Origin of the sequence: Paenibacillus sp. MMO-58 (genome assembly GCF_037146255.1) — a bacterium.
Lineage (GTDB): Bacteria > Bacillota > Bacilli > Paenibacillales > Paenibacillaceae > Pristimantibacillus.
Window position 1 is genome coordinate 1 of the sequence record NZ_JBBCVY010000006.1, and the last position, 115,343, is coordinate 115,343.

A 115,343-nucleotide genomic window follows, 5' to 3' on the forward strand; every position below is an offset into this window, starting at 1 on the left:
TTCCTGTTCCGAAAGGGACGGTTATTTGTCATACCCTTTTTTCACTATATCATCTCTTGAAACGACAATTAACATTTAATTATTGACAAGCTATTAGCTGGAATAGCTTAACAAAACGCAGCCGAGCATATATGCCAGCTGCTGCTGTACTGTTGGACTATCGTTTTTCATATAAGTGCAATGACTTGAGTGTTGCTGTAGTGAAACTCACCGGGAAGTGGTCGGACGAAATAATACTGTGAAAGTAAGATTGGTTCATTCTGCTTTAATCAAAAGCAACTCGTACGTGGCAACGATACCGTCCTTCATGCTGAACTTCTCCTCATAAACCTTATACATTTCATTGAACAATTTGCGGGGGCTTAGCCCATCAAATTGGATCGCCTCAGAACTACTTGCACCCATTAATTTTATGGTTTGAAGAAAATCTCTTGGGGAAGCATACGTTTCCTTTTGAGTCTCCTGCTGACAGTATATAGTAGAAAACCCCGCCTCCATAAGCATTTCTTCCCATTGATTAGGTGACAGAACGGATAATCCGTGCCGCTGCGGCTCCATTCCATTTGCATGATAAACTTCGTCAAAAGCTTGATGTAGCTCATGAAACGTATTCGGCCCGAATGTCGTGAATACCAAGGAGCCTCCCTTTCGAAGGAGCCTCTTCAGGTGACTTATCGTTTGCCTCGGATGACTTAGCCATTGAAAGCAGGCGTTGGAAACAATGAGGTCGTAGGAATCCGATGGGGCCTCGACAACCCATATTTCCACATCGGCTTGAAGAAAACGTATGTTTGCCGATTGTCTTGACTTAAATCGTTGTTCTGCTGTATTGATCATTGCCGGTGCTAGATCTAGCGCAGTAATCGAGACATGCGGCCACTGGTTCAACAATAGCTCCGTAAATTGACCTGTACCGCAGCCGATTTCCAGCATTTTAGGTTCAGTTTCCTTTCCTCTGCTATTCCGCTTTATGATCGACTCTGCAAGCTCAGCTGCCATCGTACGCTGTACTTCGGCATGAATGTCATAGGAGCCCTCAGCACTCCGGTTAAATTGACGCTGAACTGCGGTCTTTCGATTGTTCATGCCACCAACTCCTGATTCGTTTTGCAATGTCCTCTTCCCTTCCTAGAAACGGTACATGACCGCTAGCAGGTATAGAATCCAGTCTGGCATGAGGAATGAATGAAGCAAGCTCCAATGCTGCTCCGTAAGGGCAGATTTCATCTTCCGTGCCATGAACTAAAAAAATCGGACAACGAATATGGCTCAATCGAGACAAGACTTCCTCATTGCGTAAAACTTGCAAACCGGCTTTTAAGGCCTGAACCGTCCAGACACCGCCAGGAGGAAGGTTCTGGTCTATCTTCATCTCGCGTTCCGATTCTGTAAACAGCATTTGTCGAAATTTTGTTTCTACCGATTCTCGGTCTCTCATAAGTCCGGCACCCATCTGCCTCACATAGGCATCCGCCCATCCGCGATCGGATTCCTCTTTGGGACGAGTAAATTGAGCGGTTGCTGCAAATAGCAACAGTCCGTCCGTTAATCCCTTGGCAGCGAGTCTTAATGCCAACAAACCGCCAAGGGACCAGCCTCCGATTAGCAAGGGCGGCTTTATTTTTTGTGCGGCTATCTCGACAAGAAGGATCATCTCCCCTTGTGAATCTGCTTCACTATAATCAACGGCTACATGATGAAAGTCCGGCAGCGCTTCGCGAAGCCTGTCGAATACGGAGCCCGCTATGCTCCAGCCGGTCAACCACAGGATAGTACTGTTTCCATCTAATACATTCATCGCAGCACCCCCATTTGATGTCCGATGGTGCGGATGCAATCGGCTGCATCCATCAGTTCTTTGTCCGAATGTGCGGCTGATAACGAAAATCGAATGCGGGCTGTACCATCCGGAACGGTCGGTGGACGAATCGCTACCGCGGCAATTCCTTGTGTTTCAAGCTCGCGGCTAAAACGCAAAGCAACTTCATTATTGCCTACAATTAATGGTACGATCGGCGAGTCGCCGTCTCCGATTATGAAACCGGAATGACGAAGGGAAGACCGGAATATTCGGGTTGCTTCGAACAATCTTTTTCGGCGCCAGTGATCCGAAATAACCAATTCTAACGCCTTGGAAATTCCGGACACGAGAGAAGGCGGCAACGCCGTCGAATAGATGAGCGGTCTAGCTTGATTAACTAGCCACTGAATCAATCTGCGACTGCCACAAATGTAAGCGCCATAAACACCAAAAGACTTGCTAAACGTCCCCATATGAATATCGACTTGATCCTGCACGCCGAGATCATGGCACAATCCCTCGCCTTGCATTCCGTATATCCCCCCGCTATGGGCTTCGTCGACCATAAGCATCGCACCAAACTCTTGTTTCAGTAGAGCGAGTTCGCTGAGGCAAGCTTTATCGCCATCCATTGAAAAGACGGCATCCGTTACAATCAACTTTCGCCGGCGATCGCGGTATTTGCTCAATAATGTCCGTAAATGCTCCATGTCGTTATGACGGTACCGAACATGCTCCGCACGACTGAGCACAATTCCGTCAACGATGCTTGCATGGTTCAAACGATCGCTAAAAACGACATCTCCTCGGCCAACAAGCGCCCCAATAACGCCAATGTTAGCCATATAACCATTCGCCATTACAAGTCCAGACTCACAGTTCTGCCACTCTGCCAGCGCTTGCTCCAACCAGCCATAGGGCGCCCTGTTGCCAGTTACCAGACGTGAAGCCCCTGATCCGACACCTTCGGATAACAAGGCCTCCCTCATCGCTTCGATGACGGCGGGATGGTCGGCGAGCCCAAGATAATTATTGGAAGAAAGATTAAGTAATGCGCGTTCGTTCCGCATCGTATAACCAGGCAATTCGAGGTTAATGCTGCTAACCTGCAAAAAACGTTCTAACGAAGCTTCTGACAATAATTTGAGTTCCTGTTCCATCCATTTCATGGTGTCATCGCCCTAGAGAGCGTTCAACTCGATTTCGAATCCTAAATCTTCAATGATTTGATGATCGACGGACACTTCTTGGCCAGCCGTCGTTAAATAGTCGCCAACGAACAAGGAGTTTGCAGCGTATAAAGACAGAGGCTGCAAGGTTCGGAGATTTACTTCGCGGCCCCCGGCAACGCGGATTTCTTTAGAAGGACAAATCAATCGGAATAAGGCCAGCACCTTTAAAGCCTTCATCGATGAGGTGCGGTCCGCATGCTCCAGAGGAGTCCCCGGAATCGCGTTTAAGAAATTAATCGGAATCGAATCCGCGTTGAGATCACGGAGCGCAAAAGCCATTTCTACGATTTCTTCATGCGTCTCGCCCATGCCGATAATAACACCGGAGCAAGGAGACATGCCGTGCATCTTGACCTTCTCTACGGTATCAACACGTTGATCGTAAGTATGGGTCGTAGTGATGGAAGGGTAATTGGCTTTACTCGTATTCAGATTGTGGTTGTAACGATGTACCCCCGCCTCGGCAAGACGTTTCGCTTGTTCATCCTTAAGAATGCCCAGGCATGCGCAAATTTTCAGCGGCATCGTCTCCCGAATTTCTTTAACGGCGTCAACGACTTGATTAAGCTCTTTATCCGTGGGTCCTTTCCCGGCTGCTACGATGCAATAGGTCCCGGCCTTGCGAGCCATTGCTTCTCGTGCACCGGCAAGCAGCGTTTCTTTATCGAGCATCGTATATTTTCGGATCGGCGCCGTCGAAACGATTGATTGCGAGCAATAGCCGCAGTCCTCGGGGCAAAGGCCGCTTTTAGCGTTAATAATCATGTTCAGCTTTACTTTTTTGCCGTAGAAATGTTTTCTCACCGTGAATGCGGCATTCATGATTAAAAGCACTTCATCATTATCTGCTTCAAGTACCGAGAGCCCCTCCTCTAACGTCAAGCGTCCACCGTTCAGTGCTTTAGCGGCAAGGAATTGCCATTTTGTAGTTGTCATATTGCTGTTCATCTCCATCATCTTCCCATTGTTTGAATTGCTAATGCGTCTCTGATTGGTGCGAGCTCTATTCTTTTTCGAAAAATATGTATCAACATTTCAGAATCCAATTCGTTATGCAAATGAGGTAATCTGCCCAAGACCTTAAGTCCGCTGTATCTTTCGATTAGCTCCGCGTTATTTATAATGCTCGGATCGTTAATCTTCTCTGTATGCTCAATGTCATTCATAATGACGCCAATGATGCGAACTCCGAATTGCTTAAGATAAGAAGCGGTTAAGAGCGTGTGATTAATCGTACCTAGTCCGGATCTGGCGACGATCAACGCGGGCATCCGAAGCTGCGAAATGAAATCTGCCACAAAGGCGTCTTCGGTCAACGGTACGGCGACGCCACCGGCGCCTTCGACGATTAAAGACTGGTAACGATCAATGAGTGGTTCTCCGGCAGTGATAAGCTCTCTTATTGTTAGCGTTACTCCAGACTTTTTGGCAGCGAGCATCGGAGTTACCGGGGCTTCGAATGTAAAAGGAGCAACGACCTCAGGTCGGTCCTCTATCCCCGTAAGATGCAAAAGTCTTTCGGCGTCGGTCAGTCCGCTGCCGATCTTTTCGCCTGATTGGACGGGTTTCCATACGCCTACGTTTAACCCTTCGGCACGAAGCGAAGCGGCAATAGCTGCTGCCACTATCGTTTTTCCAACCCCGGTATCCGTACCAGTCACGAATAGCCCGGATCGATTTGTTGTCGAAATAGCCTTGTTCATTCCGCTTAACCGCCTTCGGTAACGTCAATAATGGATTTCGCCAAAATATCCGTCATAGCATCAAGTTCGGTTTCCGTACTGGCAAGCGGGGGTATAAAGACCATCACATTGCCAAGCGGCCTTGTCAGCATCCCAAGCTCCCTGGCTCGCTGAGTTGCGCGAACGCCTATCCGTTCCGCCCAGTCGTAAGCCTCGCGCGAAGCCTTATTTCGGACGAGTTCAATGCCTACCATCAGTCCCTTTTGCCGAATATCTCCAACATGCGGCCGGTCCTTCAGCTTTGAGAGTTTTTGCTCGACGAATGTTGCCTTTGCCCCTACCCCTTCAATCATCTTGCGCTCTTCCATGAGCTTTAAGCTTGCCAAAGCAACTGCACAACCAAGCGGGTTACCCGTAAAGGAATGCCCATGGAAAAAAGTCTTTTGTTCTTCGTAATCGGCGTAAAAGGCTTGGTATACTTCATCCGTTGCCAGCGTCGCTGCCACGGGTAAATAACCTCCGGTAAGTCCTTTTCCGACAACCATCAAATCCGGACTAACATCTTCGAGATCGCAGGCAAACATAGCACCTGTCCGGCCAAAACCGGTTGCTACCTCGTCGGCTATCAGGAGTACATCATGCTGTCGACATAAGGCGGCCATCTCGCGCAAACAGTTTGGCGGCATCGTAATGATGCCGCTGGCACCTTGAACTATCGGCTCTACGATAAGTGCTGCAATCTCCTCCGCGCTCGTTTCGAGCAGATCGCGAAGAGCGGTTAACGTTGCATCCAATGCCATCTTCTCGCCACCTTCATGGCGGTAAGCGTTAGGATAGGGAATGATGTGCGAAGGGAATAACATTGGGCGGAAAACTTCGTGATAGAGAGGAATCGCGCCGACGCTCACGGCCCCGATCGTGTCCCCGTGGTAAGCCTGATTCATTGTGATGAAACTCTTTTTGTTATTTACACCTTTATTTTTCCAGTACTGAAACGCCATTTTGATTGCAATCTCAACGCCGGTTGCTCCTGAATCAGAGTAGAAAACTTTATTTAGACCCCTCGGCGCAATACCCGCCAGTTTCTCTGCAAGTTCAATTGCGGGTCTGTTCGCCATTCCGAGTAAGGTTGAATGAGCAACACGGCTTAACTGATCCGTGATCGCCTGATTTAACTCCGGCACATTATGGCCATGTACATTAAGCCAGACAGATGAGAAACCGTCGTAATAAGCGCGTCCCTGCACGTCATAGAGTTTAATTCCCTCACCACGTTCAATGATAAGAGGGTCAGAAGATAGATAATCTTTCATCTGAGTGAAAGGATTCCACAAATAATCCTTATTGAGATTAGCAAGCCGTTCGTAATCCGTTAGCATAATGTTCACCATCCACATTTTAATTGTTAACCTAAATTAATTGAAGTAGGTTAACAATTAGTTATACTAGCAGATCGATAATTCGATGTAAAGAGAGTACAAGAGGTTGGACGACATCGTGATTTTAGATAGCGAAGGGAATAAAAGACTCGGATTGAGCTTCAACCTTGCATAAAAAAACCGCCTTCGATGGTCAATCATGACCATCGAAGGCGGTTCTCTATTTACAGCGTTTCACTCCAGCCAAAGGGGTACATCGCGGATAGCTCAAGCGGTAATGAGCCGGTTGGCTTCAGCTCGCCGGTTAATACTTTGGCGGCCGATTCCAGGGCAAGCGGACGGCATTCGTATACGGCCAGATAGGCCTTCGCGTCCGGATATACGTTCAGATCAAGCGGGTTGCGGACAGACACCGCAACCGTACGGTCGCCAGCCAGCCTAATGACTTGCCCGGCGATCTCGCGCTCAATCGGATGTTTTGTCGCATCGTAAGTGACCACAACAATCTGCTCGAATGCATCTAGATCCGCAAGAGGATTCTCGCCGCTCATCAAACGCTCCTCGACTTGATCAAGCCTAACTTTCAGACAATCGCCAAGCGTACCGTCTCCCGATAACATTTCATCCGCAACCGATACCGGTTTAATATCCGGCCACAGCACAAGCGTACGGGCTTCCCGGCGCAGCGGAAGCAGCAAGCCTTCATTTTTTACTAGAGTAGCAGAGGCTTCGCTCCACTTCCTTGCAACCGCTTGGTTCTCGGGGGTTGCAAGCTTTTGCTCAACCTCTTCCCAAGACGCAAGAGGCGCTTCGATCTCGTAATCTTGTTTTAGCTGCAGCACTCTGGCGAGCGATTCGTTAATCCGCTCCTCGGACAACTCGCCATTCTCAACCGCAGCCACCACGGCTTCAAGCGCAGCCACTTGCTTTTCATGCGTATGGCTGACGAGAACCATGTCCGCTCCGGCTTGAATGGCCTGTACCGCGCCATTCGCCGGACCGTAAAATCTATCGATGGCATCCATCTCGAGACAATCGGTGACGATAACCCCTTTGTAGCTTAGTTCTTCACGCAGAAGACCGGTTAAGACCGGCTGAGATAAAGTCGAAGGCTTCCCTGAGGGATCGAGCGCTGGCAGGCAGACATGCGCCGTCATAATAGCCGCCGTTCCGGCCGCAATTGCCGCACGGAACGGTGCCAGCTCAATCGCATCCAGCCGTTCACGGCTATGAGGCAGCACCGGCAAATCATGATGGGAGTCTACCGAGGTATCGCCATGACCCGGGAAGTGTTTTACCGTTGCGGCTACCTTAGACGCCTGATAGCCCAGCAGGGCAGCTTTCCCCAGCTCGCTGACAATTTGCGACCGGTCGCCATAGGAACGGACGTTAATAACCGGATTATCCGGGTTGTTGTTAACGTCGAGGCATGGCGCGTAGTTCATCGTAACTCCTAACAAGCGAAGCTCTTCGCCGCATACGCGGGCAGTCTCTCCCGCTCCCTCAGCCGAACCCGTTGCTCCAAGCGCCATATTGCCGGGCATCAGCGTGACGCCGTCCACAATGCGGGCTACCATGCCGCCTTCCTGGTCAATCGCGACAAGCATGTTTGGCCGGCCGGCACGATCGGCAATGTTCTTCAGCGAGCTGGACAGCTGATGAACCTGCTTGGCATTGCGTACATTACGCCCGAAATAAATTGTGCCGCCGATGCCATACTTTTCGATTAAAGAAGTGATCTCTTCAGTAGGTTCATAGCCGTGAAATCCGAATACAAACAGCTGCCCGACCTTCTCCCTTAGCGACCAGCCGTTCCAATTATACTCTCCCATTACCTTCCCCTCTTTCCCGCTAATCTAGCTTTCCTGCTCCTCCTGGACCTGCTGATGCTTGCTCCGGTAATCTGTCGGGTTCTCCCCGGTATACTTCATAAAGACCTTCGTAAAATACCTCCGCTCCGCATAACCAACTTCCTTGGCAATCTGAGCGATACTTTTCATCGTATCGGCAAGAAGCGATTTCGCCTTCTCCATCCGTTCGCGGGTCACGTATTCAATAAAGGTTTCGTTATAGGTTTGTTTGAATAGCAGGCTGAAATAAGAGGTGCTTAAGCCAACATGAGTTGCTGCTTCCTCTACGCTCAAATCCCGATAGAGATTGCGGCCGAGGAACGATTTGGCTTCCGCCATGGAACGTTCGGACTGCTTTTTCTTATCCGTCGATTTCTCGGCAACGGCCTTGGTCACCTGCAGGATGACCGACAGCAGATCCTTGATGCCAAACCTGCGGTCAAGCTTCAGCCAAAGAAGATCCTCCTGCTCGCGCGAAAAAATCCCCATTTCCTTCGTCTCGCGCATCAGGTTGAGCACAAAGAAATGCAGCATCGGCTTAAACCGTCCAAGCGATGTCTCGTTCATCATCTGCAGCTGGGTAGTCAGATGCTTAAGCTCCTCGTCAACAACCGATGTGTCGCCTCGTTTGACAGCTCCTATCAGCTTCTCGGAAGTATCCCAGAAAGCCTGGTCTTCTCTCGAAGCACCTGCGCAATCATTCGGATAGACGGCAATCTGCTCCTGTACCGGCGTAAGCTGCATGCCCTGCTGAACCATTTTGTACGCCTGAGACAACGCTTTAACATCCGCATAATCCCGGTAAATACCGGCATACAGCGATAATTTGACGTGATTTTTCACCGCCGTGAGCAAGAGCTCCGTCCACAGCGTAATTTGCTTCAGATTATAGGCTAGCGTCTTCTCGCATTCGATAAGCACGCACCATTCGCCGTCGCGGATTTGAATAACCGCATGATGAAGACCGTTCTGCTGAAGCCTCTCCCGCAGCACATTACAGACCGCGAAATTCCACAGCTTGCGCTCCTTGTCCGACCATTCCCGCCAGTCCTTGGTCCGCTCCGAGCTGACGTCGAGATCTAGCACGATAAGCACATACTTCTTATCCAGCTCCTGCTCTTCCCCGTTAAACAGCCAGTTGCCGCTTGTAACCTCGGTATAATCCATTAAAATATCATATAAAACCTTCTCGCTTGCAAGGTCGATCATACGGCCGATCTTCTGCTGCTCTTCGCTTTGCTGCTTTTTCTTCTGGCGCTGATTGGCCATTACCCGGGCAATAACTCCCGTTAATTCGTCATAAGGGATAGGCTTTAAGACATAATCCTTCACGCCGTATTGAATAGCTGCCCGGGTATAGGCGAAATCCTGATAGCCGGATAGCATGATAATGTCGCTTTCCGTTCCTTTTTCCCGAATATGCCTAACGAGCTCCAGCCCATCCATAACCGGCATCCGAATATCGCATAGCACGAGATCAAACGATTCCGATTCCAGAAGCTCAAGAGCCTCCATCCCGTTTTTTGCTGTTCCGCCAACGGTTAAGCCAAGCATCTCCCACGGAATAACCTTCTCGAGGTTTCGGGTAATGTGCGGTTCATCATCTACGAGCAATACTTTGCCGTTCATAATCGTTCACCTCTGTTCTTCGGAATGGTGCAGCGTATAACTGTGCCATATCCTTCTGCGCTGCAAATCCTTAATCCGTAAGATGGACCATAATGAATGCGAAGGCGATCCGCCACGTTGCGGAGCCCTAGTCCCCGCCGTTCTCCAAGCTCTGCGGCATTACGCCGCTTCCCGCTTGGCAGCTGCTGTTCTCGTTCGGCAAATTTTTTGAGCGTCTGCTCGTTCATGCCATGTCCGTTATCGCTGACCATAATTACAATCTGATGAGCTTCAACGGTAACTTCAATCGTGATCACACCTGCCCCGTCTTCCAGCCCCTCAAAGCCATGCTGAATGCTATTCTCAACAAGCGGCTGAAGCGTCAGCTTAAGAATCGAATAGTCAAACGCCTCTTCCGATATGTTTAATTCATACGTAAATAAATCCTCGAATCTATATTTCTGAATTTCCAAGTAACTGCGGACATGCTCGATCTCCTGGCTGAGGAAAATCTCTTCGCTATGATGCATGCTTGTGCGCAGCAGATTGCTGAGCCTCCGCACCATCATCATAATTTTCCCGCCTTCATTCTGGGCGGCCAGCGCATTAATGGATTCCAGCGTATTAAACAAGAAATGCGGCTTGATCTGCGCCTGCATCAGCATCATCTCGGCATGCTGCTTGCGCTCTTGCTCCGTTCGCACTTCCGTTAGCAGATCGCCAATCCGCTGCACCATGCTGTTGAAGCTGTTCGCGAGAAGCACCGTCTCATCCTTGCCCTGCGCGTTAACGCGAATATCCAGGAGACCTTGCTCTACGAGACGCATTTTGCGGACGACCTTAATGATGCTTTTCGCTACCCGGTTCACGAAAAAGATATTAAACAGAATGGCGGACAGGATACATAGGATCGTAATCATCCCAATCCATTGGACAAAACGTTCGTTTTCGTTCGTCAGCATATCCCATGATTTTACGGATACGAGCACCCAGTCGTTAAAGCCGAGATTATAGGAAGAGACCAGACTGTCTTCTCCATTAAAACGCAGTCTCGCGCTGGAGTAATCAGCCGTATTTTGCGGTAAAGCGCTGGAATATTCCGATATGTTCGTTCCTTCGAAATGCTTGCCGCTGTCCAGCATAACAAGCCCTTCGGAGTTTACAATGACGTATCTGGAATTCGGGCCCTCCGCCTCCGGATTGAGGAAGGTATTCAGCATCGAATAAACTTCTTCGGTCTTGTACTGCGTGATCATAAGACCTAAGTCGTCAAGGGTTTCATAGTCTTTAACAAGTCTAAGCTGGGTAAATAGAGGCGGTTCAACCCCCGTCAGCTCTTGATGCTCATAAGGGCCAATCCACTTCGGACGGCCTCCTAATTGAATCGTTTCATTATATAAGGACTGATCCTTTAGCGCCTCGAAGGCAATCGGCCGGAACGTTGTTGGATCATTGCGGAAGGCGCGGAACATCGTTCCATCCATCGCATACAGCACCACATAGCTTACAGCCGGATGCTGAAACAGGATACGCTTCATTTCCTTTTCCGACTGGTTAATGGCAATTAAGGTGCTGGCATCATCGCTGGAATAATATTTCGAGTAATTCAGCGTATCCTGTACCTCGGAGCTCGTTAAATTAGTGTCGGAGAGCTGATCAAGCTCCTTGAAGAAGTACTTGATATTTCCTCCGACAGCCTTGAGTGAAATCTCGGTCTGCTCGCTGTACTTTTTCTCCAGCACGGCTTCCGTATTAAGAAAGGATACGATGCCAAGTCCAATCATCGGAACCACGACCAGAAATATAAAAGCAAGCATCAGTTTCGGTCTCAAGTTCATCTAGCGGACCCCTTCCGGTCATCCTCAGCCCTTCACGCTTCCCGCCGTCATGCCTTCGATAATTTGCTTCTGCAAGAAGAAGTACACAACAAGCACCGGAATAATACTCATAATTACGGCAGCCGATAATGCGGCGAAATTCGTACGGTAACCGTCATTAAAGCTAGCCATACCCGTCGGCAGCGTGCGGAGCGATTCGGATGTTATAAATAATTGGGATAAAATGTATTCATTCCAGTTGCCGATAAAATTAAGAATCGTTACCGTAACGAGCGCCGGCAGGGAGATTGGCAATACAACCTTGACGAATAAGCCGCCGGCCGTAAGCCCGTCCATAATTCCCGCCTCTTCGAGCTCGGCAGGAATAGATAACATAAAGGCATAAATAATAAATACGGTTATAGGCAATGCATATGTGCAGTATACCAAAATAAGGCCGAAATGCGAATTGTACAAATGGATGCCGCCAAGGCTCATTTGCTGGATCAGACGGTACAGCGGGATAAATAGCGCCCCCGGCGGGACAAGCAAGCCGAACAGGATAAACTGGTACACCGCCTTGTTCATCCGGGAGTATTTCATGCGGGACAAGGCAAAGGATGTCATCGCCGCAAAAAGCAGCGTGACTAGACAGGCGATAACCGTAACTTTCACGCTGTTTAGAGCGTATAGGCCGATTTTTGCCGTCTCCCAGGCTTGCCGATAGTTATCGAAGTTGAAATGCTTCGGGAAACCCCATGTATTAACCGTAATCTCGCGGCTCGTCTTGAAAGAGGACATTAGCAGCCACACGAGCGGGAACAGCGTTGCGATAATGTACACGATCAAGGAAAAATGAATCCAGAACTTTCCTCTGCGCAGGCCCGTAATTGCTGCATTCATCAGTACTGCACCTCCTCATGCTTCGTCAGTTTTTGCAGGATGCCCGTAAGCACGAGAATCAGAATAAACATCGTAACGCCAATCGCGCTGCCGTATCCAAGCTCCATCGAGCGGAAGCCGACCTTCAGCATGTAAGTAGACATGACTTCGGTCGATTGGAACGGACCGCCGTTTGTCATAATTTGAACGATATCAAGCACCTTCATCGTACCGGATACCGTGAGAAGCAGCATAACGAACAACACGGGACGGATCAGCGGAAGCGTAATCAGCCAAGTCTCGCTCCAGCCGTTGATGCCGTCAATCTTGGAAGCTTCGACAATCTCCTTCGGAATGTTCAGAATGGCAGCCAGACATAGGACGATAAAGAAGCCGATATTCTGCCAAGCGTTCGCAATCAGAATCGAGAGCATCGCAAGCTTTGGATCCGACAGCCATTCGCGCGCCCAGCTGTCCGGCGCGACCAGACGAATGAATTGGTTGATTAGACCCGAATCGTAGTTGTACAACACGCCAAACAATATAGCGACCGTTGCCGTCGAGATCACGACGGGAACAAACACGGCCGACTTGTAAAAGTCACGCATACGGCCAACCTTACTAATCAGAATCGAGATAAGGAAGACGAGCGGAATATTCACGATCAGGGAGAACGCCATAAAGTAGAAATTGTTCGCAAGCGATTTCAGGAATACATGGTCTTTCCACAGCCGGGTGAAATTGTCCAGGCCGATAAATACCTTTTGCGTAATGCCGTCCCATTGAAAAAATCCGTAAACAAACGATACGATAACCGGATATACAAAAAACAAAGCATACAATACAAGCGTTGGTAGAATGAACGCGATATAAGTATACGGATTTCTGAGAGCCTTGTTCATAACTTCGCCTCCTGCTTCCTTTGAAAAAACCTTTATCGAAGCCATTCGAAGATGAGCGACCGCGATTAGAGGTGGGGTTCTGTAAAAAAGCTAAGGTTCGCAGAAAACCTTAGCTTTTTCCCTTCCTATTTCCCTTGCCTGAAAAGTTGCTTAGGATGTTCCCGCGCCGCACTAGCGGAGCGAAAGTATCATTCTGGAGAAATGTTTATGCTTCCGAAGTAGCTTTCTTACAGAAAGCTTTTAACGTTCGCTTTTGCCATCCGAAATTTCATCCGCTGAAGCGGATTCCAATGAAGAAATTCGGTGGCAATGGCGATCGGAAGAATGATACTTTCGCGCAGCGGCCTTACTTAGCAGCAGCGTTCGCCTTATCTTGTGCAGCTTGAATATCCTTAGCAACCTTCTCAGGCTTGCTTACCTTACCGATCAGCTCCTGCAAGCCTACGTTTACAACCGCGCCTACGGCAGGTTGAACGATAGCGTCATAAGCTTTCCAGGAAGTCGAAGCGTTAGCCATAACCGTCAGCACATCAGAGATCAGCGGATCTACGCCGGACAGGTCGGACAGCTTCATCGAAGGAAGAACCTTGTCTTCGAGCAGCGTGCGTTTTTGGATTTCTTCACTGTAGAAGTTAGCGATAAATTTCTTAACCATTGCAACTTGATCTTCGTTCAGGTTAGCGGAGAAGCCAAAGCCGTTCGAATAAGAAGCGTTGATCGACGTTTGGTCGCCTGCGCCGCCCGCGATCGACGGGAAGTTGAAGTAGCCGATTTGGCCTTTCAGGTCGCCGGCCTCGTCGCCCGTGAAGCGGTTGGCATCCCACGAGCCCGTGAATACCATAGCTGCTTTGCCGGACAGGAGCTGCGCGCCTTGATCCGCATAAGCAAGACCTAGTGCACCTTTCGTGAAGTAGTCTTTGTTTACAAGCGTTGCGTAGTCCGTGAAGCCTTTGATAAAGCCTTCATCCGTCCATTTGGTTTCGCCGGTAACAAGCTTGTTGATCGCGTCGATCCCTACGTTACGCTCCATAACGGTGTTCCAGAGCATGCCGTTAACCCAGCCGTCTTTGGCTGCCAGACCAAGCGGCGTGATGCCTGCTGCCTTGATTTTGTCGGCTGTTTCGAGCAGTTGATCCCAGCTGGTCGGAACGGAGAGACCAAGATCGGAGAAGATTTTCTTATTGTAGAAAATGCCTTCCGAATAGCCGCCGAACGGCAAGCCGTATACTTTACCGTCAACCGTGAACTCGTCAAGGCTGGCGAATTTGTCTTTAATGCCAAGCTCTTCAATGATTGGGGTCAAGTCGAGCATGCGGCCTGCTTTTACATACAGGTTCAGGTCGGCGCCGCCGAACACTTCGAAGATATCAGGCGGGTTGCCTGCCGTCATTTCCGCTTTCAGCTTTTGGTCGCGGTTGACTACTTCGTCGATGCCTTCCAGCTTGAAGGTCAGGCCCGGGTTCTCATCCTGCGTTTTCTTAACAACATCCTCGAGAATTTTAAGGCGGTTTTTGCTTGTCTCTTTAATTTGCGTATGGCGCAGGGACAACGTTATGTTTTTCGCTTCAGGAGTAGGGGTTGCTTCCGTTGTAGCGGCCGGCTCTTGCGAAGCTTCTGTGCTTGCAGGAGTGTTATTGCCGCCGTTATTATTGTCCGATCCGCAGGCCGAAGCGACCATGGTGAATGCGGCAAGCAACGTGGCGGTGAGCAAAGTACTTTTTTTCATTTAAGAAGACCTCCTCGATATGATCTTGCTTGTTTGCCTTGCACCCTTATTATAGATTCGATGATTCCTTGCTCGGGAGGTCGAAAATAAGCCCGATGAGGGATACAATTCTATTATTTTTCGAAACAGGGATAAAAAAACACAGCTTATCGGGTTACTATTACCGACAAGCTGTGTAATGATAAATCACCTATTACTTACGCATATCCTCAATATGGGCTCGGATTGCCTTATAAAAGGCTCTCCACTCTTCATTTCCTTGCTCTAAACCTGACGTTTCCTGGTCTTTGCTCCCCTGGTCCGGCTGATCGGGTCCAGGGGAACCGGTGTGCCGTTCACTCATCGCTTTCGCCCACTTGTCCTTTTCTCCTGACATTTATCCCCCTCATCCCTTCAGCCAGTTTTTGCGAAGCGCGAACAGCTCCTTCAGCTCATCCGTAGACAGCTCGGTGATCCATTGCTCCGACTGCCCGACGACCTGCTCGTTCAGCTGCTGCTTGCGGTCAATCATCTCGTCGATTTTCTCCTCAAGCGTGCCAAGCGTAATAAACTTGTGGACCTGTACCTGCTTCGTCTGGCCAATCCGGAAAGCACGGTCCGTCGCCTGATTCTCGACAGCCGGATTCCACCAACGGTCGAAATGGAAGACATGATTCGCCGCCGTCAGGTTAAGACCGGTACCACCGGCTTTAAGGGACAGAACAAATGCGCAGCATGGCTCCTCCGGATTCTGGAACTTGTCGATCATTTCGTCCCGCTTGGCCTTAGGCACTCCGCCGTGCAAATACGGAACCGGAAGCCCCAACCGTTCCTCCAGAAGCTTCTTGAGCTGCTCGCCCATATCCACAAACTGGGTGAAAATCAGGCAGCGTTCGCCTTCGGATGCAATCTCCTCCACCATCTCCAGCAGCCGGGCTACCTTGTTCGAACGGCTGTCATCCCACTCTTGCTGAAGCTCGCGCTCTTCACTAAGCATCGCCGGATGATCGCATAGCTGCTTCAGTCTCGTAAGCGAAGCCAGAATTAAGCCGCGGCGCTGCATAGGGCCTAGCTTATCCAGCTTCTCGAGCAGATCGGCAACGATATTTTCGTAGATTGCCCCTTGCTCTGTCGTTAAGGTCAAATAAGTTTTTGCTTCGTTTTTTTCCGGCAGCGACAGCTGAATCGCGGGATCCTTCTTCACCCTGCGGAGCATAAACGGCTTCACCCAGCGCTGAAGGCCGCTGATGACCTGTTCGTCGCGAGTGCGTTCAATCGGCAGCACAATCGCCTTGCGGAACTCGCCCATGCTGCCCAGGTAGCCGGGATTAATAAAATCATAAATCGACCAAAGCTCGGTCAGCCGGTTTTCCATCGGGGTACCGGTCAAAGCGATCCGGTGATTCGCCGGCAGCGCGCGAATGGCCGCTGATTGCTTGGTATAGACATTTTTTATATTTTGAGCTTCATCCAGGCAAAGTGCATCCCATTCGATTTGATTCAGCTCTTCTTCATCGATTTGGGCTAGGGAGTAAGACGTGATAACGATATCAACACCCGCAACCGCTTCTTGAAGCGCCTCTCCTTTTTCCCTTTTTGGACCGTAATGGAGATACGCCGTTAAGGTCGGGGCGAACTTCTCCAGCTCCTTCTGCCAGTTGCCGATAACCGAAGTCGGGCAAATCAGCAGAGAAGGTCCGAGACTTTGGTTTCCGTGCTCCTTCACATAGGACAGATATGCCATGAACTGAATCGTCTTGCCAAGACCCATATCGTCGGCAAGCACGCCGCCAAGGCCGAATCTCCGGAGGAACAGCAGCCAGGAAACCCCTTGCAGCTGGTACGGACGAAGAGAGCCTAGGAAGCTGCCCGGTATATCGACCAGAGGAATTTCAGCCGTATGCTGAAGCTGCTCAAGCCATCTCGTGAGATGATCGTTCAGCTCTACCTCTGCCCGTAGCTGGGCGGAAGCATCCTCTCCGTCTTCCATAACGGTACCGCCGAGCAAATGCATTTCCATCACATCGCGGAACGACAGCCCTTTGCGCTTGCCGACCCGATTGATCCAGTCGCGAATCTGAGCGACATCCTGCGGATCGAGATGAACCCATTCGCCGCCGATATTCATGAGCCTCCGGTTCTCTTCGGCAAGCCGCATGAACTCGGACTCCGACAGATCGATATTGCCAAGAGCCATCTTCCAGTCGAACTGCACAATCTGGTCCAAGCCAAACATCGGCTGCGCGTCGGAGCCAACCGACGACTTCATCTTTGCTTTCAGCCTTAAGCGGCGGGAGCGTACAGCTTCCCACCAGCCCGGCAAGAGCACCGGGCAGCCTGCCTCCAGCAGCTGCAGGCTCGCCTTCTCCATAAAGAACCAGGCATCGTTATCCGTAAGCTGTCCGCGCAGCTTCTCCGGATCCGCTTCATCCCTCCAGTCCGGCAGGACGGCAAGCCATTTGCCGTGCTCCTTTGCCAGTCTGGCATCCAGATGCGGAACCCAGTCCTCGGGCAGCGGGCCGTCCTGCTCGAACAAGACCTGCCATTGCCCTTTTGCGTAAGCAACGGGAATCCACGGTCCGCCGTTTCGGTCCTGCAGCGCGGGACGAAGCTGCCAGCTTACGCCTTCCACAGGCTCCGCGAGCTGCAAAGCTACCTTAAACGGCATTGTATCCTTATGGAAACCTAGAGCAATCAGCCAGTCCTCTTCATCGGCTGCTTTATGAAGAAGTACGGATTCCCCGCCTGCCGCTGCGGCGATTTTACGCCACGCCGCCGCGGCAGGACCGTTTTGCGCCAAAATCTCTTCAACCGCCTCGCTTAACCACTGATCGGCACCGGTTATCCCGGTATCCCTTACGAGCTGTTGCCATTCCGAGGCAAATGCAGCCTGTTCCGCAGGAATCTCCAGCCGCCACGCGCGCCGGTGCTCCGACCATCTGCTCCAGTCCGGCTGAAACCACCCTTCAAGCAGCACCTCGCGAAGCTTGCCTGCCATCCGCATCAAATCCTGCAGCCGATCCGTCCATTCCACTTGCAGAAGCCGGACATGGCGCGGCGAGGACAAGTAATCGATAGCAAGCAGGGGAGGCAGCTTAAGCGCCTTCCCGATTTCCGAATCAATCTCCTCAACCTCCGCGCCATACCAGGAGGCCCGATGCCAGGCAAAGAGCACCTGCTTCAGCCTTGCCGGACTATCCCCCCGGTCTGCCGCCGCGAGTATAATTGCACTGTCTTCCGCTGTATCGCCTTGCTTCCAGTAACCGTCCACGAGTAACGTCCGAGCGCCGATGAATGATTTCATGTTACGATTTTTCCTTTCCACAGCTCTTCCTGAAACGCGCGAAGCCGTTGATACTTGCTTGCGATTCCTTCAATGTAACGATCCCACTTATCCGCATGCTTATCGGCCTTGTACAGTCTTTCAAGCTTCTTCAGCTCTTTCACCGCGAGGCGGTAGCCCTGCCGGTTGCGCGAATGAATGGCTTCCTCAATCGACTGATGATAAAGAGGAATCATAACGCTTGGGGCCGCCTTCGAAACCTCGCGCACATTCTGAATGCCAAGATCATCCGGCTTCATGCCGATCAAAAGCTGAAGATCCGCCCATTCCTCGTACTTTTGCATGGCCAGCCAATGATCGGACAAATCCGCATAGGAATGCGGAAGAAGTTCAACCATATACCGGGTCCAGCGCGGTTCGTCGGGCTGATCCGTATCGGCTCTCCGGCACAAGGTCATAAACGGACCAATCGTTCTCGCATTTTTCACTCTGGAAATATGGTCGTACAGGAAGCTCATCCAGTGGCCGATCAGTCCCCAGTCCCCTTCCTCAAGCCGCTGCGCGACGCAAGGGTAGATCACCTTCTGCGAGCGCTGGAAATCCGTCTTGCCGAAATGAGCCAGCGCCTCTTCGTCATTGCGTCCGAAGAAACAGAGCATTGCCGCCGCCGTATGCACAAAGGTCCTATTAACAGGTTCTTCCGAATCCCGGAGTTCTTCCTTCCCCATGACATCCAGCTCATGCTCATACCATGCGGTATCTACCGCCATCCGCTCGCAAATCGCCAAATAGATAAAGGTCCAGTCAAACAGCTGCTGCTCGTTTTTCACGGCTCTACCCTTTGCGTAACCGGCAACGTAATCAACCCAGCTGCGGTCATGGCCGGTAACCTCGGCAGGCTCCAGCTCAAGCGCCAGCGTATAATAATGCTCCACCCACGGCTCCGCCATGCGCAGAAACGACATTTCATGATAATAACGGCTGAATGTATCGACCGTCTTGATGGCCTGCTCCGCCTGGTCGAGCACAAATAAGATTACGCTCATCCAGTGCAGCCTCTGACTCTTTTTGTCCCAATGCTTCGTTGTTCCCTTAAGCGCGGACAGAACTGGCTGCAGGGCATGAAGCGAATGCCGGCAGCTCCGCCAGGTTTCGCCGTATTCGGCGTCCATCCATAATCCCCATTCTTCCGGCGAAGCATCGTCGGATGGCTGGGCATGACGGCCGCTAAACTTCGGAACGCTTACGGTAACCGTACTGCGTTGCTGCTTCAGGTCTACGCCCGTAATCCGGTCGTAGGCCGCTTTGGCCGCGGTCTCGCCGTCCAGGCTATGGCAATAGGCGAAATAGACAGCCGCCATATGTTTGCAATAATCATTAAAAGGACAAGTGCATTTGCTGTATCGAAAATGGTCTGAATCAAGCAGAACCGAATAAACGTCAGACCCCTGTACGGCGCCGTATAACGTATCTTCGTCTGCCTGCTTGACGTTCAGCACCTGGCCGCTCCGATAATAATCCCATCCGCGGCGAATGATCTCCTCGTTCAAATGCTGTCCCAGACTGTGTTCAAGCGCTGTATGAAGCTTATCATCAAGACTTGCCAAGTTCGTTCACCTGCCCTCTTTCCGTTCACCTAGCATCTTATTAGTATACCACAAAAAATGCGCCCTCTGAAAAGACAAAAGCAGCCCATTTCACTTCGCTAAAAGTGAACGGGCTGCCAAGGAAGCAAAAAGTTATTAGTGCGGGATGCGGATAAAGAAGGTAATTCGGTCTTCAACGTCAGCATGAATCTGCACGGTACCTTTATATTGCTCGGTAATGGATTTGACGGTAAACAAGCCTAGCCCCTGATGAGCATCATCCTTGGTGGAGAAACCTGCGTCGAAGAGCGGCTTTCCAGTAACCTCCCGCGCATTCGAGCAAGTATTGGTGATGCGGAACTCGATGAAACCGTCTACCTGATTGCCTGTCAGTTCAACCATGCGGCATTCCTCGGGATATTTCATAACCTCGTCAAAAGCGTTATCGATCAAATTGCCAAGCATTCGGTTCACATCCAGCGTCTTAATCCCCATCTCCAGACGGTTAAGCCCGCTGAAGGAGCAGGTAAAGGCAATCCGGTAGCTTTCCGCCTGCGAAATTTTCGAGCGGATCAACGCCGCAATGGCAGGGTTCCCGATATTAATAATATCGTTCATCAACCGGATCTCGCCGGTCAGCTCTTTCGTATATGCGACAAGCTCCCTCGATTTGTTCAGCTCCGCAAGAGAATGGATGGTCTGGACATGGTTCAGGAAATCATGCCTCTGCGCCCGGATGGACTGGAACATGCTGTTGATCTCGTCTACGTACGTCTGCTGCGTCACCACAACTACCTTCTCGCGCGTCTGACGGAAATACCGCATCGCGAAAGCAGCGATCAACAGACTGATGCCCGTTACGAGGAATATGACAATTCCGATGTTCAAAAACTGGCTGTCAAGCCTGTCCTGAATGACCTGATAATCGGACACAAGCGAAAGAACGTAGCCCTGAATCGGCGTCCCATTCTCGTCGACCAGGTTTACCCCGGCATCTGCCGAAACGGGTATAAACATTTTGAGCACATGCTTGCCGTCAATCGTTTCTTGCACGGAAACATTATTGCCGGTATTAAAAGCTTTCTGCACATAATCGACGTCTTTATCGGCCTTATACCGGTACGTTCCGTAGAAAATATCCTTCTGCAGCAAATGCTCTTGGACATCGCCGTCTTCATTTATCGTATCGAAGGAGCCCTTACCAAACGTCTTTGGATTAATAACCGTCGCTTCGAGCAAGGAGTCGCTGCTTCCGATCGATTTCTTGATCAGCTCGTTGATGCCCGTCAGCTTCTCGTATTCGGCAAGCGTCGTATAGTTCACGTACGGATCGATAATATAGTTCGTTGTTCCGTCGTAGTAGTAGCCCCATTTGTAAATGCTTTTGGGATCGGTTGACGCGACCTCAAACGGTCCGCTCCAGAAGTTCGGAAGCGTCTGGCCCAGCCAATCGATCTTAACCTCATGCTGGTCGAATAGCTGATTAAAGGCGACATACCAGGGATCCCAGGTTTTTGTCCCTTTGCCCAGCTCTTTCTCGTCCGAGGATTTGTATAAGATAATATTGTCTTTCGTCCGCTTCATCAGCGTGATATGTTCGACGCCCAGCTTGGCGCTTAATTCCTTCAGCTGGTCGTTTGTCACCTTCTCCACGTCCGGATCAAGCGCATATTGCGCCGCGATCGATACGACCCGGAGCTCCTTTCCGATTTGCTCCTGAAACTTGTCGGCGCCAAGCCGGGATTGCTCGACGGAAAATTCAATCTGCTTCGCAACAGCCAGCATCTCATGGTTTAGCGCATCTTCCAACGTTTTTTTGGTTAGAAAATAATAAGCGGCATTGCTTAATAAAACGATGATAACGCTCAAGCTAATCGCCATGAGCCAGATATTGCGCGGCATATGATGCTCCTTTAAGCTCTCGTAATGTAATTCGATTATGGATGATTTTCACGGAAACAACAATACGGCATGCGGTAAAATAAACAAGCAGTTCTTTCCATCACCCGCGGGTCTTGCGGATGTACAAACGGAGCGCCCATTTGCGTTCGACCCGCTTCTTGTAACGCGGCAGGGAACGGTATATCCGAAGCCCTTCCGAAACAGCCTCCATCGCGTCTTCTTTGCGGCTCATCTGCTCATAAATATCCGCAAGCCGGTAGTAAGCTTCGCAGGAGGACGAATGAATCTCCTGAAAGGCTTCGATATAAGAAAGTGCCCGTTCCGCATCCAGCTTCGAATAATAGGCGGCCAGCCTCAAATAAGGTGCGCCGTATTTCACTCTTGGATTAAGCAGCAGCGCCTTGCTCATGGCAGCTTCGCCGGCTTCCGGTTGTCCGGTCTGCATCAGGCAAAGCCCAAGATCATCCCAATATTCGGCGGAATCGTCAAGCATCCGCTCAAGCGGCTCAAGCAGATTCAGCGCCTCCCGGTATTTCTTTTTCTCGATTAGAATTCGGGCCATTTCTACTTTTGCGGATGTATCGTTCGGAGATTGGGCGATATGCTTCTTCAGCTTGCTTAAACGCGAGGAGCGGCGGATCGGCTTCAACAGGCTTGGGGAGAGACCGATAAACCGGCGGTCTATGACGTAAACGATAACTAACAGCGCAATGATGGCGATAATGGGATTACCGAACAACCACGTAAAGAAAACAAATAATAAAAAGAGTTTTCCCATGAGACCCTCCTTAAAAGAAATTTTCAGTTTAAACTTTTGCGTCAGTTTGTGTCGATTTTTGCTTGTATACGTGCATTTTAAGGTATATTTTGGTGAAATATGTGTTTATTAATAGTAGCATAACCCTATCATCTTGAGAAATAGATTTCATCGATAACCTTATCGCAGGAAAGCATGAAAGGCCTGTTACAGGATATTCCCCAAGCGCTCCAATTACCATTAAAAATCGGCGGAATGATGATTATAACACGAAAAAAAGAGCTGTCTATACAGCCTTATTGAAAGGCTGTACAAACAGCTCGCCGCATTACCTGCCGCAACTACCGTGTCTTAGCGGTACAGTCTGCGGTCTGCGGCTTCGCGTACCCACACCTGCATGAATCCGGCTTCCCGGTTATCCCACGCATAGTACGGGATCAGCTCGCATGAACGGCCATCATCCGTCCTGCCGCGCAGCACCGTTACTCCGCCAAGCTGATCGCCGGCATACTCGGCAACAAACGGCTCAGCCGCTTTAAACGCGAACTCGTCATAGACAAGCTCCTGATTTCCCGTCTGCTCGATGCAATAAACGACCGGCCCGCGCTGGAAGGTGATTCTTCCGCGATTCGCTTCCACTTCTTCGCGGGAACGCACCGCGGTTACCGGCATATCCAGCTCCAGCACAACGGTGTCGCCGGGCAGCCATTGCCGTTTAAGCACAAGATAGCCGTTCTCCGCCAGCGCCTCCACGCCGGTTACGGATTCGCCTTGCGCATAGATCCGGTAGCTTCCGCACCAGCCCGGCAGACGCAGACGGATAGCGAATTCATCCGATTGCTCCGGATTTACGCGAAGCTCTACCCGGCCATCCCAAGGATAAGCCGTTGTTTGGGCAAGATTCACGCTGCTTCCGCCCGCAAGCTGAACGGTCGTCTCGCAGCTTAAATACTGGTTCACCGAAATGCCGTCTTCCGACGTCGCATACACGTATTGGCCAATCGACGGCAGGAAGCGCGCAAGGTTCGTCGGACAGCAGGAGGTGTGGAACCATTCCACCCGGTGATGCTCGCCTTTGGAAGCGAGCGGATTTACGTAGAAGAACCGGTCTCCGGACAACGAAATGCCCGACAACGCCCCGTTAAACAGCTCCTTCTCCACGATATCCGCATACTTGCCGTGACCATGAAGCAGATTCATCCGGTGATTCCAGAACGCCATCGCAATCGCCGCGCAGGTCTCGCAATAAGCCGATTCGTTCGGCAGGTCATAGTCAAAGGTAAAGCCTTCGTTATGGACGGACGGCCCAATGCCTCCCGTCACGTACATATTCCGTTCAACGGTATGCGCCCATACGCGGTCGAGCGCTTCCATATAAGCAGGATCGCCGGAAGCAAGTACGACATCGGCCATCGCCGTGTAAAGATACATCGCCCGTACGGCATGCCCTTTAACCTCGCGGATGTCCCTTACAGGCACATCGTCCTGGCAGTACGCCGGTCCCCAGTCTTCTTTATCCCAGATTGCGCCAACGCCGTGGCCGTGGCCGCGTTCCTCTAGAAGCCAAAGCGCAAGCTTCCAGTACCGTTCTTCCCCCGTCACGCCAAACAGCTTCACGAGTGCCAATTCAATTTCTTCATGCCCTTCCGCCCAATGGCGCTTGCCCGGTCCAAACAGCGAGTCGTAATGATCCGCCATCCGGCAGGCAACATCCAGCAGCCTGCGCTTGCCCGTTGCTTGATAGTAAGCAACGGCTGCTTCAATCAGATGGCCGCCATTGTACATTTCATGCTTTTCCATGTCGGTCCATTTAAGCTCCGGCGCTTCCAGCGTGTAATACGTGGACAGATAGCCGTCGCTCTCCTGGGCAGCCTCAATTAGTTCCACAATCCGGTCGATCTCCGCCTCCAGCTTGGGATCACGTTCCGTCATAAGCGAGTAAGCCGCGCCCTCAAGCACCTTGTACACATCGGAATCGTTGTAGTACATGCCTTCAAATTTGCCTTCCGCTAATCCGCCGGCGATGGCAAAGTTCGCAATCCGTCCTGTTTTCTCGCATTGATCAAGACAGACGCCCATCGTTACATTTTTGAGAGTCTCAAGGCGCGGACGCCAGAAAGCATCCTTAATCTTTACTTCCGAGAACGGAACTCCGCGCCAGCCTTTAATCTGTTGGTTCGCAACGGTCACGTTTCTTCCTCCCTATTCGTTTGGTTAACCTTTCAACCCGGTAAGCGTAATGCCTTCCAGGAAGAACCTTTGACCGATCAAAAAGACTAATACGCAAGGCAATACTACAGCCGTTGAAGCGGCCATCAATAAATCCCATTGCGCATTATAGCTGCCTTGGAACATCTGCAGGCCTAGCGCAAGCGTAAAGCGGCTGTCGCTTTTCAAATAAATGAGCGGGCCCATGAAATCATTCCATGAAGCTAGGAACGTAAAGAGCGCTACTACGATAACGGCCGAACGGCTGAGCGGCAGCAGGATGCGCCAATAGATCTGGAAGTAGTTCGCGCCGTCAACAAGAGCCGCCTCGTCGAAGTCCTGCGGAATCGACATGTAGAACTGACGCAGCAGGAAGATATTAAACATGCCGCCGCCGAAATACGCGGGCACGATCAGCGGGTAGAACGTATCGTAGAAGCCAAGCTCCTTCCAGCCGATAAAGCTTGGAATAAGCGTTACCGCTCCCGGAAGCATCATCGAGGACATCAGAATGGCGAATACCATGTCACGCCCCTTCCACTTAATGCGGGAGAACCCAAACGCGGCAATCGTGCTTGAGACGACCGTTCCGAGCAGAACCCCGGCTACGATAATGAGTGTATTTTTGAAGAAGGTCCCAAACGGTACGACAGTCAAGGCCTCCTTGAAGTTTTCAAAGTGAAAAGGCTTCGGTATCCATTGCGGCGGCATGATGAAAATTTGCGACAAATCCATCACCGAGCTGCGCAGCAGCCACAGAAACGGCACGATAAACATCGCGGAAACGATCAGCAGGGAGGTAAACCCGGCGGTAAGCTTCAGCCTGGACTCTCTCATTGTTTTTCCCCCTCATAATGCACCCAGGATTTCGAGGTCTTAAAGACAAACACCGTAAAGATCATAATGATGATAAACAATACCCACGCGAGCGCGGACGCATAGCCCATCTCCGTATCGCGGAATGCGGTACGCCACAGATAGAAGACGAAGAACAAGCTTTTGTTGTTGGGTCCGCCTTGGGTCAGAATATACGCTTCGCTGAACACCTGGAAAGAGCCGATAATCGTCATAATCGTATTGAAAAAGATCGTTGGCGTCAGCATCGGAACCGTGATGTGGCGCAGCTTGCTGTACCATCCGCCGCCGTCAACGTCAATCGCTTCATAGTAGGATTTCGGTATACCCGACAGGCCGGCAAGGAAAATGATAACCGTACCGCCGATCCCCCATAATGTCGTGAGCACGATGGACGGGATAACGCTGCCCTCTCCGAACAGCCAGTTGCTAGTTGGCAGATGAAGCCAATTAAGCGCCATATTCAGCAGGCCTAAATCCGGATTCATAAGCCACAGCCAGATCATCGAAGCGGCAACCGCCGGAACAATGCTCGGCAGGTAGATAATCGTCCGGAAAATCGCCCGGCCCTTGACGTTCATATTAAGCAGAATCGCTAAAAAGAACGAAATAATGATAACCGCCGGCACGCGCAGAATAACGAAATAAAAGGTTGTGCCAAGCGACTTGTAGAACAAATCGTCTTCGCCGCTGAACAGCTTGATATAGTTATCCAGACCGATAAAGCTGGTCGTGTCTTTAAAAACGTTGTAATCCGTTAAGCTCAAATATAAGCTGGCAATCATCGGCCCTAGCGTATAGATAATAAAGCCGAGTATCGCCGGCGCTGTAAAGAGCAGGCCGTAGAACAGGGCCTTGCGCTCCCTTTTGCTGCTCTTTCTGGCAACCGTCTTGACGGACTTGCCCGTGTTTGCCGAAATCTCCATGCCGTAACCCTCCCTGTCTATGGCAGAGGACAGCGATTCATCGAATATCCGAACCGCTGCCCTCTCCTGTTATCCGCGGTCTGCGGACAGCTTACTCGACGTCGCGCCGGCCTTGTACTTGCTGCTGTGCCTTCGCGGCAATGGAATCAAGCGCTTCCTGGGCAGATTGTTTGCCCAGCCACACTTTATCCAAAGCAGGGTTAACGACATCCATGATTTTATTGAAGTTTTTCACGTAAGCCGTTGGCGTTGCATGGCTGTGATTCAAAAGCATGTCAATAATCGCGCCGTTATAGCCGGATGGGCGTGCTGCCAAATCTTTTGTCCACTTGTCCAGCTTCTCGCTGTCGGTGTACCAATCTTTAGGAGCAGGCATCCATGTTCCGTTTGTCAGCATATCAAGCGAAGCTTCCGGATCAAGCAGCGCCTTCAGCAGCTCCCAGGATTCCTGCGGATGCTTGGTCGATTTGAAGATGGAGAACATACCGGCTACGACGGTTGTTACCGGCTCTTTCATAACCGGCAGAACGCCTACGTTATAGTTGAACTTGGATTCCGCAAGCGACGACGAAGCCCATTGTCCGTCAATGGCCATCGCAACCTTCTTCGTCTGAAGCGCGACGTTTGTTCCAGGGATATTTTTCGACTGGAGCGGGGATGGAGCAACATGATACACGTTGATCAGGTCGGCCATCTTCTGAAACACTTCTACCGCCTCAGGCTGATTAAGGGCAAAGGTTTTGCCGTCGGCCGACAGGAAGTCGCCGCCGTTGGAATAGATAAAGTTACTGTAAGCGCCCCACCAGGTTGGCAAGTTGATACCGAATTGTTTAATGTTTTTCGGGTCGAAGCTTGGATCCGTTGCGTTGCGTCCTTTGTTATCAAGAGTCAGTTTCTTGGCAACGTCGACGAACTGATCCCAGTTCCATGCTTTGGAAACATCGGAAGGAGGCGGTTCGATGCCGGCATCCTTGAATACGTCCTCGTTATAGAACAGTCCGAATGTCTCCGGGCCTGGACCGATGCCGATAATGTTGCCCGGTGCCTGGGAATACGTAATATTCGGAACAATCGAATCGAGTGTGATCTGCTGATCCTTTGCCAGGAAGTCCTGCAAGTTCAGGAACTTGCCTTCTTCCGCAAGAGGAAAGGCAATGGTCGCGGATTCCATCATCGCGACATCCGGCTCGTCGTTGCCGGCTACCATTGTCGTCAGCTTCGTATCGTAATCACCGCTGCTGATGGCCTGAAATTCGACTTTTACGTTCGGATGAGTCTTCTCGAAATTGGCAATGGCGGATTTGTACGCCGCTACCTCTGCCGGTGCGCCCCAGCCGGTCAGCTTCAGTGTAATTTTTTCGCCGCTGCCAGCCGTGCCGGAATCGTTTCCGGAACTGGCTGTATTTGCCGAGCTGCTTGCGTTGTTGCTGGATGAGGAATTGCCATTGCTGGAACTATCGGACTTGGTGCAGCCAGACATGACAAGCACCGCTGACAGAACCGTAACCATAAATGCGGAAGTGTATTTCCATCGATTCATAATCATTTTTTTCGAGCCCCTCTCTCATTTCATCCTCATGGCTCATAGCTGCAGTCTATGATTGCTTTTATTGTAGATGATGGATAACGCTTACAAAACCCGAGCATTTCTAGAATGGTGGACTTTTATTGGGTCTTGCCCGGCAGATGGATGACGATGCTTGTCCCCTTGCCGGGAGCGGAATGGATGCGGATGCCGTATTCGTCGCCGTAGGCCATTCGGATACGGGAGATCGTATTTTTAATTCCGATAGACGCGGATTCCTTGTACAAAATCGTGTCGATCCCTTCCTTGCTGATCCCCCGTCCGTTGTCCCGAACTTCGAAATAGCGGCTATCTTCTTCGATCCAGCCGCGTATCGTAATAAGCCCGCCTTCTTCCACGCCGCTGAATCCGTGCAGAATGGCATTTTCCACAAACGGCTGGAAGAGAAGTCTCGGCAGCTTAATCTCATAGAGCACCGGCTCGATCTCGTAAGCAACCGTAAACTTGCCTTCGAACCTGGCGGACATGATAAAGAAGTAGTTGCGCATCCATTCCAGTTCCTCCGACAGATGAACGGCCTCCCAATCTTTCCGGGACGTATAGTGCAGCATATTGGACAGACAGACCAGCATCTTGCTAAGCTCCGTCTGACGATTCTCGAGAGCGGTCCAGTTCATAATGTTCAACGTGTTATATAAAAAATGAGGATTCATCTGCATGTTAAGCGCCTGAATTTCCGCTTCCTTCTCCTTCAGCTTGATCTCGTAGTTTTCTTTCACGAGCATGGCAATCCGGTCATTCATCCGGTTAAAGCGCTGGGACAGGAGACCGAATTCGTCTTTCCGGTCCACGTCCACGCGGGCATCAAAGTCCCCCTCCCCTACCGAACGCATCGCGCTCATGAGTTTCTTAATCGGACCTGTAATGCGGCTAATGATGAAGTAAGCAAACACCAGGGCTACCACACTTAAGGCAATGGCGCTGACGATCGTTGATGTCCGAAGTACCGGAACCAGGGAGCTTACGAGCGCGGATTGCGGCGTAATGACAATCGACATCCAGCCCGTCACTTCCGAACGGGCAAAGCTTACGATCTGGTTATGCCCGTTCAGCTTGATCCGCTGGCTCCCGCTGCCCTGTTCGCGGAAATTATCCATCCAGTCCTCATCGAAACGCTTCGTTACCTGCGATTGGTCGCTCGAAGCCACGACGATATTGTCGGGATCCAGCACCATATAGGAGGAGCCAGCCGGGATACTTCGCTCGAACAGCTCGTCCATCACCGTCGATTTGAAGCTGATCGTAAGCACGGGGCGCTCGACTTCCGGCTTCAGCTTGACCAGCGTGCTGTCCTCCATGTGGGAGAAGTTAAGCAGCCTGGTTGCCGAGAACAAGTAACGGTAATCTATCGTCCCGTCTTGAAGCCAAGGCTGGTCGTACATCTTGATGAAATCGTAGGTCGGATACCAGACCATCTTGCCCCCTGCCTTAACCGCTTCCTTGTAAATCGCAGACTGTACCGGATTGCCAAGCGGCATCAGCATCGTGCTTCCGAAGGTGTAGTAAGAGGTCCACAGCTGAGCGGAATAGACATCCGAATTCTGGGAGAAGTATTTGCTTAAGATAGCCGTAACTTGCCGGTCGGCCGCGACAAGCTCCTCTTCTTTTGCCGGATTCAGGCTGTTGAAAATCTGGAACAGATCCTTGTCCACGAACAAGGACCTGCTATTCTGGTCGACGATCCCCAGCTTGGTGTCGATCACGTCGTTGTTTTTCATCACGACATCGTGAACATTGTTTTGCGCCTGCTCGGTAACGACCTTTAAGCTTGAATTGTAAAACAGCGTGCTCAGCACAAGCAGCGGCAAGGCGATAAGCGTCAGATAGCTGAGCAGCAGCCTTAATCGAAAAGTCATGATCTATCTCCGCTCCCCGTCTGCGGACGCAGCGTATGCTTATAAGCTTCAGGCGACAAGCCAACCTGCCGCTTGAATATCCGGGTGAAATATTTCGTATCCCGGTAGCCGCATTGCTCCGCGATTTCATAGATTTTGAGCCGTCCGCCGGCCAGCAGCTCCTTCGCCGCCCGTATACGTGCTTCCGTCAAATGATCGGAGAACGAGCGTCCGGTGCGGCTTTTCATCAAGGTGCTGAAGTAAGAGGGGTTGAAATGAAATTGTTCCGCTGCCCTATCAAGCGTCAGATCCTCCGCATAATGCCCCTGAATCCAATTCAGGCATTGCTCTACCGCCAGCTCGCCGCTGCCCTGCTTCCGGTCGGTCAGCGATTTGTGCACCTCTGCCAGTCTGCCCAGCAGCAGCTCCATCAGCATACCGCTGCTGGCACAAGAAGGAATTGCCGTAGACGCGGTATCCGCGAGAGCGCTTCCAACCTGTTGATCTATGATGCCAGAGGTCCGGCTCTTAAGCTTCATCAGCATAAGGGACGCATAATTTTTCATCAGCCTTGGCTCCGTGCGACCCTGCGAGGACAGCTCGGCAAAGGCGGCCCGGCACATGGCTTCAGCTCTTTCGAGCGACTGCTCCTGCAGCGCTTCGAACAGCAGCTCGCCATCCAGTTGGAAGACGGCATTCGTATTGCCCAGCCCGATTTCATGTCCAAAGGTTACGACGCTCGCCCATTCCTCGTGGAAAGCATATTCCAATGCTTCCTCCGCCTGGCGGTAAACCATTGGAATAAAGGCTTCTGCGGGTTTCAGCTTAAGCTCCTCTTGCAAAGTCGCAACGCCATGGGACACCATGCCGCAAGTGCGCCATACTTCCGTCTGCTTCATCAGACTGGAACGCAGCTCCCCAATCCCTGCCGCAGGCTGGCTCTTCTGCTTCAAGACGGTGACCAGACGAATGCTATGCCGTGAGACCGACTGCAGAGGAAACACGCAAGCCTCGCCATAGACGGATACACGCTGCTTAAGCTGTTCGACCAGATCCGTCACGGGGAAGGCTTCTCCTTCATTTCGGATTTCCGTCAATACGAGAGTGTTCATTTGGCTAAGCAACGGCCACTCTTCTAGGTCAACCTCTTCGCCTGAAGGAAGCTCGCCGTTCAGCCACTGGTGCAGCAGCCGACTACGGTAGGCGGAAGATGCGAGCTCAAGCTTTTGCTTCATCTCGGCCGACTCGCCGCGCTCCCGCTCTTCTTCCGCAAGCTGCTGGTCAAGCCGCTGCAGCAAGACCTCTACCTTGTCCATGTCAACAGGCTTGAGCAGATAGTCGTAAGCGCCATGGCGAATCGCTCTTTGGGCATACTCGAACAAATTATAAGCCGATACCATAACGACCTTGGTCCGCAGCTCCTCTTCCTTCAACCGCTGCAGGAACGAAAGCCCGTCAAGATTCGGCATTTGTATGTCGCTAAGCACCACGTCAGGCTGTTCTTCCCTTACCAAGGCAAGGGCAGCTTCTCCATCCTTGGCCGTTTTTACCTTGGCCTCAGGGCGCATCATTTGAATCATACCGGCCATTCCTCTCAAATGCCGCGGTTCGTCGTCGACGATCAATATGTTCATGAGACTAGTCCTTTCCACCCTTTCGAAAAAGCAGGCTGTTTTCTTAATACAGTACTACGCACCTAGCCGCTTGAATAGGGGGATTGGGTTTCAACTATATTCCAATTGCTCTTCATAAACTATTTCAGAATGAGGAATAGTATTGGAGTATTAGGTAAAATTGACTTTAAACTGGAAATGGAGGAAATACAAAAATGTCCGCAAACGATACAAACGGCACTCATGCGGCAGGCGCGGGCGGAGCAGCCGATAACCGCAAAGCGGCAGGCGAAACCGATCTTACGCTGACAACGAGACAAGGCCATCCGGTATCCGACAATCAGAATACGAGAACTGTTGGCAACCGCGGGCCGGCTACCCTTGAAAATTACCACTTTATCGAGAAAATCACCCATTTCGACCGCGAACGGGTTCCTGAACGGGTCGTCCATGCCCGCGGAGCAGGCGCGCACGGCTACTTCGAAGCTTACGGCACGTTCGGCAACGAGCCGATCGGCAAATACACAAGAGCAAAGCTGTTCCAGGAAAAAGGCAAAAAGACGCCCGTCTTCGTCCGTTTCTCGAGCGTGATCCACGGCGGGCATTCGCCGGAGACTCTCCGCGACCCGCGCGGCTTCGCGACCAAATTTTATACCGAGGACGGCAACTGGGATCTGGTGGGCAATAACCTGAAGATCTTCTTCATCCGCGATGCGATGAAATTCCCGGACATGGTACATGCCTTTAAGCCGGATCCGGTAACGAATGTGCAGTCGATGGAGCGCTTCTTCGACTTTGTCTCGAATTCGCCGGAAGCGACTCATATGATTACCTTCTTATTCTCGCCTTGGGGAGTTCCGGCGAACTACCGCCAGATGCAAGGCTCCGGCGTCAATACATACAAATGGGTAAATGCGAAGGGCGAAGCGGTATTGGTCAAATATCATTGGGACCCGCAGCAAGGCGTCAAAAACTTGACTCAAGCCGAAGCCGAGCAAATTCAGGCGAAGAACTTCAACCATGCCACGCAGGATCTGTATGAGGCGATTGAACGGGGAGATTACCCCGCCTGGGAGCTTAAAGTGCAAATCATGGAGGACGGCGATCATCCAGAGCTAGACTTCGATCCGCTTGACGATACCAAGCTGTGGCCGGAAGATCAGTTCCCGATGGTACCGGTAGGCAAGATGGTGCTTGATAAAAATCCGGAGAACTATTTCGCAGAGGTAGAGCAAGCGGCATTCGGAACGGGCGTATTGGTAGACGGTCTGGACTTCTCGGACGATAAAATGCTGCAGGGACGCACCTTATCCTATTCCGACACCCAGCGTTACCGCGTTGGCGCAAACTACCTGCAGCTGCCGATCAATGCGCCGAAGAAACGCGCCGCAACCAACCAGCGCGACGGCCAAATGGCCTTTTACGTAGATGTCGCTCCCGGACAAAATCCGCATGTGAACTACGAGCCTTCCAGTCTGAACGGACTTTCGGAAGCTAAAGCCTCCGGAACGCCGCATGAGCCGCATTATGACGCGAATCTGGTTCGGCAAACGATTGACCGGACCAACGATTTCGCCCAAGCCGGCGATACGTTCCGCAAGCTGGAGCAGTGGGAGCGCGACGAGCTTATTCATAATCTGGGCGATGCCTTGTCAACTTGCGCGCCTGTTATCCAGGACAAAATGCTGTCCAATCTGACGCAAGCGGATCCGGAATACGGGCGTCTTGTAGCGGAAGCCATCAAAAAATCCTCTGCAATGAAGTCCGGGCACAAAGGCACCTTCCCTGCCCGCGAGGGGATGGAAGTCGCCGAGGAGCTTGGACGCAAAACGGACGGATACTAAGGCTTTTGCTTAAGCGAAATAACAAAGAAGGGCTACCCATGCATGTTCAGAAACGATGAGCATGCGGGACAGCCCTTCTTTTATTATAAGCGCCCATTTTCCCTAGATACAGCACCATTGCTACAGCCAATTCATACAATAATTTGACTGTATCCCTTAACCTTGTTAAACCATAAAAACCCGAGCAAGGAGGGGTGACAAACTTGAAGGGTAGCGACCATAAAAGCAAGTTTTTATTAACACATCGTGAACGCGAGGTATTTGAGCTGCTGGTGCAGGATAAAACAACTAGAGATATTGCGCAGCAATTATTTATCAGCGAAAAAACCGTCCGCAACCATATTTCGAATGTCATGCAAAAGTTAAATGTTAAAGGTCGTTCGCAAGCGGTTGTCGAGCTGATCAAGCTTGGGGAGTTGCAAATCTAACCATCCCATTCATGATTCGGGCTATTTCTCTCCCCGCTCCTTATAAAGGATGCGGGGTTTTTACTTTGTTTCAATTTCGACAAAGTTCTTTAATCTTAGACTAAGGTTTCTTCGATACAATCATATGCATCAACCCCACAGTTGATACCATTTCTAGGACAGGCCCGCTTGCTTCGCAAGCGGGCCCTTTTTTTGTTTATTTTCGGCTATTAGCGGTGATCGTAAATATAAGGAGTGGTATGTTTGGCCGAATTGGAATTCAGCTTTGTCGCATTCGCCGGGAAGATGCGCTCGACCATGGCATTAAATTCGGACACAAAGCCTTGAATCGGATGACCCAGGCGAACATCGCCCATATAGCTGTTCATGCGGTCCACAAAATCCGGGCTTGCGGATACATAAACGTTCTGAACCGAAGGGTGCAGCCTTTTTACTTCTGCGGCGATATCGCTTTTGATTTTATCAGTCAGCTGGCTTTCGCCGGTGTCGGTTGTGCTTAGGCCGCGTATGCCGTCATTATGGTAACCGCCCATCGTACCGTTCATGCCATACGTTCCGTTCATGCCGTTCATGCCGTATTTCCCGCCGCTCGCGCCATATGTGCCGTTCATGTGGCGATTCGTATCGGTAATCGGGCTGCTCAGATTCGTACGGTTGTAGCTTTTCGCGCTTAGGCCGCGCGTATGATCTTCGAAGGATACGGCAACATAAGCATTGTTGTCGGTCAGCATAACATTGGCTGTCTTAACCGTATTCATAGCTACAAGCTTCTTAGCGATTTCCTCGCTCATTTCCATTTTATAATTTTTATGACTGCCAACAATGTTGTTGCTGTTTAGACGACGGCCATTGACACGGTTCATTTCGTTCATTTGATCATTCGCGAAACGTTTGTCGGTCAATGTTCCCGGAGCCGCCAGATTACGGATCACATTCCCGTTAGCATCGTAACGTACGCTGTTGGGACGAATATTTTTATTGCCGATATCTCCCTGATTGGACGCACACCCCGTTAACGTTGCTGCTAAAGCCACACTTGCTGTAAGAAGAATGAATTTGTTTTTCATGACTTAGCCACTCCTCCATTCGGTTAGTTAGGCTTTGACCCGTGACTTATTGTGCTCTGTTATGTGGAAGCTATCCTCAACAACGCTTGACAAATCACTTCAAATTCAGTAATTTATTATCAAGTATTAGTACCAGGTACTAACAAAGGAGCTGTTTCTAATGGAAAAGCAATTGCAATCCAACTCAGCTATTACGGCCATCGGCACTTATATTCCGGAAAAAGTATTGTCAAATGCGGATTTGGAGCGAATCGTCGAAACCTCGGACGAATGGATTGTTCAGCGCACAGGCATCCGTGAACGCCGAATTGCGGCGAATGACCAATTCACCAGCGATTTATGTATTCGGGCGGTACGGAATATGCAGGAACGTTACGGGGTGGAAGTCGAGGATGTCGATTACATTATTGTCGCTACTTCTACGCCGGACAATGTCATTCCAAGCGTTGCCGCCCAGGTTCAGGCCGGTCTTGGAATCCGTCATTGCGGCGCCATTGATATTCAGGCGGCATGCGCAGGCTTCACATCGGCCATTCAGCTGGCGAACGGGCTGCTATTGTCCGGCGTTTACCGCAAAATCCTCGTCATTGGCGGAGAAACCTTGTCCAAGGTAACGAACTACGAAGACCGGACGACTTGCATTTTATTTGGCGACGGAGCCGGGGCATTCTTAATGGAAGCCGGAGGAGATGGGGATATTCTGGCGATTTCCGCTCAGACCGACGGCGCAGGCGGACATCATGTTTACCGGAGCGGCTTGTCCCCCGTCATTAACGCGGCGGATATCGATACGACAAGCCGTATCGTGCAAAATGGCCGCGAAGTGTACAAATGGGCGCTTAGCCACGTGTCTGAAGGAATCGCCGGATTGCTGAAGGACAGCAGCTACACGCCATCCCAAATCAACTGGTTCGTTCCGCACAACGCGAATCAGCGCATTATTGACGCGTTATGCGAACGTACCGGCATAAGCGAGCAGCAGGCTTTGTCGAGCATTGAGCACTACGGCAATACGTCTGCCGCATCCATTCCGCTTGCTCTTGATGCCGCTGTCCGTGACGGCCGTGTATTGCCGGGACATTTGCTGCTGCTCTATGGATTTGGCGGCGGATTAACGCAGTCCGGCGTCCTGCTTCGTTGGTCCATTTAAATTCATGAAGAATTAGAGGAGCGGGAATAATATCGTCAGCATCGTTTGAAGACGGTTCGCGTATTTATGGTCCCGGAAAGCCCGGTACATGCCGCGAAGGGCGATTTGCTGCCGCTCCTCCTCATGCTTTAGGTAATAATCCATTTTCTCGATCAGCTCCGCCGGCGAGGAATAGGTAACGATTTCTACTCCCGGAGTAAAAAAGGCAGCAAGATCATCCCGGATATCGCATACCTGCAGTACGCCGCATGCGGCAATTTCAAAGGTCCTGGGATTAGGGGAAACAGCCGTTAATCCGATTCGGTTGCTGTTGTATAAGGCATCGTCATGCGCCCTATGCATATTAATCACGATTTTGGAAGCATTATAAGTCAAAGCTGTTTCTGTCGGTCCCATCCAATTATTCAGCTTGATTTTGGAGCGCAGCAGGTCGTATTTAGCTAACCGGTCCCACCAAATACCGGATATTAACGTATTTTTCCCCGCCAGATATGGAGTTATTTCATTGAAATAGCTAACCCGGTTCAAATAAGCGGATCCGATAAACGTAATTTCTTTGCGGTTTGAGCGCTCGGGATTCGAAGGGCGATATTGCGCCGGATCGAAGCAAAACGGCAAATAAAACACATTCTGGCAGCCAAGCTGCTTGTAATAGTCCACCGAGTTGCGCTCCAGCGTAAATACGGTATCGTAATGCGGAACGATCATCGTTGTAATATCCATATAATAAGGATCATCCGTCAACCAAATCGCCGTCCGGATTCCGTTATCCCGAAGCTTTTCGATCTGCGCGACATCAAACTGCAGTCCATCCAGAACGATCACTACATCAGGCCGGTCAGCAAGCGCAAGCTCTGCCACGGGCTGCGTCGCGTTTACAACGGTCAACCTCTGAACCATAGTCGCTAAAGTCCCTCTTACGGCTTCGTCGATCGGCGAGTAAGGAAAGCCTTTGCCCGTCTCCACATACATCGCGTGAATCGGCCATACTTTGTTGGCCTGAGGAATGCGGCCGATCGCTTCCTCGCATAACCCGAACCAGTACCCGTGATCCCAGCCCAGCTTATATCCCGCCGCTCGTCCAGCCTCCTCGTCCGTCTTCCGTTTGACTACTGGCGCCATATTTTTCACTCCTACTTCAATAGATTCAAAAGCGTAGCGATTCGCGCAGTCATCGTGTGATCACGCAAAGTACGGTACAAGCCTCTTATTGCAATGCGCAAACGTTCCTCTTCATGGGTCAAGTAATAATCAATTTTCTGCAGCAGCTCCTGCGCATTGCTATAAGTTTCAATCTCATGGCCCGGACGGTAATGGGAAAACAGATCATCCCGGATATCCGTTAGCTGCAGCGTTGCGCAAGCCGAAACATCATAGGTTCTCGGATTCAGCGACAAGCCGGGTGCCTGCGCTTCAATCTGATTATCCTTCCCGGGGACATCGGAGCGGTGCATATTGATGACAATCTTGGAGCCGTTGTAGTAATGGGCGGCTGCTTCAGGCGCAATTCCTTCCGGATGGATATTGGGTGCTAACAGCGGATATTGCTTCAGACGGTCCCAGTGCCCTCCGGCAATAAACAGCTTTCGCTTCGACAGCTGCCCGGCGATCTGATCAATCAGCTCTACCCGGTTCCAGAAGGCCACTCCGATAAAGCAAACCTCGTATTCATACGCCTTATCCGCGCGAAAAGGACGGAATACCGTCTCGTTGACGGCAAGCGGCAGATGATGCACCTGAAGACATCCTTGCTGTTGATAGAGAGGTATTGTCCCGCGTTCATGCGTCAAAACAATATCGTAAGAAGGCGCGATTTGGACCGTATGGGCCGTCATATACGGGTCATCCACAAACCAGATAGCCGTCTTAATCCCTAACGCGCGAATCGCTGCGATCTGCTCCAAATGATCCGGCGGGAAAGTGTATAAGCCGTTCAGCACAAGCACAAGATCCGGCCGAATGGCGGCCGCCTGCTGCAGCAGGCCTTCCTGCGCGCCTACATGCACTTCGCTGACGCAACTTTGCAGCGCCTGAATAATACCGGAATCAATGGCGTCAAAGCCTAAAGAGCCTTGCGGAATATATAACACGCGTAAGGGTATGACTTCCGGAACTGGTGTTACGGGAGAAGTCTTCACCCATTCGCAAGCTCCGTCCCGCCATCCTGCCTGGAATCCGGCCGAATATCCCTGCTGCCTGCCTTGCTGAAAGGACGCCGCTGCTGCCTTGTTCAAATTTCCCACTCACCTCATCCGAAGTTATACAAAAAAAGCCTTATTCCTGATTTGTCCATTCTGGCATGAACAAGGCAGAGCTAAGACCTCTATCTTTCGTCTGTGCGATTAAACCTGCGTCTCATATGCAATCTGATGGCCGTCTTCAAAGCCTTTGGCGAAGCCGGTGTTATACCCGTCGTTATAGGCTTGGTTAAAACCGTAATCGTAGCTGGCCTGATCAAAGCTTACGCTTTTTCTTCTTTTTCTGACCGAAGACTTCCGGCGTTTCATTGTGTTTTTGCCGGACTTCTTCCCCGCTGTCTTCCGGGCTCCGTTTACTTTGCGTTTAGTCCTTACGCCAGGCTTTCGTTTGGTTCTCCGTTTGGCTGAAACAGCGCTCTTCTTCTTCATATCAAACGCCTCCTTCATGGATGACTTCCATCTTACAGCCTGCTGATCTTGGCGTTCAGCCAAGGACTGCCGGGGCGTCCCCGCTTCAGACGCTTGCCGCGCATGGTTAGCCCCGTAACCGACTCCGCTATATTTTTCTGCATGGACGTTAGGAGCTTCACATTCTCGGCAATGCTTCTTGCAAGCTCCGGGGAGGCCTCCGATACGTCGGCGATGCTGTTCAGAATGCGGGCAAGCGCCGTCTGGCTGCTTGCGAGAGAAGAGAGAATCTCCAGCTTCACTTGCCGTTCTCTTAATGCCATGAAGCTCAATTCATGTCACCCATGCCGCCGAACAGCATCTCCTCGTCATCCCCGTCATGGCCGCCTCCGCCTTCATTGCTTTTGGGCAGAACCGATCGCATGACGGATAGGATCCCTTGGCTCATTTTGTTAACGCCATCCAATACTTCAATCACCTGCTCGTTGATTTGGGCTGTCTGTTTAAGCTGCGTCTGATCGCCCAGGAAGGATGCCGCGGTAATATGATTGCATATCCAATGGCGTGCTTTCTCCGCCTCTTCCGCTTTGGCTTCCAGTATCTTGGCAATATTCCACTGCATATTGGCGGTAGCGCCCAGCATACGCATATAAGCCTGTTCCCGGTTCATAACAAACATCCTCCTTCCGGCCGCTTACTCTTCTTCCTCTAAGCGAAGCTCGCGGACCGTAAACGTCAGCTGCGCGGCAAGCGTCTCTTGCAATTCGGCTATCGTTGTTAAATAAGAAACAACCCCGCCAAGCAGAGCCTGCGTATTCGACAGCAGTCCATCCGTTCCTCCAAAGTTCGGATTATTGTCGGGAATGGCCTTTACAACCTCGGCCATCCGTACGACAACATGGCGCTTGGAGTCAATCATGCGAGCCATTTGTTGATGGGAATGCGATAAATGCTCTATTATTTCGTTTACAATCTGCTGCAACTTCCAGCCCCTCCTTTGCAGCAATAAACGGCTCAAGTTCAGTTGTCGTCGTCATACTAGCATATGCATCTTTGAAAAAGGGTGATACTTGCGTATGCCTACAGGACCTGACGCAGCTTTACCGGCGGAATTAGAGGCAGCCCTTCCGGCATTGCCTGCAGCTCTTCCGCGGTCAGCGGATATTTTGCCCTTTCGTTCAAATGCCAGGAGACGGCTGCTGCTTCGGTAATCATTTTTCGCTTGGTGCCATTCTCCAGATAATACAGGAAGCCGTCCAGCCCGCTTGCAATCTGCCCGTGCAGGGGGGCGCCGTAATGAATGGAATGAAGAGCATGCCATTTGGATGCCGCTTCAACCGCGGGCAGCGCCTCTGCAGTCGGCCAGCTCCGGAGCAGAATCTGCGGCAGACGTACGACCGGCCCTGACCATTCCCCTTCGATTGGACGTTTGATTCCTTGTTCGATCCAATAAACCTGCGAGCCAATCCCTTTCACTACGACACTTTCCGGGTAAAAGGCGATCTCTCCCTTTACCTTAAGCGAAGCTGGCTTCGGATCGCTTGTGCGGACTTGATGAATCCACGCATACGGATTATTCCATTTGGTCATATAGTAAACCATGTTTCGGGTGTTAACCTGTTCGAGCTGATCGCCAAGCGCCTTAATGCTGACGCTCCCGAAATGATGGATAAAAGAATCCCTGGCGATTATAAGGGAGTAACCGAGCAGCCTGGTCCGAATATTATAATCATCATCCTCATAGTTGCCGAATTCGAACCCTTCATCAAGAAAGCCGACCTGCTCCCACAATTCGCGGCGGAACAAGAGGCAGAAGCCCGGCAGCCTGTCTGTTCTTTCCCAGCGCTTCGGATCGGAAATATTATTGAGTCTCGCGAAATCCGGCATATCTTCAATTCTTTCATAAGGGACCGGAATTTGTTGATCCCCGCTAATATAATTCGTGACCGGCCCCACCATTCCGATGGTGGGATCGCTGTGCAGACAGATCAGCAAGTTGCCGAGCCAGTTATCCGTCACAAGCGTATCATTGTTCAGAACAAGCATCGTTGTGCCTTTGGCCATCATCAGTCCCGTATTCACCGCACCCGCGAAGCCGTAATTCTGATCGAGCACCCGGTAACGCACCTGACCGTCCAGTTGCTCCAAATATTCGGCTGTCCCGTCAGTCGAAGCGTTGTCGACAACGATAATCTCGTGGGGCTGCTCCGTATTGTCCACGATGCTGTCGATGCAGCCGCGCAAATAATTGACTTGATTGTAGCTCGGGATAATAATACTTGTTCCCTCGAACAAAGAATGATAGCTGCTTTGCCCAGCCAGTAGTCCCTGATTGTATCCTGCCTGCAGACCGGCCTGATAGTTAGCCGTACGCCTTCCCTCTTTCGTAGGCGCGGGCTTGAGACGACGAATGCCCCGCGGTTTGCGTCTCACTCAAAAATCTCTCCCGTCTAGTATTCTATATCCCAATATCGGGTAGATGCTTCCTTAAGCGACTCAAATGTCCCCGCATCCATCCACCAGCCGGATAACGTCCGGTAGGTTAATAGACCGGCAGCCGCGTAAAGATTATTCAGATCCGTAATCTCGAGTTCTCCTCTGCTTGACGGGCTGATATTCTCGATTCGCTCGAAAACATCCGAGCTATACATATATAAACCGGTAACCGATAGATTCGATTGCGGCTCCGCGGGCTTTTCTTCTATATGCTTGATCGCACCGCTAGCATCAAAGACCGGAATCCCGTACCGGTGCGGATCGTCGACTTCCTTAAGAAGCACCATTGCCCCGTCTTGCTGCTGCCGAAAATCATGAATATAAGGCGTTAAATCCTCTTCAAACAAGTTGTCACCAAGAAGAACGAGAAACTTCTCGCCATCCGCAATAAATGGTCTAGCCAGCTGCAACGCATCCGCAATGCCCCCGGCCCCTTCCTGGATCCGGTACGCCAGCGACACCTTCTGGTCTTCGCCGCTGCCGAAATACCGGATAAACATTCCCGCAGACTGACGGTTCGTAATAATCAGAATCTCGTTGATCCCTGCCTTGCGCAGCGACTCGATACCATGATGGATCATCGGATATCTGCCGACCGGCAGCATATGCTTATTGATATAAGAAGTAAGAGGCATGAGCCGTGTACCGGTTCCGCCCGCCAAAATAACAGCTTTCAAAAGTGCAACCCTCCTAACCGTGTGCAGACTTACAAGGCCATCTCGCGCTTGCGCAGCCGATCCTCGAACCCGCCCCGTTCATCCGTGCATGACAGCAGCCAGTAGATCGCCTCCAAATGATCGCCTAAAATTAATCGTTCAAGCGGGTTTTTCCTCTCCCGCTCCGGCCGTGGTTTGTTTATTTTGCCGACATTGACGGTGTGTACGGCCTTGACCATGAGTCCTTGCTTTACAGCCATCGCATGGGCAAGCGGAGGGACTGACAAGGCTTCCGCCCCTATCGTATCCAGGCATTTGCGGCTGATCGCATGCGGTACGGCCGTGAAGGACATTCCCTTCAGGTCAGGCCTTTGAAGAACGGCATTCAAGGCATGTTTGGCCAGCACAACACTATGAACCTTCGCTTTGCGAACCGGACCGGAATAGTTATTCAACGCCGCGTCTACTCCTTTTTCTCTCACTGCATGAATGAAAGGCCGTAAATTAGCAGCTGATATAACCATATCTCCGTCAATAAACAACAGTACCTCGCCTTTGGCTTCCAGTGCCCCTATCGATCTCCCAACGTCATGACCAAGAGGCTTCTCGAATTGCAGCACCCTTGCTCCCATCTTTCTAGCAATTGCTATAGAACCGTCTGTAGAACCATTGGCAACAACAATAACCTCCGTACGGGGATGTACCTTTGCCGCTTCGCGAATCACGCGCCCGATGGTCGATTTTTCATTCATAACAGGGATAATGACCGATACGGCCGGATTAGGATGAGGTGCGCGTTTCATCCACTGAATCACCTCAGTTTTACGCCTATTAATATTTGCAAGCAGATTGATGCACATCACATAGTATGTATGCAGACTGTTGGCGCAACGGCATTTGTACAACTTCCAAGACGTCTGTCCCCCTCCCAATTAAAAAAGAGGATAGGAGCATAGAATTAGCTCCAATCCTCTATTAAATCTATGAATGTTACCGGCCAATGGCGATCCAGTTCATACATCCCTCTGGTTCAAACGAGCCCCTGGAGCGGACAATGTTTAGAATGGCACTGCCTTCGGATTTGCTAAAGACGGATACATAGCATTCCGGATTATCGCAGATGGCGGTAATGGCATAGTTCGCATTGCTGAACGGCTGGTCGAAAATAACTTCAATTTCCAGCATCTTCCCTTTTTTGAAGAACGAATACGGAGCAAGGCCGAACTGTTGAATGACCTGACCGGTTCCCGTGGAACGGATAAAGGAAGGCGCTGGTTCCGGTTCTTGTTCCGACAGTTCTTCCGCATCTTCTATAACTGGCGGGAATATGGCCGATACAAGCTCAGGTGCCAATTTATCCAGCGTTATTGCCTCTGTCGCAATATGCCAGCCGCATACGCTGTCTTCCGCCAGCTTCTCTCTCGTTACGCTCTCATCTGCCAGCTTCTCGGTTGTGATACTCTCATCGGCTAGCTTCTCGGCTGTAATGCTTTCTTCTACCAGCTTATCGCCAGTGATGCTGTTGCCGGCAAGCTTATCGCCCGTCACGCTGCCGAACGCCAGCTTCTCGCGGGTAATGCTGCTATTTGCCAGCTTCCCGGAGGTTACGCTAAGATCCGCGAGTTTCCAAGTGGTTACACTGTCATCTGCTAGCTTAAGCGTTGTAATGCTGTCATCGGCCAGCTTCTCCGCCGTAACGCTCTCGTCGGCCAATTTGCTTCTGGTCACCGCTTGATCGGCCAGTTTATTGATCGTTACGCTGCCGTCCGCCAGCTTGCTTGAGGTTACACTCTCTTGAGCCAGCTTGCTGCTTGTGATGCTATCGTCGGCTAGCTTCTCTGCGAATATACTAGCATCTCGGAGCATGTTGCCGGTAATGGCGTCTGCCGCAAGCTTCTCGGCCGTAATACTTCCGGCTGCGAGCTTCTCGCTTGTAATACTGTTATCGGCCAGCTTGCTTCCGGTCACCGCTTGATCAGCTAGCTTCTCGCTTGTAACACTCTCGTCGGCAAGTTTATCGCTGGTCACACTTTCATCAATCAGCTTGCGGCTCGAAATGCTATAGTCGGCTAGCTTACCTGTCGAGACGCTCTCATCAGCCAGCTTGCTGCCGGTGACAGACAGGTCGGCTAGCTTGCTCGTAATGACATTTCCGTCGGCAAGCTTCTCGGAGGTTACGCCCTCCGCAATCAGCTTGCGGCTTGTAATGCTATCGTCGGCCAGCTTCTCGGTTGTCACACTTTCATCGGCCAGCTTGCGGCTTGTAATGCTATCTGTCGCCAGCTTATCTTCCGTGACACTTCCCGCTGCAAGCTTCTCCGTTGTGATGATCTCATCGGCAAGCTTGCTCCAAGTGACAGCCAGATCGGCAAGCTTGTTGCTTGTTACACTTCCGTCGGCCAGCTTCTCGCCGGTCACACTTTCATCAATCAGCTTGCCGCTTGTAATACTGTCGTCGGCTAACTTCTCGGTAGTAACGCTCTCGTCGGCTAGCTTCTCCGAAGTAATGCTTCCGGAAGCCAGTTTGCCAGTTGTTACACTTTCATCGGCTAACTTATCGCTTGAGATACTGCCCTCGGCGAGGTTCCAGGCCGTGACACTTCCGCCTGCGAGCTTACGGGATGTAATACTTTCGTCCGCAAGCTTTTCGGTTGTGACGCTCTCGCCTGCCAGCTTCCAGGTAGTCACGCTATCATCGGCAAGCTTCTCATTCGTTACGCTGCCGCCTGCCAGCTTCTCGGTTGTAACGCTCTCGTCGGCCAGTTTACTGCCTGTAACAGCAAAGTCGGCTAGCTTTATGCCCGTGACGCTTTCGTCCGCCAGCTTATCGCCGGTCACACTTTCGTCAACCAGTTTACGGCTCGTGATGCTATCATCAGCAAGCTTCTCGGTTGTGACACTTTCATCGGCCAGCTTGCTGCCGGTAATGCTGTCTGAGGACAGCTTATCAGCCGTAATACTTCCGGGCGCCAGCTTCTCGCCGGTGATGCTGTTATCGGCCAGCTTGCTTCCGGTCACCGCTTGTTCAGCTAGCTTCTCGCTTGTAACACTCTCATCGGCAAGTTTATCGCTGGTCACACTTTCATCAATTAGCTTACGGCTCGAAATACTGGAATCGGCCAGCTTCCCGGTCGAGACGCTCTCATCAGCCAGCTTGCTGCCGGTAACAGACAGGTCGGCTAGCTTGCTTGTAATGACGCTTCCCTCAGCCAGCTTATCGCTAATTACGCTTGCGGCGGTCAGCTTGCGGCTTGTAATGCTGTCGTCGGCCAGCTTCTCCGTCGTCACGCTTTCGTCGGCCAATTTACGCCTTGTAATGCTTTCTGCCGCAAGCTTTTCAGATGTAACGCTTCCCTCGGCCAGCTTTTCCGTCGCAACACTCTCATCAGCCAGCTTGCTGCCCGTGACAGACAAGTCCGCTAGCTTGCTCGTAATGACATTTCCGTCCGCCAGCTTCTCGCTGGTGACACTCTCATCAACCAGCTTGAGGGTTGTAATGCTGTCGTCGGCCAGCTTATCGGAAGTGACGCTCTCGGCTGCCAATTTGCGTCCTGTTACCGCCTGATCGGCGAGCTTGCTTGTCGTTACGCTCTCTTCGGCCAGCTTCTCGGAAGTGACGCTTTCGTCAACCAGCTTGCGGGTTGCAATGCTATCGTCGGCCAGCTTCTCCGCCGTTACGCTGTCGCCTGCCAGCTTCCGGCCCGACACGCTTTCATCCAGCAGCTTTTCAGCCGTAACGCTTTGATCGGCCAGCTTGCTGCTCGTGATGCTTCCGTCCGAAAGCTTATCGCTTGTAATGCTGTCAACAGCCAGCTTACTGCCGGTAATACTTCCGTCGGCCAGCTTGCTGCCCGTAATAATGCCATCCGCCAGCTTCCGGCTTGAAATGCTTTCATCCGCCAGCTTATCGCCGGTAATACTGCCTCCGGCCAGCTTGCTGCCCGTTACGCTTTCGGCTGTCAGCTTATCGCCGGTAATGCTCTCGAATGCCAGCTTTCGGCCTGTCATGCTTGCGTCGGCAAGCTTCTCTGCCGTAATGCTGTTATCGGCCAGCTTATCGTTTGTAATACTGCCTGCCGTCAGCTTGCTTCCGGTAATGCTCTCATCCGCAATCTTCTCGCCCGTGACGCTGTTGTCGGCCAGCTTGCTGCTTGTGATGCTTCCTTCCGCAAGCTTGCCGGTTGTGACGCTCTCTTCGGCCAGCTTCTCGGTTGTGATGCTGTCATCGGCCAGCTTGCCGGTAACCACGCTGCCGTCCAGCAGCTTGGAGGTTTGGATAATCCCTTCAGCCAACTGCTCCGGCAAAATCGTTTTAGGCTTGAATTCATTAAGAACATCCGCGCTCAGGTGGTCGAAGGACACCGTGCCTTTCCGAAGATGGTAGCTTTGAATGGAATCAGCCTTAATATGCTTGCTCGCAATCGTCTCCAGGCGCAGGTGATCGCCCGATACGGTATCGACTGCCAGCTTGGCGGATGTTACCGCTCCGTTTTGCAGCTTGCTTTCATCAATGCTGCCCGGCGTCAGATGCTTCTCCTGAACGGACAACGGCTGGATATGATCGGCACTAACGGATAAGAAAGCCAGCTTGGTATCCCGAACGGCGCCGTCCGCGAGATGCTCCGTTCGAATAATTTCCTCCTGCAGGGCTTCCGAATTTATCGCGCCGGCTTGGATATGGGCTTCCCCGACGCTGAGCGGAGCAAGCTTCGCTTCGGTGACCGCTTCATCGGTCAGATGGACGCTGCGGACGCTGCCCTCCACGATATGAATACCAAGGACCGAATCATTCGCCAAGTGTCTGCTTACGACCGCCTCATTGCCGATATGGCTGGACTGCACAGCGCCGGTTGTCAGCTTCGATGCCGTTACCGACTGGTTAGACAAGGCCTCCGTTCCAACCGCTCCGCCGCGGATATGATTCGCTCCGATAATATCCTCCGTCAAATGCTCGGATTGAATGGAGAGAGGCTCGATATGGTTCGATTGAATCGAGAACGGACGTATTAACTCTGAGTAAATGGAGCCTTCCGCAAGTTTGCCAGCCGTAACGCTGCCGTCGGCCAACTTGGAGGAGGTTACGCTTGAATCGTTCAGCTTTTCGGTTGTTACCGCATCCTTGGACAGCTTGCTTGACGTTACGGCCTGGTCGGCGATATGATCCGTGTTCACGATATCGTAAGACAGATTCATCTCGGTAACGGACTGATAGCCCATATGCTCCGCTTGAATAATACCCGTCTGCAGATGCTCCGATTGGATCGCCTGAAGGCCGATTAATTCAGAATGAATCGAGCCCGGTGCAATATGATTCGATTGCACGCTGCCATCCGCCAGCTTGGAGGAGGTGACGTTCGAATCCGCCAGCTTCTCGCTTGTTACCGATTGGGCAGCCAGCTTGCCGGTTGTCACCGATTGGTCGGACAGATGCTTCGTTTGTACGCTGCTTTCCGCCAAATGCTGCCGCGTTACCGCTTCGTCTGCCAAATGAACGGATTGGATAGCGCCGTCCTCAATGTGCTCGCTTGCAATAGAAGAATATTGAAGATGACCGCCATGGATGGAAGCAGGCTGAATCGCATCGGAATTCACCGCGTCCTGCGCGATATGCTGTTCGTTGACGCTGCTATCGCCAAGCTTCGATGCGGTTACGCTTCGCTCAGCCAGCTTGTCGGTTGTAACGGATTCAGGAGCGAGCTTCTGGGAGCCGATACTATGATCAGCCAGATGATGCGGATGAACGGAGTTAGGAGACAGGTTAAACTCGGTAATCGCACCATAAGCGATCTTGCCGCTTGTAACAGACAGATCCTGGATGGCATCCGTGCCCACTGCCTGATTAGCGAAATGCTGCTTCTCAATCACCTTCGGCTTCAAATGCTCGCCGGAAATCGCTTCAGGGGAAATCGCATCCTCGGTTACGGAGCCTGCCGAGAAATGATAGGCACGAAGCGTATCGGGAGCAATCTTCTGAAACGTAATAATCTCGTTCTTCAGATGGCCCGTTTCGATGGCGCCCGCAGCGAGCTTGGAGCTTTTGACCGAGCCGTCCGCTATTTTCCTATCCGTTACGGCTTGGTCCGCAAGCTGGTGCGTACCAACCGACTGGTCACTCAGATGATCGGTCGTAATCGCTTGGGGAGCGATTTTCTCCCCTTTCACAGAGCCGTCCTGCAGCTGCTCCCTGCCTACTGAACCGGACTGCAAATGTTGACGGGACACCACCTGATGGGCAATATGGCGCTGCTCGATCTGGCCGATGGCAATATGGTCCGAAATAATACTGCTGCGTCCGATATGACGGGTCTGCACGGCTTCGTTTGTCAGCTTGCTCGAGTTGACGCTTTGGTCGACAAGATGCTTGCTCCCAATCTGTCCGGCCACGATATGTTCGCCAGAGACAGTCTCCTGCTGGAGATGACTTGCGTTAACGGCTCCGGGTGCTATCCGCTCGGCGTTTACGGATTGAGGCTGAAGGGCTCCGGTCCCTACGGCTCCTTCCGTCAGATGCTCCTGCGTGATGGCGCCTGGAGCCACGTGCTTCCCCAGGATAGCTCCAACCGATACATGCTCCGCCAGGAGCAGCCCTTGCTTCAGATGAACGGACTCAATCGTGTCCGAGGCCAGCTTGCTGCCGGTAATCGCTCCGTCCCGCAATTTGGAATGGGTAACCGATGCCTCGCCAAGCTTCGAATTCGTAATAGCCTCATTGGCTATTTTTTCCGTGCGGACGGCGCTGTTCTGAATTTTATCCGCAGAAATGGAATGGTTGTCGATCAGCTCCTCCGTGATGATAAACGGCTGAAGATGTCGCGAAGTAATCGAGCTGTCCGAGATTTTGCTGGAGTCAATGGTCCGGTCGGCCAGCTTCTCCGAGGTGATGCTGCCATCCTGCAGCTTGCTGCCGTTAATCGAGGAATCTACGATTTTATCCCCGGTAATGGAGCTGTTCGAAAGATGGTTGCCCGTAATGGCTAAAGGCGAAACTTTATTGCCCGTTACGGCGCCCGGGGCAAGATGAATGTTTTGCACCGCATAATCGGAAAGGGTGGAAGAGTTTACGCTGCCCGGACGCATTTTGTCCGAGTCTACCGAATACGGAGCAAGCTTGCTGCCCGTTACGGCGCCATCCACGATATCGTCCGTATAGATAAACGGAAACGATTTGTACAGATCCTGCTTCTCCACCAGTTTGTCGAGCTTCTTCTCGTAAGTTGGCTCAAGCTCCGGTACAGATGTTTTTTCTTGCTTCCGCTCCTGCTTCGACTCTTGCCTCTGTGCTTGTTTAGCTTCCGGCTTCGCTTCCTGTTTAACCACTTGCTGCTTCGGTTCAAGCACAGGCTCCAGCTTCGGCTCCGGAATCGGTACGGGATCAGCAACATAAGAAGCAATTTCCTCAATAAGCCGCTCTGTCTCAGCGTCGCTTATTTCAGCCGATGAGGAGGCATCGGCAACAAGGATCAATTCTTCCGTCAATACAGGGATCAAATCCGTCTCCGCTTGCGGGGCCTCTTCCGTAGGAGCTATTGCGTTAATGCTTACCGCCCGGTTCTCTACAGGCTTAGGCTGCGGAACAAGCAGGTTATTATTCTGAACCTTATTTTTTTTGCTTTTTAATTCATCCAGCCACTTTAATTCCGAGGCATTCGGATTATCAACAAAATAACTCGGCTTACGCCCTTTGGCGCTTTTCGACGATTTACCTTTTGTCATTGACCTCTCCTTCTTTCTTCCTCCCCAAAGTTATTTCACTATATGCTCCTACCCATAGGCGCGCTACTGCCGTTTATACAACAAAAAAGGACGGCAGCTATCAACTGCCGTCCTCCTGGGTATAAGGATTGTGATTCAAGTAGCCCATTTCGTAGCTGATTATCTGCTCATCCTCATGAGCCTTTTCCTGCACGTGCTGCGAAACCGACTCCGGATCCATGTTTTCATCACATAACTCCGGGTTGTCACGGCATCTCTGGTCCGCTTCATTTCGTTGTATCTTTAACCACCGCTTCGCCGTATGTTCCCATGTGAACAGCTGCTCCACCCGCTGTCTGCTCTTTACCCCCATCTGTCGGCGCAGCGCCGCATTATGGAGCAGGAGCAGGAGCTTGGCAGTCAATTCGGATTTGATTTCCGTCTGATTGATGAGAAAACCGGTCTCTCCGTCCTGGATAATTTCCTGCATTCCGCCGGCGCGCGTGGCTATAACCGGAAGGCCCGTTGCCATCGCCTCTACGTTCACAAGCCCAAACGCTTCCCGCTTTCCCGAAGGCATTACGGCAATGTCGGCGGCCATGAACCAGCCCGGAACTTCCGAGTAAGGCACATAAGGCACGAACCGGACATGCTTCTTGTACCGCTCACTCATCTTTAACAGCTTGCGGGAATAGGCCGTTGTACGGTGCGATCCGTAGAATGGACTTCCGACAATCACGACAAGAAGATCCGGATGGACCTTGATGAGCTTTGGCACGATAGCGAGCAAATGATGCACACCCTTAAGCGGAATCAGTCTGCCCAGGAAAACAACTACTTTTCGGTGGACCAGACCTTTACGCTCCCTGTGATGTCTTCGCGCTGCCTCCCCTTCCGCCGTATAGCGGGACTGGAAGCGTCTTGTCTCCACTCCCGGATATACGACGCGGAGCTTCGTACTGGCTTCCGGCACCTTCTTAAGGATCAGACCGCGCAGAAATTCGCTGTTTACAATAATCCGGTCCGCTAGAGCAAAGCTTTTGCGGAGCTGCGTCTCGGAAATATGTCTCGCACTGATATAAGTGGAAGAATGAAGATTAAGCCATATTTTGGCTTTCGGATTGGAATGCCTCAGCTTTATAACATAAGTCGGCCGGTTCTCGACCTGTATAATTTGCGGACCGAATTTCTTTATAGCACGTCCTATATTCGCAACATAAGCGGAACGTTTGGCAGCATGGAATCTTTCGCATACGACGTCATGAACAAGGCTCCGGCGGGGCAAATTGCGCCCGGTTTTCCCGTAAATACGAGGCTCAACACTAGGACGCAGCAAAGGAACGAATTTTTCAACAACCCGTTCGACTGAGCTGCTGTTTCCCGATGGGATGGGATAGGCTCCAGGCGTAACGAATGCCACTTTCACAGGCGACATGTCGAAGGAAGGCCTCCTTCGTTATCAATTTGCAGTTAGCATACGCGAGCAATTCCGATATTGCCACAAGGTTGCGCGGACGCCTATACTATTGATTTGTATGAATGGTTGTGTCACACTGTTCGGAGGACATCGAAAGGCAAGATGCAAGGAAAGGACGTGAGTGAGCGGGCATGATGGGATGGTTGTTTCAAGCCATGACGGAGCTTAGTTCGCGCAAATGGATATCCAGACTGACCGGCCGCTTCGCGCAATCGAAGGCAAGCCGCGGCTGGATTCCGAGATTCGCCAGCATGTATAACATCAAAATCGAAGAAGCGGAGAAGCCGCTGGAAGCATACAGCACGTTAAACGAATTTTTCACGAGGCGCCTGAAGCCGGGCTCCCGGATCATACATGAAGAGACTACAGCACTTATAAGTCCGGTGGACGCCTTGATAACGGGGGCAGGACCGATCAAAGCCGGTACCATTGTTAACGTAAAAGGACAGGATTATACGATTGAGGAGCTGCTTAACCGCTCTCCGCGAACAGAGCTTTACCGCGACGGATACTACATCGTTTTGTACTTGAGTCCAACCGATTATCACCGCATACATACCCCCGTAGACGGACAGATTGTCGAGCGCGAGCATGTTCCGGGCAAGGTATACCCGGTTAACGACTTTGGCCTTCGCCGCATGCGCCGCGTCCTCAGCCGGAATGAAAGACTGATTACCTATATCAAACATGCCGGAGGAGAAACGGCCGTCGTCAAGGTTGGTGCCATGAACGTCAGCAGCATTCGTTATGTGGAGCCTATTCGCGACAAGGCTGTAAAAGGCGGCGAGCTTGCCTACTTCGAATTTGGATCAACGGTGGTCCTGCTCATGGAGAGCGACACCTTCATTCCGCGGCAGGATCTTGCGCCCGGGTTAAAGGTGAGGATGGGCGAGATGCTGGGGCAGTTGATTGAGGGGTAGAGAGCATGCTCATTGCAAGTTTAAAGGCATGCTCATTGCGCATTAAATGTTCTTCCGATCGCCATTTCTCGGGGATTCCTTTGAACAATCCTCGCGGATTGGAACCCCCAGAGCAAAAGCGAACACTTAAAAGCTTTCTGCAAGAAAGCTACTTCGGAAGCATATGCTCCGTTTCTCCAGAAACATTTTATGCTTCATTCGCACTCCACCCCTAAATAAACTTATTTTTAAGAACCGAATAGAGCCATTTCATTGCTCGAAATGGCCCTATTTAGAAGAAAGGCGCCGAGGGATTATCCCTGCGGCGCCTTTTATTGTTGTTAACGGATTTCGGATGGGCTGCGGCCCGTGTATTGCTTGAACTGCCTGCTGAAGAAGAAAATATCCCTGTAGCCAAGCGCATCCGCGACCTCCGTCACGTTCATGCCTTCGTACATCAGCAGATGCTGGGCCCGTTCAATTCGTGTCCGGATCATATACGATTGTACCGACATGCCGATCAATTCCTTAAACTTTACGGAAAAATACCTCGGAGACAGCTGGGCGCGCATCGCCAAATCCTCTACCCGGTGAGCTACGCTTGGATGCTGCTTCACGTAATTGGCAACCTCTTGAATCGCTTCGGTCAGCTGGTTGCTTCCTTTGCGTTCAACCGGCATCTCCCGGTCCTCGCGCAGCAGATGGATCATCAGCTGCTTAAGCACCAGCAAGGCTTCTTCCTCCGCCGCGTATGTCTCAACGAGAAACAGCCGGACATACCGGGAGAGCAAATATTCGAAATCAACCGTATCCGTCAGCTTCCGGTAACGTTCAGGAACAAACTGCACAGGCTCGCGTACGTCAAAATGGATATAAGTCAGGACAAGGGGCTTTTGGGGATTATGGGTAGCACTCGTGTGGTCACCCGGCCGGAACAAAAAGCAGCTTCCTTTTCCAACCGGATACGCTGTTCCGTTAACTTCCACTTCCCCTTCGCCGCTCCAAACATAAAATAAATCATAGTTCGCCATCGGCTTTTCACGCCGCTGCCATCTCCAGTTTGGTTCACATACGATTTTGGCTATAGGCGGCAATTTAATGTACGAATCCGTAGATAAGTGCAGCATGTGAATCCTCCTAAAAAGTTTGAATAAAACGGTTTTTGTTATTATTCAAACTTACTTCGTAAGCATTGGCCTAAAAATTTCAGTAAATAACGTACTTTGTTATTTGCTGAAATTACTTCGTAAGCATAGTTACAATCTCCACCAATAACGCCGTTTGTTATTGGTGGAAATCACATCGCAAGCATAATCCTAAAGTTTACCAAATAACACTTTTCGTTATGCTGCAAAATTACTTCTTAAGCGAATATTAGGTATCTCGCGACGCTTTCCCAAAGCGTTTTTCGCGGAATTTCGAGTTCTTGCCGACATCATACAACAGCCGGAAACTCGCACGCAAGCGGGTATTGCCCTTCCGTTTGCACAAAAGTCAAAAAAAATTGCATTTTGGTTGGTGTGCTTTGTTAAAAAAATGTTATAATAGCACCCGATAAGCGTTAAATGACGAATTGATTTCCCGGAAGGATGGAATGAAGTCCATGAACCCACTTGCTCAGCAGTTGAATGAGACGCTCAAAGCCGAAAGTCCGAACGTCTACGACATGTTGTCCGCTTTAGGAAAAGCGATTTATTTCCCGAAGGAAGGCATACTCAGCCAATCCGCAGAAGCAAAGGCCAAGGCTAAGAAATTTAACGCCACGATCGGCATAGCAATAGAAAACGGTCAGCCCATGCACCTTAAGGTTATACAAGACACATTGTCTTCGTATGATCCGAAAGATATATACGAATACGCTCCGCCAGCTGGTAAGCCGGAGCTGCGTTCCGCATGGCGCACCAAGATGGTTAAAGAAAACCCTTCCCTGGAAGGCAAAAAATTCAGCAACCCTGTCGCTACGAACGCATTGACGCACGGTTTGAGTATTGTTGCCGACTTGTTCGCCGATGTCGGCGATGCGGTTATCATCCCGAACAAGAACTGGGAGAACTATGAACTGACATTCAACATCCGCCGCGGTGCCGAGATCGTTGAATACCCGCTGTACAATGAAGATTACCGCTTCAACAGCGCCGGTCTGCGCGAAGCTCTGCTCGCCCAGAAGGACAAAGGAAAAGCGATTGTTATCCTTAACTTCCCGAACAACCCTACAGGCTACTCGCCGGGTCCTAAGGAAGGCGATGAGATAGTTGCAGCCATCCGCGATGCGGCAGAAGCAGGCATCAACGTAGTTGCCGTAACGGACGACGCGTACTTCGGCTTGTTCTTCGAAGACTCGCTGCATGAATCGCTATTCGGCAAGCTCGCTGATCTGCATCCGCGCGTACTCGCTGTCAAAGTCGACGGCGCGACTAAAGAAGAATACGTATGGGGCTTCCGCGTTGGTTTCATCACTTACGCTAACCCTTCCGATAAAGCACTGGCTGCTCTTGAGCAGAAAACGATGGGTATTATCCGCGCGACAATCTCGAGCGGCCCGCATCCATCGCAAACCTTCGTATTGCACGCACTGAAGTCCGCTGAGTTCGATGAACAGAAAGCGGAGAAATACGAAGTGATGAAAAAGCGCGCCAATAAAGTAAAAGATCTGCTCGACAGCGGACGTTACGGAGACGTATGGAGCTATTACCCATTTAACTCCGGTTACTTTATGTGCCTTAAGCTGAAAGGCGTCTCCGCGGAAGAGGTCCGCATGCGTCTCCTGGACGAGTACGGAATCGGAACCATCGCGCTTGGAGAGACCGATCTTCGCGTTGCATTCTCCTGCATCGAGGAGCCGAACCTGGAAGAGCTGTTTGATACGATCTACAAAGCGGTTACCGAGTTGATCGGTTAATTGCCCCTTTATAAATAAGAAATAGCGGTGCAAGGGATGATCCCTGCACCGCTATTTTTTAACGAAAAATCGTCATTCTTCCTCCGCATCTTCAACCAGCTTGCGGCGCAAACGGCCGGGACGCAAGAATAGAATCTGTGAATAAGCAGCTAACAGCGCAACAATCGCCGGAACCATGAGCCCTTGAACCACCAGCATGATGGCTGCCGGTACCCACATGAGGAAAGAAACAACCGCAAGCGCCCATCGGTCTATAATGACCAGGCTGTCCATCCGTTTCGCCTCGGGCAGCGGATAGACATGGCGCCAGACGGAATAGCGATGAGAATGCCGCAAGCCCCCGAGCTGTACGGCAACCAACTGCAGCAGGATGATATAAGCTGCAGCAGCTCCCCAACCGGACAGCCATCCATCCTCCGCAAACCAGTAGACGATAAGCGCAAACAACACGGTAAGCCGCAAGACGATACCGCCAATCTCCGTTCTTACAAGAGACGCCGCGTACAAATAGACATAGGTCAAGCGGTGCCGGTTCGGAATATACCTTAAAATCCACGCCAGGTAAGCTCGGGTTGCCGTACGGGAAGGCATCGTTGGAACATCGATAAATAAGCCGAAAAATTGATAGTAGCTTCTTCGGGTTCGAGACTCTTCTTCAATCAGCCGTTCCCATGGGAACGAATGCTTGACCGGCAGCCGGTACAGCAGAGCGAACAAGCCAAGAAGCAGCAGCAGGAACAATGCAGCCTGCCATGGCGCGCTTGTCAGCATAACCGACAGCGTAAGTGCATTCGCTGCCCAGCGCAAAAACCGAAGCAGCAGGCGGACACCGGACCAGGCTAATTTCCTTTCCTTCCATGCTCCCCACAGGTTTGCTGCCCGCATAACCGCGCAAAAGAGCAGTAAAGTCAAAAAGCCCGCTTCCCCGTCTCCTTGCCGGTAAATCGGCCAGTAGAGCAACAAAACAATAACACCGAGCAAAGATGTCATGATTGCCGAGCGACGGAAGCTTCTGCGGATATAGCTGCCCATTTCCGCCTCACGGGGCATATGAAAGACAATATCCGGCGAAGTCAGCCAGGTTCGAAGCGGACTCCAGCTAAGAATAATAAACAAAGCCACGGTACCAACAAGCGTAATCGGAAATCCGCTTGGCAGATCCCGGATCAGCTTGATGTAACCAAAGGCAGATGACAGCACGATAAACGACATAAACAACGGAAACCCGCTTTGCGCCATATAACCGAAATAAGGAGTTACTTCTTTGCGGAATTCTCCTGACCGCTTTAGCCATAATGCCTCAAGCGACCGATCCCCCCCGCTCATTGGCGTCCCTCGGTAACAAGCTTGTAAAAGGCATCCTCCAGCGCTCCGCCGCGCGATTCGATTCCGGCAGTCTGGCATACCTCTTCCAGCGTGCCGTATGCAGCCACCTTGCCTTGATGCATAACAATAAACCGGTCGCAATACGCTTCCACCGTAGACAGGATATGGGAGCTCATCAGAATGGCCGAGCCTTTCTTTTTCACTTCAACCAGCCGTTCAAGCAGAGAACGAATACCTAACGGATCCAGACCAAGGAACGGCTCGTCTATCATATACAGCGGCGGTTCGGAGAGCAGCGCATTCATAATCATTACCTTCTGCTTCATCCCCTTGGACAAATGCGAAGCAAATGCCCCGCGCTTGGGCCTCATCTGGAATTCGTCCAGCAATTGCTCCTGCCGCTCGCCAAATGCCGGTTCCGCCACATTATAGGCCATTCCGGTCAGACGCAAATGCTCCTCCACTGTAAGCTCGTCGAATAGTACGGGCGTCTCCGGCACGTAAGCAAAAGCGGACCGGTAACGCTCCGCGTTGTCCTCTAGCGTAACACCGTCTACTTTCACCTGCCCCTGATGGGGCTTCATAAGTCCAAGAATATGCTTGATCGTTGTGCTTTTACCCGCACCATTGAGTCCTATTAATCCTACCATTTCTCCTGCCCGCACCTCGAACGTCACATCATGGAGCACGGGACGCCGCGGGCTGTAACCGCCGGTTAATCCGGCAACCTGCAAAATGGGTTCGCTCATATTCCGTCACCTACAGTTACCTATAATATAAGTTGCTCTTTCTCTTATCAGCATACCGAATTACAGCCGCAATATCAAAAAAAAGCAGGTATTCCTTTCCACGAGGGAAGGAATACCTGCTTCCATTCAATTCATATTAAAGGATAGTAATACCCGCAATAACGCCGTCTTTGCCTTGAATTCTAACATCATGGCCCGTTACAAGATTATTTCGGTCGCCGGCAATAAGCGCGTTATCCGCAACGTTATAAATGGTTACCGTTGTTTGATTTCCGTCTTGCTTCGAGATGGAGATCGTGGACAGCTTGCCGTTAGCGTTATAAGTAATCGTGTTGATTTTGCCCGTAACGTCAAATACAGTGGACTGATCAACGGCTGCTTTAGTTACTTCAATAAACACAACTTTGTTCTGGTAAGTGCGGACAAGAATCTCGTCGCCGGCTTTCAGCGCGCTAACCGCAGCTTTCTTGTCGTCTCTGAAAATAAAGACGTTAGGATCAAGGCTAAGCGTCAAATCCGTACCGCTCGATTGCGTAATCGTAATTTGACCATTCGAAGCAGCTGCTTTCAGCTTGCCGGTGATCGCTTGTCCGTCGTTATCCGGAATTTCGGAATCCGTGCGGTCGAGCAAGGCAGCTAGCTCCGCGCGGGAAACCGGCTGGTTCGGACGGAACGTATTATCGTTGTAGCCCGTAATGATTCCTTTTTTGATGGCGAGAGCCACATAACCAACGGAACCCGCCGGAATATTTTTCGCATCCTTGAAGTCTAGTTGAGTGTTATTGAGCGCCTTCGCTTCATCTTCCAGTTTAAGCGCTTTAACGAGAATCGTTGCCGCCCACAGACGAGTTGCATTTTCCTGAGGCTTCACCTCGAAGTCATTCTCGTTAAACAGATCGTTCTCAACCGCTACCGCTACGTAACCTACAGCCCACGGATACTTCTTCTTGATTTGATCGGCATCCTTGAAGTTCAGCTTCGTGCTCATTTCCGCCGTGGATTCCGCCTGATCGCGAAGTCCCATCAGACGAACCGCTGCAACCAATGTCTCAATGCGGGAAATTTTTTGGTTCGGTTTGAACGAACCGTCCTCATAACCGGTAAATACGCCTTTCGATGCAAGACGCATAATATATTCCATTGCCCATTTCATATCATCTTCGTCTTTGAATTTCCAGTTCACTTTAACTTCTTTTTTCTCGCCGCGATCGTCGCCTTTTTTTCCGCCATTGTCGTTATGGTTACCGTTTGCGAAAGCCGAAGATGCGCCTCCTGCAAGCATCATTACAGCGAGTGAAGAGATCACCGTTTTTTTCCATACCGCTTGTTTCTTCATAAAAAAGCCACTCTCCCTTGTACTTTTTTAACGGAAATTATCCGCTTGTACCTTCGCCTATACGTTTTCGTCGAAGGTCTAAAGTTTTGGGAGGGTGGCTTCAAAAAAAATTTCTTTTTATTGGTTTTTTATTGGTTATCCTGACTTTCGCGCTTAGCCTTCAGCCACTTCGGAGCACCCTTGTCTTTCTTGTCGCGGAGCCGCTCCTGCTTGGTTGCAGCCGGCTTTGGACGCGGTGCGGGAGCAGCGCTCTCGGGCTTGGCAGCGCCTTTTTTTGGCTTCCGTTCTTCCTTCAGCAATGATTCCCATTCCTTGCTGTTCTTTGGCGCAACAAAGGAACGCGTGCTGACTTCCTGCTCTTCGGCAGCCCGGCGAGGGGACGGTCTTGCCGAAACCTTATTCGGCAGCTCGCTAGGAGCCACGAATTCGCCTTTGTACATCGCCTTCTCCGGCAGCTCGATACGAAGCGACTTGCGGAATTTGTCCATAATAAACCGTTCTTGCGGCGTAATAAGCGAGATAACGGTCCCTTTCCGCCCCATACGCCCGGTACGGCCGGCGCGGTGAACATAATGATCCGCATCAATAGGGGGATCCAGATTAATGACAAGCGGCAGCCCCTCTATATCTAGACCTCTCGCCGCTACGTCGGTTGCGAGAAGCAGCTGCGTTTTTCCTTCACGGAATCTGGCCAGCGTTGCTGCCCGGCGCTGCTTGTCCGAATCGCCGTACAAGGTCTCTACGGAGAAGCCCTCATAGCTCAGCTTCGCTTCCCAATTCGCTATATTTTCGGTAACGTTCAGGAACAAAAGCGCAGACTCCGGCTTCAGCATGCGGACAATCCGTCTAGCGGCATCCGGCTTGTCCCGTTTATCGCATACCACATAAAAGTTATCAATCGTCTCCGAAACCCGTTGCTCCGGCGCAATCTGAATGCGGACGGTATCCTTCATCCATCGTCCTTCGAACCGTGCCATTACTTCCGGATACGTTGCGGAGAAAAAGGCCAGCTGGCGCTCTTGGCTCATGGCAAACAGGATTGTCTCCACCTCGCGGGTGGAACCAAGCTCAAATACCTGGTCCGCTTCATCGATAACGATATGACGAACATCGCTGAGCTTCAACTTGCGCAGCTTCAACAGCTCGTGAATCCGCCCCGGGGTACCGATGACAATCTGCGGACGAAGCTTCAGCTTCTCGATTTGGCGCTTCATTGCCGCGCCGCCGATCAACTGCTGAACGCGAAGGCCAAGCGGCTCCGCATATCCTTCGGCTACCCGCACGATTTGCATCGCCAGCTCTTGCGTTGGAGCCAGGATAATCGCTTGAATTGCCCCCGATGATGGATTCAGCTGCTGAAGCATCGGCAGTAAATAAGCCAGCGTCTTGCCCGAGCCCGTCTGCGAACGCGCGGATACATCCCGGCCTTCCAGCAAGATCGGGATCGCTTCGGCTTGGATGGCCGATGGGACCTTTATGTTGTTCGCTTCCAGCTTATCGCCCAGCGCTTTCGTAATACCTAGATCATTCCATGTCTTTTGACTCATATACGTTCCTCTCTTATTCCACCGCTATTTTCGATTAAACCAACCGCCAAATACACGATCGGCGATGCGCGGGAACAGCTGATACAGCTTAATGCCAATAGCCGCTGTTTTTGGCAGATCCACTTCGGCTTTCCGCCGTTCCATCACTTTAATGATTTGCGATGCCACGTATTCAGGCTTCATCATAAACCAGCTTACGTTCTTCACGTAAGTGCCTGAAGGATCGGCGACATCGAAAAATTCGGTACGGATCGGGCCTGGATTAACTGCCGATACCATAACGCCGGTACCATTTAGTTCCATGCGCAGAGAATTGGTGAAGCCAAGCACCGCGTGCTTGGTTGCCGAGTAACCGGTAGACTTCGAGGAACCAATTTTCCCCGCCATGGAAGCGATATTAACAATATGTCCGCTTCCTTGCTTCAGCATGTAGGGCAGCACGGCTTTCGTGCATCGGACAACTCCCATGTAGTTGGTGTCCATCATCTGCTCGAAGCTCTCTACGTCTGCTTCCAGGAAGGTCTCAAATTTGCCAAAGCCCGCATTGTTCAACAGGATATCGATTTTGCCGTACTTCGCTATAATGGCATCAACGGTCTGCTGCACCTGCTTCATATCGGTTACATCCATCTGATACATCGGACATGCCGCACCGATTACGGCTGCATGCTTGCGAAGCCTTTCCAGATTCCGCCCGGTCAAGATCGGCAACGCGCCAAGCTTAGCCAGCTGTTTTGCCGTGACCGCTCCGATTCCGCTGGAGGCTCCGGAAATAAGGACAATTTTCCCCTTTAACACTCATCATCACCTGCATCCGCTTCGCTCATTCTCATCTCTTCAGTTTACTTGATCAGTCCCCGATTAGCAAAAAATAAAGCAAAAAAAATAGCTCCCGAAGGAGCCTGCTTCTATGTTACGATGCGACTAGGACTTGAATATCAAATTGACCGATTCCGTCCATAATGAGAGGTACCGTTAATGCCTGTCCTGCGGATAAGCTTTCGGCGCTAGCAGACTGAATAATTCTTGGAGGCGTAATATCTACGTTTACCCCTTGATTGAAAAGCATGGTGCTTGCGTTACCGCTAATCATATTGCCAAGCTCGGATATCGCGCTGCGGCCGATCTCGTCTAGCTCGGAGATCGTAAATCCGCCCATCATGGCTGAGACCATCTTCAGAGCTACCTGCTCGCTCAGTCCGAATACAATGTCGCCATTCATTTGCCCATTAATCCCAATCTGAATCCAAATGTGATTTTCTACTAATTCGATATTCTTCAGGCCTAGCTTTCCGGTGGAAGGCCGAATCTGGATCACCTGTTCGATGACGATCGTTGCGGCTTCAAGAAACGGATTAATGTATTCTGCCTTCATTAGCGGGAACGCTCCTTTTCGACAAAATTCGCACGTAGTCTATTCTATTTCTATTATACTTAATAACGTAGGACAAGTATACTAATATTATCATTATTGAAACTTAAGTCCTACGCAAATAGTCACTTTTTCATACTTAATTTGACAAAAAGTGGAGGTTTACTTCCATGCCTAACGTTTGGGCGCATCTCATATTTGGCCAAAAAGTACTTGATCAGCTGCAAGAGTCCGGACTTGCAGCCTCGGAACCGCTCCGCCGGTTATTTTATATGGGCTGTCAGGGTCCGGATTTCCTATTCTATCACCGTTTTTTGCCGTGGCAGGGAAAATCGCCCATGATCCAGCTTGGCACCGACATGCATAACCGGGACTGTGGGCCTGTCCTTATGAAGCTGCTTGATTCGGTTGTCGGACGTTCCGCGGATGCCGGTCAGCCTGATCCGGCTGTTGTGTATTCATTGGGATTTGTGCTCCACCATGTGCTCGACCGGCATATGCATCCGCTTGTCTTCAGCAGATCCGGTTTCCGCAAATGGGATCATCAGCGTTATGAAGTCATGATGGATACGATTATCGCCAGGCAGCAATGGGGAATTGAAACGTGGAAGACACCGGTATGGCGTAAAATTGATGTAGGAGGCCGGCTGCCGGAAGCTGTAGTGAGTGCCTTCCAGGCCATTACCGGCAGCTTCTATCCGGAGCTTGCACCGGTCGTCCGCGAGGAGGATTGGAATAACGCGATCCGGGATATGATCCGGGCTCAACGTCTGTTCCACGATCCAACCTCTATTAAACGAACGGTTACTTTTGGGCAAATTGAACCGTTTGTCTTTCGGAAGCAGGTGCCTTATGACGTGCTGAACGAGACCGGAACGCCATGGATTGATCCTTCGGACAAAACGGTTATCCGAGACGAGACAGCCTGGACCTTGTGGGACCGTGCGATGGAGGATGCGAAGCTGGTTATTCCAGCCGTCCTTCATTATTTAAGAGTTGGCAGCAGAAGGCCGGAGCTTCGTCAGCTTGCAGAAGACCGGATCGGCAACTTCTCCTATGAGACCGGATTGCCCTGCGATTCCGGCGCGATCATTCGATATGCAGAGCCGATTTGACCGGATGGCGGAATAAAGGAAGCCCCCTAAATCGGGAGCTTCCTTTATTTTCCTCATACCCTTACATCGCTTGCTGCTTCGCGGACTTCCGGTAGTGGAGTCGGACAAGGCGCAGCCTTTCATAGAGTACGTCCATCTGCTTTTCCTTCAAGCTGTCTTCGCCGTATACCTGCTGCAGCACGGGCTTCAAGTAGCGGTCACCGGCCTGGCGGAACGTTTCCCAGATCAGCTCTCTTTCCGTATCCGGCATATCGGCGAGCTCCCTTGCAATAAGCGGCTCAAAATCATAACCTTCGGTCTCCAGCTGTTCAATCCGGTCCATAATCTCGCGGCGGGGCAGCTCGAGCTCCGATTGCAGCTGTTCCATCGAACCGCCTTCAAATACAAAGCTCAAAATCCGCTTCTTCTGCTGCTGCCGGATCATATCGTTCTTGTATCGTGCCTCCTTCTGTTTGTACATCCATTGGGTATACGCAGCCGGCTCCAGCCTCTCGGTTACCCATTTCAGCGGAAAATCTGTCTCGCGGCCATGCTGTACCGTAACTTCCAGGAGCTCTTGCCCGTAAGCAGCATGTTTCTGCTCTCCCCAGCCCGGAATTTGCAGCAACTCTTCCGTTGTATAAGGAACAAATGCGCTAATCATCCACAGCATCCGGTTGGTGGCAACCAAGTAAGCCGAACGCTTCTCCGAGACTGCCTTCTTGCGGCGCCATTCCCGAAGCGCTTCGAACAGTTCCTGCTTCGCATGAAGCTCTCCGTAACACTGCAGCATCGACAAGAAGCTGCCGGCTCCTCCCCGCTTCTCCTCCAGCATGCCGTCTACGACAGGCGTATAGCCTTCGCCCATTTTTACTGCCACGCCATGACGGAAGCCGATCAGCATTTCTTCCCAGGACGTACCTTCAAACCAGCTGACTGCCTCTGCATCCCCCTCCGACCACAAGACTGCCCAGATGCCGTCTCTCTCGCAGATGGAGAGCTTTCCCGTTACAATAGTGCCGTCCTCAACGGGTCTTTCAAACGAGTTCAAAAAAACGATTTGCATGAATCATTCACTCCTTGATCAAAATGATAATCACGCGAATAAACGTAAACAAGCGTAAACGCAAAAAAAAAGCACCCCTCCTGCAAAAAATGCAAGAGAGGTGCTTCCTCACGTTCGTTTATTCGATTAGCTTTATGCTATCATAACCGAACCTTTCTTACAAGCGTTTTATTATTGTATAATGTGTGCAAACGATTAGTGGAGGCCTTATCATGCTGCTGCCTGAATATGATTTTATGTCCGATACAACGGAGGATACGTCCACAAGGTTTGTGACGTTTATTACGCCAAGCATGAAGCGTTTCGACCTCGCTATTATGTCGACGGCAAGATTTTACGGCAAGAAGCTGATTACCGATCTTCAAGCCGGTCGTACGGCTATCATCGGGCCGGATGATCTGGAAGAGGAAGGTTATCTCGAATATACCTTTAAGCTGACGGAGGAAGAAGCGTCTGAGCTCGCCCAGTTTTTATATTTTGTAGTAGGAGCGGTGAATTTTACCGATTAATCAAGGGTACACTGAGAGGGCGAACGCAAACTTAAGCCATTTCAGGAGGAGATATCGATGGATCGGTTTATGGACGAAGACCGCAGCGAATATACGGATTTATCGACAGTGGAATCGCAAAGGAATGACCTCTCGCACGAAGAGTTCCCGGACGGTTCCTACGGCTCGAGCATAACGGGGCCAACTGGCAAAAGCGGTCCTTGGCGCATTGATCAGCGGTCCTCAAGGCCTTACGGCTTTGAGAATCGCCAAATGCACGAGGAATATAACCGTGATTTTGCGGGCGATGATGATTACGACTCGCTCCCTGATGCAATGGATGAACCATAAAACAAAGCCCTGGCCAATGGCCGGGGCTTTGTTTGCCGTTATGGTCTTTGAGGGAATATGCCTTCCAAAGAGATAATGAAATGGAGTGCTTGGTAAGGCTGCATATTGTTATGGGGCTGAGAGCCCCCTGTAATTCCAACCGCCATAGGATTAAGGGAAACATCCGTTTTATCGGAATAATATTGGATTCCACCCCGGCCAGGCGCGCCCGCCATTGCCCAAATATCATTTTGCGCCTCCGTTTTGTTAGAAGCGGATTGAGCGTTTGCCAGATGGGTATGGGCAGGAATTTCGGTCTGAAGCAGCGTTACGCTGGGTTCGCCGTTCATTTCGCCTAGATCTCTAAGCGAAAGTCCCGGTCCTTGTCCCCAATGCATCGGTGCGCGGCCTCGAAGATCCGGCAAAGCGAATGTCGTCTTGCCGTCGCCTCCGTACGTAACTCCTAGCAAAGAGAACAAAGCTGTATTTTGAACGATAGACATAATTTGACCATTGCAGAGTGCCCAGCCTCTTGGTGCATAGGTACCTGCAAACAACCGAATCTCGCCAATGTATGGATCCATTTCATTCAGTCCTTTCTACTAGTCTCTCGGAGGATAAATTCCTTGTAGTGCGATACAGAAATTGACAACCAAATACGGCTGCATATTATTATGAGGCTGGCTGCCGCCTGCCTGCGCAATGGCGTTCGGAGACATAATCGTATTGGGCTGCGGAGCAAAAGGCGATACGCTGGTGGAAGTCCCCCAGGCTTTTCCGGCCGGCCCCGATCCCGCAGCATCGGATCCGCCCTTAGCCTGATGATTATGCTGCGGCATCTCGATAATGGTAAGCGTATGAGCTTCCTCGCCGGCTGTCTGCCCTAATACGACGGTTGGGCTTGGATGAACCGGAACGCGCCCTTGCAGATTCGGAAGAGCGAAGGTGGTCCTGCCGTCGCCGCCGTAAGTTGTGCCAAGAAGAGAAAACAGCGCCTGATTCTGCTGTATCGACAAGAGCTGGCCGTTGCATTGCGCCCAGCCCTTCGGAGCAAAGTTGAACGGAAATTGCCTTACTTCGCCAAGAAACGGTTCTGCCATGATATTTCCTCCTTATTCTCTTTCTAGTATTGGGTCGGATAGATCCCCTCAAGCGCAATAATGAACGAAACAGCCAGATAAGGCATCATATTGTCATGAGGCTGGCTCCCGCCGGTCGCTCCAATAGCCGCAGCGTTTAAAGTAACGTCGGAGGCTGCGTCGGAATACAGATTTTTGTCGCTGACCGCCCAAAAAGCATTTTCCGGACTGTTGCTCGTTCCCGATAAAGTCGAACTGTTCGCTGCATGGGAGTGAACAGGAAGCTGATTCATAATCAACGTAACGGATTCGGTACCCGCATTTTGGCCAATCGCGTACATGCTGCCTGTCGTATTGTTGCGTCCCGTATGTACAGGCAAACGCCCCTGCATATTCGGCAGCGCAAAGGTAGATGTGCCGTCACCGCCGTACGTTGTACCGATCAAGGAAAACAAAACCTCGTTTTCGCTGATGGACAATAGTTGACCGTTGCAAAAAGCCCAGCCGACAGGAGCAAAATTGCCTCCAAACATGCGAATTTCACCTACGTACTGATCACTCATATTAACTGCTCCTCTCTCGTATCCGGCTGCCAGGCCATAGAAATATAAGGAGATGTTCCTCCCATAGCCTTGAAGCCAAGTCTTTCGTATAACCGCTTTGCCTGATTGTGCTCCAATACGCTGAGCTTAACCGGTAGACCTGCTGCCGCTGCTTCTTCCTGTAGACTGGATATTACCGCCGTTCCAATTCCCTTATTGCGGTAAGCGGTCAGCAAGGAAATATCAACGAGATGAATAGAGCCGCGCCTGGACGCAATGATCCTTCCGATTCTATTCCCGTCGAGAGTTACGATCTGCGTGACCGCCTCCGGGAACTGCAACGCATAAGACCTGGCCTGAAGCTCGAACTGCATGCGCAAAAAAGCTTCCGCGTCACCAGCCGGCCATCCCCAGGCTTCCGTCTCTTCGCGCCTTGTATCGGCATAAACCTCAAACAAAAAATCAGCATCTTCAGGACAAGCAGATTCGAATATCAGCATTGCACCCCCACATTTTAAGTAGTAAATATTAGCAAAATAGTAGTGCAATTCTACTATAGATTTAAGAGAAGGATATTGTCAATTAATGTATAAAAATATTAAAAAGAGCCCCTGCCTGAATTAGGCAAGGGCTTCAATACTAATCGATTTATTGCATTATGAATGTTTCGCTTCCACTGGAATCTCGTGCCGCGTCATGAGACCTTGACGCTTCTTCAATTGCTCCAAAGGCCCAGAATGAAGCCGGTACATCCTTCCAAGTAGGCGTTGTTACGCCGGTTAACGGACCGCGGCCAAGAATCCGGTTAACGATAACAACCGCTTCGGCACGGGTTAACGGCTGATCGGGACGGAACGTGCCATCCGAATATCCGGTCATGTAGCCAAGCTTTGCTGCCGCAGCAATAGGGGCAGACGCCCAATGCCCTTTCACATCGCGGAACGCCGGATTTGCGGCAACTGGATCAAGCTGCAGCCACTTGGCAATAATAGCGGCCATTTCGGCGCGCGTAATCGTCGCGTTAGGCTTGAAGCTGTGATCCGGATAACCGCTCAGAATACCAACCTGCTGACCCCACCGGATTGCTTCGGAAGCCCAGAAGTTACTGGATACGTCCTTAAAAGCGGTAACGGAGCCTTTGCCAGGAAGCGTTCCGGATAAAAGACGATACAGCATGGTGCTCATTTCCGCTCTGGTCACCGACTGATTCGGACGGAACGTGCCGTCGGAATATCCGGTCATATAAGCATTATGGTGCACGCTTGCTCCTTCTGCCGAGACAATCGTAAACGTACTGAACTTGTTTACTTGGATTTCGATGGCAACCGGATATCCTTTGTCGTTATAGACGATTTTACCGCGCTGGAATACCTTTTCGCCATCCGAATGTTCAATATATACGCCAAGGCTGGCGAGGAAAAGCTTTCTTTGATTCGGGTCGCTTGGAATCACGTTAGGATCCAGCGGGAAAGTAACCTGAACCGCTACTTTTGGCAAATTCGTCTCAATCGTCATCGGCATGCCGATCACGCTCACATTGCCAGATTTCGCGATTTTGCGGATCGCTTCCGCGTTAACCGTTCTGTCCTTCACCGCGTCCTGCTCATCCTTCTTGCGAATTGGCATGATATCGAAGAAGAACTCCTGGTTGCCTTTCATCGCGCCTAATGCCTCAGTGGATAGATGAAGCGTCGCATTCTCCGTTTGAATCTCCACTTGAATCGAGCTTTCGAGGAGATACTTGATGGAGTTGACGGTCAGTTTCACCTTCACCTTATCTGCCGGATCTCCGGGAATATCGTCCACGATAATTCTTATCGTGCCTTGGTGGGCACCAATTGCGCTTTCAACCGCTTGTTTGATTTTGTCTTCGTTCATAATGACGGTGTCCACTTTCTTGCCGCCGATGACCTCGCGTACAATATCAATCTGCACAATGACCTTCGGATGATCCGGGTCTCCCATTTCAACCGTTACTTGACGCACATTCGTGTTGCTGACCGGTCTGTTGACCACGTTTACGGTACGAATGACTTCTACCGCTTGATTGCCTGCAAGGTCAACCGCGTTATAATGCAGCGCGTAAGTTCCAAGCGCCGTGGTATTCACCGTTCCGGTAACCGTAGCCAGAGGAGCTGCCGGATTCGCATCCTTCACTTTAGCCCCTTGCTCCGTATAGGTGCTGCCGTTATAAACAATAACCGTATCATTGCCGTTTAATACGATAACCGGGGCCGTCTTATCGATCTTCACTTCGACTGATTTGACCTCGCTAATGTGATTATCGGGGTCGATGACTCTTGCGTAAAAGGCCGTTAGTCCTTCCTGAGTCACAACTACGGGAACGGTATAGCTCGTCCATGTCCCGCTGGTGCCCAGCTTGTACTCTATCTTGTTGTCAGGATCAGTCGTGACGGTCACCGTTACGTCTTTATTCGTCCAGTTTGTTTCACTCGGCGTAATCGAGAGGCTGTTGCTGACCTTGATGTTCTGGGTAGCGCCGATATGGTTAAGCGTTGTGCTGAAGCTGTTGCCTGCAGCATCCGAAATAACGGCTCCGTTTAAGGCTAATGCTCCGGAATCCACGCTTATGCCATCCGTATCTTGATCCTCCAGACGTACCGTGTAACGGAACTTGAGCTCGCTTGACGATACAGCTTCAAGGTATTCCGCTTTAACGACAGCAGATCCAACCTGTACTTCAATATATGGTTTTCCTGACGTGACATTCAGAATAACCGGTTCGCTTGCTTTAACGATAAAATCTAGGCTTGCCCCTGCATGATACGTTCCGTCAGCAGGTACGCTGACCAGACTCACAACAGGTGCCGTAGTATCGATCAGTACGGCACTTGTATCGCCTACGCTTGCAAGACTTAGTCCAGCCGCATTGCCTGCTTGGTCAGCCATTGCCGCGCCATTCAAGGAAATAGCTGCAGCAAGCTCGATGCCATCCGAATCCGTATCTCCGGATTGTACTTCATATTGGAATACAAGAGCGTTCGTACCCGATCCCGAAACATACGACGCCTGAACGGTTTTACCGTCAAGCTTCACATTGAGCTCTGGGGTACCGCCGGTTACATGAACGTTCTCGCTGAAATGAACCTTAAACAGAAGGTTTGCTCCCTCTTTGTAAGAGCCGTTTGCCGGAACCTCCACCTGCGTGACGCTTGGAGCAACTGCGTCAACCTTTACCCCAGCCGTACTGCCCAGACTGCTAAGAGCTGTAGCTGCGTTGTTGCCTGTTGCGTCCTTTAGCGTTCCTCCGTTCAGGTTCAGGACTCCAACTTCAATGCCATTCGCATCATTGTCGCCGGTTTGTACGGTATAGCGGAACAGCAGATCTTTGGTCCCCGTACCCGAAACATATTGGGCTTGCACCGTAGTTGAACCAAGCGTTAACGAGATCGAAGGCGTTCCGGTTACCGTTACCGCCTCATCGTAATGAATCGTGAAATCCAGGTGTTCTCCTGCCACATAGGTATCGTCTGTCGGAAGGTCGACACTTTCAATCGATGGAGCTATCGCATCGACGAGGACAGCGCTTGTGCTTCCAACGGAAGACAGCGTCACATTTGCCGCATTGCCAGCCGCGTCTTTAAGCGTGCTTCCGTTCAGGGCAATGGCATTGCCTGCTTCTATGCCATTTCCATCAAGATCGCCGGCTTGTACCGTGTAACGGAATAACAAAGCGCTTGTTCCCGTGCCCGATACATACGGCGCATGAACCGCCGTGGTACCAATCGTAAGAGTCAAATACGGCGTTCCGCCGCTGACCGTTACGTTTTCGTTAAAGTTAACCGTAAAATCCAGCTGGTCTCCTTCTTTGTAAGTTCCGTTTGCCGGAACAAAACCGCTTATAACGGTTGGTACAATCGCATCCACGCGTACCGTGCTAATGCTGCCTGCTCCCGTAAGAGCAAGGCCTGCCGCATTGCCCGCTGCATCCTGAATGGCAGCTCCGTTCAGAGTCACTGCGCTACCTACCTCAATGCCGTTCGTATCTTCTTGACCGGCTACGACCGTGTAGCGAAATACCAGCGCATTGGTGCCGGTTCCCGACACGTAAGAGGCTTGTACGGGCGTAGTCCCAATCGTTACGGACAAATATGGCGTTCCTCCGGTTACGTTAACAACCTCATCGTAATGAACCGCAAATGTTAATGCCTCGCCTGCTTTGTACGTTCCGTCGGCCGGAGCATCCAGGCTTATTGCTGCCGGAGATACGGCATCAACCTTAACCCCAGCCGTGCTGCCCAGACCGCTAAGTGCTGTAGCCGCGTGGTTGCCTGTTGCGTCCTTTAGCGTTCCGCCGTTCAGGTTCAGAGTTCCAACTTCAATGCCGTTTGCGTCATTTTGGCCGGTTTGAACGGTGTAGCGGAACAGCAATGATTTTGTTCCCGTACCTGAAACATATTGAGCTTGTACCGTAGTCGAACCAACCGTAATTGAGATCGAAGGCGTTCCGGTTACCGTTACCGCCTCATCGTAATGAATCGTGAAATCCAGGTGTTCCCCTGCCACATAGGTATTGTTTGTCGGAAGGTCGATACTTTCAATCGTTGGAGCTATCGCATCGACTAAGACGTTGCTTGTGCTGCCTACCGAAGCGAGCGCCAGAGCCGCCGCATTTCCGGCCGTATCTGCGATCGTTCCGCTATTTAAGTTGAGCGAAGCGCCCACGGAGATTCCGTCCAAGTCCACCTGACCCGCTAACACGGTATAGGTGAAAACCAAAGAATCCGTTCCCGTTCCCGTTACGTATGCCGCCTGAACGGTAGTAGAACCGATCGTAATAGGGAGGGTTGGCGAACCGGTAACCGTTACTTTCTCATTGTATTTAACCGTAAAGTTAAAAGTTGAACCTTCGCTGTAATAGCCATTACTAGGCACTTGCACGCTGGTGACTGCCGGTGCAACGGTATCCACCAACACGCCGCTAGTGCTTCCTGTCGTAAGTGTCAGAGCAGCAGCATTACCTGCTGCATCTTGAAGCGTCGACCCATTCAAAGCAAGCGAACTGCCTGCTTGAATGCCGTCCTGGTCAGCATCTCCCGCCTCCACTTCGTACTCAAACAGCAAAGAGCTGGTCCCTGAACCCGACGCATAAACGGCATGAACCGTAGCCGATCCAATCGTTACCGGCAAGTAAGGCGTTCCGCCGGTTACCGTAACCTTTTCGTCATAATGCACGGTAAATCCGAGCTTGTCCCCTACATTGTAAATACCGTCATTCGGCACATCTACGCTTGCGATAGTTGGTGCCTTGGTATCAACTATCACCGCGCTGGTGCTGCCTGCGGAAGCAAGCGATAAGCTAGCCGTATTACCCGCTGCATCGTTCAGCGCTCCTCCGTTTAACACTACGGTACCTAATTCAATTCCGTCTGTGTCCTCGTCGCCGGCTTGAACGGAATAAGTAAAAGTAATATCCTTTGTACCCGATCCGGACGCATAAGCGGCATGGACCGTTGTGCTTCCGATCGTTAACGTGATATAAGGCGTACCGGTTACGGCAACCTTTTCGTCATAATGGATCGTAAGGCTTAAGCTGCTGCCTGCTTTATAAAAACCGGCCGTCGGCACATCAATGCTAGCAACGGATGGAGCTACCGCATCGACAAGTACTTGGCTTGTATCGTCAACAGCTGCCAAGGTCAAAGCAGCCGCATTGTCCGCCGCATCCTTCAGCGTTCCGCCATTCAGCGCCAGAGCGCCGCCAACTTCGATGCCGTCCAAATCTTCCTGTCCGCTAAGCACCGTATACCGGAATAAAAGGGCGTTTGTTCCGGTACCGGATACATACGCAGCTTGGACCGTTGATGAACCGATGGTGATTGGCAAGGCAGGAATTCCGGTTACCGCAACATTCTCGGAATAATGAACGGTAAACTCCAGCGCTGAACCTGCTTTGTAACTGCTATCCGCGGGTACATCTACGCTCGTAACCGCCGGTGCAGTCGTATCAACCAAGACCGCTGTGGTGCTGCCAACGCCAGCCAAGGTCAAAACGGCATTATTATCCGATTCATCCTTTATCGTACTGCCATTCAGGGAAATAGCGCTGCCGACTTCAATGCCGTTATTATCATTGTCGCCAGCCTGCACGACGTAGCCGAATACTATCGTGTCCGTACCCGATCCGTATAAGTATTGCGCCTGCACTGTGGAGGATCCAATCGTTAAAGGCAGAGAAGGCGTTCCGCCCGCAACGACCACCTTTTTGCTAAAATGAACCCTAAAGTCCAGATTAGCCTCTGGCCCGTAGGTCTGGCTCAACGGCACGTCAACTCTGCTGACGGTTGGAGCTGTCGCGTCCACCAACACGGCAGTCGTACTGCCTGCATTGTTTACAGCGAGATTAGCATTATTCGTGGCGGCGTCTCTTAGGGAGCCGCCGTTTAAGTTCAAGCCGGAGGCAACCGTAATGCCGTCGGCATCAAAATCTCCAGCCTGAACGGTGTAGCGGAAAAGAAGGTTTGGGGTTCCCGATCCGGATACATAGGCTGCTTGAACGGCCTTGCTGCCGATCGTGATCGGCAAATAAGGCGTTCCCGTCACCGCCACCGGCTCATCATACTGAACCGTGAATTCGAGATCTTGCCCGGCCAGATAAGTTTTATTAGCGGGCACGGTTACACTGTTGACGGTTGGGGCAACTGCGTCTACCAGTACGATATTGGCGCTGATGCCGGAGAGCGCGAGATTTGCGTTGTTGTTTGCCGCATCCCGGATGCTTCCCCCGTTCAGCACCAGATTTGCCCCTGGCTGAACTCCGTCGGTATCAAGATCTCCCGCTTGGACCGTGTAGCGGAAAAGAACGTTTTGAGTTCCCGATCCGGATACATAGGTTGCTTGCCTCGAAGATGCGCCAATTGTAACCGGCAAATAGGGACTGCCCGTTATGTTTGCGTTCTCGCTGTAATGGACAGTAAAAGTAAGCTGATCGCCTATCTTATACGTGCCTGCAGCAGGCAAATCAACCGAACCGACGGTTGGGGCTACAGTATCTACTCTTACCCCTGCTGTGCTGCCGACATTATTAAGAGTCAGAGTCGCCACATTTCCAGCCAGGTCTTTGATGGTTGCTCCATTGAAGGTAAGAGTGCCAACCGTAATTCCGTCCGCATCGGATTGCCCGTCTAGCAAATCGTAACGGAATACCAGAGCGCTTGTTCCCGAACCGCTTGCGTAATTGGCTTGCACGCTTGTCGAGCCGATTGTAAGGCCAATACCAGGCGTTCCGCCCGCAACTTTTACAGGTTCATTAAAATTGACCGTAAACGTGAGGCTTTGTCCGCTGCCGTAGGTCGCGGTAGCCGGTACGCTAACTGAACTTACCGTCGGAGCTACGGCGTCTACTTTTACATTGGTTAAAGAGCCAATATTATTGAGGGTAAGAATACTATCTTCATTGCTGGCGTTTTTAATAGTGCCGCCGTTGAGGCTGATCGAACCGCCTAATTGCACACCATCCGTGTCAGACTGACCGTTCGCTACGGTGTAGCGGAAGGTGAGAGCGGTAGTGCCGGTACCAGATGCATAGGTTGCCTGCACAGTCGTCGAACCAATCGTAAGAGGGATGGAAGGCACCCCCGTTACATTGACGATTCGGTCAAAATTCACCGTAAAGTCCAGATTCTGTCCGGCGGTGTAGGTTCCATTCGGCGGAGCCGCCACCGACAGTACTTTTGCGTTTGTTGCCGTGGTCACTTCCAGCGTTGGTTTATTGGAAGGGGCGTTGTTGGAGTTAATGGCGAACTGATTGCTTGTACCTGGCGTGTCCTTGCTAGTCAGCACAAGGGTTGCTTTTCTGTCGCCTGCCGCCTGGGTCTTTATATAGGAGGTGATGTCAAGCAGCAAAAACTGATTTTGGGTAATTCCGGTCTGTCCATTAATGATGGTAACGTCTTTGGTGGGGATCTTTTGCGAAGATTCCGAAATTCCGTCGTCATTAGACCCATAGACATTTACGAATAGTGGGGCTGGGTCTGTATGGTCGTAGTCTACGTATGGCACGTACAGCTTTAGTATTGCGCTCGAAACGGTATCGTTGACAGGTATATCTTTCAAGTCAAATTGCATAACCGTTACAGAGTTTCCATACACCGGATCAAAATAAGTTCCAATCCAGCTATAACCCGGACCTACAGAGTCATCTCCATTAAAATAATAACCGGAATTATCGTGAAAATAATCCACGCTTGCCGGAATGGGAGCCAGCGCTGCCGCATAACCCGTTTGCGCGGGCAGCAGTCTGAACACGATTAATGCCAGCATCACCGACATAACGGCCATTCCTATTTTTCGTAAAACGCCTTTCATAATCCGCCTCCTTATTTGTTCAAATGACCCCTGCCCCGTACTGTTTGTTTCGTTGCTGTCGCTAGCAGATCCGCCGGTTTTCGCGCGCCAAAAACCCTCTCATTCGCCCTGCCACCCTGTTATCACCAATGGGCAATGCTAACATGAGAAGTTACTTATTTTTAGCCAATATAGGTCTTGTTTACCAGTTCGACATTTCTTTTCAGTTTCCTTTTTCCACCACAAAAACTTAGTATTTTTTGGCAAAAAAAATAAGACAGCTGCATGAAGCAGCTGCCTTTAAGTTAAACGATAATTTTCAATAATGAGGCCAGACGATATTTTTCAAATACAACTTCGGCTTCAGCAGGTACGCTCCATACGCATTCTTCCAAGCTGCATGCGACGGGCACTTCGATGTTAATTCGCGCCAGCGTCCGGGATAGATGCAGCATATCCATATCCGCTTCAATCTTCGCTTTAATGCTCTTGGACACAGAGTCCAGATTACTCAAAATGCCGTCGATCGATTCAAACTCCTGAAGAAGCTTCAAAGCCGTTTTCTCGCCAATCCCTTTGACACCCGGGTAGTTATCGCTTGTGTCGCCGGTCAGACCTTTCATCTCAATCACCTGGAAAGGATGGATACCTTTGTCTTCTTTAAGAAAACCTAGATCATAGACCGCATAATTGCCTCTGCCTTTTTTCATAATGACAACATGAATACGTTCTTCAACCAGCTGCAGCATATCCTGGTCGCCCGTCAGGATGTACACATGAGCCATTTGGCTAAGCTGCTTCGATACCGTGCCGATACAGTCGTCCGCCTCGTAGCCTTCGATTCCGATATTCGGAATGCCAAGCGCGGCTACGATATCTTTCACGAGCGAGAACTGCGGGATCAAATCGTCCGGAGCTTCCGGCCTATTAGCTTTGTAATTCGAATACATCTCGGTTCGGAACGTTTTGCTCCCCATATCCCAGCAGCACGCCACATGGGTAGGCTGAAACTGGTTTACCGCATCAAACAGATACTGCATAAATCCGTAGATCGCATTGGTAGGCGTACCGTCTGCCAGTCTTCTAGCGCTGTATTGCTGGGCAAAAAAGGCCCGGAAAAGCAGCGCCATTCCGTCTACGATAAGAATTTTATTTTCGTTCATTCGAAAGGCCATCCTCTACACCATAATATAATTCTATTGTACAGCAGTTTTGGCGTTCATTGTAATGCAAAAGCTGGCATCGGATGCTAGGTCGCTGGGTGGTCACTTCGCAAGCTTTCTCGGGGAATGGGTCGCTGGGGTCGCTGCGTAAGGGAATATTCTTTCGATCGCTGTTGTTTTCAAAGTTTCTCGGATTATTATTTGTCGGATGATAAACTTTGAAAACAAAGGCGTACGCTCCGCTTCTCAAGAACATTCCCTTACTCCGCTTCCCGCTCCCTACCCCCTTTACTCGCTCGCTCCGTTCCCTCGCTCCCAACCTCTCTTACTGCCGCTGAATTTGCATGAAGATGAAGCCAAAACCGTGTACGGGCCGTGCCCGTCAACCATCACTCATTTCCCGAGTGATGACAAACTAATGAAGATACATTACTCGTATTCCGAGTGATGACATATAAAGAACTGCATCACTCAGGTTACGAGTGATGAAAGCGGCCCCTATAAAATTGCTTGAACGAAGCGAAGCAAATCAATACTCTGGAGAAGCGTAGCGTTCGCCTTTGTCCCCGAATTTCATCCGCTAAAGCGGATTCCAAATGAAGAAATTCGGGGACAACAGCGATCGGAAGAGTATTGATTTGCGTAGTGAACGCTTCTAGCAACGAATAAATTCTCCGATCCGCCGAGCAGCCTCACGCAGCCTTGCTTCGTCTTCGACCAAAGCAATCCGCACATACCCTTCGCCTTCGCTGCCAAACGCTTCGCCCGGGATAACTACAACTCCCGTTTGATCCAGCAGGCCGCGGGCGAACTCGCGGGAAGTCCATGTTGTGCCATCGCTGCGTTCCGGCAGCTTTGCCCACACAAACATGGTGGCTTTTGGCTTCTCTACAACCCAGCCTTCAGCGGCCAAAGCCTCGATAAACGAATTCCGCCGCTGTTCATATAATACGCCGGCTTTCGGCGGCGCAGTAGCAGACATAGCTTCCTGCAGCGCCGCAACGCCCGCTTCCTGGACAGCGCCAAATACACCGTAGTCTATGTTTTCTTTCAGCTCGCGCAGCGCTCCAACCGCTTCGCGGTTACCGGCAAGGAACCCGATACGGCAGCCGGCCATATTAAAGCTTTTGGACAAGGAATGGAACTCTACCGCTCCATCCAATGCTCCCGGAACTGCCAGTATGCTTGGGGGTTCATGACCATCGAAGGCCATTTCGGAATATGCCGCATCGTGGACGACCAGCACTCCGTATTGCTTCGCTTTAGCGAGCAATCGCTCGAAGAAGGCAAGATCAACAATGGCCGAAACAGGGTTTCCCGGATAGTTCAGCAAAATAAATTTTGCGCGTTCCCACACTTCAACCGGCACGGAATCGAGATCCGGGAGAAAATGATTTTCTTCCTTCAGCGGCAGCAAATAAGGCTCCACGCCTGCCAATGCCAGTGCCGCCGTATAAATCGGATAACCGGGATTCGGCACGATAACCACGTCTCCCGGATTGCACAATGACATAGCCAGATGGGACAAGCCGTCCTGCGAGCCCATCAGGGATACCAGCTCACGCTCCGGATCCAGCTTTACGCCGAACCGATGCTCCATCCAGGCAGCTGCCTGCTCGCGGAAACTTCTACTGCCGTGAGTACCCGGGTATGCATAAATATCCGTGCGCAGCGCTGCTTCGCTTAGCGCTTTTCTTACTGCCTCCGTTGGAGGCTTGTCCGGACTGCCGATGCCAAGGTTGATAATGTCCCTGCCTTTGCCGGCTGCTTCCCTTCTCCACTCCGCGACCTCGGCGAAAATCGAAGAGCCTAGCTGCGACAACCTTTCAGAACGCCACGATTTCCTCATCCCGTCACCCGTTCCATACTTGCTCGTATTGTTCTTCCTTGTACCCAACCGTTACTTTTTTGCCGTCCGTTACGATTGGGCGTTTGATCAGCATGCCATGGGAAGCCAGCAATTCAAGCTGCTCCTGCTCGCTCATGCTGCCAAGCTTGTCCTTCAGGCCAAGCGCCTTATATACTTCGCCGGAAGTGTTGAAGAACTTCTTCAGTTCCAATCCGCTGTTCTGAACGAGCACTTTCAGTTCGGCGGGAGTTGGCGTCTCTTCTACAATATGCTTCAGGTCCAGCTCATTGCCCTTTGCCTGCAATGACTTGACAGCCTGCCGGCATGTACCGCATTTCGGATATTGATAAATCGTCAGCTTGCTCATCTGTGTAAATCCTCCTATCAGCACTCTCTTAACGCCAGTTCGAGCTGCGCAAGATCAGGCGGCAGCACCGCCGTCCACTCGATCCATTCCTTGGTCATCGGATGCGTCAATCCAAGCGTCTCCGCATGAAGCGCTTGGCGTCCGGCGGCTGTCTCCCACTCGTCTGCCTTGCCCGACAGCAGTCCATACATGCTGTCGCCAATCAGCGGGCAGCCGATATGCTTCATATGGACCCGAATCTGATGGGTACGCCCCGTCTCCAGCTTTAATCTCACTTTTGCTGCCTGTCCCTCGCCATATACATCCGTCGTCTTATAATGCGTAACGGAAGGATAGCCTTCCGGCGTTACAATTCGAACATGCGGATCCTCCGGGTCTCGGTCAATTGGCGCATCTACCGTTCCGTTTGCCGGGGATGGCGTACCGTAAACGTAGGCGCAATAGATTTTCATTATTGTTCCGGCCTGCAACTGTTCGGACAGCTGCTGGTGAATGTACGGATTTTTGGCAATCACGACAAGTCCCGATGTATCCTCGTCCAGCCGGTGGACCGGGCGGAACCGGACACGTTCACCCTTAACCTGCCAATGATGGACTATCCCGTTTGCGAGCGTGTTGGTGTAATGTCCTTTGGTCGGATGGACGATGATGCCCGCGGGTTTGTTCACGACTAGCAGATAATCATCCTCGAACACAATCGATAAAGGCAGATCCTGCGGCAAAATATCCTCCGAGATCTCTTCCTCCATTCGAATGGCGACCAAATCTCCTTCGGTCACTTTCGCCGTGGTGTATGCCCTTACTCCGTTAATGGTAATGCCATATTCGGTCAGCTTGAGCCGGGACAGAAGCGAGCGGGATACGCCCAGCTTCCGCTCCAGCACGGTTCTGACGTCTTTTCCTGCCATATCAGCGCCGACCTCAACGGCCAGCGCTTTGTAATAACCCGCTATATCTTTGACTGTCATTTCGATTTCTTGCGGAACACTTCCGCACTCCGTACATATTCGGTGTCAGGCACGCCAAGCTTCGCATTCGCCGCCCTTGCCGCTGCGAAGAAAAAGTCCGACAACCGGTTTAAATATTTCTGCACTTCCGGATTAGCCGGGTTGTCAGGATGCTCGGCTGCAAGTGTAACGACGCGGCGTTCCGCCCGTCGGCATACGGTCCGGCATACATGAAGCAAAGCCGATACGGAGCTCCCACCCGGTAAAATAAATCTTGTAATCTCAGGCGCCTCTTCGGAATATTGATCGATCATGGCCTCAAGCCTAATCGCCGCTTCTTCCGTCACTTTAAGCGGAGCACCCGGGCTTGCATAGGCCAGGTCCGAGCCGCAGTCAAACAGCTCCTGCATAAGATCTACGAGGAGTGCGGCCATATCCTTCAGTTCCTCGTGCTTCGCAGCCTCCGCAGCCGCCTGCCCGACAAAAGAGTTCAGCTCATCGATTGTGCCGTAAGCTTCAACGCGGATATCGTCTTTGCGAACCCGACCGCCAATAAGCGAGGTTTGACCCTTGTCTCCCGTACGAGTATAAATTTTCATACCAATCAGCCCTTTCTAAGGGTTTAGTTCCCTTCACTATACCATATATCTGCTTGTTCATTTCGCAAAAAAACAGGCAAGGGCGAGCCCTGCCTGTTTTCCTCTACTCCTATTAGCCTTGCTTCAGCTTATGAACAAATTGTCCAATCCGGTCAAGTGCTTCCGTAAGCTGGGCAACCGATGTTGCGTAGGAGCAGCGCAGATGTCCTTCGCCTCCTAGGCCAAATACATCGCCGGGAACAGCAGCGACATTCCCTTCCTCCAGCAGCCGCTGTGCGAATTGCTCGGAGGTTAGACCTGTTGACGTAATGGAAGGGAAAGCGTAAAACGCTCCCTCCGGCTCGTGACACTCCAGTCCGATTTGCCGGAAGCCCTTCACAACAAGACGTCTGCGCTGGTTGTAGGACTCCATCATCCGGTCCTTTTCTTCCAGGCCATGAGGAGTCAACGCTTCAAGCGCTGCATATTGTGCCATAATCGGCGCGCACATAACGGTATATTGATGAATCTTCAGCATGGCGCCAATCAGATCCTGATGGCCGCATGCGTAACCCATCCGCCAGCCGGTCATGGCAAAGGCTTTGGAGAAGCCGCTCACAAGAAGCGTCCGGTCCTTCATGCCCGGGATTGCAGCAAAGCTCACATGCTTGGAGCCGTAAGTAAGCTCTGCGTAGATTTCGTCGGAAATAACGATCAGGTCGTTCTCTTCAACAACCTTAGCGATTGGCAGCCAGTCCTCATAGGTCATAATGCCGCCGGTTGGATTGCTTGGATAACATAAAATAAGAACCTTGGACTTTGGTGTAATCGCCGCACGCAGCGATTCCGCCTTCAGCTTGAAATTATCCTTCGCGAAGGTCTCGATGCCAACGGCTTTCCCGCCGCTTAACGTCGTAATTGGCGAGTAGGAAATATAGCATGGCTCCGGAATCAGAATCTCGTCGCCCGGGCTGATCAATGCCCGCAGGGCAAGGTCAATCGCCTCGCTGCCGCCGACCGTTACCAGAACCTCGTTAGCCGGATTATAGGAAACGGCAAAGGAATCGTTCAAATATTGACCAATCGCTTCGCGCAGCTCCGGCATGCCGGCATTGGATGTATATTGCGTCTTGCCTTTCTCGAGCGCGTACACAGCAGCGTCGCGCACATGCCATGGCGTTACGAAATCCGGTTCGCCTACGCCAAGCGTAATTACGTCCTTACGGGTACTGACCAAATCAAAAAAGCGCCGGATGCCTGACGGTTTAATGCTCCGAGCAAGCGGCGACAAGTAATCAGCCATTGATTGGCGATGATTCGATGTTACCTCGTCTTTAATCATAGCCATCACCCTTTACGGCGAAATCATCAATCGATGGTCACCCTCATGCTCCTCGAAGATAATTCCGTCCTGTTTGTATTTTTTCAGAATAAAGTTCGTTTTTGTCGACAGCACTTTGTCGATCGGCGATAATTTATTGGAAACAAAAGAGGCAACCTCTTTCAGATTCTTACCTTCAATCTCGACAAGCAAGTCGTATGCCCCGGACATCAGATAGACCGATTTCACTTCCGGATATAAGTATATGCGCTCGGCGATGCCTTCAAAGCCGCGTCCGCGCTCAGGTGTAATTTGAACCTCGATCAATGCCGTAACCTTCTCGTCATCAACCTTGCTCCAGTTCACAACTGTGGCATATTTAACGATGATATGTTCTTCTTCCATGTAGGCGATTGCCTGCTTTACGCTCTCCACCGGCTCATTCAGCATGGCGGCGATCAGGTCGGCGTCGCGTCGCGCGTCTTCCTTGAGCAGCTCCAGCACTTTCAGCTGTAGTTCGTTCATCGTCAAACTCCTTCCAAAACTGCGGTTATTAAAATATTTTACAACGAATTAAAGGTTCCTGCAAAGAAAAAAAACGAAAGACCCCGAAGGGTCTTTACATGTAGAAAGGCTGATGCGACTGGTTCTGCTGCTGTTGCTGGAACTGGCCGTACTGAAGGAACGACGGCTGGGAGTTGCCCAAGCGCTGCTGCAAATATTGAGTCGTTTTTTGCTGGGTTTGCTGATATTCCTTCGTTTGCTTGTCGATTTCCTGACGAAGCGCGGAAGAAGCCGTGCTGTACATATTTTGAGACTGCATGGCCTGGAATAGGTTCCCTTGCAGCTTCAGCGTGCTGTTCAGCAAATGGGTGAACATTTGACGCACTTCCGGGCAAGTCGATTCCGTCGCAGCCGTCGCATACTCGCGTACAACCCGTTTCAGATCGGCAAGTACGGTATAAGCCAAATCTTCATCCGGCAAATGATGCTGTTGTTGGTACATGGTTGATGGACCCTCCTAAAATAAATTGCGAAGCCCCTTATGCTTCGTAAGTAGTTATTGTGGTTGCGTTGGCGCCAAATGCTGATGCTGCTGCAGTACTTGCATCAGCGTCTGATAATGCTGCTGATGCGTTTGCAATTCCGCCGTGCCGGCTTGTCTTAACGTCGGGTTAGTCGCTAGGGACGCAAGCAGTGCATTTTGCTTGATCAGCAGATCTTCATTGGACAACGAGTCCGCGATATATTCCAGTTCCTTCGCGGTTAGAGCTTGAAGCATATGTTTTCGTCTCCTTCATGCCAAGTTTGGGATAGCATACGTATTATGGGCGTAACTCCCATGGATTATGTATGCAGCTCGAGCTCGGATTTCGTGCGGAGCTCCGATTCCTTCGTAATCTTGCATTTCACTTCGATCGTCAAATCTTTTCGACCGGGCTTCCAATTCTCTTTCTCAAGGCGCTTCCACTTCTTATTGTGATGACGGTACAGCTGATGCTCGAGATCATATATATCGGCATTGAGGGCTAATCCTCTCGCGTAAGTGTCCTCGAGCTGTTTTTTTACAGTCTTTTCTACTTGCTTAATAAGCTCTTCGTCTGTAATATCGCTCGATGCTTCAATTAAATGCCCGGTCAGATTAACCTGTAATACAAATTGAGGATTGTTATTATCCTTGCTAACCTTTACCTTCGAGTTTGCCGAATCAACAATAACGGAGGCTCTTTTGTCTTCAACCTGGATTGGAATGAGTGACCGTTTGAATGCTTCGCCAACCCAGATTAGCCCTTCGGACTTCGCCCTGGACACATAACCGGACGGTTTCTTTTCATTGAATAAAAACACGCCATCAATGGTTAAAAAGTTTAGCTTCTTTTTATTATTCTCCCAGTCATTCGGCAGAATCGAAAGCGAAGGAAGCTTGACGGACATAGCCGGTTCAAGAGCATCGCGCACGAATGTCTGCAGGGTCATCGGCTCGACATAACTGTTCTGATTATATTCGATTTGAGGTGCGTAAAGCGGCGTTGTCAGCGGCGTTTTGTTAAACAGCATGTCCATCGTAAACAACTCGTTAATGTCTGTTTTGGTTCCAAATACGAAGGAATTGAATCGGGTGGAACTAAGCCGGTTAAGGCTGTCGATAATCTGCTTCATTTCCGGGAAGGCACGCTCGTGAATAACGACTGACTTCAAATGATTCAAGGAAAGCTTGTATTGGGAAGAATCCATTAAGCTAAATATCGCGGACAGATTCGTATTCCCTTCATGCTTCCCGACCCAGATCGGACTTCCCGGCGGCGGAGCGCCTTCTTGTTTTGCTATTACGCCAAACGAAATCATCTGCGCATATACAATGAATTTATTGTCTACATAATCGACGCCAATAGCCGAAATATAACTGATATCCTGCAGATTGACTTCATCCCAGCAGCCCCCTGTTACCAGCATGATGCAGATGGCAATGGCGGCTTTAACCGATTTTACATAGCCCCGCAGGGTCGCAGGAATAGTCATGACTTCTCACCTTTTGCTCTCGACTTCCAGGACTTCTGCAGCAATCCCGATACGAGTCCCTTCCATTTGATAGGGGCAATCGGCTGCATATAGTTTTGATTAAACGTTTCAAGGGAACACATATAGATCAAGATTAAAAACACGCTGACAAAGAACCCGAATATACCAAACATTGAAGAGAGGATTAACACGAAGTACCTTAAAATACTTACCGTTCCGCTTAAAGTTTGGTTAACCAGCGTAAAAGTAGCCACGGCCGTAATCGCAGCTGCTACCAGCATTGTCGGAGAGGTCAGACCTGCCCGAATGGCAGCATCGCCAATAATTAATCCGCCTACAACGGATACGGTCTGGCCGACCGGACGCGGCAGCCGGACACCAGCCTCCCGAAACAGTTCGAACATCGTCATCATTAAGAACATTTCCATCGTGGCGGAAATGGGAAGACCAATTCGGGAGTTGGTCACCGTAGCCAGCAGCGTGAACGGGATCTGATCGGTGTTGTACGCTGATAGTGCTACCCAGAAGCCTGGCAAACAGATCGAAAGAATAAACCCGCTAATCCGGAGCAAACGCTCGAGGGAGACAAAATAGTAGGGGAGATGAGCATCCTCCGGCGATTTGATCAGGAGCGACAAATTGCCGGGAAGTATAATGACTGACGGATTGCCATCAACAAACAGGCATACCCTGCCCTGCATTACCGCTTGAACGACATAGTCTGGACGGCCAATATAATCGACCAGCGGGAACAAGCTGTTGGGCCGGTCAGACACAAGCTCTTCCAGCTCGGACGAGCTGTACAAAGTCTCGATTTGAATAGCTTCCAGCCTTTTTCTCGCTTCATTGACCAAGGATGCCTCTGCTTTGCTGCTCATGTACATCATTGAAACTTCCGTTTGTGATTCCGTCCCGATTCTCATGTTTTCCACTTTTAGTTCCGGCGTCCGAAGTCTTCTGCGAACAAGCGCGATATTTGTTGCAATTCCTTCTACAAACCCGTCTCGCGGCCCTTTGATCGACAGCTCCATCGTAGATTCTTCAGGCTGCCGTCCCGGAATGCTAGCAATATCAAAAGAGTAGACGGACCGCGTAGATTCGTCGACGGCGATTACGCTGCCCGAATAAAGGTTGGAATAAAAGAAAGCCACTTCCCGTTCATCATCCAAAGAAAGACGTGCGCCAAACGAGTAGCCTAGTTTGTGCAGATTTTCTTCCATCACGACAGGCTCGTGCACGTCTCCTGTTATTTCGGATTGGCCAAAAGCTTTATTTAGCGTCTCGGCCAGCTTGTCCAGCTGCGGCAACAAAGCGATAAACACGGTCTGCATGTCCACCATGCCGCTGCACATCAGAATACGGAATGGCCGCTTAGGCCCCTCTTTGCCGACCTCAAGGGTCTGGATAACGATATCGCCGGAGCCGTCCAGCTCATCAAAAATCTGATCGAGGCGGTCCCGTTTGCGATGTTGTACTTCCGGATCATGACTCATTGCGGTAACCTCCTTGTGCTTCCGGCCGGGCTGATTTCTTTGGTTTGCGGTACGAGAGAATCCATAACAGCAGGAGAACGGCGCCAAACAGAATCCAGGCTACCTGAAAGTAGCCTTGCATTAGGATCATGTACCATTTCATATGCATCAGAACGGTAAAACTTGCGGCAGCCAAGACTAAAACGGTGATCAGCATGCCGATCCATTTCCGCTTTATTTTCCTGAACGGTCCGTAAAGCTGAATTAAATAGAGCGGCAGCGATATCCGAATAAGAGCGCCGGAAAGCCATTGAAACACGGCAAAAAAATCAACATGCTCGAAATATTTGCCGATCTTCACAATACGCCATTGCGAATAAGCCGGATAACGCATCATGCTTGCTTCTTCAGGTCCAAACAGAGTAATAGCTCCTACCGTAGGCCCCAGGGTCAAGAGCATGAGCATAACGGTCAGCAGCAGGAGATGCCACTTCTTAAAGCTTCTCTTCATTTCATGTTGGATAAGAAGCAGGAAGGACAGTTCCATAAAGGCGCTAAGGGAATAAACGGCCCCTTTGAGTACCGGGTACAACCCCGTTTCAAACATCGGAAGCAAGAACCGGTAATCCTTGGCCGGCATGTTGGCCGACATGACAAAGTCTCCCAGCACAACAACGATAGGAAGCAGAATGCAGGATACATAAGCAATCGTGCGCAGCCCGTTCATAGCCGCAAACATACAGATAAAGCAGAAGATAAACAGAACCACGTATTGCGGTGTCAACGGCAGATAGGTATTGGATGTCCAGGCGACAACGTCCACCAATGATCCAAAAGCGACAAACAGCAAAGCCAAATTAATAATTGCGAGAATCAACCATACAAAAAAAGCCGGGACACGCTGCCTGAGCCATTCGTCAAAGCGTACTCTGTTCATCTTGAACATCACGCGCTGCAAAGGAAACGCTGCAATGGGAAGCGCTATAATAAGCGCAACCGGAATACTCAGCCAAGCATCTCTTTTCGCTTCGGCAAGCAGCAGGGGAACAACAATGACGTGATTGACAAGACCAACGCTGAGCAGAGTCATCATAACAATCGGCCATAAACCGATAGGCTTGGCATTAAGCTGCACAGACATTCACCACCTTCGCTTCCAGCATTCCCCTTAGGAAGAAAAGTGATGCATTTCCTTATCACGTCGAAAAGCCCTTTGATTTGCTGGACGCGATCAAAAGGGCTTTTACCGTTTAGGGCAGGTGAATCGTTTTGACGTGATCAAAATGGATAAACACCGATGATCCACTCGCATCCGCAAGTTCAAGCAGGTTCAAATCGACATTTTTGAGGACACCTGTTTTTCTAGGATTTTCCCCGAGATCAAGAACGACGAATTGTCCGATATGTTTGCGCAGCTGCTGATCAAAGGTCCGTGCAAGGGTTAAAGGCGTTGGCTTGAGCGGAAATTGTTCGGATGACAACGAGTATGGGGTAACGTTGGCGTTATAGGGTACCAGATATTTAAGATGCCGCATGGAGATCATGACGGAATGGTAGACCGGCGAGTAAAAAACAAAGAAATCGTTCATTACTGCTGTAACATAGCCATGTATGGATTGATTGCCGGTAATATAAATTTCCGAAAACATACCTTTGGAATTCAATAAAATTTTGCGGAAAGATATGGAGTCATTGTACGGTTCGAAAGGAAGCTCCGGCGTACTGCTGTAGCTTTGATCTTCATCCTGTACAATTCTCATTTGCTGCAAATGGATAAGCGGTACGTAAAAAAACTGGGTGCCGTTATAGAGGACAAGAATATCGGGGCCAAAATCAATCAGCTTGCCGCGTATGCCCGCTCTGCCGGAAATAACAAGCTCAACCTGTGAATCGAGGAAAGGATGCTGGTTCTTCAACTGCTCGACCTCCTTTTCAAAAGCTTCATCTATTAAGGAAGCCGGACACTAAAGTAAATGCCCGGCTTCTATCTATCGATTAGCCTTTTTTCGAGCGGTTGCTGCCACCGGATTTTCTCGATTTGTTGCCTGTCGTTTGTCCTTGAGCTTGAGCACCTGCACGGTTACCCGTTTTGTTACCGCCGGATTGAGCACCTTGAGCTCCGGATTTGTTGTTGTTTTTATTGCCGCCGGATTTGTTGCCGCCTTTGTTGCCGCCTTGGTTTCCACCTTTGTTGCCGCCGGTTTTGTTGTTGTTGCCGCCGGATTTGTTGTCGCCGGATTTGCCGCCAAATTTTTTGATTGTTTTGATGTGGTCAACCAGGATATAAACAACTTGATTATTTGCTGCTACAACGAGTGCTGTGTTGCCTTGTACTTCAGCGAGGAAGCCTTCTACCTTTTCCGGTCCGCCCCAGTTGATTTGCACGAATTCTTTCGTTAAAGCATTAATAACGCCTCTGAAGTTATTAGCGTTGATATAGTCGTTGCTAGTTCCGCCGCTTCTGCCTGTAGCAAAACCAGTTACGCTTTTAACATGGCTCAGGTCAACGTATACAACGCCTTCTCTTGTCGAAAGTACCAGGTAATCGCTTTTTACTGCGAGCAGTTTGCCTTCCAGAGACTCTGGACCGCCACGGTTGATTCTGACAAATTCGCCTACCAAGTTTCTAAGTTCAGTGTTGCCTGTGCCTGTGCCTGTGCCTGTGCCTGTGCCTGTGCCTGTGCCGCCATTGCTTCTGTGGCTTTTTTGATTCTTGTGCCATTGGTGTCCGCTGCTGTTGTTGCTACCTTGCTGCCAATTGCCTCCGTACATGTAATAAATCCCTCCGATAACTCTCTCTTAATAGATTTACAACCGTGCCATCCAATTGACCTTCTACCACTAATAGGCTGAACTTCCTGGTGTTTCGCTATCTAGTCATCTACCATTGGTGACGGTTTGTAATATATTTATATGTAACCCGTATAGGAGAGGTACTAGATTAGTAACCATTTATGCGGACAAAAAGGAGAAATAAACTATTTCATCACTTGCGGGTGTCATTCCCTCCCTTTCCCGAATACCGTAAATAAGCACAGGAGCCTATCGGCCACGATAGGCTTTGACTTCGGTCTTAAGGGGTGAAGCCCGTGGCACAGCTGCCTATACGTAAAATTGAAATTGACGAGGATGATCTGTGGGATCTGAAGAACAATCCTTGGAGTAAATCGTTTAAACCCATCCATATTGAAATAGATGGAAAAAGCTATTCGGGGACTTGCGGCATTCGGGGCGGCCATACGCGCAATTACACGAAAAAATCGTTCGAGATCAGGCTAGACGGGGGCAAGACGCTGCACTGGAACGCGGAATTCGACGATCCCTCCATGATCCGCAACGCCTTATCCTTTCAATTTTTCAACCTCATTGGAGTGCCGTCCCCGGAAACCCAGCATATCTCCGTCGAGATTAACGGTTATGAGCAAGGGGTTTATTTGGAGATTGAAGCGGTGGATGGGCGGTTCTTTAGAAAAAGAGGTATCGGTTATACCTCCTTGATCTATGCCGTTAATGACAGCGCGGATTTCAGTCTTGTCGATCAGAATACAAATGCGAAAAAGGACTCGCTGTTTGACGGATATGAAATCGTGAAGGGACAAACAAACACAAAATACCGTCTGGTCCGTTTCATTCGCAATATTAACTCCCTCTCTAGCAAACAGTTGAGCGTCTATACGGCCAAACGGCTGGATATCAATCAATATTTATTGTGGCTGGCCGGAGCGGTTCTAACGGGCAACTACGACGGCTTTGATCAGAACTATGCCCTGTATGAGCATAAGAAAACAAGCAAATATCGAATTATTCCTTGGGATTACGAGGGAACCTGGGGGAGAAACTGCTACGGAAAGCCATGCGGCAGCGATCTTGTAAGGCTGCAGGGGTATAATAGTCTGACCGGCAAGCTGTTTAAATTCTCTTCCTGCCGTCAAAGATACCGCGCAATCCTGCAGAAACTATTGAAAACAGCCTTTACCGTTGAGCGGATCGATCCTATGATTACCCGCTTATACAAAGAGATCACGCCGGCAATCCGTGATGATTTTACCCGCAAAAGCAGCTACGACACGTTTCTCGACGAGCCTTCTTTCATTCTCGATTATGTAAGAGAACGCCGCGGACTTATAAAAGAAGCCCTTAAAGCTTGGAAATAAGCTTTAAGGGCTTTCTTTTCGGACAGAACTCGAGGCGATTATAAGCCCAGATGAAGCTTGCGGACATTCAGCATCCCGTCCAGGCCGGTTGGATCCTTTTCCGTCTTGTAGACCGTAAATTTATCCGCCGCCTCCGAAGTCCGGATGCGAAGCGGCTTTTCCTCGAGGCTAACAAGGCTAAACACAACCTCGGCGACCGATTCGGCCGTTTGCGGAACCGCATTGCGTTTGGAAAACTGCTCCACATACCTGTCGATTAACGCCTTGTACTCATCGTTCAGGATACCTCCCGTGCTGCCCAGCTGTTTAAAGACCGTATCGTTAAAGTTGGTCGCGATCGCTCCCGGTTCAACAAGGGTAATATCGATATTAAAGAGAGGTTTGTAATAGGTTGCGAGGCTTTCCAGCAGGCCCTCCAACGCAAACTTGCTGGAGCAGTAGATTTCGTTGAACGGCTGGCCAACTAATCCCCCCACGCTGGAGGTTGCCATAATATGCGACTTGCCTGCTTCGCGCAGCATGGGCAAGGCTTCCTTAATGGTATGAATAACGCCAAATACATTCGTCTCGAACACGTTGCGAATTTCGTCCATGGATGCCTGTCCCAGCGTCCGGAGAAATCCGAAGCCGGCATTGCAGAATAACACATCCAGCTTGCCGCCCGTCCGGTCTTTGATCTGCTCAAACGCTTTTTGCAATGACACCGGATCGGTAACCTCCATCTCCAGCCATTCCAGGCCTTCGACGTTATGCAGTTGCCGCTCGCGCTCCAAATTCCTTGTTCCGGCAAATACCGACCAGCCGTTTTGGGCGAATAGCATTGCCGTTGCCAGCCCGATTCCTGTTGAAGCGCCCGTAATTGCGATTGTCTTATTCAACCATCTAACCCTCCCTTAAAATAGATTCATGCTTAAATACCGCTCGCCGGTATCCGGTGCGATACATAAAACACGCTTGCCCGCTCCAAGCTTCTTGGCAACCTGCATAGCAGCCCAAACGGAAGCGCCGGAGGACGGTCCCAGCAGCAACCCTTCAAGACGCGCAAGATCTCTCATCGTCTGAATGGCATCTTCATCCGCTACCTGAATAATCTCGTCATAAACTTCCGTGTTCAGGATCGCGGGGACAAAACCGGGACTTGTGCCAACCAGCTTATGAGGACCGGGCTGACCTCCCGACAGAACAGGCGAACCGGCAGGTTCGACAACAGCAATATGTATATGAGGCAATGAAGCCTTAAGCGTCTCGCCGGTGCCGGTAATGGTCCCGCCCGTTCCGGCAGTGGCAACGAAGGCATCCAGCTTGCCACCCATTTGCTGCAGGATTTCTAAAGCCGTTGTTGTCCGGTGGATGTCCGGGTTGGCATGGTTCTCGAACTGGTTCGGGATAAAGCTGCCAGGAATATCCGCTTGCAGCTCAAGCGCCTTGCGGATGGCTCCGGGCATTCTTTCCGCGGCTGGCGTCAGAACAACGTCTGCCCCGTATGCCTGCAGCAGCTTGATTCGTTCCGCCGACATATTGTCCGGCATGATCAGGATAAGCTTGTAGCCTTTGGCAGCCGCATTCATCGCTAAGCCAATACCGGTGTTGCCGCTGGTCGGCTCGATAATGGTACTGCCCGGGGAGATTAAACCTTGCTGCTCAGCCCCTTCGATAAGAGCCGATGCGGCGCGGTCCTTCACGCTGCCGCTCGGGTTGAACCGCTCCAGCTTTACGCACACATCCGCGCTTCCCGGTTGAATAAGCCGGTTAAGCTTGATGACGGGCGTTTCGCCGATGAGGTCGATGATGGTGGACACTATTCGTGGCATAAATTCTCCTTTTCGTGTTAGTTAAAGACTTCAGTCGTTCCATCCAGCCCAAGCTGCGCGAGTCTATCATGATTCGATCGCTGTTGTCCCTGAATTTCTTTGAATTAAACCGCTTAGCGGTTGAAATTCCTAGACAAAGGCGAGCGCTAACGCTTCTCATTCATGATAGACTCGCTCCGCGCTCTCGGACGACTGAAACCTTTAAAAAGCACTTAACGAAATTTATTGTTGGCCGAAAGGAATGGCCGGATAAAAAACCATCCGGCTATTGGAACGATACCAACACAAAACATAAGAGTAACGATTGCCGCCGGTGTCTGCGTCTGGGATACGACAACCAGATAAGCGGCTAGGCCGATGACACGGCCAATAATGAGGCCGGCCTCGCGGAGAACGATTAGCTCCTCGCGGTTAACGGCACTTTCCTCGGAGTGGCCGATCAGGTCGAACACCCGGGATGTCATCGGGATAATGTACAACGGTATAAACAAGGAAGTACCTATGCCGAAGATAAGCAATGTACTGTAAGTGACTTTATAGAACAACGGAAGAATGATCAGACCAATCATGATCGTACCTGCCAGCATCGCGATTCTGCGGTTGCTTGGTTTGAGGCGCTTGCCGACAAACCAGAAGCTGATTAGGGCAACAAGGGAAGTTATCAGCGAGAAATTCCCCAATTTCCCTTCGTTTTTAGTTGCGATGTAGATGACGAGTCCGATCAGGAACATAAAGACGCCCTCTCGAACGCCTTGAGCGACGATGGCGCCAAACATCCTCCGCCATGGATTTCCCTTCTCTTTCAGTTCTTCAATGCCAAGGAACCATTTGTACTTTTCACCTATAACGCCGCGGTTCTTCAGCCAGAAGCTGCCGACAACAGCCAGACCAAAAATAACGAGGGAAATCGTGAAGATAAGCTTGTAACCTCGCTCGCCATGCAGCGTCGTAATCAGGAAGCCCGAAACCCATGGGGCAATAATCCCCGACAACGCGCCTAATATGCCCGCTATTCCATTAAACCGGTCGCGGTTATCCGGCTCGGTAATTTCGAAATAAACCACATTATAAGCCATCCAATAAAATCCTAGTGCCATACCGCTCAGCATGCCAAGAGGAATGCTGTAGGTTTTGGCCTGCTGGCCCAGCATGAGTACCGTAAAATAAAACGCCCCCGACAGCACGATGCCAAGACGGAGGCTGTACATTTTATGATGTTCCTTCACCCATTTGCCTGCCAGCCAAAAGATGATGCCGCTTGTTATGTATTGTCCAAGCGTGTACCAGCCAATCAGCATAAGGGACTGGCTTGCTTTCCAGAGATAGACCGGGATGAACGTTCCGGACAGTGCGCTTGCTACGCCAAACAGACCTTGTACCGTCAGCAGCAAGATGGCCTGCGTATCCAGCGCTCCGCCGTGGCGAGAACCCGGGACAACGCGGCCGACTGATCTGCCAGGCATACGCCCGCCGGTCTTTACGCCATAATGACTCTGCTTCAATCCGATTCCTCCTAACAGTGATGTTCCGTTAGGTTTCCCAATTGAGCAGGCCCCATGCCGTTTTCCATTAATTACTCTTTTGGCGCAAGCAGCTCCAGCATCTGGTTCCGGGCTTTTTCGCTAAGAACCGTCGAAATCTGGAAGCAGGACGGACAGATATAAGTTACGGTCTCGAACGGTGATTGAATAACGGGTTTACCGGTTACGGCATGTACCGTTGGCTGAAGCGATACGGTTTGTTTTCCCGCTTCCAGCATATATTCACGGCAAGAAGGACACTCCGGCGCTTCTTCCTGGCTGTCCGTGATTTGACGGATGGTCTCTTCCGCCGCAAGCCAGGAAACATTCATTTGACGGAAGCCCTCGTTGGATTCATCGTTATAGGAATCATCCTGCTTTTGCTCTTCCTGATCCTCATCCCAGTTGTCGTCCTGCTCGTCTTCATCGCGGTCGATCCCGATCTGCATCGTACGGTAGCCGCTTAGTTCATTCTCGCAGTGCGGACAATGCTTCTCCGGCCCGATTTCCTCATCCCATACAATTTCGGTATCGCACCATGGGCAAATTGTTTGCTCTTCCATTCCAAAACCCTCCACAAGCTTAATTGTTCATAATATAGATAACGCCTAGTCCAAAAAATATAATTGCAATCGCGAGTAATATTCCCCACAAATACTTCATGACTGCCCTCCTAAAAAGAATTGCGAAGCAATTCTTACTTCGAAAGCATAAGCCTAAAGAATTGCAGAGCAATTCTTATTGCGTAAGCATATGCCGCTTACAATATAACCGTTGCTCCGATAACATAGGACAAAGAAATGGAAATAATCATGGCAATAAACCCTACCGCCCGGTTATCCTTAGCGATTTCGTCATCAATCTTGAACACCGGCGTAAGAAACTCAAACAAGAAATAAGCGGCAAGCAAAATGATGAAGCCGAATATCCCCCAAATCAGGCTTTCGTACACGGACACTTTCGCTTCAATGGAAAACCTGAAAATATTGCATATTCCGAATATTTTTCCGCTTGTCGCCATAGCTACCGCCACATTGCCGTTCTTGATTTCCTTCCAGCAATTATAACGGGTCACAAGCTCAAACACGGACAGAAAGACGATAAGCGACAGCACAACCAGCGATACATAAACGAGAGATGCCGCATACGAATTGCTGAGCAAACGATCGACTTCATTACCCATCCTTATCACTCCCAAAGGCTTGCTTGCCGTGCCGCAAGCTTAACGGCGAAGCTATTTCAGCTCCGCCACGGTTACGCCTGCGCCGCCTTCGCCGTATTTTCCGAGACGATACGTCTTCACGAGACTATGCTTGCGCAAATATTGTTGGATTCCCGCGCGCAATACGCCGGTGCCCATGCCATGAATGATATACACTTGACCAAGACCGCCCAAATACGACTCGTCGAGGAAACGATCCACTTCAATAATTGCTTCCTCCAGATTCGCTCCGCGGAGATCCAGCTCCATCCGGAGGCTATCCTCCTTTGAACGTTTCAAGCTTGCCGTCTGCTTTGGCTGCTGCTGCTTGTTAAGCTGCGCCACCGGCTTGATCAGCTCCAGATCATCAAGCGCGACCTTCATCTTCATAATGCCAAGCTGAACGGTAGCATCCGATGCGCCTATCTCTACAACAATACCCTTTTGATTAAGGCTATAGACCATAACCTCATCGCCGGCTCCAATCTTCGCCGGCTTCTTCGCTCCGCCGCCTGCCGGACGCTTCTTCTTCGTGGCTAGCTCCGGTGCCGCTTCCTCCAGTCTGCGCTTCGCTTCAATCAGCTTATGTTCCTTGACGGAAGCACCTTCCTCAAGCGCAAGCTTGCGAAGATCCGCAATAATCTGATCCGCTTCGCGTCTGGCCTTGGCAACGGCCTCATGCGCTTCCTCCTGCGCCTTCAGCAGCATTTTGTCGCGTTGCTCCTCGAAGCGCTCCAGCTCCGCTTCATGGCGTTTACGCTGCGCTTCCATCTCGCGACGCATCGACTCTGCCGTATTACGCTCCGATTCCGCGCTTAGACGATCTTCCTCCAGAGAGGCAATCATGTTCTCGACGCGTTGATCCTCTTCGCTCACCTCGCCGCGGGCATGATCAATAATCGCCTGGCTGAGACCCAGCCGTTCCGCAATGGCAAACGCATTGCTTCGTCCCGGAACGCCAACAAGAAGGCGGTAAGTCGGGCTAAGCGTCGCAACGTCGAACTCCATACTCGCGTTAATAACGCCTTTGCGGTTATAAGCGTAAGCCTTCAGCTCGCTATAATGCGTAGTCGCGATAATGCGGCTGTCGAGCTTATGGATATGCTCCAGAATGGCAATCGCAAGCGCCGAGCCTTCTGCCGGGTCGGTTCCCGCACCAAGCTCGTCGAGCAGTACAAGGCTCTTGGACGTCATGGACCCCAGAATCCGGATAATATTCGTCATATGGCTGGAGAAGGTACTGAGGCTTTGCTCAATGCTCTGCTCATCGCCGATATCGGCATAGATAGAGTCAAACACGCAAAGCTGGCTGCCTTCTTCCGCCGGTACAAACAATCCGGACATTGCCATCAGGCTGAGAAGTCCCACAGTCTTCAGGGATACCGTTTTACCGCCCGTATTCGGACCGGTAACAATAATGGCCGTAAATTGATTGCCAAGCTCCACATCAAGCGGCACAACTTTATCCGGAGCGATCAACGGATGGCGTCCGCGTTTGATTTTGAGGAAGCCCCTGTCGTTCATGCGCGGCAAAGTCGCCTTCATCTCATGGGCAAGCCGCGCTTTGGCATAGGCGAAGTCCAGCTTGCCGAGCAGATCCTGGTTATAGAGCAAGTCCTCCACATGCTCTGCCGCACGGGCAGTCAGCTTCTGCAGGATTTTCTCAATTTCGCGAAGCTCCGCGGCTTTGGTTTCCCGCAGCTTGTTATTCATCGAAACGATGGCTTCCGGCTCAATGAACAGGGTAGCGCCGGAACCCGACTGGTCATGGACAATCCCGCCAAAATGCGAACGGTATTCCTGCTTAACCGGAATGACGTAACGGTCGTTCCGAAGCGTAATGATGGAATCCTGCAGCATCTTCTGCACCGAAGACGAACGGATCATCTGTTCCAGCTTCTCTCGGATCCGGGACTCTCCGCTCCGCAGCTCGCGGCGGATCGATGCGAGTTCAGGGCTCGCACTGTCCATGACTTCCGCCTGGTCATCGATGCAATCAAAGATGGCATCCTCCAGCGGCTTATGCTCCGATAATTGCTCGGTCAGCTGGAACAGAAGCGGAATCGGATCATCCTCATGCAGATTGTCGATATGCTTCTTCACCCGGCGTGCGCCTCTGGCCGTTGCCGCGATATCCAACAGCTCAGCGGGATTAAGGGTTCCGCCAATCCGCGCGCGATGAAGGGAAGCGCTGATGTCCACAACGCCTCCAAACGGGGCATTGCCCTTCAGCCTGTCTGCTTTGTAGGCTTCATCGGTCGTCTGCAGCATATGCTTGACGTCTTCCAGATCGGAGACCGGAGCAAGCTGTCCCGACACGCTTTTCCCAAGCGATGTAGCGGCATGATGCACTAATTTATTCGTAATTTTATGGAATTCCAAAGTGGATAAAATTTTGCTGTCCAAGTGAACACTCCTCTCGCCCTTATATTATAGCTGATCGGGGTTTAGGATGCACGACATCACCGCTTGATTCATACATGTTTCCCTGATTAATGGTCATAATAAGTGAGGAAACGCACCATACTTAGGCTAACCTAACATAAGGAGGCTAATGATATGAGTTTTCTTGGTCATGTTGTCCGTTTTATCGTTGCAGCCATCGTTCTGATGGTAGTCGGCTGGATCGTTCCGCAATTTAGTGTCGGCGGGTTCTGGAGTGCTCTCCTGCTGGCGCTTGTTATCGCGGCGCTGGGCTGGATCATTGAAGGTATTTTCGGTAAAAAAGTTACTCCGTTTGGGCGCGGTATCGTTGGCTTTATCGCCAGCGCGGCTGTCATCTGGATTGCACAGTTTATCGTTGGCGGCGTATCCGTCACTTGGCTTGGCGCAATCTTAGCCGCTCTTGTTATCGGGATTATCGACTTGTTCATTCCGGTCAGCACCCCGTACGAAGCAGGCCGAAGCGATTACCGTGACCGCGACTAGCAGTAAATAAGCTTTGAAGCCCTTGTCCAGTCGGAAACGATGGGCAGGGGCTTTTTCATTTGTCACGGGACTGTCACTGCAAATTGGATGTGGATAAGCTACAATAGGAAAAGTATTGAAATTTTTATGCTTTTGGCTATGAAAGGGGTATGAAGATGAAGAAGTGGCTCATATTTGCATCCGTGCTTTGCCTTGTGTTTGTCGTAGCTGCCTGCGGCTCCAACAGCAAGAATAATAACTCCGGATCAGACACGGCAAGCTCTACTGTTGCAGACGTTGTAATTAAAGCAAGCAGCTGGGAATTCGATCAGCCGGAATACCATATCAAAAAAGGTCAGACCATTAAGCTCGAGCTCATCGATGGCGTTCATGGCGTCGAGATCGAGAAGACAAACGTCAAGCTGACTCAGAATAAAGCAAAAACCATCACGCTTGATGCCGGCGAATACGAAATCAAATGCAACATTCCTTGCGGCGGCGGACATTCGAAAATGTCGGCCAAGCTTATTGTTGAAGCTGCTTAAGCCTTATTACGGCAGAGACCTCTTTATTGAAGAGGTCTTTTTTATTTTCCGCGACATGCCTGCTTGCCAGCCTACATATGAATTATAATGATTCCTTTACAAAAAGGTAAGAAAGACTGATGGTACGAACTCTTCCCCAACCGCCTTCCGGTCTGATAAGATGATTCATAAACTATTCTTTTAAGGAGGGTATGAGCCATGAGCTTATTAAACGGACGGATTGCCATCGTAAGCGGTGCAGGTTCGGGACTAGGTAGAGCAACCTCCCTGTCGTTCGCGAAAGAAGGAGCCGAGGTTGCTTTGTTAGGCCGCCGTGAGAGCAAGCTGCAGGAGACAGCCGAGTTGATCAAACAGGTTACGGGCCGCGAAGCGCTGATCATCCCTACCGACATAACGCAGGAAAGTCAAATTCAATCCGCAGTCCAGCAGGTCATTGGCAAATGGGGTTCCATCCATGTGTTATTAAATAATGCCGCCGTATTCGAACCCGGTTCCGTGCTGGAATTAACCTCTGAGAATTGGCATGCACAAGTGGCCACCAATTTGACAGGACCGTTTCTACTTACAAAGGCCGTCCTGCCAACCATGCGCAAAAGCAAATACGGCCGCATTATTAATATAACCTCCGGCTTGTCCTGGAACGGAGCAGGCGGTTATGCCGCCTATAGCGCAGCGAAAGCCGGCCTGGAATCGCTGACCCGCACGCTCGCCGACGAGGAACATGAGCACGGCATCCTTGTTAACCTATACAATCCCGGTACGCTGCGTACCGAAATGCACGCCACCGGCAAAGACCCGGCGGTCGTCACCCCGGACCTCATCCGCTTGGCCAGCCTTCCGGTAGGCGGTCCTACCGGAACTATTGTCAGCTACGGGTAAATACAGAAAAGAAGCCGCTCGAATACTATGTCATTGGAGCGGCTTCTTTTCTGTATTGGGTGGCTCTGTCACCCCTGTTTTGTTTAACACGGTTTATCCGTCTGATTTGGCTCCTCGCGCCAGTTTGACGCATTTGCGGAGCCAGTATACCCAAGTATGCCAAAGAGCCGCCTGCACTTAAGCAGGTGGCTCTTTGGCTGTAGCGGTTTAGCTGTGCTCGATCAGCTCAATCCATTCATTGTATTCCGTTTGAAGCTTGCGGTACTCGATTTCCAGCTTCTCATGCTTCACGCCAAGTACGCGGAGCTCCTCGCGGAGGGCTTCCGTTTCGCCGGAAGCATCCTGATGCTCAGCCGCCAGCGATTGTGCCTGTTCATCAAGCAATACCCGCAGATCCGCTGCCGCTGCCGCTTCTTTCCGTGCCGCTTCGAGCTGTTCGAGAAGAGACTTCTCTGCTGCTTCGGAGGCACGTTCCGATTCCGTCAGACGCTCAGCTTCCCGCTTGGCTTGCTCTGCAAGCCGCTGCTCAGCCTGTAGTTTCTCGTTAAGCTCCTTGATCTGTTGTGCAGCAACTTCGATCTGCTGCACCGTGATCCGTTCGCGAGCAGCGGTATATTCCAGCTGTTCCAAAAGCTCGCTTTCGCGTTTTGTTGAATCCGCGAGCTGTTCTTCTTTTTCAAGACTGCGCAGCACCGTCTCTTCCAGAGACGATTCTAACTCCTGAATGCGGGAGCGCAGGTTATGCTGCTGCTCTTCCTGCTTCGCCAGAAGCTCGGAGTAGCGCTCTTCCGCCTCCGAAAGACGCTCCTCGTAACGATGCTCATAGAGCTGGCGCTGCTGCTCGAGTTTACGGTTATTCTCCTGCTCCCGTTCGTCCCACTCTGCCTTAAGCTCTTGCTGCTCACGCTCCAGCAGCTCGATTTGCTCCATGTACTGAAGCTCAAGCAATTCATTCTGATCGGTGAATTGCCGTTCCAGGGAACGAAGCTGCTCTTGATGACGCTGCTCCAGCTCGGCTATTTGCTTCTCCTGCATCTCTGCCATGGAGGCATTTTGTGCCTGCAGCCGGTCTTCCAGTTCCTGATTCGTCAGTTGGACGGCGTTCAGCTTCTGCTTCAGCTCAGCGAATTGCTGCTCATAACGTTCCTTCAACTCAAATTGCTGCTCGGCAAAACGCAGCTCAAGCTGCTCCTGCTGCTCTTGATATTTACGTTCCAGCTTGTGCTTGTCCTCTTCATATTGAAGCTCCAGCTCAAGCTCTTTTTCTTCAAAAATAGCAGATGCTTCTGTCAATTGACGCGCTTGTTCTTCCAGACGGCGTTCTGCTTCGCTATATCGGTCCGCATGAAGCTGCTCAATAACAGAGCGCTCAGCTTCGTATTGGCGCTGCTGCTTTTCCATTTCATCCTGGAGAAGATCAAACTGCTCCTGCAATTGCTGCAGCTTCTCCGTTTGTTCCGCCGCGAGCACTTCAACGGCCGTCTGCAATTCCAGCTGCTTCGAGGCTTGCTGCTCCAATTGTCCGACTTTCTCAAGCGATTGTGAGTACTGCTGAGAAACTTCCTCCAATTGCTCCTTTACCTCAGCGTATTGCTGTTCAAGCTCATTCAATTGCTGCTCCATCGTCCGGATCGAAGCACGCAGCGCTTCTTCCTGCTCCATTGCCTGCATCAGGTGTTCATCCGCAGCTTCAAGACGAAGCTCATGCAGCTGTTTGTCCTGATTCCAAGCCTGCTCCAGCTCGGACAATTTCGTAAGAAGTTTGGTACGCTCTTCAATCCAGCCATTGCGGCGGCGTTCGAAATCAGCCTTCAGCGATTGTTCCAGCTGAGCAAGCTGCTCTTGCCACTGCTGCTCCTTCGATTGTATGAGCTCCAGCGTTTTTGCGCGTTCCTGCTCCAACTCTTCAGTAGCAATGACTTGAGCCAAGGCAAGCTCGTCTACGGCTTCCGCTACCTTCGCTCGCTCGCTTTCCAGTTCCAGTGCCGCTGCCGCTTGCTGTTCAGAGAGGATTTGCGCCGCCATGGAGCGTTCTTGTTCCAGCTTCGCGGACAAAGCTTCCGCCGCTCTTATACGTTCAGCCTCAAGCTCTTCCGCGGCAAGCGTTTGGTTCAGCAACAGCTCGTCTGCCGCTTCAGCCGCTTTCGCACGTTCACGTTCCAGCTGTTCCGCAAGCACCGCGGCTTTAGCGCGCTCTAGCTCCAATTCTTCTGCTGCGTAGGCTTGAGCCAAGGCAAGCTCCTCCGCTGCCGCCGCTTGCTGCTCTGCTAGTGCTTGCGAAGCCCGGGCACGCTCGCGTTCTACTTGCTCGGCTAGTACTTCGGCGGCTTTCACACGCTCCTGCTCCAGCTCCTGTGCAGCTTGCGCCTGCAAAGCGGCCAGCGCTTCCTCAGCTCTTGCTCGCTCGCGTTCGAGTTCCTCTTCTGCAAGAGCTTGCGCCAGCGCCAGCTCATCTGCGGCTTCCGCAATTCTCGCTCGTTCTTGCGCCAGCTCCTGTTCGGCTTGTGCCTGCACAGCCATCAACGCTTCCGCTGCTCTTGCCCGCTCGCGTTCGAGCTCTTCTTCGGCCAGGGATTGCGCCAAAATCAGCTCCTCCGCAGCTTTGCTTGCTTTCGCACGCTCTTGCTCCAGTTCCTGGGCCGCTTCTGCCGCCCTGATCCGCTCGCGCTCCAGCTCTTCCTCAGCCTTCGCCTTCTGCTCTGCTAGTGCTTGTGCAGCTGCCACACGCTCTCGCTCTACTTGCTCAGCGAGCATTTCCAATGCTTTCGCTCGCTCTTGTTCTATCACCTTTGCCGCTTGCGCTTGCTGCGCAGCCAACGCTTCCGCTGCTCTTGCACGCTCGCGTTCCAGCTCTTCAGCCGCCAAAGCTTGCGCCAGCGCCCATTCCTCGGCCGCTTCAACGGCCCTTAAACGTTCACGCTCCAGCTCTTCGTTCAGCTTCGCCTGCTGCTCCGCCAAACTTGCCGCTGCTCTCGCACGTTCCTGTTCAAGCTGCTCCGCCAGCGCTTCCGCAGCCTTCGCGCGCTCGCGTTCGAGCTCCTCCGCCGCCAGCGCTTCGGCTAACGCCAGCTCCTCCGCGGCTTCCGCTGCTCTCGCTCGCTCCTGCTCGAGCTCTTGCTCCGCTGCCGCTTGCTGCGCGGCTAACGCTTCCGCCGCTCTCGCACGCTCGCGCTCCAGCTCCTGTTCCGCTGCCGCTTGCTGCTCCGCCAGCGCTTCCGCAGCCTTCGCGCGCTCGCGTTCGAGCTCCTCCGCTGCCAGCGCTTCGGCTAACGCCAGCTCCTCCGCGGCTTCCGCTGCTCTCGCTCGCTCCTGCTCGAGCTCTTGCGCTGCCGCCGCCTGCTGCGCGGCTAACGCATCCGCCGCTCTCGCACGCTCGCGCTCCAGCTCCTGCGCTGCTGCCGCTTGCTGCTCCGCCAGCGCTTCCGCAGCCTTCTCGCGCTCGCGTTCGAGCTCCTCCGCCGCCAGCGCTTCGGCTAACGCCAGCTCCTCCGCGGCTTCCGCTGCTCTCGCTCGCTCCTGCTCGAGCTCTTGCGCTGCCGCCGCCTGCTGCGCGGCTAACGCTTCCGCTGCTCTCTCACGCTCGCGCTCCAGTTCAGCTTTCGCTTTTGCCTGCGCAAGCTCAAGCTCCCGCTCCAGCTGCTCTGCGGCAAGCGCCTGAACGCGCTCGATTTCCTCCGTCGCCTCCACCTGGGCTAACGCCAGCAGCTCGGCTGCTTCTTCCAGCCTCGCAGCCAGTTCTTCGGCAGCAGCCTCTTTCGCGGCGGCAAGCTCGGTATCATATTCTCCCCGCAGCTCTTCCAGCTCCGCCTTGGACTTCTGCTGAACAGCCGCAAGCTCCTCGCGCAGCGAAACCTCCAGCCGGCTTGCCTGCTCTAGCAAATCAACCAGCACAAGCCGCTTGGCCTCGGCGTCGTGCAAAGTATCGTTTTCGCGGCGAAGCCGGAAAACCTCCTCAGTCATCTGAACAGCTGCCAGAACGGCCAGCTTGGGCATATCGAGACGAGGATTGCCAATCGCCAGCTTTTTCATGGCGTCATCGATCGTGCCGGCTACCCGCTTTATATAATCAGCATTGTTATGACCTTTAAGCTTATATTGATGTCCGTATATATCAACTGTTACTACGGTTTGGTCAGCATCCATACTGGGTTATCCTCCTATTCAACGTCTCGCGTTTTTTAAGTCATGCGCAAATCCAAATCATTTGCCTTCATCTATGTAACAAAAAACGATTGCGAAAGTTTCAAATATGTGAAAAAACTCATCTTTTGAGCCCTTTTTAGCGCCTTTCAGCACAAAAAAGCCGCATCGAAAGTTCACAAGGAACTATTTCGATGCGGCTTAAAAGGTTTCCTGCCTACTTTCTTAATTCTGCGGCAAAAGATTGCTCAAGCTCGGCAACGACTTTGCCGTGCAGCTCGGTCACTTCTTCGTCGGTCAGCGTACGGTCCGCATGACGGTAAACAAGCGCTACGGCAACGCTTTTTTTGCCGGCTCCAAGCTTCTCGCCAGTGAACACGTCGAACACTCGAACGGACTCAAGCAATTCGCCCGCAACGGCCCAAGCGGTTGCTGTCAGCTTCGCTGCCGGCACAGCTTGGTCAAGCACTACGGCGATATCGCGCTGCATAGCAGGGTAACGCGGAAGAGCTTTGTATTCGATGCCGGTATCGGCCAGTTCATACAATATGCCTAGTTCCACCTCTACTACGTAAGTATCGGCAAGGTCGCTTTCATGCTGCAAAGTCGGATGCAGCTGGCCAACGTAACCGATCGTTTCCGGTCCATGAGCGGTGTCCACGATAACCGCTGCCGTTCTGCCCGGATGGAAGTTCGCGGGCTGAGCCGATTCGTAACGAACCTTCGAGTTCAAGCCAAGCACGTCAACCACGGTTTCCAGAACGCCTTTTGCATCATAGAAATCAACCGGCTCCGCTTTACGGTTCCATTGCGCGTCTACGCGGTTGCCCGTAAGCAGTACCGCCAGTCGCTGCTTCTCCTGAGGAAGGCGCGTAAGCTGCTCTTCTTCCGTATGGAAGACGCTGCCGATTTCGAAAATAGCGGACGATTCATTTTTACGATTGCGGTTATACGTCGCCGTCTCGATCAGCTGAGCAATCAGCGTAGTACGGAGTACGCTGCGGTCCTCGCTCATTGGCATAGCCAGCTTCACCGGTTTCAGATCCTTGCCGGTCAGTTCAGGGAACAGCTCCGTGCGGGAAGGACCCGTGAACGAATAGGTAATCACTTCATGCAAGCCGGAATCGGTCAATCTTCTGCGCAGCTCGCGTCGAATCGTCTGCGGCTTGGTCAGCCCGCCAGGCGTCACATCGCCGTGAATTGGCGTAGTAGGAATATTGTCATACCCGAACAACCGGGCTACTTCTTCAATTAAATCAACATCGCGCGTAATGTCCCCACGGCGCGTCGGCACCGTTACGGCGAACTGGTCATTGGCATCGGACAGACGGTAGCTGAAATGCAGACGGTCGAAAATCGTCTCAACCTCAAGGCGCGACAGCTCCGTTCCAAGGTAACCGTTGATTTTGTCCAGCGTTACTTCAACAACAGCCGGCTCCGTTTTCGTAATTACCGCTTCCACGATTCCTTCTGCCACAAGACCGTCGGCAAGCTCCGCAATAAGAGCAGCCGCGCGGTTCAGCGCCGGAATAACGCGGGCAGGATCCACTTCCTTTTCAAAACGGATGCTCGATTCCGAACGGAGACCAAGCTGGCGGGACGTTTTGCGGACCGTACCGCCGTCGAACTTCGCCGACTCAAGCAAAATGTTAACCGTCTTCTCGTTTACTTCGGAGTTCGCTCCGCCCATAACGCCAGCTAGGGCTACAGGCTTCTCGCCATCCGTAATAACAAGCATATGAGGCTCAAGCGTGCGCTCCTGATCATCCAACGTAACGATCTTCTCGCCTTGCTTCGCGAGACGAACGTCAATTCGGCCTGTCGAAATGGCATCCGCGTCAAAAGCATGCAGCGGCTGGCCGTATTCCAGCATAACGAAGTTTGTTACGTCAACCACGTTGCTGATCGGACGGATACCCGCTGCGATCAGACGGTTCTGCAGCCATTGCGGGGATGGACCAATCTTCACGCCTTTGATGTAACGCGCGCTGTAATGCGAGCATTGCTCCGGGGAGCTGATCGATACGGCAATATGGCTGTCCGCACGGTCTGCCGCATGGTTAACGGCCGGTTCGGGAATGCGAACCTCGCGGCCCGTCAAAGCACCAATCTCGTAAGCAACGCCTAGCATGCTGAGGCAGTCCGAACGGTTAGGCGTCAGATCCAGCTCAAGCACCTCGTCGTTGATGCCAAGCACTTCGCCGATTGGCGTGCCAACCGGAGTCGATTCCGGAAGCACGAGAATTCCTTCCTGCTGCTCTTTCGGCAGCAGCTTGTCGTTAATGCCAAGCTCCTTCGCCGAACAGATCATGCCTTGCGATTCCACGCCGCGCAGCTTCGCGCGTTTGATTGCAAAATCTCCCGGCAGCTTCGCGCCGATCATCGCAACCGGCACCTTTTGGCCAGCGTCCACGTTTTTCGCTCCGCATACGATTTGAAGCTCTTCGCCCGTACCGACATCGATCTTGCATACGCTAAGCTTGTCGGCATCCGGATGCTTCTCGCGGGATTTTACGTAACCGACAACAACGCCGGTAACTCCTTTATTCAGGGACTCCACGCTGTCGATCTCGATACCGCCGCGCGTCATTTTTTCGGCTAATTCTTCGCCTGTATAGCCTGTCAAATCGATATATTCATTTAACCATTGATAAGATACTTTCATCGCTTGTTTCCCCTCCCTTTACATTCTCGCGAATTGGCTTAAGAACCGCTGATCGTTCGTGTAGAAATGACGGATATCGTCGATGCCGTATTTCAGAAGCGCGATACGCTCAACGCCCATGCCGAACGCGAAACCGCTCACTTCCTTCGGATCGTAGCCGCCCATCTCGAGAACGCGCGGATGCACCATGCCGCAGCCGAGAATTTCAAGCCAGCCGGTCTGTTTACACATGCGGCAGCCATGGCCGCCGCATTGCACGCAGGTTACGTCAACCTCCGCGCTTGGCTCCGTGAACGGGAAGAAGCTTGGGCGAAGACGGATTTGCGCCTGCTCTCCGAACATTTGCTGAACGAACTGCAGCAGCGTGCCCTTCAGGTCGCTCATGCGGATGTTAGGACCAACAACAAGGCCTTCAATCTGATTGAACATGAACGAATGCGTCGCGTCGTCGTCATCGCGGCGGTATACTTTGCCCGGGCAAATAACCTTGATTGGCTTGCCGTTCATTTGCTGCATCGTGCGGACCTGAACCGGCGACGTATGCGTGCGCATCAGAATGTCTTCCGTAATGTAGAACGAGTCCTGCATATCGCGGGCAGGGTGGTTCTTCGGCAGGTTAAGAGCTTCGAAGTTGAAATAGTCGGTCTCGACCTCAGGACCTTCGGCAATGGAGTAACCCAAGCCTACGAATACGTCTTCGATTTCCTGCGCGACTTTGTTCAGCGGATGTACCGCGCCTGTCGGCAAAGCTTTGCCCGGCAGCGTTACATCAATCGTCTCCGCGCGAAGACGGTTTTCCGTCTCAGCCGCGAGGAACGCGTTTTGCTTCTCGTCGATTACGCCTTCGATTGCGGCGCGAACATCATTGGCCACTTGACCGATAACCGGACGCTCTTCCGCGCTCAGGCCGCCCATGCCGCGCAAAATCTCGGTCAGCGCCCCTTTTTTCCCCAAGTACTTCACACGCAAATCATTCAGCTGCTGCGGATTGTCAACCTGCTGCAGCTCTTGCAGCGCTTCTACGCGCAATGCTTCCAAACGTTCTTTCATCGTAAAATCTCGCCTCCACTCTGGAATTCAAAACAAAATAGCAACAAAAAAAGGCCTTTCTCCCCGCAAGGGACGAAAGACCGTGGTACCACCCTAATTCGGATTGCCCATAAAAAACGGCAACCCCTCAAATCCCGTTAACGGCGGGAACCGGACCTTCCCTAATTCACCATAAGCCATCGACGGCTTAAAGCGGTTCAGGCGTCTGCTCCGGAGTGAACTTCGGCAGCCTAATCCCGTAAAGACGCTCGCAATCCATGGCGCCTTCTCCCTGTACGGAAGTTCTGCTTACTTATCTCCATCAAAGCTTTCATCCATTTTTACAATTTGACACAATAATCTATATTATATGCATTTCCTTATTTCCTTGCAACCATTCGCTGCTTGGGCAATTTATTTTTCGAGCAGCCCCTGTTCATAGGCATAACGTGTAAGCTGAACGCGGTTATCCAGATGCAGCTTCTGCAAAATGTTTTTCAAATGGTTTTTGACCGTATGCTCGGATAATCCGAAGGCAACCGCAATCTCTTTATTCGATTCTCCCGTCACGACCCGCTCAAGAATATCCTTCTCGCGGGAAGTAAGCGGCGTTGTCATGACCGAGGCATCGCCTGCAAGACCGGATTTAGTGCCAGTCTTAGTCGGGTTTGTCCCGTTTGAAGAGGCAGCCGAAGTAAACTCCTGCAGCAGCCTGAATGCAATTTCCTTCGACATCGGCGCCTCGTCATCCACAACGGCCCGGAGATATTCCCTCCATGCGGAAGGAGAAAGATTTTTGAACAGGTAACCCTGAGCCCCCCGCTTGATCGCTTCGAACAGATGGGTAATGTCGTCCGAGACGGTCACCATAACAATCTTCAGGGACGGATAAAGGTACTTTAGCTGCTGCGTCGCCTCCAATCCACCGATGCCAGGCATGTTGATGTCCATCAGCACCAGATCGGGCAGCACATCATCGATGCGTGCTATAGCTTCTTCGCCGCTGGCCGCTTCTCCAACAACCGTAAATTCCGGATCCGCTCCGATAATTTCCCTCATGCCTTCCCTTCCGTGGGGATGATCATCCACCAAAAACACGCGAATCTGCCCGTTTTCTTCACTCATTTCCCTTCACCTCCGGATTGAATGCGCACCGTTGTTCCTCCGCCGACCGCGCTTTTTATGTCAAACAGCCAGCCCATTTGCTCAGCGCGATCCCGCATCATGCGGATGCCGTACCGATCCTTCGCTTCGATCTGGCTAGGTTCTGCTCCAACCCCGTTATCCTTTATTTCGCATACAAAATCCTCATCGCCCTGCTGCCGGCTAATGACCTGAACCTCGGTCGCCTGCGCGTATTTGCGGACGTTCATAAGAGCTTCGCGAATAATAGACTGCAGTTCGACCAGCTGTTTGTTGGATAATACGCCTTCCTGCAGCTGCCAATCGAGTTTTGCGCGAACGCCGCTGTTTTGCAATAAATCATTCACCGCGCCGTGAATCGCGGTCAGCCATGAGTCGTCCACGACTACGGCCGGGGACTGCAAATTCGCAATGGACTGCCGGACATCCTCGTATACATGCTTAACCGTCTGCCGGATTTGAACGGTCGTTTCCTTTGCATCGTCGCCCAGTTCCATATGCTCCAGCTTATCCAGCTTAACCGAGAGCAGGAATAACGATTGGGAGATGCCGTCATGAAGCTCGCGTGCCAACTGTTCACGCTGCTGAAAGGACGCCTTGGACACCCGTTCCCGTTGCAGGGCTTCCTGCGTCTGTTCCAGCTTGCCGAACAATCCGCGCAATAAAGTTAACGTAAACAGAAACACAAGGGCCGGCGCCAAAAAGTTCCCCAGCTCCATTGAAATATACGGTAGCAGAAAGACGTGCCGGACGTACTCCCATAAACCAACAACAATAGTAGGGATCCATAATATTAAAAATTTCAGAGATTTGTAGGACATTTTTCATCTCCTAAAATGAATTATCACACAAGCAGCTTAAAAGCTGCTCATGATGATTCATGCTTCGTAAGCATTAACTTAAAGAATTTGAACATAAACAGCCTTAGGGCTGTTCGTGAAAAATCATGCTTCGTAAGCGTTCGCTTAATGAATTATCACACAAGCAGCTTAAAAGCTGCTCATGATGATTCATGCTTCGTAAGCGTTAATTTAAAGAATTTGAACATAAACAGCCTTAGGGCTGTTCGTGAAAAATCTTGCTTCGTAAGCGTTCGCTTAACGAATTGCCGCACATAACTAATGAGATAAATGATTAACGCAGATAACATTTCCCGGGTAATCGCATTTCGACTCCCCTCCAAGTGTACTAGACACCTTGCGAAAGAACAATTCGTATAAGAATGCTCTGCCGCGAGCACAATGAAAATTAGAGGAGGAATACCAATGACCAACAATTATTTCAAGCTTGCTGAGCTTGAGGGGCATACGGAAGCACTTGAAGAAATTCGACAGTTAGAACAAAAGCTCACCGACCAGATGGGCTCAACAATCAGTTTAATCGCTTACGAGTCCGAGGACGAACATAAGTAGAACCTATTACGCCTCCATTTTGGGCATGGGGGCGTTTTTCCATTGACAGGGAGATCAATTTGAATTATTTTTGTTGTACATACAAAATAGAAGTCATCAAACCGCAAGGAGGGCATAGGATATGACAAAAGACATCGATCCGGCAGCAGCAGCGGATATTGAAGAACAAGTGCAAAACCCCGAGGCTTTCTTGCATACCTGCTTATATTTTACGGCGAACCGCCTGAGCAGAGCGATTACCCGAATGGCAGACGATGCTTTTGCTACAACGGGCCTTGCACCCAGTTACGGCTATGTCATTCGTCTCAGTGTCGCCAAACCCGGCATTACGCAGAAGGAATTATCCGAAAAACTGTATATCACCCCTTCTACCTTAACCCGATTTATTGATAAGCTTGAAGCCAAACAGCTGGTTGAGCGCAAGGTGCAAGGGAAAACCGTTCTGGTCTACCCGACGGATAAAGGCCGCGAGCTGGAGCCAACGATTCGTGCCGCCTCCAAAAAGCTGCTTGAATCCTACCAAGCGATTCTTGGCAATGAAGCTGCGGCGCAGTTGACGTTATCCCTGGAAACAACAAGCGAACAGTTGGAGAAGTAACGGCCGTCTCAATTCCAATTGATTCTTCACAGGCAGGATTCCGGTTCACAACGATTGCGTGCATTTAGAGAGCATTCATCATTTATTCACTCTCATCTGTTACTGCTTGTAACTGCAATACCCCATTGCTGTTACGACCCGTAATTGGTATAAATCAAAACTTCTACCATAGTTCCTTAATCGGAACTATTTATCTACATACGTTTGTATGTACAAACAAAATAAGTCGAGGTGCGACATGAATCAGGTCAAAAGCAAATTTTATTACGGGTGGATAATTGTTCTGCTCACTTTTGTTACCCTGCTGGTATCGGCAGGCATTCGTTCCATGCCAAGCGTACTAATGATCCCTTTCCAGGACGAATTCGGCTGGAGCCGGGGAGAAATCTCCAGCGTTGCATCCATCGGCATTTTGCTATACGGTCTGGTTGGCCCGTTCTCCGCAGCCCTGTTACTGCGCTTCGGCATCCGTAAGGTCGTGCTTATCGCTCTAGCGGTATTGGCCGCAAGCCTTGCCGTTACGCCATTCATTACTGCGTTATGGCAGTTCGATCTGCTGTGGGGCCTTGTCTCCGGTCTTGCAACCGGCATGATGGCGAACGTGCTTGGCGTTACCGTCAGCAATCTGTGGTTTGTGAAGCGAAAAGGGCTGGTTGTCGGCATGCTGACGGCAAGCGCCGCTGCCGGACAGCTGTTGTTCCTGCCGCTGCTTGCCAAAATGACCTCCGATTACGGCTGGCGCTCCGCCATGTATACGGCTGTTGTTGGTATCGTGACGGTGTTTGTGCTGGTTGCCGTCTGGATGAAAAATCATCCTTCCGATGTGGGCGCCGCTCCTTACGGAACGGATGAAATCGTTAAGCCTACGCCATTCCGCGGCAATCTGTTCCTGTCTCCTATCCAGAATCTTGGCTATGCGATGAAAAACAAGACGTTCTGGCTGCTCGCCGGCACCTTCTTTTTCTGCGGCTTTTCTACAAACGGCCTGATCGGCACCCATCTGATTGCCGCCTGCGGCGATCACGGGATGGTGGAGGTTGCCGCTGCGGGACTGCTCGCGATGATGGGGATCTTTGACCTCTTTGGCACCACGATCTCCGGCTGGTTGTCCGACCGCTTCGACAGCCGCTGGCTGCTGTTCTGGTATTACGGGCTGAGAGGGCTGTCGCTGCTGTTCCTTCCTTACGCGCTGGACGCAACTCCGGCTATGCTTGTTATTTTCTCCGTATTCTACGGCCTGGACTGGATTGCGACCGTACCGCCAACCGCCAAGCTCGCCGGCGAAACCTTCGGCAAAGAAAAATCCGGCATGATCTTCGGCTGGATCGTGGTTGCCCACCAGATCGGCGCTTCAACCGCCGCGTACGGCGCAGGCGTTATGCGCGACTGGCTTGGCAGCTACTCGCAGGCTTTTGTTATCGCGGGCTTCACCTGCTTCTTCGCTTCCCTGATGGCGATCCGGGTAAAAAGGCATCTGGCGGAGCGCAAAGACGTTACGCTTCAGGCTTAATGCTGTAAAAAAACCTCGGGCAGCTCCTTGAATAAGGAGTCTCCTAGGTTTTTTGGCGATTAGCCGCTCTCGTTTTCCGACAGTATTGGGATTGAGCAGCCTAACCGTATTTCGTAAACACAAACTAGGGGGGAATTTGCCGCAGCACTGGGGAATCGAGGATAAACATTACCTATTGAGCACACGTGATGTCCTATCCAGCCATTCACTGACCCACGTTTGTTCCGCTAACGAAACTACGTATTCTTATTTGGCAAAAATCAGCTTCTTCAGGAAGCTAACGAAACTTGGTAACGCTATTGGCCGGAGGCTGGAATCTGCAAAAAGTGACCGAATAGCGATATGAGGTTTCGTTAGAAAATCAGAAGCCTCGATTTTGATCAAATAGCGTGTTGTAGTTTCGTTAGGTGTCCTAGGTGCTGCCATCGGCGAGAAATAACGGATAAAGGACCATCCGTATTTCCGCTCTACACTCTAAATTTCTCAATCTGCAACTGTAGCTGCTCCGCCATCTGGGAAAGAGATAAAGCCGCCGCTGGAAATATTATTCATCGACTCCATCTGTTCCTCCGCGGAGGCCGATACCTGCTGGGAACCGGAGGCCGTATGCTCCGACACCTCCGTGATTGTTTTCATCGATTGCACCATCTGCTCGGCACCCGCCGCCATTTGCTGCACGGAAGAGGAGACCTCCTGAATCTGGGAAGATACGATATTAACCGACTGCTGGATCGAATGAAAGGATTCGCCAGCCGTATTAACCATCCCAAGCCCGTCGCTGACTTCGTTTGTCGCCGTATCCATTGCTTGTACCGCTACGAGCGTCTCCTCCTGAATGGAAGCGATCAATTCGGAGATCTGCTGCGCCGATTGACTCGACTGCTCGGCCAGCTTTCTCACCTCTGCCGCTACGACCGCAAATCCTCGCCCATGTTCGCCTGCTCTTGCCGCTTCGATAGCCGCGTTAAGCGCAAGCAGATTGGTCTGCGTCGAGAGCCCCGTAATTACGCTGCTGATTTGCCCGATTTCCTGCGAACGTTCGCCAAGCCCTTAACAAATTTTCGTTTTATTCCACTACTTCCATAAATCAATCGCAATAACAATCCTTATTTTAGGAGATTTGGTTTCCACATTTCCGGAGGAGAAAAAAGAGAACGCACCAAAAGGCACATTCTCCCGTTCAAACTTTTTATCGTGTTATTTCAGAAACTTCACTAAGTCCAGCTTAACCTCTTCCACCCATACATCCGTGATTTCAGCATCTCTGAAGTATTTCCAGGCTTCATAATATACCTTTGTCATATAGACGGATACATCATATCGTCCCATAGGGAATGTGACCTTATAACCTTCAAAAAACTCTCCCGTGATCCCATCTTCAGTCATAGTTAATCTCTCCCCTAGCCCTAGATCATACCTCTACATCATATCTAATTCTAGGAGATTATGTGATTCCAGTCTAGCAGTAAATTTACATTTCATGAAAGCTTTGGTTTAGTGGTCAAGCTATTTAGATAGTCCGGCCACGATGAACCGGGAACCGGCGGACAGCTGCGGTCTGACGGCCATACATAGACCCAGCCCTCGAGCTCCGGATTACTGGCATCCTGGACCCAAATCCGCTCGTAGTCATTGCTCTCCTCGATACCGTAAAACTCCTCCAGCTCGTCGAGCACAGCTAGTCCGGCACGATCGATCGTAAGCCATAAGCCTTCAATTACCGCTCCGTTTGCTCTGGCCGACTGATCCCTGACCGCAGCCGGATAAGCCCCAACGTCCACCAGCCGGCCTGCAATCATGCCGCTCCTGCTGTCGGTAAGGAAGGGGGCTATGACAATATGGTTGATCAAACCCGGGAGCAAGGAGCCGTATACAAACACGGTAAGCCTGTCGCGTACAGACATATCTTATGCCCTGCCCGGCGCCCGGAGAGTAATCCCCTCTTGGATCAACGCCTCCCGAATGCGGGAGGCAAAAAGAGCCGCGCGGGAACCATCGCCATGCAGGCAAATCGTGTCGGCTTGCACGTTTACCGGAGCGCCTTCCGGCGTAAAAGCAACGCCCTGCGCTGCCATTGCTACCGCTTGGGCTGCCGCCTGATCCGCATCATGCAGAACGGCTCCTTGCTTGCCTCGGGGAGCGAGTCTCCCGTCCGGTTCGTAAGCCCGGTCGGCAAACACCTCGGATGCGGAAGACAGGCCGTATTCCTTGGCCGCATCCAGCAGCAAGCTGCCGGATTGACCGTAAATAATGAGTCGGTTATCAACAGCCAAGGCCGCTTTGACAATCGCATCGGAGACCGCTTTATCGCGGTTAGCCATATGGTAAAGGGCTCCATGCGGTTTTAGGTGAGCCATTTCCCCGCCTAATGCCCGAACAAAGGCCTGCAATGCGCCAACCTGATATAAAACAAAATCATACACTTCGGATGCGGTTACCTGCATCTCCCGGCGGCCAAAGCCAAGCCGGTCGGGCAGGCCGGGATGGGCGCCGACTGCGGCGCCCACGGACAAAGCCTGCTTCACGGCCGTATGCATCGTATGGGGATCGCCGGCATGAAAGCCGCAGGCGATATTTACGCTTGTTATATAGGGAAGAAGCTCGGCATCTTGCCCGAAGGAATAGCTGCCGTAGCCTTCTCCGAAATCACAGTTGAGATCAACCGCGCGATTGTCTGTATTACGGTTTGCCATGCTGGTTCTCCTTTCGTTTACGGCTGACGGCTGCGGATCGCGGCCGCCAGATAACGGATATCCTGTTCGCGCTGGCGGTCCAGCCGCTGCGCTTCGTCCAAGGTAACAGGCCGGAACCGGATCGTATCGCCCGGCTTCGCCTGGGCCAGGAGCGGCATGTCGACCGTAGCGACATGCGCGATTTTGGGATAGCCGCCTGTCGTCTGGCAGTCGGCGGCCAGAATAATCGGCCCGCCGCCGGGCGGTACCTGCACGGCGCCGGGCGTTACCCCGTGCGAGAGCAGCTCCGCACGGGACTCTCTTGGCAGCGGGGTGCCGATCAGGCGGCACCCCATGCGGTCCGAGGCGGGAGCGACGGTATACCGCTCCCGGTAAAGAGCTTCACGGGCAGCTGTGCTGAACTGCCCGTGCTCGCTCCCCGGCATCGCGCGTAGCACGATGCCGTCTTCGCCGCCGCCGTAGGCTCCCGGCGGCGCGAACCATGGCGCGGCCGCCCACGGCAGGCGGCGGCCCGCGCCTTCCGGCGCTTTCGCGGCGGAGGCTTCGCCCTGCCGCGAAAGCGCCACTGCCCATGCGGCTGCCCACCGGGACGGGGCAGCTGCGCCATGCGCCGCGCCGCAGGGCAAGGCGTCGCCGGCGGCAAGGCGCCGCCCGGCGAGCCCGCCCAGCGCGGCGCGCGCATCCGTGCTGCGGCTGCCAAGCTCGCGCGGCACGCCGAAGCCCCCCGCTGCCGCCACGTAGGCGCGGCAGCCGCTTACCGCGCGGCCGAAGCGAAGCACCGCGCCGCGCGGAACAAAGACCGGCCGCCACATCGGCAGCTCTTCCCCATCTAGGGTTGGCTCCAAATAAGCGCCGCAAACGGAAATAAGCAGATCCGTATTCACCTCGAGCTCAGGCCCGACAAGCGTTACCTCAAGTCCCGCTTCCCCTTCCCCATTGCCCACTAGAAGATTGGCCACCCGCAGCGCATACCGGTCCATCGCTCCTCCGGCAGAAATGCCCGAGGAACGGTAACCTTCCCTGCCCAAATCCTGAATCGTGGTCGACAGGCCGGGTTTTAACACCTTCATTCCCACGAAGCTCTCCGCTTCGCTTTTTATCGAGGTACTCCCGGTTATGCTTCGCTCCGTCATTACCGGATGTCACCTCCGGATAAGGGAATAAATCGGACGCAGTCGCCTGCGCGAAGCAGCACAGGCTCACTGCGTTCCTTATCAAACATATAGATCGGCGTGTAGCCGATAATCTGCCATCCCCCTGGGGAAGCAAGCGGATAAATTCCCGTCTGCTTTCCCGCAATTCCCACAGACCCTGCCGGGACACTGGAACGCGGTACGGCTTTTCGCGGCTGCTCCAGGCACTCCGGCAGCCCGCTCATATACGGAAAGCCCGGCATAAACCCAATCATCGCCACGGTATACTCCACCCTGGAATGCTCCTCGACGAACTCCGCCGCCGTCAGCCCCGAACGTTCGGCTGACTCTTCCAGATCCGGACCATATTGGCCTCCGTAATACACAGGAAGATCAAATCTGCGGCCTTTTCCTCCTCGTTCCAAGGCTGCTTTTCCATTCTCGATCAAATCCCGCAGCTTCCGTTCCGCGAGCTGATACGGCAGCAGAACGGCAGCCTCCGGCCCTTGCTCAATTTCTCGCCACAGCATAGCAGGATCATACATGACGGTAACCCTCTCGTAAGCCGGAACAATATCAATCACCCAAGCTTCGGCTTGCTGCTTCAATGTCCATGCAAGGTCGGTCATCTGCTTCCAGCCTTCCGCTCCCTGCACAGCCTGTTGAAGGACAAGCGCGCGGTCACCAAGCGGCGTTACGTGAACAGACATGATCAGCACCCCCGGCTCTGCTCTTTTTTCCCCATTGTAAAAGAAAAAAGCGCTAACGACCATCCTATGCCTATAAAAAGAGCTGCCTCGTTTATTCGGACAACTCTTGTTTTTACAACAGAACAGCCCCCTATCCGTTCCATCAGGAACAAATAGGGGGCTTTATCCTTTTGCTTATTGAACGTACCGGTTAATGACTTCAACCAGCAGATCATTAAGCAGCTTTGTCTCATATTCGCCTACAGCCGGTTCCAGATGATCGCTGCCGATGCCGCTGTCGTCGGTCAGGAACAGATAGGTGCCACCGGTTGCGACGGCCGCAAACCGCAGCAAATATTCCGTATCCACGTCAACGCCGCTCGAGGCAACCGGAATAATGCGAATCCCCGCCTTAGACGCTTCTTCCAATACGCTATGCATTTCCTGCATGATCTGGGCTTCATGATGAGGCGGTGCATCCAGTACAAGGAACAGAAGCCTTGCCCGCGCGCTCTCGCTCCACTTATGATCGCTGACCGCATTGCGCAATGCCTGTTCTACCGCTTCCGGATAATCCCCGCCGCCCTGCGCTTTTTGCATCGCAATAAGCTTTACCGCCTGATCAATATTGGCCGTAAAAGGATTCGCCTTCACCACATAATCATCATGAATATCCCGGTAAAAATTCGTGCTCATCCGGATATCCAGCTGATTGGCATGCTTCTCGCCCACCCGGGTGATCACATCCTTCAGCTCGGCTTCCAAATAATCCATCTCATCCTGCATGGAGCCGGTCGTATCCATCACAAACATGACGTCTACCTGATTAGATTCCGGCAGCTCCCCATCCAGGTCTACCTTCAACGCTCCCTGACCGGGCACCTCGATGTTCGATACCTTTTTCTTCTGCTGATCGGCCATTACCTCAACCGAATAACGCGTTCTCTGATAAGGCTGCTCGTTATCCTTGAACAATCCAGCGAACACGTATGCCTTGCCCTCTGCATTTGTCTTGGCTTCCCAGACCGTCTGATTCTGCTGACCGATAAGCCTTACCCTTGCATCGGACACAGCTCGGCCGTCAGACGTCACCGATACCTCCAGCCGGTTAAAATATTCAAAGCCCCAATGCGCGGAGCTGTCGCTGCCTTCATAACTATTGAGCAAATTATTGAACCGGTCCCATGCGGCAAGATCATCCCACTCGCCGGCAGTCAGTTGACCTGCCTGGATAGGCGC

94 protein-coding genes, 1 pseudogene and 1 other annotated feature (1 of these 96 running past the window's edge) are annotated in these 115,343 nt (G+C 51.5%); of the genes and pseudogenes, 15 read left to right on the forward strand and 80 right to left on the reverse strand.

Features of this window, described 5'->3' with window-relative positions; all coding sequences use genetic code 11:
* Positions 1 to 255: 255 nt before the first annotated feature.
* The 23 genes from bioC to WFJ73_RS18565 all read right to left on the reverse strand — a co-directional run bounded on the left by bioC (position 256) and on the right by WFJ73_RS18565 (position 31,429).
* Positions 256 to 1,086, reverse strand: coding sequence for a malonyl-ACP O-methyltransferase BioC (bioC, locus tag WFJ73_RS18455; protein ID WP_336774457.1), 831 nt, complete (start codon positions 1,084 to 1,086; stop codon positions 256 to 258).
* Positions 1,049 to 1,798: an alpha/beta hydrolase gene (locus tag WFJ73_RS18460; RefSeq protein ID WP_336774458.1), complete on the reverse strand. Its 750-nt coding sequence runs from the start codon at positions 1,796 to 1,798 to the stop codon at positions 1,049 to 1,051. The genes bioC and WFJ73_RS18460 overlap by 38 nt, the downstream gene beginning before the upstream one ends.
* Positions 1,795 to 2,970 (reverse strand): 8-amino-7-oxononanoate synthase, encoded by a 1,176-nt coding sequence (gene bioF, locus WFJ73_RS18465; protein WP_336774459.1) that lies wholly within the window; start codon positions 2,968 to 2,970, stop codon positions 1,795 to 1,797. Before bioF ends, WFJ73_RS18460 begins: the two co-directional genes overlap by 4 nt.
* Before the next feature lie 12 nt (positions 2,971 to 2,982).
* Entirely contained in the window at positions 2,983 to 3,969 is a 987-nt protein-coding gene (gene bioB, locus WFJ73_RS18470; RefSeq protein WP_442955965.1) for a biotin synthase BioB, read from the reverse strand.
* 17 nt (positions 3,970 to 3,986) lie between these two features.
* Positions 3,987 to 4,736 (reverse strand): dethiobiotin synthase, encoded by a 750-nt coding sequence (bioD, locus tag WFJ73_RS18475; protein ID WP_336774461.1) that lies wholly within the window; start codon positions 4,734 to 4,736, stop codon positions 3,987 to 3,989.
* Between the two features lie 5 nt (positions 4,737 to 4,741).
* A complete protein-coding gene (gene bioA, locus WFJ73_RS18480; protein ID WP_336774462.1) occupies positions 4,742 to 6,094 on the reverse strand; it encodes an adenosylmethionine--8-amino-7-oxononanoate transaminase in 1,353 nt (450 codons plus the stop codon).
* A gap of 224 nt (positions 6,095 to 6,318) precedes the next feature.
* A complete protein-coding gene (locus WFJ73_RS18485) occupies positions 6,319 to 7,926 on the reverse strand; it encodes a glycoside hydrolase family 3 protein (RefSeq protein WP_336774463.1) in 1,608 nt (535 codons plus the stop codon).
* Positions 7,927 to 7,950: 24 nt separating this feature from the next.
* Complete coding sequence (locus tag WFJ73_RS18490) at positions 7,951 to 9,573, reverse strand: response regulator transcription factor (protein WP_336774464.1); 1,623 nt, start codon at positions 9,571 to 9,573, stop codon at positions 7,951 to 7,953.
* On the reverse strand, positions 9,570 to 11,390 hold the full coding sequence (locus tag WFJ73_RS18495) for a cache domain-containing sensor histidine kinase (protein WP_336774465.1): 1,821 nt from the start codon (positions 11,388 to 11,390) through the stop codon (positions 9,570 to 9,572). The genes WFJ73_RS18490 and WFJ73_RS18495 overlap by 4 nt, the downstream gene beginning before the upstream one ends.
* Positions 11,391 to 11,414: 24 nt before the next feature.
* Positions 11,415 to 12,272: a carbohydrate ABC transporter permease gene (locus WFJ73_RS18500; RefSeq protein ID WP_336774466.1), complete on the reverse strand. Its 858-nt coding sequence runs from the start codon at positions 12,270 to 12,272 to the stop codon at positions 11,415 to 11,417.
* Complete coding sequence (locus WFJ73_RS18505; RefSeq protein WP_336774467.1) at positions 12,272 to 13,153, reverse strand: carbohydrate ABC transporter permease; 882 nt, start codon at positions 13,151 to 13,153, stop codon at positions 12,272 to 12,274. Before WFJ73_RS18505 ends, WFJ73_RS18500 begins: the two co-directional genes overlap by 1 nt.
* A 346-nt stretch (positions 13,154 to 13,499) precedes the next feature.
* Positions 13,500 to 14,879, reverse strand: coding sequence for an extracellular solute-binding protein (locus WFJ73_RS18510; protein WP_336774468.1), 1,380 nt, complete (start codon positions 14,877 to 14,879; stop codon positions 13,500 to 13,502).
* 193 nt (positions 14,880 to 15,072) lie between these two features.
* Complete coding sequence (locus WFJ73_RS18515) at positions 15,073 to 15,255, reverse strand: hypothetical protein (protein ID WP_336774469.1); 183 nt, start codon at positions 15,253 to 15,255, stop codon at positions 15,073 to 15,075.
* A 9-nt stretch (positions 15,256 to 15,264) separates the two neighbouring features.
* Complete coding sequence (locus WFJ73_RS18520; protein WP_336774470.1) at positions 15,265 to 18,162, reverse strand: DEAD/DEAH box helicase; 2,898 nt, start codon at positions 18,160 to 18,162, stop codon at positions 15,265 to 15,267.
* Positions 18,159 to 19,748 (reverse strand): SWIM zinc finger family protein, encoded by a 1,590-nt coding sequence (locus WFJ73_RS18525; RefSeq protein ID WP_336774471.1) that lies wholly within the window; start codon positions 19,746 to 19,748, stop codon positions 18,159 to 18,161. Before WFJ73_RS18525 ends, WFJ73_RS18520 begins: the two co-directional genes overlap by 4 nt.
* 135 nt (positions 19,749 to 19,883) lie before the next feature.
* On the reverse strand, positions 19,884 to 21,629 hold the full coding sequence (locus tag WFJ73_RS18530; RefSeq protein WP_336774472.1) for a sensor histidine kinase: 1,746 nt from the start codon (positions 21,627 to 21,629) through the stop codon (positions 19,884 to 19,886).
* Positions 21,630 to 21,729: 100 nt separating this feature from the next.
* Complete coding sequence (locus tag WFJ73_RS18535; RefSeq protein WP_336774473.1) at positions 21,730 to 22,407, reverse strand: tetratricopeptide repeat protein; 678 nt, start codon at positions 22,405 to 22,407, stop codon at positions 21,730 to 21,732.
* Positions 22,408 to 22,737: 330 nt separating this feature from the next.
* Complete coding sequence (locus WFJ73_RS18540; RefSeq protein WP_336774474.1) at positions 22,738 to 24,576, reverse strand: glycoside hydrolase family 127 protein; 1,839 nt, start codon at positions 24,574 to 24,576, stop codon at positions 22,738 to 22,740.
* Positions 24,577 to 24,600: 24 nt separating this feature from the next.
* Positions 24,601 to 25,431, reverse strand: coding sequence for a carbohydrate ABC transporter permease (locus WFJ73_RS18545; RefSeq protein WP_116393833.1), 831 nt, complete (start codon positions 25,429 to 25,431; stop codon positions 24,601 to 24,603).
* Positions 25,428 to 26,375 (reverse strand): carbohydrate ABC transporter permease, encoded by a 948-nt coding sequence (locus WFJ73_RS18550; protein WP_336774475.1) that lies wholly within the window; start codon positions 26,373 to 26,375, stop codon positions 25,428 to 25,430. Before WFJ73_RS18550 ends, WFJ73_RS18545 begins: the two co-directional genes overlap by 4 nt.
* Positions 26,376 to 26,466: 91 nt before the next feature.
* The gene (locus WFJ73_RS18555; protein WP_336774476.1) at positions 26,467 to 27,921 is read right to left on the reverse strand and encodes an ABC transporter substrate-binding protein; all 1,455 of its coding nucleotides are present in this window, start codon (positions 27,919 to 27,921) and stop codon (positions 26,467 to 26,469) included.
* Positions 27,922 to 28,040: 119 nt separating this feature from the next.
* Entirely contained in the window at positions 28,041 to 29,816 is a 1,776-nt protein-coding gene (locus WFJ73_RS18560; protein ID WP_336774477.1) for a cache domain-containing sensor histidine kinase, read from the reverse strand.
* Entirely contained in the window at positions 29,813 to 31,429 is a 1,617-nt protein-coding gene (locus WFJ73_RS18565; RefSeq protein WP_336774478.1) for a response regulator transcription factor, read from the reverse strand. The genes WFJ73_RS18560 and WFJ73_RS18565 overlap by 4 nt, the downstream gene beginning before the upstream one ends.
* A gap of 194 nt (positions 31,430 to 31,623) precedes the next feature.
* Between WFJ73_RS18565 and WFJ73_RS18570 the strand changes: the two genes are divergently transcribed.
* A complete protein-coding gene (locus WFJ73_RS18570; protein ID WP_336774479.1) occupies positions 31,624 to 33,252 on the forward strand; it encodes a catalase in 1,629 nt (542 codons plus the stop codon).
* A 203-nt stretch (positions 33,253 to 33,455) separates the two neighbouring features.
* On the forward strand, positions 33,456 to 33,680 hold the full coding sequence (locus WFJ73_RS18575) for a helix-turn-helix domain-containing protein (RefSeq protein ID WP_006040330.1): 225 nt from the start codon (positions 33,456 to 33,458) through the stop codon (positions 33,678 to 33,680).
* 209 nt (positions 33,681 to 33,889) lie between these two features.
* Here WFJ73_RS18575 and WFJ73_RS18580 read toward each other — a convergent pair whose 3' ends face one another.
* Positions 33,890 to 34,747: a YhcN/YlaJ family sporulation lipoprotein gene (locus WFJ73_RS18580; RefSeq protein WP_336774480.1), complete on the reverse strand. Its 858-nt coding sequence runs from the start codon at positions 34,745 to 34,747 to the stop codon at positions 33,890 to 33,892.
* Positions 34,748 to 34,907: 160 nt separating this feature from the next.
* Between WFJ73_RS18580 and WFJ73_RS18585 the strand changes: the two genes are divergently transcribed.
* A complete protein-coding gene (locus WFJ73_RS18585) occupies positions 34,908 to 35,897 on the forward strand; it encodes a ketoacyl-ACP synthase III (protein ID WP_336774481.1) in 990 nt (329 codons plus the stop codon).
* A 12-nt stretch (positions 35,898 to 35,909) separates the two neighbouring features.
* Here WFJ73_RS18585 and WFJ73_RS18590 read toward each other — a convergent pair whose 3' ends face one another.
* From WFJ73_RS18590 to WFJ73_RS18640, 11 genes are all read right to left on the reverse strand, one after another.
* Positions 35,910 to 37,019: a CgeB family protein gene (locus WFJ73_RS18590; RefSeq protein ID WP_336774482.1), complete on the reverse strand. Its 1,110-nt coding sequence runs from the start codon at positions 37,017 to 37,019 to the stop codon at positions 35,910 to 35,912.
* 11 nt (positions 37,020 to 37,030) lie between these two features.
* Positions 37,031 to 38,131 carry a CgeB family protein gene (locus WFJ73_RS18595; RefSeq protein WP_336774483.1) on the reverse strand — a complete coding sequence of 367 codons (1,101 nt, stop codon included), beginning with the start codon at positions 38,129 to 38,131 and terminating at the stop codon, positions 37,031 to 37,033.
* A 108-nt stretch (positions 38,132 to 38,239) separates the two neighbouring features.
* Positions 38,240 to 38,524 carry a hypothetical protein gene (locus WFJ73_RS18600; RefSeq protein WP_336774484.1) on the reverse strand — a complete coding sequence of 95 codons (285 nt, stop codon included), beginning with the start codon at positions 38,522 to 38,524 and terminating at the stop codon, positions 38,240 to 38,242.
* Between the two features lie 32 nt (positions 38,525 to 38,556).
* Entirely contained in the window at positions 38,557 to 38,835 is a 279-nt protein-coding gene (locus WFJ73_RS18605) for a hypothetical protein (RefSeq protein ID WP_442955966.1), read from the reverse strand.
* Positions 38,832 to 39,173 carry a restriction endonuclease subunit S gene (locus tag WFJ73_RS18610; protein ID WP_336774485.1) on the reverse strand — a complete coding sequence of 114 codons (342 nt, stop codon included), beginning with the start codon at positions 39,171 to 39,173 and terminating at the stop codon, positions 38,832 to 38,834. Before WFJ73_RS18610 ends, WFJ73_RS18605 begins: the two co-directional genes overlap by 4 nt.
* Before the next feature lie 24 nt (positions 39,174 to 39,197).
* A complete protein-coding gene (locus tag WFJ73_RS18615; RefSeq protein ID WP_015843055.1) occupies positions 39,198 to 39,485 on the reverse strand; it encodes a hypothetical protein in 288 nt (95 codons plus the stop codon).
* 98 nt (positions 39,486 to 39,583) lie between these two features.
* Positions 39,584 to 40,936: a glycosyltransferase family 2 protein gene (locus tag WFJ73_RS18620; RefSeq protein WP_336774486.1), complete on the reverse strand. Its 1,353-nt coding sequence runs from the start codon at positions 40,934 to 40,936 to the stop codon at positions 39,584 to 39,586.
* A gap of 17 nt (positions 40,937 to 40,953) precedes the next feature.
* Positions 40,954 to 41,676, reverse strand: coding sequence for a sugar phosphate nucleotidyltransferase (locus WFJ73_RS18625; RefSeq protein WP_336774487.1), 723 nt, complete (start codon positions 41,674 to 41,676; stop codon positions 40,954 to 40,956).
* 29 nt (positions 41,677 to 41,705) lie between these two features.
* Entirely contained in the window at positions 41,706 to 42,458 is a 753-nt protein-coding gene (locus tag WFJ73_RS18630; protein WP_336774488.1) for a glycosyltransferase family 2 protein, read from the reverse strand.
* A gap of 187 nt (positions 42,459 to 42,645) precedes the next feature.
* Positions 42,646 to 49,368: a WIAG-tail domain gene (locus tag WFJ73_RS18635; RefSeq protein ID WP_336774489.1), complete on the reverse strand. Its 6,723-nt coding sequence runs from the start codon at positions 49,366 to 49,368 to the stop codon at positions 42,646 to 42,648.
* A 100-nt stretch (positions 49,369 to 49,468) separates the two neighbouring features.
* On the reverse strand, positions 49,469 to 50,782 hold the full coding sequence (locus tag WFJ73_RS18640; protein ID WP_336774490.1) for a glycosyltransferase family 4 protein: 1,314 nt from the start codon (positions 50,780 to 50,782) through the stop codon (positions 49,469 to 49,471).
* Between the two features lie 173 nt (positions 50,783 to 50,955).
* Between WFJ73_RS18640 and asd the strand changes: the two genes are divergently transcribed.
* A complete protein-coding gene (gene asd, locus WFJ73_RS18645; RefSeq protein WP_336774491.1) occupies positions 50,956 to 51,744 on the forward strand; it encodes an archaetidylserine decarboxylase in 789 nt (262 codons plus the stop codon).
* A gap of 320 nt (positions 51,745 to 52,064) precedes the next feature.
* On the opposite strand, the gene WFJ73_RS18650 is transcribed toward asd, so the two are convergent.
* Positions 52,065 to 52,850 (reverse strand): helix-turn-helix domain-containing protein, encoded by a 786-nt coding sequence (locus WFJ73_RS18650; RefSeq protein WP_127495009.1) that lies wholly within the window; start codon positions 52,848 to 52,850, stop codon positions 52,065 to 52,067.
* Between the two features lie 476 nt (positions 52,851 to 53,326).
* On the opposite strand from WFJ73_RS18650, the gene WFJ73_RS18655 reads away from it, so the two are divergent.
* On the forward strand, positions 53,327 to 54,622 hold the full coding sequence (locus WFJ73_RS18655; RefSeq protein ID WP_336774492.1) for an aminotransferase class I/II-fold pyridoxal phosphate-dependent enzyme: 1,296 nt from the start codon (positions 53,327 to 53,329) through the stop codon (positions 54,620 to 54,622).
* Between the two features lie 72 nt (positions 54,623 to 54,694).
* Here the strand turns inward: WFJ73_RS18655 and WFJ73_RS18660 are convergent, their stop codons facing one another.
* The 6 genes from WFJ73_RS18660 to WFJ73_RS18685 form a co-directional block, all read right to left on the reverse strand.
* Positions 54,695 to 55,948 carry an ABC transporter permease gene (locus tag WFJ73_RS18660; RefSeq protein WP_336774493.1) on the reverse strand — a complete coding sequence of 418 codons (1,254 nt, stop codon included), beginning with the start codon at positions 55,946 to 55,948 and terminating at the stop codon, positions 54,695 to 54,697.
* On the reverse strand, positions 55,945 to 56,697 hold the full coding sequence (locus tag WFJ73_RS18665; RefSeq protein WP_336774494.1) for an ABC transporter ATP-binding protein: 753 nt from the start codon (positions 56,695 to 56,697) through the stop codon (positions 55,945 to 55,947). The genes WFJ73_RS18660 and WFJ73_RS18665 overlap by 4 nt, the downstream gene beginning before the upstream one ends.
* Before the next feature lie 136 nt (positions 56,698 to 56,833).
* Complete coding sequence (locus WFJ73_RS18670; protein ID WP_336774495.1) at positions 56,834 to 58,033, reverse strand: S-layer homology domain-containing protein; 1,200 nt, start codon at positions 58,031 to 58,033, stop codon at positions 56,834 to 56,836.
* A gap of 128 nt (positions 58,034 to 58,161) precedes the next feature.
* Positions 58,162 to 59,580, reverse strand: a complete 1,419-nt coding sequence (locus WFJ73_RS18675; protein WP_336774496.1) for a DEAD/DEAH box helicase — start codon at positions 59,578 to 59,580, stop codon at positions 58,162 to 58,164.
* Positions 59,581 to 59,604: 24 nt separating this feature from the next.
* The gene (locus WFJ73_RS18680; RefSeq protein ID WP_336774497.1) at positions 59,605 to 60,378 is read right to left on the reverse strand and encodes an SDR family NAD(P)-dependent oxidoreductase; all 774 of its coding nucleotides are present in this window, start codon (positions 60,376 to 60,378) and stop codon (positions 59,605 to 59,607) included.
* 115 nt (positions 60,379 to 60,493) lie between these two features.
* Positions 60,494 to 60,955, reverse strand: coding sequence for a chemotaxis protein CheX (locus WFJ73_RS18685; protein WP_336774498.1), 462 nt, complete (start codon positions 60,953 to 60,955; stop codon positions 60,494 to 60,496).
* Between the two features lie 167 nt (positions 60,956 to 61,122).
* Between WFJ73_RS18685 and WFJ73_RS18690 the strand changes: the two genes are divergently transcribed.
* Entirely contained in the window at positions 61,123 to 62,067 is a 945-nt protein-coding gene (locus WFJ73_RS18690) for a zinc dependent phospholipase C family protein (RefSeq protein WP_336774499.1), read from the forward strand.
* Positions 62,068 to 62,128: 61 nt separating this feature from the next.
* Here WFJ73_RS18690 and WFJ73_RS18695 read toward each other — a convergent pair whose 3' ends face one another.
* A complete protein-coding gene (locus WFJ73_RS18695) occupies positions 62,129 to 63,112 on the reverse strand; it encodes an HRDC domain-containing protein (RefSeq protein ID WP_336774500.1) in 984 nt (327 codons plus the stop codon).
* Between the two features lie 212 nt (positions 63,113 to 63,324).
* On the opposite strand from WFJ73_RS18695, the gene WFJ73_RS18700 reads away from it, so the two are divergent.
* Positions 63,325 to 63,621, forward strand: a complete 297-nt coding sequence (locus tag WFJ73_RS18700; RefSeq protein WP_336774501.1) for a DUF3055 domain-containing protein — start codon at positions 63,325 to 63,327, stop codon at positions 63,619 to 63,621.
* 57 nt (positions 63,622 to 63,678) lie between these two features.
* Positions 63,679 to 63,951 (forward strand): hypothetical protein, encoded by a 273-nt coding sequence (locus WFJ73_RS18705; RefSeq protein ID WP_336774502.1) that lies wholly within the window; start codon positions 63,679 to 63,681, stop codon positions 63,949 to 63,951.
* 38 nt (positions 63,952 to 63,989) lie between these two features.
* Here WFJ73_RS18705 and WFJ73_RS18710 read toward each other — a convergent pair whose 3' ends face one another.
* The 19 genes from WFJ73_RS18710 to WFJ73_RS18800 all read right to left on the reverse strand — a co-directional run bounded on the left by WFJ73_RS18710 (position 63,990) and on the right by WFJ73_RS18800 (position 86,847).
* Complete coding sequence (locus WFJ73_RS18710; RefSeq protein ID WP_336774503.1) at positions 63,990 to 64,514, reverse strand: phage tail protein; 525 nt, start codon at positions 64,512 to 64,514, stop codon at positions 63,990 to 63,992.
* An 18-nt stretch (positions 64,515 to 64,532) separates the two neighbouring features.
* Positions 64,533 to 65,030 carry a phage tail protein gene (locus WFJ73_RS18715; RefSeq protein ID WP_336774504.1) on the reverse strand — a complete coding sequence of 166 codons (498 nt, stop codon included), beginning with the start codon at positions 65,028 to 65,030 and terminating at the stop codon, positions 64,533 to 64,535.
* 23 nt (positions 65,031 to 65,053) lie between these two features.
* Positions 65,054 to 65,572 (reverse strand): phage tail protein, encoded by a 519-nt coding sequence (locus WFJ73_RS18720; protein WP_336774505.1) that lies wholly within the window; start codon positions 65,570 to 65,572, stop codon positions 65,054 to 65,056.
* The gene (locus WFJ73_RS18725; protein ID WP_336774506.1) at positions 65,569 to 66,051 is read right to left on the reverse strand and encodes a GNAT family N-acetyltransferase; all 483 of its coding nucleotides are present in this window, start codon (positions 66,049 to 66,051) and stop codon (positions 65,569 to 65,571) included. Before WFJ73_RS18725 ends, WFJ73_RS18720 begins: the two co-directional genes overlap by 4 nt.
* Positions 66,052 to 66,199: 148 nt before the next feature.
* The gene (locus WFJ73_RS18730; protein WP_336774507.1) at positions 66,200 to 73,879 is read right to left on the reverse strand and encodes an S-layer homology domain-containing protein; all 7,680 of its coding nucleotides are present in this window, start codon (positions 73,877 to 73,879) and stop codon (positions 66,200 to 66,202) included.
* Between the two features lie 284 nt (positions 73,880 to 74,163).
* Positions 74,164 to 75,021: a 5'-3' exonuclease gene (locus tag WFJ73_RS18735; RefSeq protein ID WP_336774508.1), complete on the reverse strand. Its 858-nt coding sequence runs from the start codon at positions 75,019 to 75,021 to the stop codon at positions 74,164 to 74,166.
* Positions 75,022 to 75,676: 655 nt separating this feature from the next.
* Entirely contained in the window at positions 75,677 to 76,870 is a 1,194-nt protein-coding gene (locus WFJ73_RS18740; RefSeq protein WP_336774509.1) for an aminotransferase class I/II-fold pyridoxal phosphate-dependent enzyme, read from the reverse strand.
* A gap of 4 nt (positions 76,871 to 76,874) precedes the next feature.
* Entirely contained in the window at positions 76,875 to 77,237 is a 363-nt protein-coding gene (locus tag WFJ73_RS18745) for an arsenate reductase family protein (RefSeq protein WP_015843028.1), read from the reverse strand.
* Positions 77,238 to 77,254: 17 nt separating this feature from the next.
* Positions 77,255 to 78,205, reverse strand: coding sequence for an RluA family pseudouridine synthase (locus WFJ73_RS18750; RefSeq protein WP_336774510.1), 951 nt, complete (start codon positions 78,203 to 78,205; stop codon positions 77,255 to 77,257).
* Positions 78,202 to 78,783, reverse strand: coding sequence for a cob(I)yrinic acid a,c-diamide adenosyltransferase (locus WFJ73_RS18755; protein WP_336774511.1), 582 nt, complete (start codon positions 78,781 to 78,783; stop codon positions 78,202 to 78,204). Before WFJ73_RS18755 ends, WFJ73_RS18750 begins: the two co-directional genes overlap by 4 nt.
* Positions 78,784 to 78,895: 112 nt before the next feature.
* Entirely contained in the window at positions 78,896 to 80,104 is a 1,209-nt protein-coding gene (locus tag WFJ73_RS18760; RefSeq protein ID WP_127495029.1) for an aminotransferase class I/II-fold pyridoxal phosphate-dependent enzyme, read from the reverse strand.
* A 12-nt stretch (positions 80,105 to 80,116) separates the two neighbouring features.
* Positions 80,117 to 80,608: an Lrp/AsnC family transcriptional regulator gene (locus WFJ73_RS18765; RefSeq protein WP_015843024.1), complete on the reverse strand. Its 492-nt coding sequence runs from the start codon at positions 80,606 to 80,608 to the stop codon at positions 80,117 to 80,119.
* Positions 80,609 to 80,702: 94 nt separating this feature from the next.
* Positions 80,703 to 81,089, reverse strand: a complete 387-nt coding sequence (locus WFJ73_RS18770) for a spore coat protein (RefSeq protein ID WP_336774512.1) — start codon at positions 81,087 to 81,089, stop codon at positions 80,703 to 80,705.
* A 54-nt stretch (positions 81,090 to 81,143) separates the two neighbouring features.
* Complete coding sequence (locus tag WFJ73_RS18775; RefSeq protein ID WP_336774513.1) at positions 81,144 to 81,365, reverse strand: hypothetical protein; 222 nt, start codon at positions 81,363 to 81,365, stop codon at positions 81,144 to 81,146.
* 65 nt (positions 81,366 to 81,430) lie between these two features.
* Positions 81,431 to 82,603 (reverse strand): Ger(x)C family spore germination protein, encoded by a 1,173-nt coding sequence (locus WFJ73_RS18780; RefSeq protein WP_336774514.1) that lies wholly within the window; start codon positions 82,601 to 82,603, stop codon positions 81,431 to 81,433.
* Entirely contained in the window at positions 82,600 to 84,096 is a 1,497-nt protein-coding gene (locus WFJ73_RS18785; RefSeq protein ID WP_336774515.1) for a spore germination protein, read from the reverse strand. Before WFJ73_RS18785 ends, WFJ73_RS18780 begins: the two co-directional genes overlap by 4 nt.
* The gene (locus tag WFJ73_RS18790; RefSeq protein WP_336774516.1) at positions 84,086 to 85,216 is read right to left on the reverse strand and encodes a GerAB/ArcD/ProY family transporter; all 1,131 of its coding nucleotides are present in this window, start codon (positions 85,214 to 85,216) and stop codon (positions 84,086 to 84,088) included. The genes WFJ73_RS18785 and WFJ73_RS18790 overlap by 11 nt, the downstream gene beginning before the upstream one ends.
* A 109-nt stretch (positions 85,217 to 85,325) precedes the next feature.
* A complete protein-coding gene (locus WFJ73_RS18795; protein WP_336774517.1) occupies positions 85,326 to 85,991 on the reverse strand; it encodes a DUF2642 domain-containing protein in 666 nt (221 codons plus the stop codon).
* A gap of 79 nt (positions 85,992 to 86,070) precedes the next feature.
* On the reverse strand, positions 86,071 to 86,847 hold the full coding sequence (locus tag WFJ73_RS18800; RefSeq protein ID WP_336774518.1) for a hypothetical protein: 777 nt from the start codon (positions 86,845 to 86,847) through the stop codon (positions 86,071 to 86,073).
* 317 nt (positions 86,848 to 87,164) lie between these two features.
* On the opposite strand from WFJ73_RS18800, the gene WFJ73_RS18805 reads away from it, so the two are divergent.
* Positions 87,165 to 88,229: a CotH kinase family protein gene (locus WFJ73_RS18805; RefSeq protein WP_336774519.1), complete on the forward strand. Its 1,065-nt coding sequence runs from the start codon at positions 87,165 to 87,167 to the stop codon at positions 88,227 to 88,229.
* Positions 88,230 to 88,267: 38 nt separating this feature from the next.
* Here WFJ73_RS18805 and WFJ73_RS18810 read toward each other — a convergent pair whose 3' ends face one another.
* The 6 genes from WFJ73_RS18810 to WFJ73_RS18835 form a co-directional block, all read right to left on the reverse strand.
* The gene (locus tag WFJ73_RS18810) at positions 88,268 to 89,107 is read right to left on the reverse strand and encodes an SDR family oxidoreductase (protein ID WP_336774520.1); all 840 of its coding nucleotides are present in this window, start codon (positions 89,105 to 89,107) and stop codon (positions 88,268 to 88,270) included.
* A 15-nt stretch (positions 89,108 to 89,122) separates the two neighbouring features.
* Positions 89,123 to 90,040: a cysteine synthase A gene (gene cysK, locus WFJ73_RS18815; protein ID WP_336774521.1), complete on the reverse strand. Its 918-nt coding sequence runs from the start codon at positions 90,038 to 90,040 to the stop codon at positions 89,123 to 89,125.
* Between the two features lie 212 nt (positions 90,041 to 90,252).
* Complete coding sequence (locus WFJ73_RS18820) at positions 90,253 to 91,542, reverse strand: MFS transporter (protein ID WP_336774522.1); 1,290 nt, start codon at positions 91,540 to 91,542, stop codon at positions 90,253 to 90,255.
* Between the two features lie 71 nt (positions 91,543 to 91,613).
* On the reverse strand, positions 91,614 to 92,123 hold the full coding sequence (locus WFJ73_RS18825; protein WP_336774523.1) for a hypothetical protein: 510 nt from the start codon (positions 92,121 to 92,123) through the stop codon (positions 91,614 to 91,616).
* A gap of 197 nt (positions 92,124 to 92,320) precedes the next feature.
* On the reverse strand, positions 92,321 to 92,743 hold the full coding sequence (locus WFJ73_RS18830) for a DUF350 domain-containing protein (protein WP_116393884.1): 423 nt from the start codon (positions 92,741 to 92,743) through the stop codon (positions 92,321 to 92,323).
* A gap of 51 nt (positions 92,744 to 92,794) precedes the next feature.
* Positions 92,795 to 95,167, reverse strand: a complete 2,373-nt coding sequence (locus WFJ73_RS18835) for an endonuclease MutS2 (RefSeq protein WP_336774524.1) — start codon at positions 95,165 to 95,167, stop codon at positions 92,795 to 92,797.
* Positions 95,168 to 95,320: 153 nt separating this feature from the next.
* Here WFJ73_RS18835 and WFJ73_RS18840 point away from each other — a divergent pair, with 153 nt between their 5' ends.
* From WFJ73_RS18840 to WFJ73_RS18850, 3 genes are all read left to right on the forward strand, one after another.
* The gene (locus WFJ73_RS18840; protein ID WP_336774525.1) at positions 95,321 to 95,689 is read left to right on the forward strand and encodes a phage holin family protein; all 369 of its coding nucleotides are present in this window, start codon (positions 95,321 to 95,323) and stop codon (positions 95,687 to 95,689) included.
* 155 nt (positions 95,690 to 95,844) lie between these two features.
* Positions 95,845 to 96,213, forward strand: coding sequence for a cytochrome C oxidase subunit II (locus tag WFJ73_RS18845; RefSeq protein WP_336774526.1), 369 nt, complete (start codon positions 95,845 to 95,847; stop codon positions 96,211 to 96,213).
* A 198-nt stretch (positions 96,214 to 96,411) separates the two neighbouring features.
* The gene (locus WFJ73_RS18850; RefSeq protein WP_336774527.1) at positions 96,412 to 97,092 is read left to right on the forward strand and encodes an SDR family NAD(P)-dependent oxidoreductase; all 681 of its coding nucleotides are present in this window, start codon (positions 96,412 to 96,414) and stop codon (positions 97,090 to 97,092) included.
* Positions 97,093 to 97,299: 207 nt separating this feature from the next.
* Here the strand turns inward: WFJ73_RS18850 and WFJ73_RS18855 are convergent, their stop codons facing one another.
* From WFJ73_RS18855 to WFJ73_RS18875, 5 genes are all read right to left on the reverse strand, one after another.
* A complete protein-coding gene (locus tag WFJ73_RS18855; protein ID WP_336774528.1) occupies positions 97,300 to 101,235 on the reverse strand; it encodes a hypothetical protein in 3,936 nt (1,311 codons plus the stop codon).
* Between the two features lie 214 nt (positions 101,236 to 101,449).
* Entirely contained in the window at positions 101,450 to 103,897 is a 2,448-nt protein-coding gene (gene pheT, locus WFJ73_RS18860; protein ID WP_336774529.1) for a phenylalanine--tRNA ligase subunit beta, read from the reverse strand.
* 18 nt (positions 103,898 to 103,915) lie between these two features.
* Positions 103,916 to 104,947, reverse strand: a complete 1,032-nt coding sequence (gene pheS / locus WFJ73_RS18865) for a phenylalanine--tRNA ligase subunit alpha (protein ID WP_336774530.1) — start codon at positions 104,945 to 104,947, stop codon at positions 103,916 to 103,918.
* A 65-nt stretch (positions 104,948 to 105,012) separates the two neighbouring features.
* Positions 105,013 to 105,261 (reverse strand) — a binding site (T-box leader).
* A gap of 79 nt (positions 105,262 to 105,340) precedes the next feature.
* Positions 105,341 to 106,051: a response regulator transcription factor gene (locus WFJ73_RS18870; RefSeq protein ID WP_336774531.1), complete on the reverse strand. Its 711-nt coding sequence runs from the start codon at positions 106,049 to 106,051 to the stop codon at positions 105,341 to 105,343.
* Positions 106,048 to 106,890 (reverse strand): sensor histidine kinase, encoded by an 843-nt coding sequence (locus tag WFJ73_RS18875; protein ID WP_336774532.1) that lies wholly within the window; start codon positions 106,888 to 106,890, stop codon positions 106,048 to 106,050. Before WFJ73_RS18875 ends, WFJ73_RS18870 begins: the two co-directional genes overlap by 4 nt.
* A gap of 444 nt (positions 106,891 to 107,334) precedes the next feature.
* On the opposite strand from WFJ73_RS18875, the gene WFJ73_RS18880 reads away from it, so the two are divergent.
* From WFJ73_RS18880 to WFJ73_RS18890, 3 genes are all read left to right on the forward strand, one after another.
* Positions 107,335 to 107,481, forward strand: a complete 147-nt coding sequence (locus tag WFJ73_RS18880) for a hypothetical protein (protein ID WP_336774533.1) — start codon at positions 107,335 to 107,337, stop codon at positions 107,479 to 107,481.
* Between the two features lie 121 nt (positions 107,482 to 107,602).
* On the forward strand, positions 107,603 to 108,079 hold the full coding sequence (locus WFJ73_RS18885) for a MarR family winged helix-turn-helix transcriptional regulator (protein WP_336774534.1): 477 nt from the start codon (positions 107,603 to 107,605) through the stop codon (positions 108,077 to 108,079).
* A gap of 238 nt (positions 108,080 to 108,317) precedes the next feature.
* On the forward strand, positions 108,318 to 109,589 hold the full coding sequence (locus tag WFJ73_RS18890; protein WP_336774535.1) for an MFS transporter: 1,272 nt from the start codon (positions 108,318 to 108,320) through the stop codon (positions 109,587 to 109,589).
* A gap of 467 nt (positions 109,590 to 110,056) precedes the next feature.
* Here the strand turns inward: WFJ73_RS18890 and WFJ73_RS18895 are convergent.
* From WFJ73_RS18895 to WFJ73_RS18925, 7 genes and pseudogenes are all read right to left on the reverse strand, one after another.
* Positions 110,057 to 110,639 (reverse strand): annotated as a pseudogene (locus WFJ73_RS18895) (methyl-accepting chemotaxis protein); the annotation flags it as partial.
* A 147-nt stretch (positions 110,640 to 110,786) separates the two neighbouring features.
* Positions 110,787 to 110,975 (reverse strand): hypothetical protein, encoded by a 189-nt coding sequence (locus WFJ73_RS18900; protein WP_015842998.1) that lies wholly within the window; start codon positions 110,973 to 110,975, stop codon positions 110,787 to 110,789.
* Positions 110,976 to 111,067: 92 nt separating this feature from the next.
* Complete coding sequence (locus WFJ73_RS18905) at positions 111,068 to 111,493, reverse strand: gamma-glutamylcyclotransferase family protein (RefSeq protein ID WP_336774536.1); 426 nt, start codon at positions 111,491 to 111,493, stop codon at positions 111,068 to 111,070.
* A 3-nt stretch (positions 111,494 to 111,496) separates the two neighbouring features.
* A complete protein-coding gene (locus WFJ73_RS18910; RefSeq protein ID WP_336774537.1) occupies positions 111,497 to 112,282 on the reverse strand; it encodes a LamB/YcsF family protein in 786 nt (261 codons plus the stop codon).
* Between the two features lie 17 nt (positions 112,283 to 112,299).
* On the reverse strand, positions 112,300 to 113,352 hold the full coding sequence (locus tag WFJ73_RS18915; RefSeq protein ID WP_442955967.1) for a biotin-dependent carboxyltransferase family protein: 1,053 nt from the start codon (positions 113,350 to 113,352) through the stop codon (positions 112,300 to 112,302).
* A gap of 62 nt (positions 113,353 to 113,414) precedes the next feature.
* Positions 113,415 to 114,125 carry a 5-oxoprolinase subunit PxpB gene (pxpB, locus tag WFJ73_RS18920; RefSeq protein WP_336774539.1) on the reverse strand — a complete coding sequence of 237 codons (711 nt, stop codon included), beginning with the start codon at positions 114,123 to 114,125 and terminating at the stop codon, positions 113,415 to 113,417.
* A 174-nt stretch (positions 114,126 to 114,299) separates the two neighbouring features.
* Positions 114,300 to 115,343, reverse strand: the 3' portion of a protein-coding gene (locus WFJ73_RS18925; RefSeq protein WP_336774540.1) for a VWA domain-containing protein. Its footprint extends 246 nt past the window's final position; only the last 1,044 of its 1,290 coding nucleotides appear in the window; the start codon falls outside the window, past its right edge — the gene reads right to left on this strand; its stop codon occupies positions 114,300 to 114,302.

Bases quoted from the DNA above. Each gene is read 5' to 3' on its own strand.
- bioC (WP_336774457.1), bottom strand. From the start codon at position 1,086: ATGAACAATCGAAAGACCGCAGTTCAGCGTCAATTTAACCGGAGTGCT.
- WFJ73_RS18460 (WP_336774458.1), bottom strand. From the start codon at position 1,798: ATGAATGTATTAGATGGAAACAGTACTATCCTGTGGTTGACCGGCTGG.
- bioF (WP_336774459.1), bottom strand. From the start codon at position 2,970: ATGAAATGGATGGAACAGGAACTCAAATTATTGTCAGAAGCTTCGTTA.
- bioB (WP_442955965.1), bottom strand. From the start codon at position 3,969: ATGACAACTACAAAATGGCAATTCCTTGCCGCTAAAGCACTGAACGGT.
- bioD (WP_336774461.1), bottom strand. From the start codon at position 4,736: ATGAACAAGGCTATTTCGACAACAAATCGATCCGGGCTATTCGTGACT.
- bioA (WP_336774462.1), bottom strand. From the start codon at position 6,094: ATGCTAACGGATTACGAACGGCTTGCTAATCTCAATAAGGATTATTTG.
- WFJ73_RS18485 (WP_336774463.1), bottom strand. From the start codon at position 7,926: ATGGGAGAGTATAATTGGAACGGCTGGTCGCTAAGGGAGAAGGTCGGG.
- WFJ73_RS18490 (WP_336774464.1), bottom strand. From the start codon at position 9,573: ATGAACGGCAAAGTATTGCTCGTAGATGATGAACCGCACATTACCCGA.
- WFJ73_RS18495 (WP_336774465.1), bottom strand. From the start codon at position 11,390: ATGAACTTGAGACCGAAACTGATGCTTGCTTTTATATTTCTGGTCGTG.
- WFJ73_RS18500 (WP_336774466.1), bottom strand. From the start codon at position 12,272: ATGAATGCAGCAATTACGGGCCTGCGCAGAGGAAAGTTCTGGATTCAT.
- WFJ73_RS18505 (WP_336774467.1), bottom strand. From the start codon at position 13,153: ATGAACAAGGCTCTCAGAAATCCGTATACTTATATCGCGTTCATTCTA.
- WFJ73_RS18510 (WP_336774468.1), bottom strand. From the start codon at position 14,879: ATGAAAAAAAGTACTTTGCTCACCGCCACGTTGCTTGCCGCATTCACC.
- WFJ73_RS18515 (WP_336774469.1), bottom strand. From the start codon at position 15,255: ATGTCAGGAGAAAAGGACAAGTGGGCGAAAGCGATGAGTGAACGGCAC.
- WFJ73_RS18520 (WP_336774470.1), bottom strand. From the start codon at position 18,162: ATGAAATCATTCATCGGCGCTCGGACGTTACTCGTGGACGGTTACTGG.
- WFJ73_RS18530 (WP_336774472.1), bottom strand. From the start codon at position 21,629: ATGCCGCGCAATATCTGGCTCATGGCGATTAGCTTGAGCGTTATCATC.
- WFJ73_RS18535 (WP_336774473.1), bottom strand. From the start codon at position 22,407: ATGGGAAAACTCTTTTTATTATTTGTTTTCTTTACGTGGTTGTTCGGT.
- WFJ73_RS18545 (WP_116393833.1), bottom strand. From the start codon at position 25,431: ATGAGAGAGTCCAGGCTGAAGCTTACCGCCGGGTTTACCTCCCTGCTG.
- WFJ73_RS18550 (WP_336774475.1), bottom strand. From the start codon at position 26,375: ATGGAGATTTCGGCAAACACGGGCAAGTCCGTCAAGACGGTTGCCAGA.
- WFJ73_RS18555 (WP_336774476.1), bottom strand. From the start codon at position 27,921: ATGATTATGAATCGATGGAAATACACTTCCGCATTTATGGTTACGGTT.
- WFJ73_RS18560 (WP_336774477.1), bottom strand. From the start codon at position 29,816: ATGACTTTTCGATTAAGGCTGCTGCTCAGCTATCTGACGCTTATCGCC.
- WFJ73_RS18565 (WP_336774478.1), bottom strand. From the start codon at position 31,429: ATGAACATATTGATCGTCGACGACGAACCGCGGCATTTGAGAGGAATG.
- WFJ73_RS18570 (WP_336774479.1), top strand. From the start codon at position 31,624: ATGTCCGCAAACGATACAAACGGCACTCATGCGGCAGGCGCGGGCGGA.
- WFJ73_RS18580 (WP_336774480.1), bottom strand. From the start codon at position 34,747: ATGAAAAACAAATTCATTCTTCTTACAGCAAGTGTGGCTTTAGCAGCA.
- WFJ73_RS18585 (WP_336774481.1), top strand. From the start codon at position 34,908: ATGGAAAAGCAATTGCAATCCAACTCAGCTATTACGGCCATCGGCACT.
- WFJ73_RS18590 (WP_336774482.1), bottom strand. From the start codon at position 37,019: ATGGCGCCAGTAGTCAAACGGAAGACGGACGAGGAGGCTGGACGAGCG.
- WFJ73_RS18600 (WP_336774484.1), bottom strand. From the start codon at position 38,524: ATGAAGAAGAAGAGCGCTGTTTCAGCCAAACGGAGAACCAAACGAAAG.
- WFJ73_RS18610 (WP_336774485.1), bottom strand. From the start codon at position 39,173: ATGAACCGGGAACAGGCTTATATGCGTATGCTGGGCGCTACCGCCAAT.
- WFJ73_RS18630 (WP_336774488.1), bottom strand. From the start codon at position 42,458: ATGAAACGCGCACCTCATCCTAATCCGGCCGTATCGGTCATTATCCCT.
- WFJ73_RS18635 (WP_336774489.1), bottom strand. From the start codon at position 49,368: ATGACAAAAGGTAAATCGTCGAAAAGCGCCAAAGGGCGTAAGCCGAGT.
- WFJ73_RS18640 (WP_336774490.1), bottom strand. From the start codon at position 50,782: ATGTCGCCTGTGAAAGTGGCATTCGTTACGCCTGGAGCCTATCCCATC.
- asd (WP_336774491.1), top strand. From the start codon at position 50,956: ATGATGGGATGGTTGTTTCAAGCCATGACGGAGCTTAGTTCGCGCAAA.
- WFJ73_RS18650 (WP_127495009.1), bottom strand. From the start codon at position 52,850: ATGCTGCACTTATCTACGGATTCGTACATTAAATTGCCGCCTATAGCC.
- WFJ73_RS18655 (WP_336774492.1), top strand. From the start codon at position 53,327: ATGAACCCACTTGCTCAGCAGTTGAATGAGACGCTCAAAGCCGAAAGT.
- WFJ73_RS18660 (WP_336774493.1), bottom strand. From the start codon at position 55,948: ATGAGCGGGGGGGATCGGTCGCTTGAGGCATTATGGCTAAAGCGGTCA.
- WFJ73_RS18665 (WP_336774494.1), bottom strand. From the start codon at position 56,697: ATGAGCGAACCCATTTTGCAGGTTGCCGGATTAACCGGCGGTTACAGC.
- WFJ73_RS18670 (WP_336774495.1), bottom strand. From the start codon at position 58,033: ATGAAGAAACAAGCGGTATGGAAAAAAACGGTGATCTCTTCACTCGCT.
- WFJ73_RS18675 (WP_336774496.1), bottom strand. From the start codon at position 59,580: ATGAGTCAAAAGACATGGAATGATCTAGGTATTACGAAAGCGCTGGGC.
- WFJ73_RS18685 (WP_336774498.1), bottom strand. From the start codon at position 60,955: ATGAAGGCAGAATACATTAATCCGTTTCTTGAAGCCGCAACGATCGTC.
- WFJ73_RS18690 (WP_336774499.1), top strand. From the start codon at position 61,123: ATGCCTAACGTTTGGGCGCATCTCATATTTGGCCAAAAAGTACTTGAT.
- WFJ73_RS18695 (WP_336774500.1), bottom strand. From the start codon at position 63,112: ATGCAAATCGTTTTTTTGAACTCGTTTGAAAGACCCGTTGAGGACGGC.
- WFJ73_RS18700 (WP_336774501.1), top strand. From the start codon at position 63,325: ATGCTGCTGCCTGAATATGATTTTATGTCCGATACAACGGAGGATACG.
- WFJ73_RS18705 (WP_336774502.1), top strand. From the start codon at position 63,679: ATGGATCGGTTTATGGACGAAGACCGCAGCGAATATACGGATTTATCG.
- WFJ73_RS18710 (WP_336774503.1), bottom strand. From the start codon at position 64,514: ATGGATCCATACATTGGCGAGATTCGGTTGTTTGCAGGTACCTATGCA.
- WFJ73_RS18715 (WP_336774504.1), bottom strand. From the start codon at position 65,030: ATGGCAGAACCGTTTCTTGGCGAAGTAAGGCAATTTCCGTTCAACTTT.
- WFJ73_RS18720 (WP_336774505.1), bottom strand. From the start codon at position 65,572: ATGAGTGATCAGTACGTAGGTGAAATTCGCATGTTTGGAGGCAATTTT.
- WFJ73_RS18725 (WP_336774506.1), bottom strand. From the start codon at position 66,051: ATGCTGATATTCGAATCTGCTTGTCCTGAAGATGCTGATTTTTTGTTT.
- WFJ73_RS18730 (WP_336774507.1), bottom strand. From the start codon at position 73,879: ATGAAAGGCGTTTTACGAAAAATAGGAATGGCCGTTATGTCGGTGATG.
- WFJ73_RS18735 (WP_336774508.1), bottom strand. From the start codon at position 75,021: ATGAACGAAAATAAAATTCTTATCGTAGACGGAATGGCGCTGCTTTTC.
- WFJ73_RS18740 (WP_336774509.1), bottom strand. From the start codon at position 76,870: ATGAGGAAATCGTGGCGTTCTGAAAGGTTGTCGCAGCTAGGCTCTTCG.
- WFJ73_RS18745 (WP_015843028.1), bottom strand. From the start codon at position 77,237: ATGAGCAAGCTGACGATTTATCAATATCCGAAATGCGGTACATGCCGG.
- WFJ73_RS18750 (WP_336774510.1), bottom strand. From the start codon at position 78,205: ATGACAGTCAAAGATATAGCGGGTTATTACAAAGCGCTGGCCGTTGAG.
- WFJ73_RS18755 (WP_336774511.1), bottom strand. From the start codon at position 78,783: ATGAAAATTTATACTCGTACGGGAGACAAGGGTCAAACCTCGCTTATT.
- WFJ73_RS18760 (WP_127495029.1), bottom strand. From the start codon at position 80,104: ATGATTAAAGACGAGGTAACATCGAATCATCGCCAATCAATGGCTGAT.
- WFJ73_RS18765 (WP_015843024.1), bottom strand. From the start codon at position 80,608: ATGAACGAACTACAGCTGAAAGTGCTGGAGCTGCTCAAGGAAGACGCG.
- WFJ73_RS18770 (WP_336774512.1), bottom strand. From the start codon at position 81,089: ATGTACCAACAACAGCATCATTTGCCGGATGAAGATTTGGCTTATACC.
- WFJ73_RS18775 (WP_336774513.1), bottom strand. From the start codon at position 81,365: ATGCTTCAAGCTCTAACCGCGAAGGAACTGGAATATATCGCGGACTCG.
- WFJ73_RS18780 (WP_336774514.1), bottom strand. From the start codon at position 82,603: ATGACTATTCCTGCGACCCTGCGGGGCTATGTAAAATCGGTTAAAGCC.
- WFJ73_RS18785 (WP_336774515.1), bottom strand. From the start codon at position 84,096: ATGAGTCATGATCCGGAAGTACAACATCGCAAACGGGACCGCCTCGAT.
- WFJ73_RS18790 (WP_336774516.1), bottom strand. From the start codon at position 85,216: ATGTCTGTGCAGCTTAATGCCAAGCCTATCGGTTTATGGCCGATTGTT.
- WFJ73_RS18800 (WP_336774518.1), bottom strand. From the start codon at position 86,847: ATGTACGGAGGCAATTGGCAGCAAGGTAGCAACAACAGCAGCGGACAC.
- cysK (WP_336774521.1), bottom strand. From the start codon at position 90,040: ATGCCACGAATAGTGTCCACCATCATCGACCTCATCGGCGAAACGCCC.
- WFJ73_RS18825 (WP_336774523.1), bottom strand. From the start codon at position 92,123: ATGGAAGAGCAAACAATTTGCCCATGGTGCGATACCGAAATTGTATGG.
- WFJ73_RS18830 (WP_116393884.1), bottom strand. From the start codon at position 92,743: ATGGGTAATGAAGTCGATCGTTTGCTCAGCAATTCGTATGCGGCATCT.
- WFJ73_RS18840 (WP_336774525.1), top strand. From the start codon at position 95,321: ATGAGTTTTCTTGGTCATGTTGTCCGTTTTATCGTTGCAGCCATCGTT.
- WFJ73_RS18845 (WP_336774526.1), top strand. From the start codon at position 95,845: ATGAAGAAGTGGCTCATATTTGCATCCGTGCTTTGCCTTGTGTTTGTC.
- WFJ73_RS18850 (WP_336774527.1), top strand. From the start codon at position 96,412: ATGAGCTTATTAAACGGACGGATTGCCATCGTAAGCGGTGCAGGTTCG.
- WFJ73_RS18855 (WP_336774528.1), bottom strand. From the start codon at position 101,235: ATGGATGCTGACCAAACCGTAGTAACAGTTGATATATACGGACATCAA.
- pheT (WP_336774529.1), bottom strand. From the start codon at position 103,897: ATGAAAGTATCTTATCAATGGTTAAATGAATATATCGATTTGACAGGC.
- pheS (WP_336774530.1), bottom strand. From the start codon at position 104,947: ATGAAAGAACGTTTGGAAGCATTGCGCGTAGAAGCGCTGCAAGAGCTG.
- WFJ73_RS18870 (WP_336774531.1), bottom strand. From the start codon at position 106,051: ATGAGTGAAGAAAACGGGCAGATTCGCGTGTTTTTGGTGGATGATCAT.
- WFJ73_RS18875 (WP_336774532.1), bottom strand. From the start codon at position 106,890: ATGTCCTACAAATCTCTGAAATTTTTAATATTATGGATCCCTACTATT.
- WFJ73_RS18880 (WP_336774533.1), top strand. From the start codon at position 107,335: ATGACCAACAATTATTTCAAGCTTGCTGAGCTTGAGGGGCATACGGAA.
- WFJ73_RS18885 (WP_336774534.1), top strand. From the start codon at position 107,603: ATGACAAAAGACATCGATCCGGCAGCAGCAGCGGATATTGAAGAACAA.
- WFJ73_RS18890 (WP_336774535.1), top strand. From the start codon at position 108,318: ATGAATCAGGTCAAAAGCAAATTTTATTACGGGTGGATAATTGTTCTG.
- WFJ73_RS18900 (WP_015842998.1), bottom strand. From the start codon at position 110,975: ATGACTGAAGATGGGATCACGGGAGAGTTTTTTGAAGGTTATAAGGTC.
- WFJ73_RS18905 (WP_336774536.1), bottom strand. From the start codon at position 111,493: ATGTCTGTACGCGACAGGCTTACCGTGTTTGTATACGGCTCCTTGCTC.
- WFJ73_RS18910 (WP_336774537.1), bottom strand. From the start codon at position 112,282: ATGGCAAACCGTAATACAGACAATCGCGCGGTTGATCTCAACTGTGAT.
- WFJ73_RS18915 (WP_442955967.1), bottom strand. From the start codon at position 113,352: ATGAAGGTGTTAAAACCCGGCCTGTCGACCACGATTCAGGATTTGGGC.
- pxpB (WP_336774539.1), bottom strand. From the start codon at position 114,125: ATGTCTGTTCACGTAACGCCGCTTGGTGACCGCGCGCTTGTCCTTCAA.